This is a genomic window from Segatella copri (assembly GCF_051861805.1).
Taxonomy (GTDB): Bacteria; Bacteroidota; Bacteroidia; order Bacteroidales; family Bacteroidaceae; genus Prevotella; species Prevotella copri_M.
This window is the reverse complement of record NZ_CP146520.1, coordinates 115,344-230,686: the sequence shown is the minus strand read 5'-3', so window position 1 is coordinate 230,686 and position 115,343 is coordinate 115,344. Positions and strand designations below refer to the sequence as shown.

Here is a 115,343-nt window from a genome sequence, read left to right as displayed (position 1 = left end):
CGATGAACTTTCCGTAACCACCTCTGTCATATCTTACGATGCGAACCTTGCCTGAGAAGGCAGCGTGGATTGAGTCGCCAATATAAACCTTGATGTCCATACCTTTATGTTGGCGGCCAAAGCTAGCACGGTAACCGAAGTTACTTGTGACAACACGACTAGATGTTGGCATGCAGAAATGACGGAGATCTATGCGATAACGTTCAGGCAATGCGGTTGCCTTGTGGGCATACTTGTTAGAGAAATCTTCGTACAACTCAGCAGAAGGATTTTCTCTATCTTCCATCAATCGATAATGTGATACTGCAAGAGTATCCAATGATTTCATACGGTGGTCTACTGGTGCTTGTCTAGCCAACAGATCTTGTCCGCAAACCGGAACAGTTGTTAACGCCAACAACGCCACGACCGAAATCTTCTTTATTTGCTTTTTTAAACTCATACTACTTTTTATATTTGCTTTTTAGGTCGATGTCAATAAGCGCAAAATCATAAAAGAAATTCTGCAAAAACTGCGTGGGTAAATACCTTAAGGTGCAGTTTTGTTATATAGACGTTGCAAATATAACAAAAATATTCCAATTAACAAAGGCTGTTAACGCCAACTGCCTTATATTTAACGTGACTGGTTAACTTTTAACTTTTGTTAGTAGTCTAAGCAATGCCACAGCGGGTGAGTGCCCCATGAAGATGTATTTCTTCACTTCCGGGCTTGTAAAGCGGAGACATTCCTGATAAGCACGGTAGAGATCATCGAGATTGATAGTGAATTCCTTACCCGATGTCTCCCTGATTCCGATAATCATTTTAGCCGTTACGTGCAGTTTGATGTATCTGATGCCCGTAACGCTTTCTATCTCTTTTAACTCCATCAGATAGGCTCGCATCTCGTCCATGCTGAGGTCGGGGCGAGGCTCCCTGATGGCTGGTTTCCGTCTTCTATCCATTACTTTGAACTTTGAATTTTGAACATTGAACTTTATGATTACTCTTTACTTTGAACATTGAACTTTGAACTTTATGATTACTCATAACTATAAACTCTTAACTATAAACTTTTAACTGTAAACTCTAAACTCTCCTAGCTGATTGCCGCCCAGTTGATATTCGTTTTCTTGAGTTCTCTGAGTCTATTCCATAAGATGGAGTTCTGAGGCTTCTCGCAGAGAGGGTCGTTGTCGATGATGGCCTGTGCTTCTGTGCGCGCCAGTTGAACCAGCTGACCATCCTTGGCTATATTTGCAATTTTCAGGTCGAATGCCATGCCGCTCTGCTGCGTTCCCTCCAGGTCGCCAGGACCACGGAGCTTCAGGTCGGCTTCGGCAATCTGGAAACCGTCATTCGTATCACACATGATGTCAATGCGTTTGCGGGTTTCTTCCGATAGCTTGTAGTTCGTAACCAGAATGCAGTAGCTCTGGTCGCTGCCACGTCCCACTCTGCCCCTCAGCTGGTGAAGCTGCGAGAGACCGAAGCGCTGTGCGTCGAGGATTACCATCACCGAAGCATTAGGCACATTCACACCCACTTCTATCACGGTGGTGGCAACGAGTATCTGGGTCTCTCCCTTCACGAAGCGCTCCATCTCCTCTTCCTTCTCGGCAGATTTCATCTTGCCATGAATCTTGCTGAGGCTGAATTCCGGAAAGGCTTGCTTCAGCGTCTCATAACCTTCCTCCAGATTCTTCAGGTCCATCTTCTCACTCTCCTTGATGAGCGGGAAGACGATGTAAACCTGTCTGCCCAACTCTATCTGGCGACGGATGCTCTGGTAGAGACTCGTCAACTGGTTGTCGAACTTATGAAGGGTTCTTACGGGCTTTCTGCCTGGCGGCAACTGGTCTATCACGCTCACATCCAGGTCACCATAAATGGTCATGGCGAGGGTGCGGGGGATAGGGGTGGCTGTCATCACCAGCACATGAGGCGGATTGGCGCTCTTTGCCCATAATCGGGCACGCTGTTCCACGCCGAAGCGATGCTGCTCGTCAATCACGGCGATGCCCAGGCGGCAGAATGACACGGGGTCTTCGAGCACGGCATGCGTACCTATCAGTATCTGTACGGCACCGGTGGCGAGACCATCCAGAATCTCCTTGCGCTTCTTGCCCTTCACGATGCCCGTCAGCAGTTCCACCCGGATATCCATCCCTTTCAGAAATTCACGGATGGTTTGCAGATGCTGTTCGGCAAGAATCTCGGTAGGCGCCATGAGGCATGCCTGGTAACCGTTGTCCAGGGCTATGAGCATGGTCATCAGCGCCACGAGCGTCTTGCCCGAGCCCACGTCGCCTTGCAGCAGACGGTTCATCTGCTTGCCGCTGCACATGTCGGCGCGTATCTCGTGCATCACCCTTTTCTGGGCACCCGTCAGTTCGAAGGGCAGGTTGTGGGCATAGAAGCCGTTGAAGATGTCGCCGATGCGATTGAATACATAGCCGCGGTATTTGCGGCGCTGGTCGCTCGCATACCTTAATATATTAAGCTGCACATAGAAGAGCTCCTCGAATTTCAGTCTTACCTGCGCCTTCTGCATTTCCTGATGTGAGTGCGGATAATGAATCATGCGCAAGGCGGCATCACGGGATACGAGATGCAGGCGGTTGATGAGGAAATCGGGCAGCGTCTCGGGCAGGGGAGGGAGGATGCGCACCAGACTCTTGGTTATCTTCTCGATGCTTCGTGAAGAGTAGCCGCGCTTTTTCATGATCTCGGTCATGCCGTAGAAGGGTTGCATGCCCATCTCCGTAATCTGCAGTTTGCTGGCATCATCGATATCGGGATGCGTAAACTGGAAGCGGCCTCCATAGACCGATGGTTTTCCGAAGACGATGTATTCGGTGCCCACCTTGAAGTTCTTCAGAATGTATTGGGTGCCACGGAACCAGATGAGGTCTGCCACGCCGTAACCATCCGAAAAGTGAGCCACCAGCATGCTGTTGCGCTTGCCCGTGTCTCTCTCCTCGTAACTCAGAATCTTTCCCTTAATCTGCACGTATGGCATGTCGGGGGTGAGCTCGCTGATGTGGAATATCTTCGAGCGGTCTACGTATTTATATGGGAAGTATTCCAGCAAGTCACCATAAGAGTTGATACCAAGCTCTTTGCTCAGTATCTCTTTCGTCTTGGGTCCCACGTTGGGCAGGAACTTGATGTCTTGATCTAGAATACTACTCATATAATTTACAATTTATAGTTTATAATTTATAGCTTACGATTTGTAATTTACAATTTATAGTTTTATTTCTCGTTGAGCAATGCTTCGGCAATCTTGATGTCGAATGGAGTGGTAATCTTGATGTTCTCTCTATTTCCCTCTACCATTGCCACCTGACAGCCGAGGCTTTCTACCACCGATGCATCGTCGGTGAACTGCTCCTTGTACTCCTGGTTGAATGCCTGTTTTGCCAGTCCTATATCAAAGGCTTGAGGCGTCTGTACCACACGATAGTCGCTGCGGAGCACGTTCTTACCGCCGCCGTGCTGGTCGATGTAGCGCAGGGTATCAGTCACGGCATACACAGGGATGGCAGCGTATTCCTCGCGTGCCGTTTCGAAGCATTCCTCGATAACCTCTTTAGAAACGAATGGGCGAACGCCGTCGTGGATTCCCACTACGCCATCCTCATTGTCAGGGATGAGCGCCAGTCCGTTCTTGGAAGAGTGGAAGCGGGTTTTGCCGCCATTGGCTATCTGGTGCTTGATGTCGAAGTGGTACTCCTCGCAGAGCTGGTGCCAGTATGCCTGCTGGCTCTCTGGCAGAACCAGGATGATGTTCAGCTCTGGGTCGTACTCATGAAAGCGCTCGATGGTGCGCATCAGGATAGGTTTGCCTGCCACAGGCAGAAATTGCTTGGGAATCTCGCTTCCCATGCGGAGGCCCTTGCCTCCGGCTACTATGATTACGTAATCCATATTTTAAGTGAAGAGTTAAAAGTGAAGAGTGAAGAATTCTAATGCTTGTTCTTCATGAGATGATCATACATCATGCCATCCTGCAAGGCTGCTACGGTTTCCTTGCTTACGAAATAGCTCAATATCTTGTAGGCGTATGGAAGGGTAGCGGCAGGACCTTCGCCCGTAATCACGTTGCCATCCTCCTGGAAGAGGGTAGCGGTGTATTCGGTGTTCTCGCCGAAGTACTGCTCGAAGCCTGGATAGCAGGTAGCCTTCTTTCCCTCCAGGATGCCTGTGCTTGCCAGAATCATAGGAGCTGCGCAGATGGCACCAATTCGCTTGCCTGCCTTGTGCTGTGCGATGAGTGCCTGGCGCACACCCTCGTGCTCGTTCAGGTGAGTGCTGCCTGGCATTCCGCCAGGGAGAAGCAGCATGTCGGCATCCTCAAAGCTGGCTACATCCTCAAACTTCAGGTCTGCCTTCAGGGTGATGCCATGTGCGGTTTCCACCCATTCACTACCCGTAATGCTCACGGTTTTTACCTCAACACCACCTCTGCGGAGGATGTCAACAGGAGCCAATCCTTCGATTTCCTCGAAGCCATTAGCAAGAAATTCATATACCTTTGCCATAATTTTTATTTTTTTGTCGTATTATTCGATTAATATTATTACCTTTGCAAAAGTAAGAATAATAATTGAAATAACAAAATAAATGGCACAACAACATTTAAAATTCGCAATATTTGGCAATGAATACCAGGCTAAGAAGTCGGCTTCCATCATGAGAATCCTTTCTTACCTCGACAAAAAGGATGCAGAAGTGTATATCGAAAGTCTCTTCTACGACTTCCTCACCAAGGTGGAGCACCAGGAGGTAAGGGCGGCAGGCGTCTTTGAAGATTATAACTTCGATGTGGATTACGTCATCTCGATGGGTGGCGATGGCACCTTCCTCAAGGCTGCTAGCCGGGTGGGCGCCAAAGGTACGCCTATCATTGGTGTGAACATGGGTCGATTGGGCTTTCTTGCCGACGTGCTTCCTAGCGAGATAGAGCCGGCACTCGACAGTCTTTATGCGGGCGAATGCAAGATAGAGGAGCATGCCGTGCTGCAGGTGCAGCCTGAGGGCGGCATCCTGGCAGGTTATCCTTTCGCCCTGAACGATATCGCCGTGTTAAAGCGTGATGATGCTTCCATGATTTCCATCCGCACGCAGGTGGATGGCGAGTTCCTGGTTACCTATCAGGCGGACGGCTTGATAGTTTCCACGCCTACGGGTTCCACCGCCTACAACCTCTCTAATGGCGGACCTATCATCATTCCGCAGAGCGGCAGTTTCTGTTTAACTCCTGTGGCGCCCCACAGCCTAAACATCCGTCCTATCGTTATCAACGATACGGCAGAGATTGTGCTAGATGTGGAAAGCCGCAGCCACAACTATCTCGTAGCCATCGATGGCCGCAGCGAGCGTATGACGGAGCAGACCCGCCTCATCATCCGCAAGGCGCCGCATGCCATCAAGATAGTGAAGCAGCGCAACCAGCGTTACTTCTCCACACTTCGCGAAAAGTTAATGTGGGGTGCTGATCAAAGACAAAGATAAAGACAATGCTCAAAGTAATCAAGCTTCCGAAATTCAAGTATTCTGCCAAGATGCTGCTGGTGTGGCTCTGGGTGGTATGGAAGGGCAACCGCCTGCAGGCTGTCCTCAATGCCGCTATGGGCTTACTTTCGGTGGGCGTGAGCCTGGCGCAGGTATGGGCGGTGAAGCGTGCCATCGATGTTGCCTCCCATTCCGTAGAGGGCAATGTCTATTGGGCGGTGGGCTTGATGGGATTGCTGATTCTCTGCGACTTCGCCTTGAGCGTAGGAAGCATCTGGATTCGCAACGTGTTGGGCATCAGGGCGCAAAACCGCATGCAGCAGCGCATGCTCAATCGCATCCTGCGTTCCGAGTGGCACGGCAGGGAGAAGATGCATTCGGGCGATGTGCTCAACCGACTGGAGAACGATGTGAACAAGGTGGTTGATTTCCTTACGGAGACATTGCCCAATACCCTGGGTGTGCTGGCGATGTTCCTGGGTGCCTTCTTCTATCTCTTCTCCATGGATAAGATGCTGTCCGTCGTCATCGTCATCATGATTCCTATCTTCCTGGCGTTCAGCAAAATCTATATGAACAAGATGCGATACCTCACTCGCTTGGTGCGCGATTCCGACAGTCAGGTGCAGAGCGTCTTGCAGGAAACCATCCAGCATCGCATGCTCGTGAAGACCTTGCAGGCGGAGAAGCCGATGGTGGAGAAACTGGAGGAAACCCAGCGCCGGTTGCGGGGCAATGTGATGGTGCGTACCAAGTTCAATGTGTTGAGTAATTTCTTCTTGAACTTCGGCTTTGCCCTGGGCTATCTTGTAGCCTTCCTTTGGGCAGCCTTGCGCATGGGAGCTGGCACCCTTACCTTTGGTGGCATGACCGCCTTTCTGCAATTGGTAAACAAGATACAGACGCCGGCACGTAATCTTACCAAACTGGCACCTGCCTTCGTGGGCGTGTTTACGGCAGCCGAGCGATTGATGGAGCTGGAAGAGAATCCGCTGGAAGAGCAGGGTGAACCTCTCCTGGTGCCTGCGCCTTGCGGCATCCGTCTCGATGATATTTCCTATGCCTACGATAAGGATGAATTCTCGGATAGCCAGCGCCAGCAGGTGCGCAACATCATCCATCATCTCAGTTTCGATTTCCGTCCGGGTTCATGTACGGCGATATTGGGAGAAACGGGTTCGGGAAAGACCACGCTGATTCGTCTGATTCTTGCCTTGCTCCATCCGCAGGAAGGAAAGGTGACTATATATAATAAGGTGGGAGATGAAATTAGGAATCAGGCAGAGCTTTCGCCTTTGCATCGTTGCAACTTCGTGTATGTTCCGCAGGGCAACACGCTGATGAGCGGTACCATCCGTGATAATCTGCGTTTGGGCAAGATTGGTGCCACCGACGAGGAGATGCGGGCAGCGTTACATCAGAGTTGCGCCGACTTCGTTTTTGATTTGCCTGATGGACTCGATACCCTGTGTAGCGAACAGGGTGGCGGATTGAGCGAGGGACAGGCGCAGCGCATCGCCATAGCCCGGAGTCTTCTGCGCAATCGCAGCATCATGCTCTTCGATGAGGCTACCAGTGCGCTTGATCCGGAAACCGAGCGTCAGCTTCTTCAGAATATCCTTTCATCGCATGATAAGACCATCATCTTCATCACCCATCGTCCCGCCGTGATAGAATATTGCGACCAGACGCTGGAGATTAAGCGAAATGTGGATAAAGTGTGTGGATAAAGTATGTGGAAAAGATATCAATAAAATAATCGAATTATGAAAAGAATCCTTTGTGTACTTATCGCAGCCATCTGGCTCTGCACTTGCTGGGCAGGGAATGGCAAGAAACCTATTGTCTGGGAACAGCCGATAGCTGAATCGAACCAGCTATTTAATGATCCTTTTCAATCTCAACTCAACATCTATCGTGTGGAATTCGCAGATGATGAAACACGAGTGTTCATGCACATCACTTTTCCCCCACACTATTGGGTAAAGTTTGTGAAGGAAACCTATCTCCTTGCTGATGGCAAGAAATATCTCGTCAAGAGCTGTGATGGACTGAAACTTGACGAAGAACACTATATGCCTAGCTCAGGCAAGGAGGATGTGGTCTTCCATTTCGCACCGCTCCCCAAGAAGACCCGAAAGTTTGACTTCCTGGAAGGTGACGGCAAAAAGAACTTCAAGATATTTGGCATCGAGAGCATCGATACCCGTATCAAACAGCTCTTCTCCTCGCTTTGGCGCAACGATGCGACCGGCGATTGGGAGATAGGATTCTACGATGATTTCGCCATCTACGACTGCCGTTACTGGCAATACAAGCAGAAGAATCAGAAGGGCGATAAGTACTCTTTCATCCTTACCGATGGCAAGAGCGACCTGGCTGTCAACATCGACAAACCTCAACATGGCAAGCGCACGATGAGCATCAACGGCAAGAAAGCCGAATATTCGCTCATTACCACTTCCACCCTTCCGGATTATCCGCAGAAAGATGAGACCACAAGTCTGAAGGATACTCATAACAAGCCCGATACGGCTATTGTTGTGGGATGGCTCAGAAATATGCCTAAGGAACTTTGGGATAGAGGGCAGGAGTATAGTGTGACGTATTATGATCTCTTTTTCACATTCAAGGAAGTGAGCAATTATAGCAAGCTCGATTCTCTTGGCAGATTTGAGATCAAAGTGCCTCTCATCAACTCTACCGAGGTTTTCATGGACTGGAAACATACTTATATCAACACGGTATTGGAGCCAGGTGAGACCTATTATCTGCTCTATGACTTCAAGTCTGGACATTCCATCTTCATGGGCAAAAAATGCCGCTTGCAAAACGAACTGCTAGCCCATCCTATCCCAATGATTAACGCAGACGATGCAGGTAAGTCTGAGAATAAGGTTCCAGCCCAGGAGATGATGCAGATTCTTGAATCCGGATATAAGGAGGCTGAAGGGGACTTACGGAAACAGATAGAAAAATCGGCATCTATTTCCAGATGTTATCAGGAGTATGCGGCTCAATACCTTCTCTGCATTTATGCTACGGATATCTTGCAAGGAGCATATCACGTGAAAGACCATGTTTTCCCTCAGGAATATGTGAGCCAAGTGGAAAAAATATGGAAGGAGATTCCGCAGCCTTATACTCAGTTTCGTGACTATAGTATGCTGACTAAAGATCTCATCGACCAGGAAGCAAGGTTAAAGTACAGTACACCCATCGGGAAGACTTATAGATTCTTATTCACCAATTATTATCCGGAACTGTTGAGAAAGCACAAGGCTCTGGGGGATATTGCGATAACCGATTCAGAAATTGCTACGGTGGAACAATGGGCTAAGAATCTGGATAGCATGACTATCAAGCAATATCAGACGACAGATGCCAGGGAGCAGGAGAAAATAGAAAATGCTTTTTCCAACTCAGCCCTTGCCAAGCGCGCTACGGCTATCATTGGAAGAGAAGATATTGCCAAGATGCTTAAGGATGAGACTCCTCTCTTCGATGTATATTATGCCCAGCATATAGCTGATAGCATGGGATGCAACCAGCAGCAGAAAGATGTCATCATCTCCAAAGCCTTTCTTCAGATGTTGGAAAGACTAGCCATGCCACTCAATAGTTATGGTCTTGACCTGGCAGAACACAGCATCAGTTCTGAAGTTCTCAGGGAGAAAGTATTGGTAGAACACCGTAAGTACCTGTCTTTGCAGAACAGGGACATTACTGCCATTATCAAGACAGCTCCGCAGGATATGAGCGATGGTGAGAAACTTCTTCGCCATATATTGGAGCCTTATAAGGGAAAGCTTGTATTGCTGGATGTCTGGGGAACCTGGTGTGACCCTTGCAAGATGGCTCTAGCCCATTCGAAGGAAGAGTTCGAACGCTTGGCGCCATACGATGTGGTATATCTTTACATGGCAAGCAACAGTCCTGAAGAGTCATGGAAAAATCTCATCAAACTGAATAATCTGGTTGGCGACAATATCGCCCACTACAATTTGCCAGCGGCTCAGCAGAGTGCCATCGAGAACTATCTCAACATTCGCTCCTTCCCATCCTATCGCCTCTTCGACAAGGAAGGAAATCTGGTAGATGTGAAAGTGGATGCCCGCCAGCTTGACAATCTGGAGAAAATCATCAAGGAACTGAGTAAATAAAAAAAGAGGGTGTGTCAAAAGTCCAAGACACACCCTCTTTTTTGTTGCTTCATTGTTTTTCTTCATCGGATTACGCTGAGTTAACGGAACATTCTTGCTTCACGGATTACGCACGGAATTTAAACGGATTTGGCCTTACGGCCATTGGGCTAGCGCATTCGCATTCCAGCTTTAGGGGGTATCTCCACGACCGCCAGGTCGAGTTTCCGTTTAAAATCCGTGAGTAATCCGAGGAAGGCGGTTAAGGTTCCGTTTATTCCGCGTAATCCGATGAATAATGACACACCCTCTTTCTATAATAAAGGATTATCTATCAATAGAGCATGCCAAACATCCATAACGGGATGATGTTGCCATAACCCTATGATGATGCAAAAAAGAAATAATCCTCTTTTCCGTACACGTATATATTTTTTTAGAAAGAACGCCTAAAAAGGCAAAAAATAGCAAAATAGAGCATTTGTTTTGAGTTTCAAGTGGTTGTGGCAGTCTTTGGCTTTAGTTGTCAGTGACAAGGAAATGAGGAAAAAGCAGATTAGAGAAGTAGAAACGCTTTCAAATCATTACCCAATGGAAACGCCCTAATAAGCATTTTTAACGGTGGCGGTTCATATTTCCCCATTCTGCGTAGGTTTTGGCTTTGCCATGCAACTCTCATAGTTTAATTTTGCACCGAACAAAAAAGTAAGAATTATGAGATGCACTTTCAAGACAGTCTTCTATGTAAATGGAAGCAAGGAGAGAAACGGAATTGTCCCTATCATGGGACGTGTGACAATCAACGGAACTATCGCACAGTTCAGTTGCAAGCAGAGCGTTACCAAGGCTATCTGGGATGCCAAGGGCAACAGAGCCATAGGCAAGAGTAAGGAAGCCAAGGAGGTGAATTTTGCGCTCGACAACATCAAGGCTCAAATCGCCAAGCATTACCAACGACTTTCCGACCGTGAGGCGTTCGTTACCGCTGAAATGGTGAGAAACGCCTATCAAGGCATAGGCACCGAATACGAGACCTTGCTCAGAGCTTTCGACAAGGAGAACGCAGCCTTTGCCAAGCGTGTAGGTAAGGACAGGACCAAGAACACTTACAACAAGTATCTTGTGGTGAGAAAATACGTTGCCGAGTTCATCAAGTATCAGTATAAGCGCAGCGATATGTCCATGAATGAGCTTACCGAGGAGTTTATCCGTGACTATTGCCTTTACTTGAAAAATGTGGTAGGGCTTGCGCAGTCCTCCATTTGGATTTACTCCATACCTCTGAAACATATCGTTACGGCGGCACACTACAACGGCAAGATACCGAGAAATCCGTTTGCCATGTACCACGTTGATCCAGACCATAAGGAACGTGAGTTCTTGACCTTGGACGAGCTTACCGCCATGACTGAGATAAAGTTGGAAGACCCCAACATGGCATTTGCGAGAGACCTTTTTATCTTTGGCAGTTGGACAGGTATAGCTTTCATCGACATCAAGAACTTGACGGAAGATAACATCAGCATGGTAAACGGTGCTCCTTGGATAGTGTCCAAGCGTCAGAAGACAGGCGTACCGTTCCAAATCAAGCTGTTGGATATTCCTATGCAGATAGTTGAGAGATACAAATCTTTCAGAAACGGTAATCACTTGTTCAACATTGGCAACCTTGACAGCATCAACAAGCGCATCAAAAAAGTAGCGGTAATGTGTGGCATCAAGAAACGAGTTTCATTTCATGTCTCCCGCCATAGTTGGGCTGTTTTAGCATTGGAGTATGGTATGCCAATAGAGAGCGTTAGCAAGATTCTCGGTCACACGAATATCACCACGACACAGATATACGCCAAGGTGACAAGCCCAAAACTTAACCATGATATTTCTGTCTTTGAAAGTCGAATCAAGGGGCATTTGCCTGTAATGGAAGGAATGGCATGAAAAGGACAACTATCACTATGGACGGAAATGGGATACTTTCCATTCCGTCCAACTTAGAGGAATTGTGGATGAGTGAGGGAGAGTTGGTGGATATGCTTCATGTTACCGCCCCGAAATTCAACTCTGTGATACGAGCTATATATAAAGGAGGTATGTTGTCTATGTCGGAAGTCCAATACAAGGACGAAACTTCCGTTAGTGTTTGGCAAACGCTGTATAATTTTCCTATGATAGTTGCCATTTGCTTTCGTCTCCACTCTTTTGGCGCAGCACAACTTCGCGAAGTTATTCTCAAGAGATTGTACGAAGCAAAAGAGAAAACAACTATTGTCCTGCAACTCTACGGAGAGACGAATGCCTTTTGTTGAAAATGGTCGTATCTTTGACGCTTCGGTTGTTCACTGTCGTATTGACTTATTGACGCACTGATTCACTGTCGTATAGAAATGCACTTGTAATGTGATAAAGATGTATCCATGCAAAGAATAGTGTAAGCATATATACATTGATGTCATACGTTTTACATATTTATTGTATGACATATAAAACGTATGACATGCAGGAATACATTCTTGTTCATCCCGAGGAATGGTATTCTATGTCCCCAATTCTTCGGGATTTATTTGTTTCATCCTTTGGACATAGCGAAAAACGAGTCGTTTCTTGGAGGCTTTGCGCCTCCAGCCACTTGGGCGAACCACCGCAGTGTTTTCAATGGTATTAGGTTTTATTCTTGCCCAAACATTGTGTCCACAAAGACACAGCAAGGTATGTTTTGAGTTACTCAAAACCTTTCGAGTTACTCTCGAAAGCACTTGCCTATCGGTGGATACTTCTCCAAAGTCGAGTATCTGAACCAACCTGTCGGTAGTGAAGAAAAGAGGAACTTTCTTTTGTAACGATTGCACGAGTTGTCGGAGTAAAGCCTCGTTGCTATAGATTTTATCTTTGTTAACTTAAATGTACAGGTAGGGAACACGAATGTTCTGGCAATAACAAATCTCCCACATCTTACTTTTAAAAACATAGATATAGACGATGAATATAGTTCGGGGCTTTAGGAAGCGTCAAGTCGTTCATATAGTTTTCTTTTTCATTTTTTACATCAGTATTTACCCACGATACGGAATCTTAGAACTCACAACATCTATTTTGTTTATGTCATAACCATTGATTTGTAGAAAGTGGTATATGGACTGCACTGTAAGCATTTTATTGTTAGTTGGACCTACAACAATCTTTTTAAGAGCCTCCTTAGGTACTCGTATTTCAACATAAGGAGTAATATACCCATTGCGAACACGATACTTTATTTTTGAAGCATCATCACAGTGTACAACACCTCTTGTTTCTTGTTCATGCTTGTATGCATCATTCTTTGCACCTAAACATGTTGAAAGAATTATATTGTTGTAAAGAGCGTTTCTATTATGGTTGTTATCTTCTTTTGATGGCTGGGGACCACCGAGAGCAACAAAACAACCAGTTTTGACCAATTTCAAAAAGCTGCCCAATTCTGTTTCAATGGCTTTTTCTCCATATATGCATCGTGCCATAATTTCATAACTTTTTGCTAACATATCATAGTCAAAAGCTATGGCACAACCATTTCCATTTGCAGCATACATACCCCACATACTCAAATTGTCCTCATTTGCAGAAAATGAGGTGATATAATAACTACGAAAAGCACCAGCCACAATATTTTGGTCTTTTTCTATTTTGTTCACTATATTGACACCCTCAACTATTTCGTGAGGGTCATTTTGGTACAATACATTTGTTGCTCTAAGAACTATGCAATCCTTATGGACGATATTAATTAGGGCATTCAAGTCTGTATAATGGAAAACATTCCAAGTTGTTGTTTGTCCTGCTACTGTTGGCATAATGTTATTTTTTTAGTTTATACTTCGTTATAATTGATTTCAAGAACTCACGATTTATTTGGTCTATAATAAATATTCTTAGTGGAAAGTTTATCAAAATGGAATTTGAATGTTACCACTAATATCTTCACTTACCATAGAGCAATCTTGCAATTTATGCAAATCTTCAATATGACTTATCAGATTATTATAGTTTTCAAGATTCTCTATCTCTTCACGCCTTGCTTTGCTCAACTTACAAAACTCTTCTTCTTGTTCTAGTCCTGCAAATCTACGACCACAAAGATTAGCAGCTATACCTGTCGTGGAGCTACCACTAAAAGGGTCAAGAATCCAATCGCCTTGATTGGTGGAAGCAAGTATCATTCGTACAAGAAGGCGTAAGGGCTTTTGTGTAGGATGCTTACCGCAAGTCTTTTCCCAACGACCGATAGCTGGCATTCGCCACACATCCGTCATTTGCTTACCTCCATTCAACTCTTTCATCAGATCGTAGTTGAATTTGTGAGGTACTTTCTGCATCTTTCTCGCCCAAATAACGAACTCTGTGGAGTATTTGAAATATCGGCATGAGATATTGACTGGTGGGTTTGTCTTCTCCCATGTGATTACATTCAAGATCTTATAGCCAAGTTCTGTCAGACAATTAGCCACAGAAAAGATATTGTGATAAGTGCCACTTATCCATATTGTGCCATTATCTTTCAGTTTGTCACGACACAAGCGTAGCCATTCCATATTGAATGCCATCATATCCTCTTGCGACTTACCTTTGTCCCAATTCCCTTTATTCACGCATACGACTTTACCGCTCTGCAACGATATTCCACCATTGGAGAGGAAATAAGGAGGGTCGGCAAATATCATGTCGAACTTGAAATCAAACTCTTTGAGAAGTTTGAAACAGTCGCCGCTGGCTATGAGAAAGTCATTGGCTAAAGAACGATAGTATGACTGTATCACGTTTATAAATCTTGTTTTATTTCTGCAATAAACTCAGGAAGTGTTGTGAAATTGTAAACCCTTGGAATTTCATAATACGCTTCTTCTAACTTTGACTTTGCAGAGTTCCATCCTTTTCCGTCTGTTATCCACACGAATTCAAAACCATCTACATTTTTTATTGCAGCTGATAATTCTCGGTAGGCGCGAGCAACTTCATTAAGTTTAGAACCACCATCATTATAAAAATTCACTTCTATCAAGAATGTTTTTGATTGAGTCTTTACAACAAAATCAAAACGCTTTTTGTCTGTTCCCAATACAGCTCTTAGTTCATCGTATTCAGTGGAATAAACCTCTGTGCCATGAGGAATGCCATTTGTTTGCAAAATTCTATGTAGTAATGATTCTGTAGCATCTCCACTTCTATTCTTTCTCGCATGTGTATCAAGACCTGCTTCAACTCCAAAAACATAATCAACCAAATCATGCACATCTTTATTCTTAAAGAAATCAGCAAGACCTGTTTCATTGAAAAACTTCATTATTCCATCGACAGATGAAAACAATGTTTTTATCAATTTTATCTCTCCATCGACATCTATGAACTTTTTCTTGCCCTCTCTTCTGGTGGCAATAAGAATGTCAAGTACGTTGAAAACCTTTGGGTCTCTATCCCAAAGTGCCTTCACAGCCGAGTACAAATCATCCTTACCTAACAAGAAATTCAGCATATTTAAGCTGATTTCGATGTTTTGTACATTACGACGTATTTTATTGAAATCTGTATAAAAATCAAGAGTTGCATTTGTCTCTTTCAATTGAGACATAAATTTATCGAAATCTTTAAGCATAAGCCTTTTGTTTTATAGCCACACGTTGTGACTTGTGGTTGTTAATATTGTTCAATTGCCAATCTTTCGTGTTGCGATAACTATGGACTAACAGTTCGGAAATCTTTCCTCGTTTCGCTCCGTTTGCATTCACATTACGAGAAGCCATAACTCTATCAATATAGTAATCAGCATATAGTACATCGAAGAAATTATCTGCTTCATTTTTTCCTTTGCAGTCAGAATTGCTCAACATAAAGCTATGTCCCTCAGATACCACTTTGTCACAGAACTCTTTCAGTCTAACTTGTGAATCATCATTGAACGCTTCTTTTGTATAGTCATTAAAACTTGAAGTGTCACTAAGCGGACGGTAAGGAGGATCAAGATAGAACAAAGTTTTGCCATTAGCACAAAGCAAAGTATTCTCAAAATCACCTTCCAATATTTCCACTCGTTTCAACAACTCACTATCTGCTCTAAGTGTATCTTCATCACAAATCTGTGGCTGCATGTACTTTCCGCAAGGAACATTGAACAGACCTTTTTTGTTTACACGATACAAACCATTGAAGCAGGTACGGTTTAGGAAGAAGAACTTTGCAGTATTCTCTATCGGGTCAAGATTCTTCTCATTGTAGCGTTGACGTACAGCCATAAACATCTCACGTTTCGCCTCCATGTCTTGCAAAGCGTAATATTGGGCTTGAATATCCTGCAATGCAGGAATCAACTCTTCCACATTGTCACGTACAGTTCTATAACATGTAACCAAATCGCTGTTAATATCGTTGATCACAGCATGTTTGATATTTGGATGCTGTTGCAGCATGTAGAACAACATAGCCCCACCACCAACGAATGGCTCTATGTATGTCGCATCATCCCAATTATCAAAGTCAGCTGGGAGTTTTGCTTCCAGTTGTTCAATGAGTTGTCCTTTACCGCCAACCCATTTGATGAATGGTTTTGCTTTTGTATTCATTATTAATCCTTTTTTTAACTAATGATTGTCAATCATCACTGTTAGTACCTTTTGTTTTATTGATAAGCTGACGAACATCAACGTCCAATAGAGCAGCTACCTTGGTCAATGTTACTAAATCTGGTTGTGAGGTATTGGTACACCACTTTGAGATTGTTGCAGGATCTTTCCTTAATTGCTCGGACAACCATTTGCTTGTCCGCTTCTTCTCTACCAACACGACTTTTATGCGATTTATATCTTTCATCGTTTATCTTTATTATTGCGTTCAGCGCAAAGATAATGGAATATTTTTGAAATCAGGTTATTTTTGTTGCACTTTTATTATTATTTAGCATATCAGTCGGAGGAAAATAAAAATTAAATTGTATCTTTGCATCGAGAAATAAAGAGTTGTTTGACAAGCATACTTATACACAATGCAGAATTTAGAACTATTGCCAAATCATTACCTTTATTGAGGTGAGAAACTCATAATTCGCTCATTTTAAGCTATTCTGTATAAATTAGCGGAATTTCTAAAAAAAAGTCTCATAGTCTCATTTTTAGCCGGAAATATCACGTTATATTATTGATATAAAGACATTTATAACTAATGAGACTTCTTGCGAAAAGCAGAAAGAAGTATCATAGAAGTATCATTAAAAATCATAGAAGTATCATTAAAGATAATACAAAGCATGCTTTAAACATCAGAAAAAGTCATTTTAAACATAGCAAAAATGCATTTTAAATATCGCAAAGAATCAAAAGAATATTGCCCAAAAATGAGTCCGATATTTGGGCACTCGTTGTCCCGCGTTATGGGCAGTGGTTGCCCAGCACAGGGGCTGTCGATGCCCACTTGGTGGGCTACGGATGCCCGTGTAACGGGCACAAGTAGACCAACCGAAGGGCATAGAGGGACCAACTGATGAGAGTGACTTTTCCTGATTTCAGTAGACACTTTTTTACTTTATAAACTAGAAAGGTAGACACTTTCAATTTTATAAAACTGAAATAGTAGACACTCTTTGTTTATCTGATTTTATTTCTTTTATCTTATCTGATTACCTGCTTCTTTCCCTGGTGAATGTAGATGCCAGCCTGTGATGGCTTCTTCATCATCTTCATACCGCTCAGGGTGTACCAGGATGGGTCGTTCAGGGCGTTGTTGTCGATGATAGGATGGCTGATGCCGGTGGATGGCATGTCGGCTGTAACATCCTTAATCTTATACTTCGCACCATCCTTCTCGTTCTGAATCTCCAGATAGGTATCCTTATTTATATTTGCAAAATCTACGGTTTGTGGAGAACCTGTACCTGTGCTGAATACGAAGGAAACCATGTAGCTCTTGCTCTTGATCTTGTAAGTCTGATAGAACCACTTCTTTCCCTCAATCTCCTTGCTCTGGGTAACCTTGTCGCCAGGCCATTTACCCGAAGCGGTCAGGTTCTCGTCAGGACTGTCGCACCATGCCCAGAAGTTGAAACCGCTGGTCCAGCCCACCTGGTCGGCATTGGCATAAACGGTAATATCGTATGGCTCGAAGGCTGCAGGCTTTTCTATCTTGTAAGTACGGGTCAGCACGCCGCTCACAACGCCATCTATCAGCAAGCCTACTTTCAAGGTTGTCTCGCCGAAAGGAATCTCCAGTTCTTCGCCGCTTTTTGCCTTCTTGCTGCTGGCAGTAGGTTCGGTGCCGTCGGTGGTGTAAACCAGCTGCGCATTATCCTCGTTGCTTACTGCCACGAGCTTTGCCTTCATCACGCCTTCGTAATCTCCAGAAGCCAAATCAACCCATGCCACGTTTGCCTTCTTAGGCATGAAGTAGCGGTAGTGGTAGCCGTTTAGAAGTTCGGCGTATGAATTAGGCGCAGCAAACTGGTTGGCGTTAGGCCCCACGATGGCGATGAGCGAAGCCTTCGTGCCTACGGTCATGATGCCGTTATAGCCATTGCCTTTGTAGGCATTGAAGGTAGTGTTGCTGGTGTTGGTGATGCCAGCCAGCTGACGTGCGTTGATCATCGCCTTGATATCCTGCTTGCAGTCAATCCAGTGCTTGTAGAATACGCATGGGGTTCCGCACGAAGCCAGAATGTAGGCATTGGCTGCCAGGGTATCCTTGCGGATAGGGTCCTGCTGTTCGTCGGCTGAGCGATATTCCGTATCGTGATTCTCCACGAAGGTAACGGCATACTGCTTGTAAGCTGGGTCGTTAGCCAAGCCATCGGTCTTTACGGTCGACCAGTTGGCTTTGATGGCATCGCGCACCACGTAGCGGATAGGGAAGTCGAAGGCAGCACTTGTGATGTTGCCATTCACCTTGGTGGCGTTGAGCCAGTTCTTGACTACAGATACATTTCCATCCCAATATTCTCCTACGGAATAAGTAGGTTTGGTAGCATCATTGTAGATGCCCGTGTATTTGCCGCTGTATCCCTTCACCATGTCGTAACGGAATCCAGCGTAGCCGAAATCATTGAGGAGCATGTCAAGATAAGCCTTTACGATGGTCTGCACGTTCTGGCTGCTGTGGTCAAGGTCGCGCATGCCGCCCCAGTCTTCGCCGGTATCGTAAATGCTGCTGAGCTTATAGCCGTTTTCGTCAGCCCATTTCTTGGTTTTGCCTCCGTCATCGTTGGCGCAGATGTCGGTGGATTTCATCTCGTAAGTTACGCCCTTGTAGGTTTCCACAGGGAAATCCACCCAGTTGGATACATTTTTGCGATGGTTGATAACCACGTCGGCGATGGTTCCGATGCCGTTGGATTTAAAAGTTTGGATGAGGCTGCGGAGTTCCTTTTCGTTTCCGAAAGAGCTGTTGTAGTTGGTAAACCAGTAGAAGTCGTCGTAACCCATTGATTTATCTCCGCCACAGTTGGCGCTCTGCGGAATCCATACGAGGTTGAAATACTGGCTCAGTTCTGGAGCCTGCGCTTCGAGGTTGGTCCATTTTGAGTCGAAATAGGAATCCCAGTAGAATCCCTGGAGCATCACGCCGCTATGGTTGGCTGGCCAACCCTGTGCGAACATATTTACGCTTGCCAATACGGCAGCAAGAGTAGTGAATATCTTCTTCATAATTCAAGAGTTAGTTGTTTCATTTATTTTGTTCATGGGGTAGTAGTTTAGCCATTCGTTCGGCTTACCTTTGCCCGTTGCAAAGTTACGATTAAATCCAATAGGTATGCGTAAATAAGCAGTAAATCAATCAAATGATTTGCGCAATCGTTTGCATTTTTGCTTTCATTGTCTGCGCATCAGATGCAGCTTTAGGAGATAATTTTTATTAAAAAACTAGAAAACATTTGGCTATCTCGTTTTTTATTGCGTAATTTGCGTTGCGTAAAAAGCGCAATGGCTGTAAGTGTAACCTACGATGCATAACGAGCGTAATATTACGCTATGTAAATAATATTCCGGTAAAAGACAATCAGGAAGAAACTCCCATAGAATGGGGAAAGTAGAGATTGAATATTTTCCCTTAAGGATATTTATTCTTTTCCTTAAGGGAAAATATTTTTTTCCTTAAGGGAAATAAAATCTTTCCTTAAGAGATATTTTCACCGTATTTAACTTGTAAAGTTATTTACTGAACTTTCGCAAGTGGCATTCTGCCGTCCCCGAAGGGGGCGAATGTGAATAACCGCGGGTGGAATGACCGAAGGGAATGGAACCTGCGGATAGCAGACATACTCTCTCTATCGTCCCCAAAGGGGGCGAACAGAAGCAAGACTGGATGTGGTTCGCCCCCTTTGGGGACCGGAGGTTACTTACGAAACTTGAATTATGAGCCCACTTGAAAAAGTCATTTTATCGAAAGCATTCTACTGATTATCAATAAGTTACAAAGATAAAAATATGATTCGGTACTTTTTAAAATGGGTTCAATTATGTTATAAAGGCATACAGTCGTACAACTAAAAGGCATACAGTCGTACAACTAAAAGATATATAGTCGTACGACTAAGAGGTATATAGTCGTACGACTAAGAGGTGTATGGTCGTACAACTAAGCAGGTTGTAGTTGTACGATTAGAAGGTGATGCCACTAGGCTCGGCAGATCTGCTGACTGCAGTCAGCAGACTTGCTGACTAGGCTCAGCACGTCTGCTGAGCCTAGTGGCAACATTCAAGAAGCTATATACTAGCACCCCGGAAGTTATATACTCAAACCCCGGAAGTTATATACTCAAACCTCAAAAGTTATATATTCAAGTTTCGCAAATAGGCTCTACACGCTCTGAAAGGGCAGAAACTCCTAGCTCAGGGCATCGCCCTGGGTATACTAGCAATCGACAAGGCACCCTGTAAGGGCAAAAGCTTTGTATATTGCCTGGTGACTTTTCCTCGTAACTTCCAAGGTTTTTGGGAAAAAATACTTGAAAGGGATGAGGATAAAAAAAAAATAGGCGGCTCTCGGATTGGAGGAGAGTCGCCTATTCTATGAGTTTTTCACCAAATCAGTAAAGTTCGACCAACTTTCAACTTTGAATCCTCTTAGATCTCTGACGGATTTCTTAAACCACTCTATTTTAGAAAGCTCCATAACAGTTTTTACAAGTGCAGTCAAATCATCATTCATCGTCATGTATGTACTGCCTTGCACCCACTCGAAACCATTCTTCTTTAGAAGCTCTTTTATTTCGTAGTAAGCCTTGTTGTAAGGTTCGCCATAGTATTTTTGTAAATCAGAAATAACCATATCAAATGCTAGTGCGTACATACTGCCTCCTTTGCTGGCTCAAATAAGTCCTTATATCCAAAGAATATGTTTCCATCTGCGGTTTTTGCGGAGATGACAATTCCTACGAAAGGATTGTTCTCAACTTCAATCACTTCGCCCTGTGTCCAGTCTTTGGCATGTGTCAAGTCTGGAGATATTAATACTTTGTCGCCTGTTCTCATAATCATAAAAATATAAATGTTGTACTTATTCGGTGCAAAGATACGACTTTTCCTCGTAACTTCCAAGGTTTTAGGGAAAAAATACTTGAAAAGGGGGAGGAGAAAAAGAAAATAGGCGGCTCCCGAAATGGGAGAGCCGCCTATTGATTATGCTATTTTTATTATGATGAAACAGATGCTTATTCTACTGTGCAGTAGATATTGTCATTTGTCTTTCTTGTTGGATACAACTTGACTGTGTTGCCTGCTACTGTAATGTTGTCACCACCTGCTGTCAGGTTGTTGAGACTTCCACCGAGGTTGACATCCCAACCACCATTTACGCGGAACTTCCAACCAACTGCTGTAACACCAACATTAGTTGCCTCGAAGCAATACTCTTCAGCATTCCATGTCATTGGTGCGTCGACTTTCCAACCATTGAAATCTCCGATGATGCCCATGGTCTCCACCTTTGTGGCCTTGATTGTGCCTTCTGAAAGATTAACATCCATGTAGTAAACACCTTCGCCTGCATTTACGCCGAGATTGCCATTGTTGACGCCGATAGCAGCTCCACCAAAGCTTACAAATGTACCTGCACCGATAGCATTGTCCCAACTACCTGCTTTACGCTGGAACTTGAACTCAAAGCCAGCAGCGTTAGGATCGGCCAAATAAACATAACCAGTGTATACGCCCTTTGCATCGTCTACGAGAGCAAGCTTCTGGTCAGAAGATTTCCAACCATCAGTACTACCGATGAAGTAGATGAATGGATCGTAGTTAACCTCCTCTAAGGTATAAGAGTAGTCCATCATGTTGATGGTGAGCTTATACTTACCAGCCTTGGCAATCTTACCAGCCTTAGCGTCACCGTTGGTCAGCGCACCAGTCATGCTGGCGTCACCGTCAACCTTAGGACCTACTACGCCGGCAGCCCAGATGTTACCGCCATCAACGTTCTTTTTTGGAATAATCTTCCAATACTGATCAGCCTTGGTTGTCTCGAATGTGATGGTGAAGACCGGATCCTCATATACATCCTTGTCGCTGTGGTTGAATGCCTTTGCGGCTTCTTTAGTCCAACCATTCTGATCTGCGGTTGCGAACATATCGCCTACGAGGTAATAGCCTTCTTCTATAACTGGAGCCTCAGGAATGGCCTTTACCTGGAATGTTTCAGATGTAGCCATCTTGATAGCTGTAGCTCCATTGCTTACCCATGCGTCGAGAGTAGCATCGATATCACGCTCTTTAGGGCGCTTGCCAAACTTATCTACAATATAATTTACCAAGTCTGCTTTTGCCATGTTACCTTCTGCGTCAATATCGAAAGCTTGACCACCAATATTGATCTTGTAGGTTGGAGTGTAAGCAGCATCGGAAGAAGTAGGAGCAACAATGCTCGCTACTTTTACCTTCTCTGTTGCTACTTCAGCCAAGTTGATGACATCAACTGGAGTAACGCTACCGTTTCCGAATGCCACAGCTTCCTCCTGAGGATTTGTCTGTGGGTTACCCCAATCTGTGTAGTCCTCGGTGCAAGACACCATAGACATCAGCAGGGTCATTCCCAATAATATTTTCTTAATCATAATTGTCTATACTTTAAGTGATTTACAATTTAACGATGCTGAATGCACCTGTGATATCGTTGAATGAGATGACATACTTGCCTTCTGCCAAACCGAGGTTAGAGTTGCCACCTGTTCCACATTTACCGTACATGTTGATAGCGCCATCTGTTGCGCCATATCCCCAGCTGGTATCCCAAGAACCGGCAATCTTGAACTTGAACTGTGCTGTGTCACCAGCAGGAACATCCATTACATAGTACCAAGCGTGGTTCTCAACGCCCTCAGTGTTGTAAGGAAGCATTGGAGTGTCAGCCCAATCATTGAATGAACCACTAATCTGGATAGTACCATAGTTGGTTACATTACCCTCGTACTTCACCATCTTGGCAGTGTTGTCAGCTGTGTTGATAGTAATGGTATAGTAACCGGCTTCCGGAGCCACGATGTGACCACCGTCGCCACCACCGTTACGGTTGACGATTGTACCCTTTGTAGCGCCATCGGCGTTCATACTGTAATCCCAGTTGAAGCTTGAAGGCATAATCTTGAAGCCGGCTCCGTCGCACTCGGCCTTGTCGTTGTAATCGCCAGTAAGGAAGTAGTTGGTGTATTCAATCTCACCAGCACCAGTCTTCTTGTCGTAAGAGAAGTTTGGCTTAAGGAACATAGGAAGTGCATCTTCTCCAATGCTCTTGTTGCCAGCCCACTTAGCGCCGAACATGTTACCTACAAGATACCACATTGTTGGAACAGCATCCTTCAATTCAATGTAGTAAGGCTTTACGTTAAGCTTTACTGAGTTTGAAGCGATAGGATTCAGACGGCTTGTGCCCTCAAGGATGAAAGCGTTAACACGAACGTACATCTCCTGATCGGCAGGAACATTACCTTCAGTCCATTTAAGTATCTTTACCAATGCCTTGTCCATTTCTTCTGCAGAGGCAGAAATATTACATTTCTGTGTGGTGTTGCTAAGAACAGCGTAGTCTGGCACCTTTTCGCCACTCTCGTCTGCAGCAGCTTCATCAGTAGAAACTGTGAAGCTGTTGGTTGGAGATACTTGCACCTCGTAAGTTGCGTTGATAGGGGCATTGTCTGCTGTGTACTTAGGCTGTGACCATGTAAGGCCAAGTCCTGTGGAATGCTCCAAATCAATAGTCGCATTGGCATATGCAGGAGTGTTCAACGCAAACTCCGTAGGCTGAATCAGCGTAGGGTTAGAGTCGTTGTCATCCGAACATGATGCGAATAAGCTGATGATGCCGACAAGCAGAGCACCAATTATATATTTATTCTTCATATTGCGTTTTCTTTAATAATTCTTTTATACTTTAGTTTTGAACCTCGTTGTATCCATCAATCTGTGTCAAGTTCTTGTTAGAAAGAACCTCTGAAGATGGGAGAGGATATACATTATAGGTCTTGGCGAAGGTTGTACCATTAGTACTACCACCCTTAAGTTCCCAATTGTATGTAGCCTGACTGCCACCAAACTGGTTGAAACGGATCAAATCGGTACGGCGGAGACCTTCGCAATACAACTCACGGGCACGCTCATCGAGCACGTCGTTGAGAGTGTAAGAGGCACGTACGGCTGCGTGGGCACGGTTGCGAAGAGCATCGATATACTTCTTTGCCTTAGCCGAGCTTTCACCATTGAGGTGCATCTCAGCTTCAGCTGCATTGAGGTAAGCCTCAGCTACACGGAAGAGGAAGAAGTCTATATCTACGTTATAGCTGTCGTGAGGAGTACCACCATTAGAATAGTTGTTATTCCATTTTGGTGTTGCAATACCCTTGACGAACTTATCGTTAGCACCAATCTCCAAAGTACGATCGCCGTCACTGTTGCCTTTACCCCAAAGGATAGCACGGTCATCAACGTTCATAGCACGGATTTCGGAAGCTGACTTGTTTACAACAACTTTTGGATCGGTAAAGAACTTCTCTACGAATTGTGGACGAACACGCATACCTGACCATGTGTTGGCAGTAGTGGCAGCATCCTTATCTGTAACAGTCTGCATCGTAGCATCCCAAAGAGCTGCAACAAAGAACATCGAGCCACCCCATCCCTGAGTCTTGTCACCATCTTGCATCAAAGGAAGAAGAGCCTCGCAGCTTGCACCATTTGAACCATTGTCGCCCATGAAGAGCAGGTCGTATGGCTTGTAGCCATTAGCCTTAGCCTCATTAGACATCTTGCTGTCATCGAAGAGCTTATAGTCTGAATTGATAACCTTCTCGGCATAATCGAGTGCCTCATTCCAGTAAGGATTGTTCTGGCCATCGTTGTTAAGGTATGTACCTGCATTGAGGTACAGACGGCTTAAGAGCAGCCAGCATGTGCCTTTATCAATACGGCCATAGTCTGGGTCGCTGTCAGTCTCAGGCTTTGCCTCCAACAGGTCTGGCTCTGCAGCGAGCAATTCGTCCTTTACCCAGTTGAACAGGAACTCACGGCCCAACTGAAGAAGCTCTGCACGAGTGTAAGACTTGCCTTCCTCAAACTTTGAATTGTAAGAGTGTGCCTGACGTGGTGTTTCTGGCGAAATCTTGTCAATGAATGTCGGGTCTCCAAAGAAGTCGAGCATCAAGAAATAGCTATAGGCACGAAGTACACGTACCTCTGCATACTTAGTTTTATCCTCTTTGGCTGCGTCGAGGCTCAAGAAATGATTCTCGTAAGAGATGTTCGACATCAGACGATAGTAGAGGTTCTTCAGAGTGGCATTACCAGCTTCGAACTTATTTTTTGTTACATCCTCGATACCGCCATCTGACCACCAGCAGACAGCTTCGTCGGTAGGTACCTCGTTGAAGTTGAACAGGTTGCGTAGAAGGGTTGACTTACCAGCGTCGTCGATAGTGAAATCGGCATTACCGTCATTACCCTCCATGATAAGACCAGCATAGCACTTGCTGTACAAGCCTGTGATGTTAGGATCAGGGTCAACAGTTGGGTCAATGTTTCCCTTGTTCAAATCATCCATACAAGAGCACAAACTTGCAGAAAGCAGAAGAGCTGCAGCAGGGACGATTGTTTTGAATTTATTGAGTTTCATATTAAATCTATTTTAAATTGTTAGAAGTTGAGGTTCAGACCGAGCAGGAATGTGCGGCAACGAGGATAGATGTTGTCATCCTTACCTGATGTTACTTCAGGGTCAATACCTTTATACTTTGTGATAGTAAACACGTTAGAGCATGAGGCGTAGATACGACCTGAGATACCCTTGTAGTTACCCATCTTCAATACTTTATCAAAATTATAGCCCAAAGTGATGTTATCGCATTTCAGGAAGCTACCATTCTGAACGAAGTAGTCAGTAAGAGGATAGTTGTATGAAGTCCAGCCCAAATTTACAATATCCTTTGTGCTGTTTTTGTAATATCCCTTAGCACTACAAATTTCTTTCGTATTTATTGCACCCTCAGCGTATCCATTGTAGAGATAGTTTCCGAGGCTTGCACGGAAGTTACTTCCGAGGTCCCAGTTCTTGTATGCAATCTTGAAGCTGAAACCACCAGTCCAAGGAGCTACAATGTTCTTATAGAAGTATTTATCGTTCTCGTCAATAGAACCATCACCATTGCGGTCTACATAGCAACCCATGATAGGACGTCCGTTCTGATCGTATACCTGTTGGTAAACCAAGAACGAATTGGCTGGCTTTCCTACTTTATGATAGGTGATTGCCTGATCCTGACCAACCTTCATTCCTGCCTCCATCAAATCACGACCGCCTGCAAGTTCGGTAATCTCGTTCTTGTTGTAAGCAGCGTTGACGCTCAATTCTACAAACCAGTCCTTGGTCTGGATAGGACGACCTGTGATAGCTACCTCAAAACCCTTGTTTTCCAATGTACCTGCATTCATCAAGAGAGCATTGTCAAAGTTCTGACCTGCAGCGATGGTTGTTGTGCTGAGCAAGTCGGTTGTCTTGCGGATATAACCATCAAGGTTGATGGTGAGTCTCTGGTCGAACATACCATAGTCGAGACCTACGTTCCATGTAGTAGTCGTCTCCCAAGTCAATTCGTCATTGTATGCCAATGGACGGTAGAGTATTCCTGGGTTGTTGTCAATACCACCGATTGGATAGAGGAAGTGATTACTTGTACTCTTCTTATAGGTAGCGGTGTAGTACTCTTTACCTGTATCCTGCTGACCGGTCTTACCCCAACCAAGTCGGAGTTTCAAGTCGCTGATAGCATCAACATCTTTCAGGAATTTTTCGTCTTTGATACGCCATGCGAAGGCTGCTGATGGGAAGAAACCCCAACGGTGTCCGTCTGCAAAGCGGCTTGAACCATCATAACGGGCAGTAAATGTAAGGAGGTAACGATCCAACAGAGAATAGTTGGCACGTCCATACCAGCTGACGAGATAGGTCTGGCCTTTCCAGTAGCTTGCATCGTAAGACTTCACGGTTCCTGCAAGAGGTTCGCCCTTGTCGTTCATACCTTTGTTGGTAGAAGGATACATAGACTTGCTCCACTGGTCTCCCCAATATTTCATGTGGCTATACTCATAACCAGCCATGATGTCGAAGTGATTAGCCTTGTTGAAGTCCTTGGTGTACTGAGCATAGGCAGTAGCTACAACGTTATACTTCTTCTCCTTATTTTCGCTGTTGCCACCATAGTAGAATCCGTATGTAGATTGTGGATTGTTGGTGTTGTACTCTCCACCAGTGCTATATTCTCCAGCTATGTTGGCGTGAAGATGAAGGTCTTCGAAACCATGTATCTTATAGTCTGCCTCTACATTACCCAAGAGAATATGCGCACTCTTGTAGAAATCGTAGTTTTCAACTTTTTCTACAGGGTTTGTTGGAGCATCTTCGTTGCGGTTATATGGGAATGTAGGGTCGTATGAAGTAGTAGGTAATGCCCACTGCCAATAGCCTCCCCAATTCTTAAATGTCTCATCACTGCTCTTAACAGGACGAGTAGGATCCATAGAGACAGCTGCGCCGACTGCATCCTGTCCACCTGGATTTGTTTTTGAGTAAGAATACTTACCGTTGACATTAATGTTAAGGTGCTTGTCGAACAATGATGGATTGATGTTGAAACCGGCAGTAACACGCTTATAGTCAGAACCCTTCAAGATACCTTCCTGACCAGTGTAGCCTACGCTGACACGATATGGCATAGACCAAGACTGCTTGCTGATGCCACCTGTTAAACTTACATTATGCTCATGGCTGACAGCTGCACGGTATATTTCATCCTGCCAGTCGGTATCGTATGTGCCGGCAGAATAATCTGGAGTTCCATCTTCGTTGAACTTCTTCCAGCCTAAACCTTTGTAGGCAGAAGAATCTTCACCATAATAGTTCTTGATGAAGTCTGTATATTCAGAAGCATTCATCACATCCATCTTCTTGGCAACAGTACTTACCGAAAGTGTACCATTGTAAGAAATCTGTGGCTTCTGGCCGCTGCGACCCTTCTTGGTTGTAATGATGATGACACCATTAGAACCACGGGAACCATAGATGGCTGTAGCTGAAGCATCCTTCAATACGGTGAAGCTCTCGATATCGTTAGGATTGACAAGAGAAAGAGGGTTGTTAACACCCTTTGTATTATTGTTATCCATAGGCATACCATCGATAACAATCAATGGGTTGTTGCTCGCAGTAAGAGAAGCTCCACCACGGATACGAATCTGTGCACCATCACCAGGAGCACCTGTTGATGAGTTGACATTTACACCGGCAATCTTACCTTGGATCATATCCTGTGCAGAAGTAATGATACCATGGTTCTTCTCGTCTGGCTTGATAGCTGTAACGGAACCTGTCAAGTCGTTTTTCTTAGCTACACCATAACCGATGACAACGACCTCGTTCAAAGACTTAGAGTCATCTGCCAAGGTAATGTTCATGTTGTTAGCTGCTTTCACAGTCTGTGGAGTCATTCCCAGATAGGTGAAAGTAAGATTAGCACCTGGAGCTGCGTCAACAGAGAAGTTACCATCCATGTCGGTAATACCTACTGCCTTACCGTTCACTGTAATGGTAGCACCCATGATAGGCTCACCGGAAGCATCCTTCACGTGTCCCTTAATCGCAGCTGTCTGCGCAAAGGAACTTGCTGTCAGAAGCAGACCACCTGCGAGGGTCAATGCTCTGAGAGGCAATTTAAATTTTACCTGCTTCATCATTTTGCTTGATTTTTAAGTTTATGTTTATAATTATATTTAAATTCGTAGTTGAATATCATTGTTAGTCTCTGGCCTTGTTTTATAAAAAAATAGGTCGAGGTTTTGCGTTGCTTATTCTTTCTGGGTGCAAATTTACTGTGTTTTTCGATACAATGCACTATTTTTTAGTTAATTCCGTTATTTCTTATGCGCAAACGTTTGCACTTGATTTGCTTGATATTAATCAAGGAAAAAGGTACAAGATAACGGATATTTGTCTAATTTTGCAGCGTAACTTAGAAACAACATGAACGAAAATAACAATATAACAATGAAGGATATTGCTCGCGACCTGGGGGTAAGCATCGCCACGGTGAGCCGAGCATTGAAGGACAGTCCGAGAATCAGTGCTGCCCAGAAGGAGCGTATTCAAGCATACGCACGTGAACATAACTTCTATCCGAACGTCATCGGCGAGGCACTTCGCCACAGCAGGGTGCAGCCGATGAAGGTAATCGGAGTTATCATTCCCGAGATGGTTCACTATTATTTTATGTCTATCCTCTCGGGAATAGAGGAGGAGGCGAGAGCCAGGGGATATCGTGTGATGGTGGCGCAGAGCAAGGAGCGATACGACCGAGAGGTGGCTATCTGTGAAGACTTCTATAAGAATAAGGTGTGTGGCATCATCGTTTCGCAGGCGAAGGATACCAAGCAGTATGACCATTTCGAGAAGTTGATGGACAATGGTGTGCCGCTCGTCTTCATCGACCGAATCTGTACGGGGGTGAACTGCTCCAGAGTGGTGGTGGATGACTATATGGGTGCCTTCACCGCCGTGACCCATCTCATTGATACGGGCTGTAAGAAGATAGCCTTCTATGGTTCGCCAATGAATTTGGAGATTTCCAAAAACAGATACAACGGTTATCATGATGCCATCGTGAAGCATGGACTGACAGAGAACCCGGACTGGGTGAGAATCTGCGACAACCGTGCGCAGGCTGAGGCTATCACGCCTGAAATTCTGGAGCAGGATGAAGTGCCGGATGCTTTCTTCGCCATCAACGACGATACCGCCATCGGCATCCTCTATACCGCCAAGCGCATGGGATACGCTGTGCCTGATGACATCAGTATCTGCGGTTTTACCAATGGCGACCGTGCCAAGGCGAGCGACCCGATGCTTACCACCGTGGAACAGCGAGGCGTAGCAGTGGGCGAGGAAGCGGCAAATATCCTCATCGGACAGGTGGAGGGATCCATCCAGAAGGATGATGTGGAGAAAAGAGTGGTGAGAACCCGACTCGTGGTAAGAGGAACTACGAGATAAGCTTGAACTTTGAACACCGAACTTTGAAATTTAAAATAACAACAATATGACACAAAAACCTGATTTGAGTTTCTGGAAGCTCTGGAATCTGAGCTTCGGTTTCTTCGGGGTACAGATTGCCTACGCCCTTCAGAGCGCCAACATCTCCCGAATCTTTGCAACGTTGGGTGCTGACCCACACAACTTGAGTTATTTCTGGATTCTCCCTCCATTGATGGGAATCCTGGTACAGCCTATCGTAGGTACGCTGAGTGATAAAACCTGGTGCCGATTCGGTCGCCGCATCCCTTATCTCTTCGTGGGTGCCACGATTGCCGTCCTCGTGATGTGCCTGCTGCCGAATGCCGGTTCGCTGGGCCTTACCGTGAGCGGAGCTATGCTCTTCGGCTTGATTGCCCTGATGTTTCTGGATACGAGCATCAACATGGCGATGCAGCCTTTCAAGATGCTGGTGGGCGATATGGTGAACGAGAAGCAGAAGGCAAAGGCATACTCTATCCAGAGTTTCCTCTGCAATGCCGGTTCTGTGGCTGGTTACATCTTCCCATTCCTCTTTACCTTCCTGGGTATCAAGAATGTGGCAGAACAAGGCGTGGTGCCTGATTCCGTTATCTGGTCGTTCTATGTGGGTGCTGCCATTCTGATTCTCTGTGTTATCTACACCACGATGAAGGTGAAGGAGTGGAATCCGCAGCAGTATGCGGAATATAATGGTGTAGCTGGCGATGTGGAAAAGGAAGAAGAGGGTAAGGCCGATTGGATTACGCTCTTGAAGAATGCGCCTTCTACCTTCTGGAAGGTGGGACTGGTACAGTTCTTCTGCTGGGCTGGCTTCCTCTATCTCTGGAACTATTCTACCGGTGCCATCGCCGAAACCGTTTGGAATACCACCGATCCTAAGTCGGCTGAATTCCAGGAAGCAGGCAACTGGGTGGGCATCCTCTTTGCCGTACAGGCTGTGGGCAGCGTGCTTTGGGCTGTGGTGCTTCCTCAGTTCAAGAACACCAAAATGGCTTATAGCGTGAGCTTGCTGATTGGCGGCGTGGGCTTCGCTCTTATTCCATTCCTGCACGACCAGTACTTGCAGTTTATCCCATTCCTGATGATTGGTGCGGGTTGGGCAGCCATGCTGGCAATGCCATTCACCTTTGTTACCAACGCCTTGCAGGGCTATGGTCACATGGGTGCTTATCTGGGCCTGTTTAACGGAACCATCTGTATTCCTCAGATTGTGGCAGCCATCTGCGGCGGCACTATCCTGAGCTTGATTGGTTCTCATCAGAGCGACATGATGATAGTGGCTGGTTTGTTGCTCATCGCCGGTGCCTTATCTGTCAGTATCATCAAGGAAAAGAAATAAAGCTTATCAAGAACCATGAATAATGCCAGTCAAGGAAAACAAATGCAAACGTTTGCATTTGTTTTTTCCTCGATTTGTGCAAAAGAACCGTACTTGTTACGGATATTTTTGCTAATTTCGCACCGGAAATAAAAATAATAAATAACTAACCTCTAAATGGAGTCTTATGACAATTCATTTTAACATAGAATACAGAACCTTGTTCGGCGAGCAGCTCGTCTTGAACATTCAGAAGGAGGATGAGGAACTCAAGTTCCCGATGACCACTCTCAATGGCGAGAGATGGTCGTTTGACTGGTGTGTAGAACAGCCAGCAAAGGCTTACACCTATTATTATAGTGTAGAGCGCGATGGCAGGGTGCTCAAGACCGAGTGGCTTCTCGTGAAGCATTGCCTGGAACTGAACGCCACCAAGGCGGATGAGTTCACCCTCTATGACAGTTGGAAGGTGATACCTGAGGATGCTTATCTTTACAGCAGTGCCTTTACCGATTGCATCAATCACCAGGCTCCAGAAGAACTGGCGATGCAGAACTGTGCCAAAACCGTACGTCTCATCGTGCGTGCCCCTCAGCTTCGTGATGGAGAAAGACTCGGACTGGTAGGTGCCGACAACGTGCTGGGTGCATGGAATGCAGAAAAAATGCTGAAGATGACACAGCACACCTATAACGAGTGGGTGGTGGATTTGGATGCTGCTCATCTGCAGACCGCTCACATGGAATTCAAGTTTGTGGCTTACAACGAGAAGAAGGACCTGCTTTTCTGGGAAACAGGCATGAACCGCACCATCGACCTGCCGGAGATGAAGGCAGGCGATGCCATCGCTTATGATCTGGACCAGGCATTCTTCGCCCTCTACAACCGCAAGGTGGCCGGAACATTGGTTCCGGTGTTCTCTCTGCGTAGTGAGAAGAGTGCCGGTGTGGGCGACTTCGGCGACCTGAAGACCATGATCGACCTCGTGGCTTCTACCGGACAGAAACTGCTCCAGCTGTTGCCTATCAACGATACCACCATCACCCACACTTGGACGGACAGTTATCCATACAGCTGCATCAGCGTCTTCGCCATCCATCCGATGTATGCCGATCTGAATGCGTTGCCAGCGTTGAAGGATAAGAAGGCTCGCGAGGAGGCAGAGAAGACCCGCAAGGAACTCAATGCCTTGCATCAGATTGATTATGAGAAGGTGAATGATTACAAGCAGGATTATCTGCAACAGATATTTGCACAGGAAGGTAAAAAGATGATGTCGGGAGCCGATTTCAAGGCTTTCATTCAGGATACACAACAGTGGCTCGTGCCTTACGCACAGTATTCTTACCTGCGCGACAAGAATGGCACTGCCGACTTCACTCAGTGGCCAGACCATAACGTCTGGGATGAGGCTGAGCGCAAGGATTTAACGAACCCGGAAGCCGAGGCATACAAGAACGTGGAGTTCTTCTACTTCGTGCAGTTCATCCTGAACAAGCAGATGCAGGAGGCGCACGAACATGCCAAGGCGAAGGGCGTTATCCTGAAGGGTGATATTCCTATTGGTGTACATCGCCACAGCTGCGATGTTTGGATGGAGCCTAAGTACTTCAATCTGAACGGTCAGGCGGGTGCTCCACCTGATGATTTCTCTGTGAATGGTCAGAACTGGGGATTCCCTACTTACAACTGGGATGAGATGCTGAAGGATGGTTGCCAGTGGTGGACCCGCCGCTTCCAGAACATGTCGAAGTTCTTTGATGCCTATCGCATCGACCATGTGCTCGGCTTCTTCCGCATTTGGGAAATCCCTGTAGATAGCGTTCATGGCCTGCTCGGACAGTTTGCCCCAGCCCTCGGCATGACCCGTGAGGAGATTCAGAGCTACGGCTTGAACTTCCAGGAGGACAGATTCCTCCGTCCGTTCATTACCGACTGGATATTGGACCGTATGTTCCATGAGCGTGCCGACGAAGTGAAGGAGAAGTATCTCGATCGTCTGGATGAGGAACGCTATCAGATGAAGCCTGAGGTAGATACCCAGCGCAAGGTGGAGGCTCTCTTCCAGAATGTAACTGATGAGAAGGATATCTGGTTGCGTGATGGCTTGTATGCCCTGATCAGCGATGTGCTTTTCGTTCGCGACCGCAAGAACCCAGAGCTCTTCCATCCACGTATCTCGGCACAGCTCGACTTCATCTACGAGTCGCTCTATGATGTTGACAAGGCTGCGTTCAATCGTCTTTACAACGACTACTTCTATCGCCGCAACAACCAGTTCTGGTATGGCGAGGCGATGAAGAAGTTGCCTAAGCTGGTTCAGGCTACCCGCATGCTGGTTTGTGCCGAAGACCTGGGTATGGTACCTGATTGTGTGCCATGGGTGATGAACGAATTGAAGATACTGAGTTTGGAACTCCAGAGTATGCCAAAGGATCCAACGGTTAAGTTTGGTCATCTGAGCCGTAACCCATACCGCTCTGTCTGCACCATCTCAAGTCATGATATGCCTACTTTGCGTATGTGGTGGGACGAGAATATCTCCCGTACCCAGGAGTATTACAACACGATGCTCTATCGTGAAGGACCTGCTCCTCATCCGCTCCCAGGTTGGTTGGCAAGAGACATCATCTCCCGCCATCTCACCTCTCCATCCATGCTCTGCGTATTGAGCGTTCAGGATTGGTTGGCCATCGATGAAAAACTCCGTCTGCCAGATGCCGATGCCGAGCGCATCAACATCCCAGCCAATCCAAAGCACTACTGGCGCTATCGCATGCACCTGAGTCTGGAAGAGTTGGCTGCCAGCAAGGAGTTCATGGAGAACATCACCGAACTGATAGTTCAGGGTGGCCGCAACTAAAATGTTGCAATAGCAAATGCAAAATCGTGCAAACGTTTGCACCTTGATATACGGAAAAATACCCTCCCATTTAGCGGAGGGTATTTTTGTTTTTTGTATCTTTGCACTGTCTTAAGAATAAACAGATTATGATTAAGGTTAACTAACAAGGATTCAAAAAAACAAGAATAAGCAATAACTGAACAGTATGAAGAAACTGAATGTATTAGTGATGGGCCTCTTGCTCCCGATGTTGGCAGCAGCCCAGACTGTTAAGTCGCCTAACGGCAATGTCTCGGTAACTTTCTCTTTAACCGAAAAGGGACAGCCTACCTACGAGATGAGCTATAAGGGAAAGACTGTATGTAAGCCATCGCATCTCGGACTGGAGCTGGCGAAGGATAAGCACGCCTCTAAGGGTATGGAGGAAACCAGCCTGATGGATGGTTTCACAGAAACCGGCAGCAAGACATCGACCTTCGATGAAACCTGGAAGCCAGTATGGGGTGAGACTGCTACCATCCGCAACCATTACAACGAGATGGAGGTAAACCTGAACCAGGCTTCCTCCAAGCGTAACATCACCATCCGTTTCCGTGTATATGATTATGGTATGGGCTTGCGCTATGAGTTCCCTCAGCAGGAAAGTCTGAACTACTTTGTGATTCAGGAGGAGCATACTCAGTTTGCCATGGCAGGCGATCATACTGCCTATTGGATTCCGGGCGATTACGACACCCAGGAGTATGACTACAACATTACTCCATTGACCGGCATCCGTCCTATCATCGCCAAGAACCGCGAATCTTACAAGAGCAATTCATCTACCACTGTCTTCTCGGATACCGGTGTTCAGACATCGCTCCAGATGAAGACCAAGGATGGTCTCTATATCAATATCCACGAGGCTGCCTGTCTGGATTATCCAACCATGCACCTCAACCTGGATGAGAAGACATTGACCTTTGAGTCTTGGTTGACTCCTGATGCCGTGGGCAGAAAGGGATTCATCCAGACTCCGTTCAATACTCCTTGGCGTACCGTGATGGTGAGCGATGATGCCCGTGATATGCTTTCATGCAAGTTGACATTGAATCTCAACGAGCCTTGCAAGATTAAGGATACTTCATGGATTCATCCTACCAAGTACTGCGGTGTATGGTGGAACATGATCGTTGGCACCAAGACCTGGAGCTATACCAACGACCTGCCTTCTGTTCGCCTCGGTGTAACCGATTACAGCAAGTGCAAGCCTAATGGCACCCATGGTGCAACCAACGAGGAAGTAAAGCGCTACATCGACTTTGCAGCCAAGAACGGTTTGCAGGAGGTGCTGGTAGAAGGCTGGAACGAAGGTTGGGAAGACTGGTTCGGTCATCAGAAGCTCGATGTCTTCGATTTCGTGACTCCATATCCTGACTTCGATATCAAGATGCTCAACGACTATGCTCATTCCAAGGGTGTGAAGCTGATGATGCATCACGAGACCTCTTCTGCAGCTCTCAACTACGAGCGTCACATGGAGGATGCCTTCAACCTGATGAATAAATATGGCTATGATGCCGTGAAGACCGGTTATGTGGGCGATATCATCCCAAGAGGTGAGTATCACTACAGTCAGTTGATGAACAATCACTACCAGCGTGTCATCGAGACTGCAGCCAAGCATCATATCATGGTAAATGCCCACGAGGCAACCCGTCCTACAGGTATCTGCCGCACCTGGCCTAACCTGGTGGGTAATGAGAGTGCCCGTGGTACTGAGTACGAGGCATTTGGCGGCAGCAAGCCTTATCACACCGTGATGTTGCCATTCACCCGTCTGCAGGGTGGTCCGATGGATTATACCCCTGGTATCTTCGAGACCAAGCTTTCTGAGTGGAGCAACAACCCAAGCTATGTTCATACCACTCTCTGTGGTCAGCTTTCGCTCTATCTCGTGATGTACAGTCCTTTGCAGATGGCAGCCGATCTTCCTGAGCATTATGAGAAGTACGACGATGCCTTCCAGTTCATCCGCGACGTAGCTTGCGACTGGGACGACTCCAAGTACCTGGAGGCAGAGCCAGCTAAGTATATCACCGTAGCCCGCAAGGCAAAGGGCACCGACAACTGGTTTGTTGGTGGCAAGACCGATGCAGCCCGCACATCTGTAGTAAAGCTCGACTTCCTCGATAAGGGAAAGAAGTATGCTTGCGCCATCTATCAGGACGGCAAGAATGCCGATTACGAGAAGAATCCTAAATCTTACCAGATCATCCACAAGACAGTGAAGAAGGGTGATGTATTGAAGATTAAAGAAGCACGTGGTGGTGGTTTCGCCATCTCATTGCTTGCTAAATAATGATTAGGAACATAGAGAAGTAGAAGTTTAGGGAAGATTCTGATTTCTTCCCTAAACTCCTTTTCGGTTTAATTATGACAACTACCAATTTTATAATAAGAATGAAAATCCAGAAACTAATAATTGCAGCATTGACAGCATCGATTTTACCAACTTCATTGAATGCGCAGCAGACATTCAATGAGATGATGTATTCCAAGGAGAAAACCATGTTCGTTCTCAATGCCCCTACAGCCGGCAAGTCTTCTGTTACCATCCGCCTTTATAAGGATGGACAAAAAGGTAAGGCTTACAAGACGCTGAAGATGAAGAAGATGGGCGATGAACGATGGGGGGCTACCGTGAAGGGCGACCTGAAGGGTAAGTTCTATACCTTTGATATCGGTAAGGGTGAAACTCCAGGTACATTTGCTAAGGCGGTAGGTGTGAATGGAAACCGTGGTGCTATCGTTGATTTGTATGATACCGACCCTGTGGGATGGGACAAGGATGTGCGTCCTGCCATCCAGTCGCCAGCCGACCTCGTTATCTACGAGCTTCACGTGCGTGATTTCTCCGTTTCTCCTACATCGGGTTTGAAATATCAGGGCAAATATCTCGCCCTCACCGAACCTAAGGCTATCGAATATCTCAAGAACTTCGGCATCAATGCCATCCATTTCCAGCCGGTATTCGATTATGCATCTGTAGATGAAACCCAACTCAACAAGCCTCAGTTCAACTGGGGTTACGATCCGAAGAACTACAATGTGCCGGAAGGCAGCTACAGTACTGACCCTTATTCTCCAGAAACCCGCATCAAGGAGTTCAAGGAGATGGTGATGGCGCTTCACAAGGCAGGCATCCGAGTGATTTTCGATGCCGTGTATAATCATACCTTCGATATCAACGGCAGCAACTTCCAGCGTACTTATCCTGATTATTATTATCGCAAGAATAAAGATGGAAAGTATAGCAATGGTTCCGGCTGCGGCAACGAAACAGCTTCAGAAAAGCCTTTGATGCGCCAGTTTATGCTGGAGAGCGTGAAGTACTGGATTGATGAATTCCATATCGACGGCTTCCGCTTCGACCTGATGGGCGTTCACGATATCGAGACCATGCAGGCTATCCGTGAGATGGTGAACCGCATCGATCCTAGCATCTATATCTATGGTGAGGGCTGGAGTGCAGGCAGCTGTGCTTATCCTACAGAAAAGCTCGCCATGAAGGCGAATACCCACCAGCTCAATGGTATCGGTGCCTTCAGCGATGATATGCGTGATGCACTCCGTGGTCCTTTCTCTGATGACCATAAGGGTGCGCTCCTGGCTGGTCTTCCTGGCGAGGAGGAGAGTCTGAAGTTCGGTATCGTGGGTGGCATCGCTCATCCGCAGGTGGATATGACCAAGGTGAATTATGACAAGAAGCCTTGGACCAACAACCCAACCGAGCAGATCAGCTATGTAAGCTGCCACGATGATATGTGTCTGGTAGATAGATTGAAGGCAAGCATCCCATCCCTGACGGATAAGAATATCCCGGAAGAGATGCGTACTGCCGAGTTGCTCCGCATCGATCAGCTTGCCCAGACCTGTGTGTTCACTTCGCAGGGTGTGCCTTTCATCCTTGCCGGCGAGGAGATGCTTCGCGACAAGAAGGGAGTTCACAACAGTTTCAATTCTCCAGACAGCATCAACCAGTTTACCTGGACCAATCTGCAGAAATATCCACAGGCATTCACCTTCTATAAGAATCTGATTCAGCTCCGCAAGAACCATCCAGCCTTCCGTCTTTCTACAGGCGATAAGGTGCGTCAGCATCTGGAGTTCCTGCCTAGTCAGGATGCCAAGGGCAACAAGCAGACTTGCCTCGTAGGTTTCCAGCTCAAGAACCTGGAGGGCATCGATGCCTGGAAGCAGATCATCGTCATCTATAATTTCAACAAGCAGTCAAGGAAGATGCTGATTCCTGAGGGCAATTACACCGTGGCTTGCTGCAATGGTGTTATCAACGAGGAAGGTCTGGGCTTCATCTCAGGAAAGGAAGTAGAGGTTGCTCCTCAGTCTGCCTTGATTCTTTATCAGAAATAGTCTATATATAATAATGTGTAAGAATAGTCTATATATATAATAAGGTGTAAATATGAAAAAGATAATAGCTTCATTAGTGCTTATGGGTAGCGCAATAAGTATGAATGCGGCAGTCAACGTAAGCCGCATTGAACCTACCGACTGGTATGTGGGCATGAAGGATGCCTCGCTCCAGCTGATGGTGTATGGCAAGGATATCAAGAATGCCGATGTTACGGTAGATTATCCGGGTGTGAAGGTGGATAGCATCGCCCGCCTCGATTCTCCTAACTATCTCCTGGTGTATCTCAATCTCGATGGTGCCAAGGCTGGAGAGATGACACTCAACTTCAAGCAGGGCAAGCAGTCGAAGAAGGTGAAGTATGTGTTGAAAAACCGCGAGATGGCGGGCGACAAGCGCATCGGTTTCTCTAACGAGGATGTGCTCTACATGCTGATGCCCGACCGTTTTGCCAATGGCAATCTGAAGAACGATGCCTTTAAGAATATGCGTGACAAGACCTGCGACCGCACGGCACCTAGTCTTCGTCATGGTGGCGACCTGGAGGGAATCCGCCAGCATCTGGATTATTTCAATCAGTTGGGTGTAACCGCTCTGTGGTTTACTCCGGTTTTGGAGAATGATAGTCCTAATGATGGCAAGAACAGTACCTATCATGGCTACGCTACCACCAATTATTACCGTGTAGATCCACGCTTCGGAACCAACGAGGAGTACAAGCAGCTTACTGCTGAGGCTCACAAGAAGGGATTGAAGGTGGTGATGGATATGATTTTCAACCACTGCGGTTTCGATCATCCTTGGGTAGCCGATATGCCATCAAAGGATTGGTTCAATGCTCCAGAATGGCTTGCTCCGGAAAATCAGACACCGGAGCATCAGAAGAAGATAGGTACTGTGGATGGTGCAGCCAAGGTAAACGACAAGTATCTGCAAACAAGTTATAAGTTGACTCCTGTGCTCGATCCATACGCCAGCAAGGTAGATCTCGCAGAAACTGTGGATGGCTGGTTTGTACCAAGTATGCCAGATTTGAACCAGCGCAATCCGCACGTCATCAAATATCTGATTCAGAACAGTGAGTGGTGGATAGAGACCGTTGGCATCGATGGCATCCGCATGGATACCTATCCATACGCCGACCGTGATGCGATGGCACACTGGATGAAAGTGCTGGGCGAGGAATATCCTCACTTCAATACTGTGGGCGAGACTTGGGTAACCGAGCCTGCCTATACCGCCGCATGGCAGAAGGACAGCAAACTCTCAGAAAAGAACAGCTATCTGCCTACCGTGATGGATTTCGCCTTCTTCGACCGCATCAACAGTGCGAAGAACGAGGAGACTGATGATTGGTGGAACGGCATGAACCGCATATACAACGTGTTCTGCTACGACTATCTCTATCCGAATCCAAAAAGCGTGATGGCATTCGTTGAAAATCACGATACCGACCGCTTCCTGGGTGAAGGCAAGGATACCCTGGCATTGAAGCAGGCACTGGCTCTTCTCCTTACCGTCAACCGCACCCCACAGCTCTATTACGGAACCGAGGTGCTGATGAATGGTACCAAGAGCGTAACCGATGGCAATGTGCGCAAGGACTTCCCTGGCGGTTGGGCAGGTGACAAGCACAATGCCTTTACTGCCGAAGGAAGAACACAGGCTGAAAACCAGATGTTCGACTGGCTCAGCCGATTATTGCATTGGCGTCAGGGCAACGAGGTCATCACCAAGGGCAAGCAGACCCAGTTCTGTCCGCAGAAGGGTGTGTATGTCATCGCCCGTCAGTACAAGGGAAAGAGCGTGATGACCATCATCAACGGCAAGAAGGAAGCCAACGAACTGAATGTTTCCCGCTATGCGGAAATCATTGGAAATGCAGAGAAGGCCGTCGACGTAACCACCGGACGTACCGTTTTGGTCAACAAGAACATCAAACTCCGTCCACGTCAGGCGATGATACTCGAATTTTAAAATATTCAATCATTTCATACCTATTGGTGTAAATTTACACCGATAGGTATTTTTTTTCTCCTAAACATTCTTTTGTTTCAATTATTCTTTGTACTTTTGCACGCATAACCTATATAGACAAATGATTAGATACATTTTTTCCATCATAGCAGCATTCTTCATAGCTTTGGGCAGTTTTGCACAAGGTGGTCTGCCTAGTCGCTTTAATGTAAGCTACCTCAACATGGCAGCAGGAATGCCTAATAATTTTGCCGATGATATCTTTCAGGATTCTTACGGCTTTGTGTGGATCAGTACCCATGGTGGTGGTCTGGTGCGTTACGATGGTTTCAACTTCGTGAACTTCGGATTGGGTTCCAATGGCATCAGTTTGCGAAGCAACAGTTGTCGCAATGTATACGAAGACCATTTCCGTCGTCTCTGGATTGCCTTCGAGGAAGGTCCGCAGGTGCTCGACCTCAATACGATGCAACCTGTCGTTCCTCCTTGCGAAAGCGAGAAGGTGGAGGTGCAGCTCAAGAAGGCATTGAAGAACCTTTGCACCCGAATGTATTGCGATGCCAAGGGCAATATCTGGATGGTTTCCATCAACCTCCTTACCCGTTTCGGCTTTAATGAAAAGGGCGAGGTGAACAGCGTCTTGTCTGTTGCCTATTCTTTCAATGCGCCCGACCTGGGACTTAGCGATGTATATCGCCGGGGAACGGTGGTGTTGTGCAACAATGGTGTGGTGAGCGAGTTCTCTGTAAAGAACAATAAGTTGGTTGCCAGGGATATCTCCTCTATGTTCCCACCGCTCGATGGACGCTATGCCGGTGCAATCATCTCTTATCATGGTAAAATCTGGATCGCCACCAACCGTGGTCTCTTCAATAGTGCCAAGCAGCAATATCATTGCTCGGCTACCGACCATTCGCTCCAGCACGAAGTGGTGACGAGTCTTGCTGTCACTCCGGATGATAAACTCCTGGTGGGTACGCTCTGTGGCGTAGACATCATCAATGACAAGACTGGCGAGATAGAACATTGGAACAGTTCTTCTGCGGTTAATCCATTGAGCAGTAACTTCGTGAACAGTCTCTTTGCCAAGAACGGACAGATATGGGTGGGCACGGAGACAGGTGGTGTCACCAAGTTGGCTCCCCGACAGTTGCTGCTCGAATACTATCGCCATGATGCGGCAAATCCAGCAAGTCTTTCTCCCAATGCCGTCAATGCCATGTATGCGGCACCCGATGGTACGCTGTGGGTAGGAACCGTGGAAGGTGGACTCAACTCTCTGGCTCCTGGTGGCAAGAGCTTTACCCATTATACCGTTGCCAATTCCGGTTTGCCTCATAACAGCGTGTCTACTCTTGCCGCCGACAACCGTGGCAACCTCTGGATAGGAACCTGGGGTGCGGGCTTTGCCGTGATGAACCTCAAGCAGCCGGGCAAGATTACGCCGCTTGTGGTGGATGGAAGATTTCAGCGTCTGCTCCTGTTTGCCGGTGCCATGGCTTACGACCCTATCAATGATGGCATGTGGCTGGGCACCAACGACGGTCTCTTCTTCTACGATATGAAGCGGCAGCAGATTATCGAGCCATTTGAGGGATGCCTCAATGTGCGTGGCTGCATCGGAAGTCTCATTACCCGAAATGGCAAGCTTCTGATGGGGTGTGTGCAGGGTATGGTAGAGGTGAACCTGAAATCCCGCCATGGCAAGGATGCCTTTGACGTGCAGTATCATCCTTATAAGCTTGATCATCCTGAGAGTGGGGTGATAGATAAGATTATCTCCTTCTGCCAGGCTAAGGATGGTAAGATCTGGCTGGGCAGCAATGGTTATGGCTTATACTGCTACCAATATAATAAGGAGGGAAAAGCGGAAGTGAAATCATTCACCACCAGCAATGGATTGGCCAACAATACCGTCAAGGGTATCGTGGAGGACAACCAGGGCATGCTGTGGATTGCTACGGACAACGGACTTTCGGTTTTCAATCCGGATACGGAGACCTTTACCAGTTTCTATAAGAATGATGGCCTGCTCAGTGCCCAGTTCTATTTCAATGGAGCCATCCGCAATGCAAAGGGCGAGATATTCCTGGGTACGGATGGAGGCATGATGGCGGTGATGGGAGCTAATCCTGCGGTGCATGAGGTAGGCAAACTGCGTTTCACCGAACTCCTGGTAGATAACCAGCCTACCTTTGCAGGCAGCGATTATCTGGATGATGATATCTCTATCGCTAAGAGAATCAGTATCCATGAGAGCGATAAGTCGTTCACCATCTACTTCTCTGCACTCAACTATGGCAGCGAGACCCAGGGCGTGTATCTCTATCGCATGAAGGGATATGAGAACGAATGGGTTCAGCTGCAACCGGGACAGCATAGTGTACGCTATTCCACTTTGCCGGCAGGCAAGTATGAGTTTGAGGTGAAATACATCCCTTCCATCGATTCCAGCAACGAGCAGGTCATCTCCATTGCCGTGAAGGTGACGCCTTACTTCTGGAAGAGCTGGTGGTTCATTACCATAATAGTCATCGGCATCATCGCTTTGGCTCAGTATGCCTATATCCGCAAGTTGGATAAGATGCGTGAACGTGAGGTGGAAGCCTTATACCGTCCTATCGAGGCTGCCTTGAAGGATAGTGACGAGCCTGGCAAGCTTCAGAGTCGTATCCAGATGATTCTGGAAAACCAGAAGCGCTATCAGGAAAGTCAGCAGAAAACCATCGAGGCGGATAAGAAGGAGGTGGCTGAACACACCAAACCGTTTATGGATTCCATCATGGAAGTGATGGAGAAGAACTATGATAACTCCGAGTTTGGCGTTCAGGAACTCGCCGATGCGATGGGAATGAACCGGAGCATCTTGAGCAAGAAACTCAATGCGGAGTGTGGATTGCCTACGGCGCAGTTTATCCGTAACTATCGCCTGGATATTGCCAAGAAACTGATTATGGAGAATGTGGCCAATCGCAACATCACCGAGATTGCCTATCGTGTGGGCTTCAACGATCCGAAATACTTCACCCGTTGCTTCACCAAACAGTATGGAGCCTCTCCATCTTCCTTCAGGGAATAGAGTTTTTTCTTCACTTTGATGAATAATAGTACATCTGCTAAGTCTGCATGGCAAAATCAGACTTAGCAGATGTTTTTTAATGTTACTTTTTCTTTTGAATATGTTAAAAATGCTGTGTGGGTACACAAGGGGTGGATAACTGAGGAAATATAGTATAAATCCACCTTTTATGCGTTTTGTCCACCTATAAATTTCGATTGTCCACCCGCTATTATGTGATTAATTGTACTTTTGCCACCACAAAACAACGTTTGATATCGAGCAATCGATTTAAAAACTGGCAAGAATAAACAAAATCATAAACCTAAAAAATAACAAGCAATGAGGAAACAATTATTCTCTATGATGCTATGCCTGGGTGCTGTCGGTGGTGCTTCTTTTGCTACCCCAATGACAGCGATGGCTGCTGTAGCACAAGATCAGGTGATTACAGTGAAGGGACAAGTTGTAGATGATCAGGGTGAACCTATGATCGGTGCAACAGTCAAGACAAAGGATGCCAAGACCGGCGCAGTTACCGATTTGGACGGTAACTTCCAGATCCGCGTCAAGGCAAACGCAACTCTTATCGTAAGCTACTTGGGCTTCAAGGAGCGTGAAATCGCTGTACGCGGACGCGCCATCCTGGAACCCATCCAACTTTCTACAAATGATAACTTGCTCGACCAGGTGGTTGTAGTAGGTTATGGTACGCAGAAGAAGGCCGACCTTACCGGTTCCGTTTCTATCGTGAACGCTGAGGAGATGAAGAAGGTATCTAACTCCAACATCTCTACCATGCTCGAAGGTAAGGTGGCAGGTGTACAGATTACATCCGACGGTCAGCCAGGTGCCGACCCTAGCGTACGTATCCGTGGTATCGGCTCCTTCGGTAGCACGGCTCCTCTCTATGTCATCGACGGTGTGCCAATGGGTACCACTATCCGTGACTTCTCTCCAAATGATATCGAGACCATCCAGATTTTGAAGGATGCTTCTGCGGGTGCCATCTACGGTTCTCGTGCTGCCAATGGTGTCGTTATCATCACTACCAAGAATGGTAAGAAAGACCAGCCTCTGAAGGTGAACTACTCGGGTTACTTCGGTGTTGACCAGATTCCTAGCGATGTATATGACGTGATGAACGCCGACCAGTATAGCCAGTATCTTGGTACTGCTTGCACCAACTCCAACACTCCTATCCCTGGTGGCTACAAGATGGGTGAGGATGGCAAGTATCACTTCCAGGATCCAACCAACACTGATTGGTTTGACGAGGTGTTCAAAACCGGTATCCGCCAGAATCACAACGTAGCCCTCAGCGGTGGTAGCTCTCATAGTACTTATAATGTATCTCTCGACTACTATAACCAGAAGGGTACCTTGGAAGGTGCAGGTCCTAACTATGAGCGTTATACAGCCCGTGTGAACAACACTATGGACACCAAATTCGTGAAGTTCCGCACCAGCATGGTTTACTCTCACTCTAACCAGGACAACATGGGTCTTTCCAATGCCTCAGAGTATGTTCAGGGTCTTTATGGTGATGTAACCAACGTGCTCCGTGGTACACTCTTGATGCAGCCAACTATCAAAGCTTACGATAACTCTACATGGGTTCTCGATAGTCAGGTGGGTGCAGCCAATGCTTATCGCTACGATGCCTATGGTTATGGCGTTTACTATGATGGCATCCACGGAGATATTTCAGCTTCTAACCCATTGCTGGTTAATAACCTCCTGCAGCGCAATACCTTGGTTGACCGCTTCGTAGGTACCGCTTCTGCCGACGTAGATTTGTTGGGCATGGTAGGTATCAAGAGCAAGAACCATGGTCTTCACTATAATGTAAACCTCTCTTACAGCAAGACTGAGGCAAAGGATAAGACCTGGATTCCTTCCTGGATTCAGAGCAACCGTGTATATCTTGCCAAGGAGAACGAGCGCCTTACCAAGGGTTCACGCAACTACAGCGATGCCTTGGTTGAGAATACCATTACATACGATGGAAAGATTGGCAAGCACAACATCAACCTGCTTGCCGGTATGACATACGAAGAGGAGAATACCAACCTCCTGACAGGTTGGGGTATCAACTTCACAGAGCCATACTTCCTCCAGCTTCAGAATGCCAAGAACACTTACTCAGAGTCATACGAGTTCAAGCATAGCCTGGCTTCTTACGTAGGTCGTTTGAACTACAACTATGATGAGAAGTACTTGCTTTCTGCAGTGGTTCGTCGTGATGGTAGCTCTCGTCTGAGCAAGAATATCCGTTGGGCAACCTTCCCATCTGTATCTGTAGGTTGGCGTTTTGATAAGGAGAAGTTCTTCCCAATCAGCCGCGACATCGTTAATATGTTCAAGGTGCGTGCCAGCTACGGAGAACTCGGTAACGAGAACATCGGTGAGTACCAGTACATGGCTACCATGAACCGTAACAACATGACTTACAGCTTCGGCAACAGTCCTGTAACCGGTTCTGCCGTTTCTACCTTCGTGAACAATGATATCGCTTGGGAGAAGAAGAAGACTACCAACGTGGGTATCGACCTGGCAATGTTCAACAACCGTTTGGAGTTCACAGCAGAGTGGTATAAGAACAAGTCAGAAGACCTGCTTTACTCTGTTCCTGTGCCAGCACAGACTGGTGTATCCAACACCTCTGTAACCATGAACGCTGCCTCTATGGAGAACAGCGGTTTCGAGTTCAGTGCAACCTATCGCAACCGCGACCACGCCTTCAAGTATGATATCAGCGCCAACGTAAGTACCTTGAAGAATAAAGTAACTTCTCTGGGTATCGGTAAGGACTCTTACATCACTGGTGCATACGCTACCTACGTAGGTCAGGAGATCGGTCAGTTCTATGGTTGGGTTTACGAGGGAATCGCCCGTACACAGGATGAACTTGATGGACATGCAACCCAACAGGGAGCCAATGTTGGTGATTGTCTCTACAAGGATATTTCAGGTCCTAACGGAGAACCTGATGGAGTTATCGATGCTTACGACCAGACCGTATTGGGCAGTGGTCTTCCAAAGGTAAACTTCGGTTTGAGCACTCACATGGAGTATAAGGGCTTCGACCTCAACATCTCAACCTACGGAGTTTTGAATTATCATGTATCAGATGATATCTATAATAGCTTGAATTCTTGCTACGGCTATGGTAACAAGGAAGTAGGCATGCTGGATGCCAACCGCTGGTCAGAGGATGGTTCTACCTATCTCTCTAGTGTTCCACGCACCTATGCAGCCAACAACGCTACCTTGGCATGGAACGACCTCTTCAGCTCTCGCAAGATTCAGAATGCAGCTTACTGGAAGATTGCCAACGTAGAGTTGGGCTACAACTTCCCAGACAAGTGGTTTGGTGGATATGTCAGTGGTGTACGTCTCTATGTATCAGCACAGAACCTCTACACCTTCACAGGCTATCATGGATATAATGTGGACTACGCTGGCGGTACCTTCACTCCAGGTTACAACTTCTGCTCTTTCCCAAGTGCTAGAACATTTATGGCAGGTCTCCACTTCACATTCTAATAATGAGAATTAACAAGAATAAAAATCATTATTTAAAAGGACATTTGATATGAAACTATATAAATTATCATTAGCTCTCTTCCTTGGCCTCGGTGCTATGGCTACCACATCTTGCGAGGACAAGTTGGATGTTACCAATCCTAACCAGCAGACCACCGGTACCTTCGGTTTCAATGCTGATGATCTGGAGGAGTGCGTTATTGCAGCATACAACCATATTCGTATGGAAGGTTCTTCTGCTCGTGTAGGTTATACCCTAGACGCTGTTCGTGGCGATGAAGTATGGAACTCGTCACAGGTATGGTATTTGCCATTCGATGACATGGACGACCCTGTGACTGACGAAATCTCCATGTGGCCTTGGCGTGAGGCTTACTATACTATTAATGTATGTAACTTCATTCTTTCACGTACCACAGGCGATGATGCTTCGCTCAGCGAAAGCATGAAGCGAATCAAGGGACAGGCTCTCTTCCTTCGCGGTTATTCATACTATACATTGGCAGGATATTACCAGAATCCTGCGCTGATAACTGATTATGCCAACTATTCTACTCTGGATGGTCTCTATGGCAAGAACAGTACTTATGATGAGGTGCTCGATCAGGTGGAGAAGGATTTCTCTGAGGCGATGACGCTCCTCCCATCACGTGATGAGGGTGGTGAGTGGGCCAAGGGCCGTGCTACCTGTGGTGCTGCTGCCGGCTACTATGCCCGCACTCTGATGCAGCGCCATAAGTATAGCGATGCACTCGTTGTACTCAAGGACATTATGAACAAGAAGTATGGCTCTTACAAGCTGATGGCCAACTATGGCGACAACTTCCGTGAGGGTTCTGCTTATGAGAACAATGCCGAGAGCCTCTTCGAAATCCAGTATCTCGACTACGGTTCACAGGGTGTAGATGATGAGTGGACTCCTGTTAATACCAGTCCTAACGCTACACAGGGTCATGCCGTAGAGTCTAACTTCGCTCCAGGTAGATTCGGTGGATGGGCAGACCTCTCTGCATCTCCATGGTTGTACAACCTCTTCAAGAAGGAGCGTACCACAGCTGGTAAGTTGGATCCACGTCTTTACTGGACCATCGGTACCTATGAGAGTGATTGGGAAGGATTTGAGAATGGCAACGTGGCTTATACTACCCAGATGACTCCTAATGATACTGTTGTTACGAATAACAACTATGGAGGTCTTCCTATCGCTAAGTGGACTAACTTCCGTACCAACCTTTACAGTACAGTGACCACAGGCTTACATTGCGGTATCAACCTCCGTATGATGCGTTACTCAGACGTATTGCTTCGTGCTGCAGAGTGCGAGAACGAGGTGAATGGTCCAACACAGCAGGCTATCGACTGGATTAACCAGGTTCGTGAGCGTGCCAACCTGAAGGATTTGAGTCTCTCAGACTTCGATACCAAGGATAAGCTTTTCGAGCAGATTGCCAATGTAGAGCGTCCAAAGGAGTTCGGTTGCGAGTATGGTCGTGGTTTCGATTTGATTCGTTGGGGATTCTTCTATGACAATGACCGATTGACTCAGTTGAAGGAGCACGGAACCTTCCGTCGTTCTATTTACGATGTCAAGGAGCCTGTTAGCTACTCTATGGTAGGTGTTGACCCTCAGGTGAAGAGCTCTTACGATACATACGTAAAAGGTCATGAGTTCTTGCCTATCTATCAGGGCTTGTTGAACGACAACCCTAACCTGACAGGTAACTCAGCCAATACGAATACAGACAACTCAACCTACTTCTCAGAAAAGGGTTGGACCGTTCATCCTGTAGTAGATTTGAGCAAGTAACAATATTCATGATCATATAAAATAGAATAACAATATGAAACACCTAAATAAATTAGCATCTGTCTTCTGCGTAGCAGCCATGGGCTTGACTGCGCTGACAGGATGCGAGGGAAGTGACATGTTTAGTGTCAATGGACCTGATTGGCTTTCTGAAAAGATAGATTCAATCGCCAATAGCAACAAGGGTACTGCGCCTACCATCTCGCCAACTACGCTTGGTGCTACAGATAATAGTGATGCTTGGTGGACATCTCACCTGGATGCTGATATCAAGATTGAAAGTAATAAGTCTTATTCTACGACATTTACCAACTATACTTCTGGTGGAAACAACTGGAACAACTATGTGGTAGTGCTTCGCAAGGCTGATAAGACTGAGTATTGCTGCCTGCGTTCTGATGATTACGGCTGGGGTGACAGCTTTGCCAGCTGTACACACAGCAACTCGGCATCAGATGATTGGGGAGCATGGCTGGCTCAGATGAATGGTGCTAAAGTAACTGTAACCGTAACCAACTATGGTGATAATACAGCAGATGTTGTAGCTGAGGTTACCGGTACTGAAGGATTGACTTCTACCCAGAAATATCTGGGTATTCCAGTTGAGAGTTCAGACCTCTATCTTGACTTCACAACCGATGGTTGTCACTATGTATTCGACAAGGCAGAGATGGATGTGGCTGATGTAAAGGATCAGCAGCCTGAGTCTATGGAGTTGATTGATGTTCCTGCCGAAGTAGACAAGGGTACTTCCTTGAAGGATTTCACTTCTACATTGAAGGCAAAGGTTACTTACGCTGATGGCGCTGTCAAGGAAGTAGCAGCCAGTGACCTTGAATTCGTCGTAGTTCCTGATATGGAGACGGTAGGCGAGAAGTATGTTGTTGCAACATTGAAGAAGACTCTTTTGGGTAAGACTGCAGATAAGACCATCAGTGCAAATGCCAAGTTTAGCGTTGTGGCTGGTATCAAGAGCATCACTATTACCAAGGCTCCTTCACGTACCAAGTACTACTTCTACAATTCTGCTGCACTTGAGGGCGTAGACCATACATTGGCATTCGACCCAACAGGTATGGAGGTTACTGCCAAGTATGTGGAAGGCGAGGATGCTGTTCTCGAAAATTCTAAGTTGACATTCTCAAGAATCCCTGCTACTCCGGGCAAGCACGAGGTGACTATCACTACAGAGAACGGCCGAACTGCAACTGTAGAAGTAAATGTGGCTGAGTCTGCTGTCAAGGCGGTTACTCCTAGTCCTGTTTCTCTCGGTGCAGAGGATTGCTCTACTGCCTGGTGGACAGAATTTACAGAGAATATGAAGATTCCTGCCGGTGAGACATTCGAGTTCAACTTCACCAACTATACTTCTGGTGCAAATAACTATAACAACTATGTTGTCATTCTCCGCAAGGCTGATTTGGCAGAATATGCTGTGGTTCGTGCCGATAACTATGGTTGGGGTAATGGTTATGCTGCTTGTACTCCTATCGGAACACAGGGTGATTGGGCTACCTGGCTCGCAACCATGAACGGTGCAAAGGTGAAGTTGTTCGTAACCAACTGTAACAATGGTACTGCCGATGTTCAGGCTATCGTTACAGGTAATGATGGCAGCGTAACTGTACAGAATTACTTGGGGATCAACACCATCGACCCTAGCGACCTGAATGTATCATTCGTCGTTGATAACAGCCATTTGAAGTTCGGTTCAGCTGCTGCCCGCAAGCACTATGCACGTGCTCACCGCAGATAAGATTTTTCTGAAATAGTATAAAAGGCATGACTTATGTGAAAACACGTTTCCACGTAGGTCTGCCTTTTTGCTTAATTTTCAAGGCTTTCTTAGTCTTAGAATAAAAGCAATCAATTAACAAGTATCATTCATGAAGAAATTATTACTCTCAATGCTGGGCCTTGCTGCTATTGGCGCAAGTGCCCAGACTCAGGTCAGCGATAACGACCTGACGAATGCTTATACGTCGAGATCATATAGTAAGCGTGTGGTATGCCATGACCCTTCCATCGTGATGGACGACATCACCAATCCTAGCTCTCCTACCTATTATATATATGGCTCTCACCTGGGCAGGGGCAAGACCACTACTGCTAGTAATTACCAGGAGTGGAGCACCTTCAAGGCTGGCGAGGAGGCAACAAGCAATGTAAACAGCCTCTTTGCCAACAAGCAGGGTACCTTGGTAAACTATGCCAATGCTTATGCTTCTCATCTCATTACAGAGGTGAAGAACTGCAAGGGCGAAACCGTGAAGTTCGGCAACTTCAATGCTCACGGCTGGCAGTATAAGGGCAATAACGTGCAGGGCATGCAGTGGGCACCAGACATCGTATATAACAAGACCATGAAGAAATGGTGCATGTATATGAGTCTGAATGGTGACAACTGGTGCTCTTCCATCGTATGCTTTGTTTCAGATAACATCGAAGGACCTTGGATTTATCAGGGTCCGGTGGTCTTCTCCGGTTTCCAGGGTTCATACGCTCACAACTCATACGCTGCTGCGGATGACTGGAAGCATACCGATTATGCCATCGCCACTGGCGAAACCGCTCTTCCTACCCGCTATAAGGTAGGTAAGAGTTGGGGCTCCTATTGGCCAAACTGCATCGACCCATGTGTCTTTTATGACGACAACGACAATCTCTGGATGAGCTATGGCTCATGGTCGGGCGGTATCTTTATGATTAAGTTGGATAAGACCAATGGCCTCCGCGACTATACCTATACCTTCCCTTACGAGGTGAATGGCAAGACTACCACTCCGGGTGCAGCCAGCGCCAACTGTACCAGCGACCCTTACTTCGGTAAGAAGATTGCGGGTGGATATTATGTATCGGGCGAGGCTAGCTATATTCAGAAGATTGGCAAGTACTACTTCCTCTTCATGAGCTATGGTGGCTTGACCAGCGATGGCGGTTACCAGATGCGCATCTTCCGTTCAGAGAATCCAGATGGTCCTTTCGTAGATTGCTATGGCACATCGGCACTCTTCAAGAGTTATAAAATGAACTATAGTTCTACCACAGCCGACAACCGTGGCGTATTGCTCTTTGGCGGTTATCAGTGGGATGCCATGAGTGGTGCTGAGATAGCACAGGGTCACAACTCTGCGTTCGTTGATAAGCAGAATCGTTCTTTCGTGGTTTATCACACCCGTTTCAGCAATGGTGGCGAAGGTCATCAGGTGCGTGTTCATCAGCTCTTCCTCAACGATGAGGGCTGGTTGATGGCAGCTCCATTCGAGTTTGACGGTGAGACCATCACCGATGAGGCTATTGCATCTAAGGCGTCTATCGCAGATGCAGACATTGCAGGCGATTATCAGTTTATGCGTCATCAGTATGGTCAGAATACCAAGGCAAAGGCTTTCGAGACATCTGTCAACATCACCCTCAATGCCGATGGAACCATCACTGGTGCTGAGAAGGGAACCTGGAAGCGTACGGCTGGTACTGATTACATCCACTTGACTATCAATAATGTAGTCTATCGTGGTGTGTTGGTGAAGCAGACTGTAGACTATACCAATATCCCAGCCATTGCCATCTCTGCTCTCTCATCATCAAGCGGAAGCCTGACCATGGGACAGAGTAACTTTACCTATCAGCAGGAGGTTTGGGCTGTGAAGGCTGATGCCAAGGCAGCCATCAAGTACACCCTCAGCAGGATGACATTGCCATTCTCTGACGGTGCCACTCTGAATGCGGCTCCTACTTTGCCTGTCCAGGGCAAGATGGGTGCGAATATTTCATGGAAGTCGAGCGATACTTCTATCTTGACCGATGAGGGCAAGGTGAAGGGTAAAGGCAAGGTCACCCTGACCATGACCATCAGCAAGGACGACTATGAGTATGTGAAGGATTATACCCTGAATATCGATGCTGATGCTGAGGAAAGTACTCCGGTTTATTATCCGGTATCATCGGTGAAGAATACTACTTCAGTCTGGTGGTCAAACTTCTCTCCTTACTATGATTTGAAGGCTGGCAAGAAGTTGCAATTCAAGTTCTACAACTATAGTAATATGGCTGAAGCATGGAACAACTGGTGCTTGGCTGCTGCTAAGATCAAGCGTGAGGATACCGGTTATGGATCCGATAAGGAGTACTTCGTTATCCGAAATGATTTCTTCGGATGGGGAGGAAGCCACAATGCTTCAGGATTCACCCACGATTTTGATACGAGCGACGATATGAGTGTATTCAAGAAGGATATGGATGGTTCCTTGGTTGATATGACTGTTAGCTTGACAGCAGCAGGCGTATTCAAGATGGAGTCAACCATTACCACCAAGGCAGGTAAGGTATATCATTATTCTTATACCACCACATTGGCAGACAAGCCTTCTAGGATTGTTCTCTTCTTCGTAAACGAAGGCTCTTACATCGATGGTTCAAGTCTTGTAGATACAGGCATTGCAAGCCCTATCATCTTCCAGAAGAAGACGGATGGCAAGTGGTACAACCTGGCTGGTCAGCAGGTAGACAAGAGCTACAAGGGTGTAGTTGTTGTAAACGGCAGAAAATTCGTGAACAAGTAAATCTCTTATATTTGAATTATATAAAAGATCAAATGAAGATATCTATAATACTATTGGGAGCAGCAATGTTCATTGCTGCTCCTGTTGTTAAAGGGGGTAGCGAAATGAAGGCGGCTGTTAACGCGAATGCCGAAATGAAGGCGCAGTTGGCTCCCCAGAACCCCCTTGTTGTGGATACACCGATGGTACACGACCCTGTGATGGCGTATGAGAATGGTAAGTACTATCTCTACTGCACGGGACATGGCATCACGCAGATGACATCCACCGACCGCAAGCATTGGACTTTAAGTAGGGAAGGCGTGCTGAAGAATCACGAGATTCCCGCCTGGACTCATGATAGTGTGCCGGGCTTTGAAACCCATATCTGGGCACCGGATGTGATCCGATTCAAGAACAAGTGGTATCTGGCTTATTCCTGTTCCACCTTTGGCAAGAACACATCTGCCATCGGTTTGCTGAGCAATACCTCCTTATCTGATAAGGATGGATGGAAGGATGAGGGCTGCCTCGTTGCCTCTAAGGGTGATAGAGACAACTGGAATGCCATCGATCCGAATTTCATCGTTGATGAGAAGGGAAATCCCTGGCTTACCTGGGGGTCTTTCTGGGATGGTATCCAGATGATCAAGCTCGATAAGAAGACGATGCATGTGAAGAAGGATGCCAAGCCTCAGACCATCGCCCGCCGTCATGCCGTGGGCGATGTATCGGCAGAGCCGAATCCTACCTCTAAGTTTGCCGGCACCAATGCCATCGAGGCTCCTTTCATCATGAAGCATGGTGGTTATTACTATCTCTTCGTAAGTTGGGATTACTGTTGCCGTGGCATCAAGAGCAACTATCGTGTTGCCGTAGGCAGGAGCAGGAAGGTGGCTGGTCCTTATTTGGATAAAGAAGGCAAGGATATGCGCAATGGCGGTGGCACCCTGCTGCTGGAAGGCGACAAGAAGGAATATGAGGCGATGGGCCATTGCTCTGCCTACTCCTTCCCTGATGGCGATTACTTCTTCTGTCATGGTTACAGCGTGCCAAAGAATGGCGCCAGCATTCTGGTTCAGAAGAAAATCAACTGGACGGAAGATGGGTGGTTGACGCTGGAGTAGAGTTAAAATAGCGTTTATTCCGCTACGAACGGCAAAAAATGGTTTCGTAGTGAAATAAACGCTATTTTCTTTCGCTGTTTCCGAAAAAATGTAGTATTCTGTTCCGGATTTTTCTTTATTCTTCCTTATCCTTCTTTATTCTTCCTTGATCTTCCATTCGCTGATCGTTCGCTGGGTGCTGTCAAAACTGATTTTGACATATTCCTACATGCTTTACGTTTTGCGCTGCTAAGTTACGAAGAAAATCTGAATTAGCCAAGTATAATGGTTAAAAATAAAATGTTTTGTAAAATAAGGCGTTCTGTGTAGTTAAAAACATGTAAAATAAGGCATTCCTCATTATTTTTTCTTATCTTTGTTCGCCCCGAAAAAACAATGGGATTGGGTTGTGGAAATGGGGAAGAGAAAATAGAGAAAAAACAATCGTAATATAAGAAATGAATAAATTAAAAGCATTATTGGGTTTCGACCCAAAACAAATGAAGGTCAAGACTGAATTGATTGCTGGTATGACCACCTTCTTGACCATGTGTTACATCCTGGCAGTGAACCCTACCATCCTTGCAACCACAGGTATGGACAAGGGTGCTCTCTTTACTGCCACAGCCATCGCTTCTGCCATCGCCACCTTCTTGCTGGCTTTCATGGCAAAACTGCCTTTTGCCCAGGCTCCTAGTATGGGACTGAACGCCTTCTTCGCCTTCACCCTTTGTCAGGCTATGGGCTTGACCTGGCAGCAGGCTTTGGCGGTATTGCTCGTAGAGGGTATCATTTTCCTAGCCATCACCTTCCTCAATATCCGCGATAAGATATTGGAGTGTATTCCGAAGAACCTCCGATTCGCCATTTCGGCAGGTATTGGTATGTTTATCGCCTTTATCGGTTTGAAGAATGCGGGCATCATTACTGCCAATGCGGATACTTTCGTGCAGCTCGGCAAGTTTACACCAGTCAGTATCCTGGGTCTCATCAGCATCCTGCTCTGTGGCTGTCTGATGGCGAGAAGAGTGAAGGGTTCCCTGTTCATCGCTATCATCATCTCTACCTTGATTGGTATTCCGATGGGTGTAACCCAGTTCTCTGACAATTGGATGCCGGTATCTACTCCTCACAGCATCGCTCCTATTTTCTGCCAGTTCGATTTCACGGGCTTCTTCACTCCTAAGATGTTCATGGTGGTATTCTCCCTGTTGCTTGTCAACATCTTCGATACCATCGGAACAGTTCTGGGATTGGTTTCTAAGCTCGGTGTCAAGGAGAATGAGAAGGGTGAGATTCCGGGAGTGAAGGAGGCGATGATGAGTGATGCCATCGGTACCACAGCCGGTGCCCTGCTGGGTAGCTCTACCATTACCACTTATGTGGAGAGTGCTTCGGGTGTTGCCGAGGGCGGTAAGTCGGGCTTGACATCTTTCTTTGTGGGTTTGATGTTTATCCTGAGCATTTTCCTGGCTCCTATCTTCCTGCTGATTCCGAGTGCAGCCACCAGTGGCGCCCTGGTAATGGTGGGTGTATTGATGATTGATTCGTTCAAGAAGATTGAGCTGGAAGATATTTCCGAGTCATTCCCTGCTTTCATCACGATGATTACGATGGTGCTCTGCTACAGCATCGCCGATGGCATCTGCCTCGGTATCCTGAGTTATGTATTGATCAAGATGATGGTGGGTAAGTTCAAGGATTTGAATCCTACGCTCTATATCCTGAGCATCTTCCTGCTCATCAATTATGCTTTCGGATAAATCAACGATAGATAAAACAATTGGCGGCAATCTGCATCACGCAGGTTGCCGCCTTCTTCATTTCTAACTAACTATCTATCAACTATTCAAAAAATGTATCAATATATATCGAGTATATCCAGGGCTGATGCCCTGGATGTAGTTTGTTGTTTTAATCTTGGTGCTTACTTCAATCTGATGATGTTCAGAGAGCTGGCTGGAATCTCTACCGTAGCACCATTCTTCTCTGTAGTTACGTAGTTTTCTACAGGATAGATGTTGGTCGGATTGTCGATGGTGTTCTCCTCCAGACCGTTCTTGGCAGAAAGGCGGATGAGCTTGCCATCCTTGATCTCCTTGCCCTGAAGATTGATCTTCGCTGTGGTGTGCTCGGTGCTGGTGTTGGCAATCTTCAGGATTACCTCGCCCGTCTGCTCATCAAGTGTAGCTGTAGAGAAGATGCCAGGAAGGGTGTTCGCCTTCAGCTTGGTGGCGAATACCTCCTTGCCATCCAACTTGGCATAGATGCTGTCGCCTACCACCTTCAGCTCGATATCGTACCACTTGCCGGTTTCAATCTTGCCTGGGCAGGTAGCAACCTGACTCTTGGCACCATTCACGATAGACTCCACACCGTGCTGGGTGTTGTTCCAGCCACCAAGGTTCAACCAGCAGTAGTTGTTCTTATCCACGTAGTTGAAGATGATGAGGAAACCTTCGTTGCCGGCATCCTTCTTCGCGCGTACCTTATATATATAACCGTTGCTGGTAATCTCGCCTGGGTTCAGACGGATGCAGCTCTCCTCGTTGCTGGTCTGCTTGATGAGGCTGCCCTCAGCCTTCCACTGTCCGCGGATGTCGGTAGGCAACTCCTGCATGGTCATTGGCAGTGCCTTGCCGTTCTCATCGCTGTAGCCCTTGTCCTCGAAAGAAACCTGGGTGCCCCATGTTCCCATGCCCACACGGCAGATGGCTGGCTTCACCTGAGTCTGCTCATACTTGTATGGATTTTCCTGGTTCACCTTCAATACACGGGTACCGATGTTGTTCGCCATCACGTTCTGAACGTAGTAAGATGGAGTTCCGAATACCTTATCAGATGTATATTGAATCATATCTGGTGCCCACATACGGTTGTTGAGGTTGGCGAAGATTGGAGCGTAGGATGCCATGGTCACAATATCAGAATTGTTCTCGATGCCCATCATATAGACAGCCTCACCGAGTGCTGCATCGAGCGAACCCATATTGCCGAAGCCCTGGGTTACGGCATATTCGCCTACATAAATCTCGCTGCCCTTGCGGTCGTAGTTATCATACTTGTTGAAGTTCTCGGCAAACCAGGCTGGGTTTCTGTAGTAGTGCTCGTCGAGCAGTTCTACGCTCTCGTTGCTTTCCCACTTAGGGTTGTCATCGCCCCATGCCACCACGTTGCCGATGAGATGCATCTTAGGATATTTCGCCAATACGGCATCCTTGAATTTCTTGAAGCGATCGTAGTAGTGGTCGCTCTGAGCCGCAGGATCCGGCTGGTTGTTCTCATTACCAATCTCCAGATATTCGATGTTGTATGGTTCCGGATGACCGTTCTTTGCACGCAGCGCACCATATTTAGAGGTAACAGGACCATTGGCATACTCCAGGGCATTCATGCACTCGTCAATCCAAGGCTGGATGCTGTCTACCGGAGTCATACCGCCGTGCCACAAACCTACGTTTACAACATAGAGCGGTTTGGCATTCAGATCCTCGGCAAGCTGCAGATACTCGTCGAAGCCCATACCGTCGCTGGTGCGATAGCGCCAGTTCACGTTCTTATGTCCCGGACGCTCCTCGATAGGACCGATGGTCTTCTCCCAGTGGAATGCATTCTCAGGAGACTCCTGTCCCTCTACGTAGCAACCGCCTGGGAAGCGGACGAACTTAGGATGGATGTTATAGAGAAGCTGAGCCAAATCAGGGCGCAAGCCGTTTTCGCGATTCTTGAAAGTAGGAGGGAAGAGGCTTACCACATCCAGAACGATGGTACCCTTGCCGTCGGCTACGAGTTCAAACTGTGCCTTGGCATCGTTGGCATTGGCTGTGAGTTCTGCTGTATATTTAGTCCACTTCTTGCCCACCTTGGCATTGAGTGCAGTTTCTGCATACACCTTGTCGCCCTTGGCGTTGGTGAGTAGTGCCTTCAATCCGCCCTTGTAGCTACCCTTTGCCCAGAAAGAGAGCTTATAGGTTCTGCCCTGAACGGCGTTGATGCCCCAGAAACCCTCGTTGATGAGAGAGGCTGTGGCAGCAGGCTTTGCCGCAATGGTAAGCTGGAGAGCCTTGCCCTGTGCCTTGTTGAGCAAACCCTTGTTGATGAGTTGTGTCTGGATCTTTGCACCTTCCTGAGCCGCAGTTTTCCAGGTAGGGATGTTCTTGTCGTCATCCTCAAAGGAGCGGTTGCTGATGAGTTCGGCATAGAGTCCGCCGTCTGCAGCATGGTTGATATCCTCGAAGAAGATACCATATAAATTAGGTGAAACCTTGATGCCCGGATTTGAGGTATCTACATGGATGGTTACTTGGGCGTTGGCAGCCAGCGTTGTGGCGAGCACAGCCGAAAGCAAAAACTGTCTTTTCTTATTCATTGTCATTAATTGTTTATTTTCAGGTTTGTTTTTTGATATTGCAAAAGTACACAAATTACACAGAAAAGAGGTGGATAAAATGATTTTTATAGTGTAAAAAGGTGGATTTTCTGCTGAAATCCACCTTTTTAATATCATTTTGTTGTCTTTTGGACGAATGCACAATTGTTACTTGCCATCATCTGGCAAAGGCCAGTTGGGTGATGGCTTGCGGGCAGCTCTCATCTCCTTGTCGAATTCCTCTACCATTTCTGGCAGTTCCTTGGCAAGGTTGTGACTCTCCGTAGGGTCGTTCTTCAGGTTGTAGAGTTCCAGCGGAGAGTTCTTCTTGATGGTTACGCATTTCCAGTCGCCCTTTCTTGCCGCACGCTGCTTGCCTGGAAATTCCCAGTAGAGCAGTCGGTTGTCGGTGTTGATAGGCTTACCGTCCTGATAGGTCTGCTTGCCGTAGAAGAGCGGCAGGATGTTGATGCCGCTGTAGCCTTGAGGCAGTGCCTGCTCTGAACCGGCGAGGGCTGCGAAGGTAGGCATCACATCAGGGAAGTAGATGATGTTGTCGAGCGTCTGCACAGGTACGCGGTTGGGCTGGTTGACGATGAACGGCACGCGGATGCCGCCTTCGTAGAGCTGTGCCTTTCTGCCTCTGAATCCGGCGTTGCAGTTGAACAGCTTCAGTGGGGCTTGCACGGCTGCGCCGTTATCCGAAGCAAAGATGACGAGCGTATTGTCGCGGAGCTTCAGCTTGTCCAGGGTCTTCAGCAGTCTGCCGATGGCTGCATCCATGTGGGTAACGAGCGAGGCATATCGCTTGTCGTTCATATCCCACGCTTCGTCGTCATACCACGAGGTGTTGTCGATGATGTATGGCTCGTGGGGGGCATCGTAGGCAAGATAGAGGAAGAACGGATGATTCCTGTTGCGCTTGATGAAGCTGATGGCATCATCGGTAGAGATGTCGGTGTTGTGCTTCACGTGCTTGTCGTGCTCGTTTGCCTTGATGTGGATGAGCTTGTCGTTGTCGAAGCGGTTGTAGGGATAATAATAAGGTGAGTTCGACTCTACGGTGCTGATGAGCCAACCGTGGAATTCATCGAAGCCACGGTAGATAGGAGATGCCTTCGGGTCGTATCCGTCGAGATGCCACTTGTTGACCAGACAGGTTTTGTAGCCTGCGGCTTTCAGCACGGTGGCGAGGGTGGTATCGGTGGGCAGGATGTTGGCTCTGCGCACGATGGTGGTATCGCCATTCGGATTAATCTTGTAACCGGTCAGTCCGCCGGCTGTGCAGGTGTTGTCGCGGATGGTTGTGTTGCCCGTGTTCTTGCCTGTCATCAGGGCGCAGCGGGAAGGCGAACTGATTCCCGAACCGGCATAGCTCTGCGTGAATCGGGTTCCCGTTTCGGCGAGCTGGTCGATGTTCGGGGTCTTGATACATTGACTGCCATAGCAGGAGAGGTCGCCCAATCCGAGGTCATCGGCTAGGATGAAGACGATGTTGGGGCGGTCGGGGGTAGCCTTCTGGCTGCTGTTTCCGTTGGCTTCTGGGGTAGCTGAGGCTGCGTTGGCAGCCAGTCCCGGGAGGGCGGCAGCCAGACAACTGCTACAATAGATCAGTTTCTTTTTGTTCATGATTGCTTTTTTTTATCTTGTTTTCAAGTTTTATCTTTTTTGTTTATTTTGAGGGTGTGTCAAAAGTCCAAGACACACCCTCTTTTTTGTTGCTTCATCGTTTTTCTTCATCGGATTACGCTGAGTTAACGGAACATTCTTGCTTCACGGATTACGCACGGAATTTAAACGGATTTGGCCTTACGGCCATTGGGCTAGCGCATTCGCATTCCAGCTTTAGGGGGTATCGCCACGACCGCCAGGTCGAGTTTCCGTTTAAAATCCGTGAGTAATCCGAGGAAGGCGGTTAAGGTTCCGTTTATTCCGCGTAATCCGATGAATAATGACACACCCTCATCTTTATCTCAGCACTTCTAATGCTTTCTGGAAAGCCCTGTCGGTGGCTCCGGCGGCATTCTGATAGATTTCCTTGATTTCATTCTCCGTCATCGGGTAGAGGAGATAATCGGGAGTGATGCCCACGCCTTCTAGCAGTCTTCCCTGTGCATCTTTGGTCATGCAGGTAGGCATGTAGAAATACAGATAGCTGGTTACGTTTCCCTTCCAACCGCCGTTGCTTGCCGAGTTATCCATCAGCATGGATTGGGCTCCGCAACTGTTTCTGCCAATGAGCTTCACGTGGTTGCCCTGGCTCTTCAGAATAAGCGAGGTAATCTCCGACATGCTGGCACTGTGGTTATCCAGCAGGATGGCGGTAGGAATCTCCCGCTTCAGACTGCTTCCGGTGACGGCGATTCGCTGCGGAATCCATGGGGTGTAGCTATATGGGTTGTTATCTTCCTTCTTGCGAACGTAGGCATAGACGGCTGGCTGTGTTACCAGAAAGTCGGTCAGCAGTCGGGTATCAGCCACGGCACCACCGCCATTGCTTCTCATATCCAGGATAAGCTTCTTGATATCGCCCTTAGCCAGTGGCTCCAGGAATTTGCTGCGGTAGGTCTCTACCAGTTCATGGCCTGTGGTAAATTTCAGGTCTTCCCAGAAATTGGTGAATTCCCTTTCGTGCCACAGATAATCTGCCAATCGCTGCGCCATCCAGTTGCTGAAGGCTTTTTCCTCAGCCAGAGCCGGATATTGGGAATTCTGGGTAAGATGGTTTTTCAGAATGCTTACCGCCTCGGTGTTATCTGCTGAGGCTGGAAGTAACTGGATGAAAGATGGGGCACTCTGATAAGCTGCATACGAGAGATGATAAAGTCCCTGATAGTTCTTGCCTGCATTGTAAGCCTCCATCTTGGCGATGGCAGCCTTCACCTGGTCTGATGCCAGATACTGGTTGGCTTGTGCTAGGAGCTGGTTGGCTTCTTCCTTCGTCTGGTCTATCAGATTCGCATCGGTCACCAGTTCGCTGGCTTTCGTGGCAATCATCTGTTCGTCGATATGATACTTGTTTTCAGCATTCGTAGGCAGATAATCAGAATGATAGGTATAGACACAGTTTTCCGAGATATAGAAATTGCTGAATCCCAGATAGAAGACACCTGGGGCATCTTTCACGAAACCGCCCATCATGCTGAAGTTGTCGGTCAGGCTTCCGAAGGCTGTGCCGTCATCCTTTAATTGGCTGCGGGTGTAATCCCAGTGGTAAGCCATCGGGAAGATAGGTTCTCTTTCGTAGAGTTTGCTTTCAAACCGAACCGTTTCTGTGGATGAATGGGAAACCGGAAGGGTGATTTTCACGAAGAAATGCTGGTCGATAATCTGATTCATGATTTCCTGGAAATACTGCTTCGCCTTGACATTGTCTGCCAGGATTTCTGCCTGTGTATTTTCTGATGAAGGCTTGAAGGTTTTCAGTGCTTCGAACTTCGGCTTGTACATTTCGTACACCTGTTCCCAGGAGAGGGAAGAGACGCCTGCCTGTTCGTTGAGGTCGCAATAGCGCTGGTTCATCACCCTCCAGAATATCTCAAACAAGTCGCCGTATGAACGGACGTTGGCATCTGTATAATCGGAAATCGACTTAGAGTTGGCGTCGTTATCCGATACACAACTGGTCAGCGACATCGCAAGGGATGCTGCCGACAACAGGAAAACCAGGAAGAATCGGATTCCACCTATTTTATATATAGGACGTTTTTTATATAGAGAGTTTCTCATCTTTGCTACTTTTGAAAATGAAACCTTTATAGTTTATAGGCAATGCCTGCGGTGATGACGCTGGAGTTGCGGCGGGCAGTCTTGCTGGTACGGGCTTTCTCCTCGTAGATATGCGAGAAACCGTATTGGAAGTTATACCCGATGGAGCCATCTATTCTTCCGAAGGAATACCCCACCTTGATACCGGCTTCACCTCCAAAGAGGCTGCGGCGCAGATGGTTCTCGTTCTTCTTGAAATCGTAGGTGGTGTTATACTTGATATAGGTTCCGTCGCCCTTGTATCCTTGCATGATGTTCATCGGATAGATGCCCTTGGTGTGCATGGAGGTGAAGTACTCGTAATATACGCCTACCTGCGGCTTGATCCACAATCCCTTTTCGTGGTAGGGATTATGAATCAGATAATATCCCACATGCAAGGGGATGCTGATGAAATTGTTGTTGTATCGGGTGTTCCAGGAGTCACCGCCCAGATTCTGGTACAGGTAGTCGCGCTGTACGAATCGGATGCCGGTTCCCACAGCCAGGTTGTCAACTGCCAGATATTCTGCCCCTATACCAGCCGCCACTCCCGGTCTCACCTTATAGGTAGTGGTGGACAGGCCCGATACATCCGTATCGAGCACGCTGCAACTGACACCTGCTTCAGCCTCCACCTTCCATCGGTAGGAGGTTTGCTGAGCCTGAATGCCCTGGCAGCAGAAGGCAAGGGCTATGGCAAAAAATATCTTTCTCATAAATAGGGAAGTTTAGAATGAAAAAGCTTTAATATAATAAAACTAGCCCCGCAAATGCCGCATAGAGTATCATGCGGATGGGATTGATCTTCATCACCTTCACGCCGATAAAGGTGGCAAAGAAGAGAGCGATGGAGATGTAGAAATGCCAGGGATTGGCTGGCGTAGAAAAGTTCTCGCCATTCATCAGGAGCAGGGCTGCGGCTCCCACCAAACCGACGATGGCAGGACGAAGACCGATGAAGATGCTCTGAACGGCTGAGGTTTTCATATACTTGTACAGCATTCTGCTGATAAGAATCATCAAAATCAAAGAGGGGAGAATCAGGGCAAAGGTTGCCACGGCACTTCCGAGTATGGCCATCATGCCGCCCATGCCTGCATTGTGCACAGCGGTATAGCCGCAATAGGTAGCAGCGTTGATGCCGATAGGTCCTGGTGTCATCTGCGAGATGGCAACGACATCAGTGAATTCTTTCATCGTCATCCAATGATACTGCGTTACCACCTGTCCCTGAATCAGGGATATCATGGAATAGCCACCTCCGAATCCGAAGATGCCTATCTGAAGGAATACGATGAAAAGCTGAAGAAATATCATATATATAATAATGTGTAAAGTTGATAGGGCATTCCTATATATTAGGCGTAGCCCCTATAAACTATTAACTATAAACTTTTAACTAGTCTTACTCCGTTGGTTGAATGAACTGTCCATAGATGTAGCCTCCCACACCAGCGGCAATAATCACCCAGATGGGGTTGACACCTACCAGCCATATCAGAAGGGCGGAGAGGATAGGAATCCAGCAGTTGACGAGCGAAATCCTGGCGCTCTTGGCAAGCGAGAACGTAGGAACAGCGATCAGTGCCACGACGGCAGGACGGATACCTGCAAAAATGGCAGCCACCACCTTGTTGTCTTCAAACTGATGGAAAAATATGGCTATCGCCAAGATAATAAGAAATGATGGCAACGAAGCGCCGAGGGTGCAGACGATGGCTCCCGGTATCTTTGCCAACTTATATCCGAGCAGGGAACTCATGTTGATGGCCAAGGCTCCCGGACAAACCTGGGTAGTAGCGATGGCATCCAGAAATTCCTCCTTCGTCATCCAATGATGCTTGTCGACGACTTCGGATTCTATAATAGGAATCATGGCATAGCCACCACCAAAGGTGACTATGCCAATCTTCATGAATGTCTTAAATAATGAACTGTACTTCATTATAGTTTATAATTTATAGTTTATAGTTTACAGCAATCTTGCTTTCAACTATAAACTATTAACTTTTAACTATTACTTTACTCTTTCTTCAATCCACTGACGTGCATTGACAAATGCCTCAATCCAAGGAGTTACCTCGTCGTTGCGGCGATCAGCTGGATACCAGGCATTCTGCCATGGGAAGATGGCACGCTCCAAGTGTGGCATCATTGCCAAGTGGCGACCATCTGCAGAGCAGATACCTGCTACGTTATAGTCACTGCCGTTAGGATTACCTGGATACTCAGCGTAGTTGTACTTCGCAATGATGTTGTAGTGATCCTCTGGCTCTGGCAAGTAGAAACGGCCCTCGCCGTGAGCTACCCAGATACCGAGCTTATCACCGCTCAAGCTACCGAACATCACACTGTCGTTCTGAGGAATGGTCAAACCGAGGAATGTACTCTCGAACTTCTTGGATGTGTTGTGGCAGAGGTGTGAACGATGCTTGTGCTCTGGATTGATGAGGTTCAACTCAACCATCAGCTGGCAACCGTTGCAGATACCGAGTGAAAGGGTATCCTCACGGGCATAGAACTTATCGAGTGCCTCCTTAGCCTTAGGATTGTAGAGGAATGCACCAGCCCAACCCTTGGCAGAACCGAGAACGTCGGAGTTAGAGAAACCACCGCAGAATACGATGAAGTTTACATCCTCCAAGGTCTCACGACCGGAAATCAAGTCGGTCATCATCACGTCCTTCACGTCGAAGCCTGCGAGATACATAGAGTATGCCATCTCACGCTCACCATTGGTACCCTTCTCACGGATGATAGCTGCCTTGATGCCAGATGGCTTGCGACGGTTAGCGTCGAGACTGTAGCTAGCGAGAGTTCCCTTGAAGCCATAACCGAAGTTCATCTCGATAGGCTGCTTCTTATAGTTGGTGTAACGCTTCTTAGCCATACCGTTCATGCTCTGCTTGCGGTCGAGGAGGTAAGATGTCTTATACCAGTCGTCACGCAATGCATCGATATCGAACTCGTGCTCGAAGCCTTCCTTCTTGATGATAATCTTGCGGAGCTCAGGAGCTGGATAACCAATCTTGGCATAACCGATACCGTTCTCATCGAAGAATGCCTTCAACTCGTCCTTGTGGGCATCGCTTACCTGGATTACAACACCTGGGTTCTCAGCGAAGAGAGTCTTGATGATGTCGGCATCTGCGATGTCGTGGAGGTTGATCTTCATACCACCCTCTACGTTGGCGAATGTCATCTCGAGGAGAGTTGTAATCAAACCACCGGCACTGATATCGTGACCAGCCATTACCCAACCACGGTTGATGAGCTCCTGTACGGCATTGAAGCAGTCAACGAAGTACTCTGGGTTCTTGACGGTAGGAACATCGCTGCCTACCTTGCCCAGGCTCTGTGCGAAGGCTGAACCACCGAGGCGCTGCTCGTCGAAGCTGAAGTCGATATGATAGAGGCTTGAGTTCTTGTCGTTGACGAGAACAGGACTAACCACCTTCTTGACATCTGAAACCTCACCGCCGGCACTTACGATAACGGTACCTGGAGCGATGATCTTCTCGCCGTTAGGATACTGCTGGGTCAATGAGAGAGAGTCCTTACCTGTTGGTACGTTTACGTGGATGGCGCAGCAGAAGTCTGACAATGCCTTCACACCCTCGTACAGACGGGCATCCTCACCCTTCTGGCTGCGGCAAGGCCACATCCAGTTAGCAGAGAGGCTGATGCTGTCCATGCCATCTGCCAAAGGAGCCCAGATAATATTGGTCAATGACTCTGCTACAGAGAGTACAGAACCTGCCTTAGGATCGGCAAGACCTGCCTGAGGTGCATGACCCATAGCTGTTACGATACCCTTCTCGCCACGGTAGTCGAGTGCTACGACACCACAGTCAGAAAGTGGCAACTGAATCTGACCCTGTCCCTGCTGACGGGCAATCTTACCTGTTACGGAACGGTCCACCTTGTTGGTCAACCAGTCCTTACAAGCCACAGCCTCCATCTGGAGAACACGCTGCAAGTACTCGTCGAGGTTATCTGCAGAATAAGTTACATCTTCATATTTACGCTCTACGGTCTCATCTACCATCACAGTCTTAGGAGTATGACCGAACATCTGAGCTACATCGAGGTCGAATGGCTTCACACCGTCAGCCTGCTTGAAGCTGAAGTGAGCATCGCCAGTAGTCTCACCAACCACGTACATTGGAGCACGCTCACGGTCGGCAATCTTCTGAACCTCGCTGATATACTTCTCGTCGATGAGCAAGCCCATGCGCTCCTGGCTCTCGTTGGCGATGATTTCCTTGGCGCTCAAAGTCTTGTCGCCGATAGGCAACTTAGACATATCGATTTCGCCACCGCACTCTTCTACCAACTCAGAGAGACAGTTCAAGTGACCGGCTGAACCGTGGTCGTGGATGCTGACTACTGGGTTCTCATCGTTCTCTACGAGAGCACGAACCAGGTTGTAGGCACGCTTCTGCATCTCAGGGTTGGCACGCTGGATAGCGTTCAACTCGATACCGTTGCTGTAACGGCCTGTATCTACAGAAGAAACAGAACCACCACCAAGACCGATGCGATAGTTATCACCACCTACTACGACAACCTTGTTGCCCTTCTGTGGCTCACCCTTCTTGTAGTCACGCTTCTTGCCGTAGCCTACACCACCAGCAAGCATGATTACCTTATCGTATGCATACTTCTCACCATTCTCCTCGTGCTCGAATGTAAGCACAGAACCGGTGATGAGAGGCTGACCGAACTTGTTACCGAAGTCTGATGCACCGTTAGAAGCCTTGATCAGAATCTGCTCAGGAGTCTGATAGAGCCACTTACGTACTGGCATGATATCTTCCCAGTCGCGCTCAGCATCGCTCTTGCCGTTGTCATCCTTCAAGCGAGGATAAGCAGTCATGTAGCAGGCAGTACCTGCGATAGGCCATGAACCTACACCACCACCCATACGGTCGCGGATCTCACCACCCGTACCGGTAGCAGCACCGTTGAAAGGCTCTACGGTAGTAGGGAAGTTGTGAGTCTCAGCCTTCAGCGAGATGACACTCTCGATATCCTTCACCTGGAAGAAATCGCTGGTAGTCTGATCGGCTGGAGCAAACTGCTCGATAACAGGACCCTGAGAGAAAGCCACATTATCCTTATAGGCAGAGAGAATCTTGTTAGGGTTCTCCTGAGTGGTCTTCTTGATCATGCTGAAAAGAGAAGACTCCATCTCCTTGCCGTCGATGATAAACTGGCCACCGAAGATCTTGTGGCGGCAGTGCTCTGAGTTGATCTGTGCGAAACCGAAGATTTCGCTGTCGGTGAGAGGGCGTCCGTTCTCTTTCTCCAGCTTGTGGAGATAAGCCATTTCGTCCTCGCTGAGGGCAAGACCCTCTTCCTCGTTGTACTTCTCGAGGTCATCGACGTACTTGATAGGTTCTGGCTGGTGGTTCACGGTGAACACATCCTGTCCGATACCGTTGTACATACGCTGGAGCATAGGGTCATGCTCAGCGTCCTCGCTATCCACAGGGAAGTACTCCTCGATACGCGAAATGCCGTCAAGACTCATGTTCTGAGTTATCTCAACGGCATTCGTACTCCAAGGAGTAATCATTTCACGGCGTGGACCGACATAGAAGCCCTGCAACTGCTGGGCGTCCTCTAAAGTCGCGTCACCATAAAGCCAACAAAGTTCATTGATTTCGTCCTGAGATGGTTTGTGATCAATCTCGGTCGCAATCACACTCTTAGATGGAGTTCTGAAAAAAAGAATCATACTATTTCTCTTTTTATAAGTTTGTTAATGTATTCATTCTACCTCGGTAAAAAGCCCACATGATACATGTTTGGGCTATTCGCCTGCAAAGGTACTATATTTTTCTGACTTTGCCGCAAAGAATACACAATAATTTTCTTTTTTTAGTTAAAAAGGTGATAAATAGTGATTTAGAGGTTAAAATTCTATAAATGGTTTAGACAAATATTGTTTTGTTGAGTCTTATCTGTAACTTTGCACCACGAAAGCGGTGTTTTGAAAGCAAATGAGAGAATTTCGAAAGATTTTCTTTCTGATGCGAAACTGTGAGTTTAAAAATAGAATAGTAACTAGAAATTAAAATAAGAAAGCAATATGAAACAGACTAAGTTTTTAATTATGGCATTGATGGCAAGCACCTTGATGATGTCAAGCTGTGCATTGAAGAAGGATCTTCAGAATTGCCAGAGTGAGAATAAAGAATTGACTCAGAATTACCAGGATACTAAGGAGAAGTTGGCAGCTGCTGAGGCTCGCCTCGCTTCACTTCAGGAGCAGCTTTCTGGTACCAAGAAGGATTATGCCAAGTTGCAGAACTCTCTCGACAAGAGTTTGACCAATGCTAACCAGAACAACATCAGCATTGAGAAGCTCGTTGACCAGATTAACGAGAGCAACCAGTATATCCGCCACTTGGTAGAGGTGAAGAGCAAGAGCGATTCGCTCAATATGGTTCTTACCAACAACCTGACCCGTTCCCTCAGCCGTGAGGAGATGAAGGAGGTAGATGTTCAGGTGTTGAAGGGTGTGGTTTACATCTCTTTGGCTGACAACATGCTCTATCAGAGCGGTAGCTACGAGGTGAACGACCGTGCCAAGGAGACCTTGAGCAAGATTGCCAAGATTATCCAGGACTACAAGGACTACGATGTACTCATCGAGGGTAACACTGATAACGTGCCTGTAAGCACAACTAGTGCCAAGATGAAGAACATCCGTAACAACTGGGACCTCTCTGCTCTCCGTGCAGCTTCTGTTGTTCAGTACTTGCAGGATCACTTCGGCGTGAACCCTAAGCGTTTGACAGCTGGTGGCCGTGGTGAGTACAACCCTGTAACAACCAACAGTACAGAGGTGGGCAAGATGCGTAACCGTCGTACCCAGATCATCATCACTCCTAAGCTCGACCAGTTCATGGACTTGATCGACAAGGCTCCAGAGGAGTAGTACTTTGATTAAGAATTAGGAGGCTAGCGCCTTCTTTCATATAGCATAGGGCACCAATGAGCTTCGGGCTTGTTGGTGTTTTTTCGTATATGTATATAAATAAGCATAAAACGAAAAAATCATATCAGGATATGGATGGGCTATAGCTGGTGGACACTTAATCTTGGATACAGGCGTTGAGTTATACACAGGGAAAAGTATTGGTGAGCATCTAGATGACTATGTTAGAGAACAACATGGTATCAATTCATTAAATATATATAGTTTTATTTTAAATAAAAATATGATTTTAGACTATCTTTTTTTTCAGCTTTACAAAGCATATAAAAAATACAAACACGAAGGAGATCCCTTTGAAAGAAGCAAGGGATGCCTTTTAGTTATTTTACAAATTGTGATAATTCCATTATCACTAAACATTTCAGTCCTGTATGGCGAACCCAACCGTTTAACAAATGTGATTCCATATGCCATAATCAACGCATTGTCATATTGGCAAATTCACAAAAGGTATAACAAGCAAAATGCCAAAAGTATTCTCGGTCGGTACGAATCAATAAATAAAAAGGACATCCCAATGTTCTTCATCTGGATAATAGTTGCCTTATCAGCAGCACTAGGCTTGATATTTACAGTATTATTCGATTATTACGTGATGAGACCATTAGGTCTTGTAGGAATCTTTAAATAATTATTGACTATGACATTTGATTATATTTTTTATAGACTATTCAAAAACCATCGCTTTCACAAATATAAAGTAGAAGATTCAAGAGAACGGTCTTGTTGGATTATAACATTATTGCTGCATATTGTCATTTTACCAATATGCTTTAACTTCACACGTATATTCACTGTTAGAGACAGCTTCTTCCATGTTGTCCCGTATTTTATATGTCTTGCCACAACATACAAGTATATAAACTGGCGTTATTCACAGAGTAAATACAAAGCCATAATACACAAATATGAGAAGAAAGAGCCTCTGCGAATACCTATATTTTTTATTTGGCTATGGCTTATCTTTTCCATACCTCTAGGATTTATCCTTGCTGGTGCCATTTCGCATTTTATTATGCAGCCACTCGGTTTATATGGAATTTTAAATAATTAGGAAGTTATGAAACAGTACTTATTCACAATATTAGCAATACTAGCCATGCCTCTTCAGGCACAAAATAAGTTTAGGATTGGAGATGTTTTACATTCTCAACAGGTTACCTGCAAGTATTGATATGCTGATATTTCGCATAAATATGCAGGATATATGAAGAAAAGGAAGAGAATGAAAGATATTTTCGTCATTTTGCAATTATATTTCTGATTTTTCTTTCTTTTCTTGAATATTTTTATTAATTTTGCAGGCAAAATATTAATTTATATAATAGTATTGTTATGGAAAAGATTAAGATGACAACTCCATTGGTAGAGATGGATGGCGATGAGATGACAAGAATCCTCTGGAAGATGATTAAGGACGAACTGATCCTGCCTTTCGTAGATTTGAAGTCAGAGTACTATGACCTTGGTTTGCCTTACCGCGACCAGACCAACGACCAGGTGACCATCGACTCTGCCGAGGCTGCCAAGAAATATGGTGTGGCTGTGAAGTGTGCTACCATCACCCCAAATGCACAGCGCATGGACGAGTATAAGCTCCACAAGATGTGGAAGAGCCCTAACGGAACTATCCGTAGCATCATGGATGGTACCGTGTTCCGTGCACCTATCACCATCCCTAGCATTCACCCTTGTGTGAAGAACTGGGAGAAGCCTATCACCATCGCCCGTCATGCTTATGGCGACGTATATAAAAGTGTGGAACTCCGTGCCGATGAGCCAGGCACCGCCAAGCTCGTGTTCGAGGGTAAGAGCGGCAAGAAGCAGGAAATCGAAATCCATAGCTTCGATGGCGCTGGCGTTATCCAGGGTATGCACAACACGGATAAGAGTATCCGCAGTTTTGCACACAGCTGCTTCAAGTTTGCCATCGATACCAAGCAGGACCTCTGGTTCGCTACCAAGGATACCATCTCAAAGACCTACGATGCTCAGTTCCGCAAGATCTTCGAGGAAGTATATGAAAGCGACTACAAGGAGAAGTTTGCCGAACTCGGCATTGAGTACTTCTATACATTGATTGATGATGCCGTGGCTCGTGTCATCCGCAGCAAGGGTGGCTTCATCTGGGCTTGCAAGAACTATGACGGTGATGTAATGAGCGATATGCTCAGTACAGCCTTCGGTTCGCTGGCAATGATGACTTCCGTTTTGGTTTCTCCTGATGGCAAGTATGAGTATGAGGCTGCCCATGGCACCGTAACCCGCCACTACTATCGCTACCTGAAGGGTGAGGATACATCCACCAACCCAATGGCTACCATCTTTGCATGGAGCGGTGCGTTGAGAAAGCGTGGTGAACTGGATGGAATCAAGGAACTGCAGGAGTTCGGCGACCAGTTGGAGGCAGCTTGCTTCGATACCCTGAATGATGGTATCGCAACCAAGGACCTCGTCAATCTGATGGAGGGTGTAGAGGCAAAGGCAGTTAATTCAGCCGGCTTTATCGCTGCCATCCGCGAAAGACTCGAAAAGAGATTGGGATAAAATGTTTTAAAGCATAAAAAAGCCTTGTCAGGAGTTCTCGTGAGAGAAACTGCTGGCAAGGCTTTCTTTTTTGTTTGTATCGACTTTATTATATGGATTCTTATAGTTTCTTCTTCAAGGCATCAGAATAAAGTTTGAAGAAATCAACCTTGAGCAGTTGGCAGATGTGGAAAAGCATGCCAGAGTCAATGGTGGATCTATCATAAATCTTATATACGTTGGTGCGATGGCAACCTAATTCTCCGGCAAGCCATACGGATGTCTTGCCTTGCTTCTTGAGTTCTCGCTTGATGAGCTCACCTATAACAATGGATGTCTTTGATTTATCTTTCATAACAACACAGATATTTAATCCTAAACTTTTTACCTTATCGGGTGCAAAAGTAGTATTAAAGTTTTTAACTAGCAAACAAACTTGTAGCCAATTAGGTGACACCTAGTTAAAAAGTGTAATGATTTTATTCTCTTTATCATTTTTTAGCAAAAAAATAATCGCTGTCACATAATTGTAACCCTATGTAATGCTTATTACAAGATAAAATTCGTATTTTTGCAGCAAAATTAAGAATTTAATCAGTTTAGATAAGATGGAAGAGAAGAATAAACGAATTTTGGTCGTTGACGATGAGCAAGACCTGTGTGAAATATTGAGTTTCAATCTTGAGACGGAAGGATATCATGTAGATACCGCCAACTCTGCCGAGGAGGCGCTGGAGATGGATGTGCCTTCCTATCATCTGCTGTTGCTCGATGTGATGATGGGGGGAATGAGCGGTTTCCAGATGGCGAAGAAGTTGAAGGAAAATCCCGTTACGGCAAATATCCCTATCATCTTCCTCACGGCTCGTGATACGGAGAATGATACGGTGACGGGATTCAACCTGGGGGCTGATGACTATATCTCAAAACCGTTCTCTATCCGTGAGGTGATGGTGCGTATCCGTGCCGTGCTGCGCAGAACTGCCGAGCAGAATGGCACTGCCGAGGAGCCTACCATGATTGGCTATCAGGGATTGCTGCTCAATCTCGATAAGAAGACGGTGAGCATCGACGGGGAGAATGTGCCGTTCACCAAGACTGAGTTCGAGTTGCTACGCCTCCTGCTGGAGGAGAAGGGTAGGGTGTTCTCACGCCAGGAACTCATCGACAGAGTATGGCCTAAGGATGTGATGGTACTCGACCGAACGGTGGATGTCAACATCACCCGAATGCGTAAGAAGGTGGGCAGATTTGCCAAGTGTATCGTCACCCGCCTGGGTTTTGGTTATTATTTTGATGCGTAATGGTTATGTTTAAGATAAGTAATGTAGGTAGAAAGTTGTATTTCAGTGTGCTGACGGTGTTTCTCGTGTTCGCCGTCAGTTTTATCGTATTTCAGCAGAACAGGGAGAAACAGTTTAAAATCAATACTTTGACGCTGAAGCTTGCCAACTACAACGAACTGCTGATGGAAGACCTTCTGCTATCCAACTCGCAGGGCATTCTGATGTCGGATAGCATTGATATGGTGGATAGCGTGCGGGTGGCTGAGGCTAAGCTGCAGGAATTCGTGCGTGCGCACGAGAGTAAAGACCTGCGTGTAACCCTGGTCAAGCCCGATGGCAAGGTGGTGTATGACAACATGAGCAAGGACTATCGCCATTTTTCCAATCATGCCAAGCGGGAAGAAATAGCAGAGGCATTGAAGGTGGGACAGGGTACTAGCGTGGAGCGGCAGTCGAAAACCTTGAAGCAGGATTATTTCTATGTGGCTTCTTATTTTCCAAAATCGCATCTCATTGTGCGTACGGCACTGCCTTATAATAATGATCTGGCAAAATCGCTTCAGGCAGACCAGCACTACATCTGGTTTGCCATCATTGCCATCATCCTTCTTACCATCGTGCTCTATCGCTTTACCTACCGATTGGGCAAGAACGTCTCCAAACTTACTATTTTCGCCTATAAGGCAGATCACAACGAGAGTCTGGAGGTGGAAGATTTGGCAAAATTCCCGAATGATGAGCTGGGCGAGATTGCCGAGCGCATTATAAAAATGTATAAGCGTGTGCAGACTACCCGAAAGGAACAGGATGTGCTGAAGCGCCAGCTTACACAGAATATTGCGCATGAATTGAAGACTCCAGTGGCAAGTATTCAGGGATATCTGGAGACGATTTTGGATAATCCTCATATCAACGAGCAAACTAAGGAACAGTTCCTGCAGCGTTGTTATGCGCAGAGCGAGCGACTTACTTCCTTGCTCCATGATATCTCAACGCTCAACCGTCTGGACGATGGATCGGATATGATTGATTTTGAGGCGGTGGATATTACGCAGATGGTGAATGACATCACGAGAGAAACGGCATTGGTACGCCAGGAGCGCAAGATGGCCTTTGATAATCAGTTGCCTGAGCGCATCGTGGTGAAGGGAAACCGCAGTTTGCTCTATAGCGTATTCCGCAATCTTACTGATAATGCCATAGCCTACGCCGGTGAGGGACGTACGATAACTTTGGAGGCAAAGGAGCAGGGGAACAAGTGGCATTTCATCTTCCGGGATAATGGTCAGGGTGTACCGCCGGAGCATTTGGCTCGACTCTTCGAACGATTCTATCGGGTTGATAAGGGACGCAGCCGCAAGATGGGAGGCACAGGTCTGGGACTGGCCATCGTCAAGAATGCCGTATTGCTGCATGGGGGTACCATCAGGGTAAGCAATTTGCCAGAAGGTGGCTTGAAGTTTGAGTTTACTATCAAGAAATAGGCGGATATTCATTACGCATAGAAAAAGTTTTTTTTCGAAATATCTATCACATCCCTCACGATTTCGGATTTCGAAATGCTAAATCGCTGAAAGAGAGGATGTTGTGATTCGGTGTAAGCGTGATGGATGACGGATTTGTTTACAATATCCATCACTCATCCCTCACTTATCCCTCACGCATCCAAGATGCATCTTTTATGCGAAAAAGGAAATCTTGCGTGCCAGATAGCATTTTGTTTCCCTTAATGGAACATGGAGTTTCCCTTAAGGGAACAAAAGTTTTCCCTTAAGGAGATATTTTGTTCCAACGTTTGAGACAGTTGGAACAGTAATTATATGGTTTGGGATGCAATTATATGGCTTGGGATGCAAAACGATTATTATAGAATTGCGTGGGCGCAGGTATACGGATGCATGTATGCCTGCGCCCATGCGTTTGCGTGCCTGTGCGCCTGCACACACGCCCGATGTGCGTATGTATATAATAATGAGCTGATTAGCGAAAAGCGACTTAAAATGTTTCTGAATGTTAAAATTTGGAGAAAAATGAAAGTTTTTGCTTGAAATGTTTGGTAGTTTCAGAAATAGTTAGTACTTTTGCACTCGCTTTTGAGAAATCAAGCATTACTCAAAGCAACAGAAGAAAGAGTTCTTTGAAAGATTTTACATAAACAGACAAGTAGTACAAGAAGCGGTTAACTTCTTAGAAATAAGAAAGTTGACTGGGTAAAAGAAACGAACCGTCAAGTAATTGACAAGTCAGGTTTACTAAGCTTCAATAAACGAAAAGGATATTCGTCCTAAGTACAGACAACAAACACTTCGCTATACTTTCGGGTTTAGCAAAGTAAAAATGATATTTTACAATGGAGAGTTTGATCCTGGCTCAGGATGAACGCTAGCTACAGGCTTAACACATGCAAGTCGAGGGGAAACGATAGAGAAAGCTTGCTTTTTCTAGGCGTCGACCGGCGCACGGGTGAGTAACGCGTATCCAACCTGCCCATCACTTGGGGATAACCTTGCGAAAGTAAGACTAATACCCAATGATATCTCTAGAAGACATCTGAAAGGGATTAAAGATTTATCGGTGATGGATGGGGATGCGTCTGATTAGCTTGTTGGCGGGGTAACGGCCCACCAAGGCGACGATCAGTAGGGGTTCTGAGAGGAAGGTCCCCCACATTGGAACTGAGACACGGTCCAAACTCCTACGGGAGGCAGCAGTGAGGAATATTGGTCAATGGACGAGAGTCTGAACCAGCCAAGTAGCGTGCAGGATGACGGCCCTATGGGTTGTAAACTGCTTTTATAAGGGAATAAAGTGAGTCTCGTGAGACTTTTTGCATGTACCTTATGAATAAGGACCGGCTAATTCCGTGCCAGCAGCCGCGGTAATACGGAAGGTCCGGGCGTTATCCGGATTTATTGGGTTTAAAGGGAGCGTAGGCCGGAGATTAAGCGTGTTGTGAAATGTAGACGCTCAACGTCTGCACTGCAGCGCGAACTGGTTTCCTTGAGTACGCACAAAGTGGGCGGAATTCGTGGTGTAGCGGTGAAATGCTTAGATATCACGAAGAACTCCGATTGCGAAGGCAGCTCACTGGAGCGCAACTGACGCTGAAGCTCGAAAGTGCGGGTATCGAACAGGATTAGATACCCTGGTAGTCCGCACGGTAAACGATGGATGCCCGCTGTTGGTCTGAATAGGTCAGCGGCCAAGCGAAAGCATTAAGCATCCCACCTGGGGAGTACGCCGGCAACGGTGAAACTCAAAGGAATTGACGGGGGCCCGCACAAGCGGAGGAACATGTGGTTTAATTCGATGATACGCGAGGAACCTTACCCGGGCTTGAATTGCAGAGGAAGGATTTGGAGACAATGACGCCCTTCGGGGTCTCTGTGAAGGTGCTGCATGGTTGTCGTCAGCTCGTGCCGTGAGGTGTCGGCTTAAGTGCCATAACGAGCGCAACCCCTCTCCTTAGTTGCCATCAGGTTAAGCTGGGCACTCTGGGGACACTGCCACCGTAAGGTGTGAGGAAGGTGGGGATGACGTCAAATCAGCACGGCCCTTACGTCCGGGGCTACACACGTGTTACAATGGCAGGTACAGAGAGATGGTGTTCTGCAAAGCGCATCTAATCCTTAAAGCCTGTCTCAGTTCGGACTGGGGTCTGCAACCCGACCCCACGAAGCTGGATTCGCTAGTAATCGCGCATCAGCCATGGCGCGGTGAATACGTTCCCGGGCCTTGTACACACCGCCCGTCAAGCCATGAAAGCCGGGGGCGCCTAAAGTCCGTGACCGTAAGGAGCGGCCTAGGGCGAAACTGGTAATTGGGGCTAAGTCGTAACAAGGTAGCCGTACCGGAAGGTGCGGCTGGAACACCTCCTTTCTGGAGAGACGAATATATTTAGTGATTAGTGATTAATTATTATTGATTATCTCTTCACTTATATTTATTGAGATAGTGACTGATTAAAGTTCGCTTCTCTTCTTGTACGCACCATCTGTTTAATTAAATAAGAGATAGAGAATGTTCGGCAGAGATGCTACTCTTTACCAACACAGTCCTATAGCTCAGTTGGTTAGAGCGCCACACTGATAATGTGGAGGTCGGCAGTTCAAATCTGCCTGGGACTACATTCTTATTATAATATCTCAAACTGGGGGATTAGCTCAGTTGGCTAGAGCACCTGCTTTGCAAGCAGGGGGTCAACGGTTCGAATCCGTTATTCTCCACTATGCCTTTTAAGGCAAGAAGATCTTTGACATATTGACACAAGCAAAACTGTAAGTAATGAACTTTAGTTCAGACTAAAGTGAATCAAATCGCAAGATGAGATTTCACAAGTTAGAATACAGCTGAAAGTATGAGCTACTTATTCGTTATTCGGAAACGAGTAACAAGAATACAGTCGTAAAGAAAGTAAGAAAGGGCGTATGGCGGATGCCTAGGCTCACGGAGGCGATGAAGGACGTGATAAGCTGCGATAAGCTTCGGGTAGGTGCAAATAACCTTTGATCCGGAGATTTCCGAATGGGACAACCTAGCCGTCTGAAGGACGGTTACTCAATCTTCAAGATTGAGAGCTAACGCAGGGAACTGAAACATCTTAGTACCTGCAGGAAGAGAAAATAAATAATGATTCCCCTAGTAGTGGCGAGCGAACGGGGAACAGCCCAAACCAGTGGCGTCGCAAGGCGTGGCTGGGGTTGTAGGACCGCGACATTGTATTGAAATGGTGAGTGGAAGTATCTGGAAAGTTACATCACAGAAGGTGATAATCCTGTACACGAAGCCAAATCAAGCATAGCGGTATCCTGAGTAACGCGGGACACGAGGAATCCTGCGCGAATCTGCCGGGACCATCCGGTAAGGCTAAATACTCCCGTGAGACCGATAGCGAACGAGTACTGTGAAGGAAAGGTGAAAAGAACCCCGAGCAGGGGAGTGAAATAGTTCCTGAAACCATGCGCCTACAAGCGGTCGGAGCACAGCAATGTGTGACGGCGTGCCTTTTGCATAATGATCCTACGAGTTACCGTCACTGGCGAGGTTGAGTGTCACGAGACACGTAGCCGCAGTGAAAGCGAGCCTGAATAGGGCGCACAGTCAGTGGGGGTAGACGCGAAACCAAGTGATCTACACTTGGCCAGGATGAAGTCCCGGTAACACGGGATGGAGGTCCGCACCAATAAGCGTTGAAAAGCTTCTGGATGAGCCGAGTGTAGGAGTGAAAGGCCAATCAAACTTGGAGATAGCTCGTACTCCCCGAAAGGCATTTAGGTGCCGCGTCGGATGGTCACCGTGAGAGGTAGAGCGACCGATAGGACAAGAGGGCTTCACCGCCTATCGAGTCCTGACGAACTCCGAATGCTCACGGTCTGCAGTCCGGCAGTAAGGGGGCGGGTGCTAAGGTCCGTCCCCGAGAGGAGAAGAATCCAGACCGCCGTCTAAGGTCCCGGAGTTCTGCCTGAGTTAGTCTAACGAAGTCTGGTCCCTATGACAGCTAGGATGTTGGCTTGGAAGCAGCCATTCATTCAAAGAGTGCGTAACAGCTCACTAGTCGAGGGTCCGGGCATGGATAATAATCGGGTATAAGGCAGACACCGAAGGCGCGGGATAGCAATTGTAAAAGTATCGGTAGGGGAGCATACTCACAGCGTCGAATGGTGTACGTAAGTTATCCTGGAGCGGTGAGTAAAGCAAATGTAGGAATAAGTAACGATAAGGAGGGTTAGATTCCCTCCCGCTGTAAGACCAAGGTTTCCCGGGCAATGCCAATCAGCCCGGGGTCAGTCGGGTCCTAAGTCTAAGCCGAACGGCGATGGCGATGGCAGAGACGGTTAATATTCCGTCACTGCCGCATGGGGCGACGTGGAGACGGAGCAGTGAAACCACCGCGGGGCGACGGAAGTCCCCGTTGAAGAGTGTAGGTGTTGAGGATGGCAGGCAAATCCACCATCCGAGCTGAACTTGATAGTACGGAGTCCTCCTCGGAGGAATCTGATAGTGTGGGTAATCATACTCCCGAGAAAATCCGCTAAGCTTAACCCATGCGGCACCCGTACCGCAAACGGACACACGTGGTCGGGTAGAACATACTAAGGCGTTGAGAGATTCATGGTTAAGGAACTAGGCAAATTGACCCTGTAACTTCGGGATAAAGGGTCCTCGTGATGAGCGAGGCGCAGAGAATAGGTCCAGGCAACTGTTTAACAAAAACACAGGGCTGTGCAAACTCGAAAGATGACGTATACAGCCTGACACCTGCCCGGTGCCGGAAGGTTAAGAGGAGATGTCACTAGCAATAGGAAGCATTGAATTGAAGCCCCGGTAAACGGCGGCCGTAACTATAACGGTCCTAAGGTAGCGAAATTCCTTGTCGGGTAAGTTCCGACCTGCACGAATGGTGTAATGATCCGGACGCTGTCTCAACCATGAGCTCAGTGAAATTGTAGTATCGGTGAAGATGCCGATTACCCGCGATGGGACGAAAAGACCCCGTGAACCTTTACTACAGCTTAGCATTGACCTTGGTCATCCGATGTGTAGGATAGGCCGGAGGCTTCGAAGCGGGAGCGCCAGCTTTCGTGGAGCCATCCTTGAAATACGGCCCTTTGGCTGTCTGAGGTCTAACGCGCGCTGCGCGGACACTGCTTGGTGGGTAGTTTGACTGGGGTGGTCGCCTCCAAAAGCGTAACGGAGGCTTCCAAAGGTGCCCTCGGGTCGATTGGTAACCGACCTCAAAGAGTGCAATGGCATAAGGGCGCTTGACTGGGAGGCAGACATGCCGAGCAGGCAGGAAACTGGGGCATAGTGATCCGGCGGATGTGTATGGAAACTCCGTCGCTCAAAGGATAAAAGGTACTCCGGGGATAACAGGCTGATCCCCCCCAAGAGCTCATATCGACGGGGTGGTTTGGCACCTCGATGTCGGCTCGTCACATCCTGGGGCTGGAGAAGGTCCCAAGGGTTGGGCTGTTCGCCCATTAAAGTGGCACGCGAGCTGGGTTCAGAACGTCGTGAGACAGTTCGGTCTCTATCTATCGTGGGCGTGGGAGTTTTGAGTGGTGCCGTCACTAGTACGAGAGGACCGTGATGGACAGACCTCCGGTTTACCAGTTGTGCCGCCAGGCGCACCGCTGGGTATCTGAGTCTGGATTGGATAAGCGCTGAAAGCATCTAAGTGCGAAGCCAGCCGCAAGATGAGAACTCCATTGAGGGTCGTCAAAGACGATGACGTTGATAGGATGCAGGTGTAAAGACAGCGATGTCAAAGCCGAGCATTACTAATTGCCCGAACACTTTCTTTAATATAGTTCATAGTTTCAACTGTATTTTCAGTTCATTATCTTGTTTTGCTTGTGTGCAAATACGTCATAACCCATTATCAGGTGGTTATTGCGGTGAGGTCCCACCTCTTCCCATTCCGAACAGAGAAGTTAAGCTCACTTGCGCCGATGGTACTGCAATGCAATGCGGGAGAGTAGGTAGCCGCCTTCTTTTATCAAGAGCCTCAGATTTCGAAAGATTTCTGAGGCTTTTTTCGTTTTTTTTTGTATCTTTGCATTCGCAAAAATAGGAAACAATATTATGAATCAATTTACAAAGATTATTGCAGCCCAGCTCAAATTGCGTGAGCAGGCTGTTGAGAATACATTGGAGCTTCTCGAAGAGGGATGCACCATTCCTTTCATCTCTCGTTACCGTAAGGAGAAAACGGGAAATATGGATGAGGTGAACATCGAGGCCATCGCTCAGGCCAACGAGAAACTCAAGGAGATGGCGAAACGTAAGGAAACCATCCTCAAAACCATCGAGGAACAGGGAAAACTGACGGATGCCCTCAAGGAGCGTATCGAAAACTGTTGGGATGCTACCGAACTGGAGGATATCTATCTTCCTTTCAAACCTAAGCGCAGAACCCGTGCACAGATTGCTCGTGAGGCTGGATTGGAACCGCTGGCTCAGGTGCTCCTCTTCCAGCGTGAACGTAACCCGCTGCAGGCTGCCAAGAAGTTTGTGGGCGACAAGGTGAAGGATGCCGATGCTGCCCTGCAGGGTGCTAAGGATATCATTGCCGAAATGGTGAGCGAGAGCGAGGAAAGCAGAAACCAGATTCGTGGCGAATTCCGTCGTGAAGCTATCATCACCTCTAAGGTGGTGGCTAAGAAGAAAGATGAGGAGGAAGCTCAGCGTTTCTCTGATTACTTCGATTTCTCTGAGCCTTTGAAGAAATGTTCTTCCCATCGCCTGTTGGCTATGCGCCGTGGTGAGGCTGCCGGATTCCTTCGTATCAGTATCTCTGCCGATGATGAGCAGTGCCAGGATAAGTTGAAGCGCCACTATGTGCATGGGTATGGCGAATGCCAGACGCTGGTGGGCGAGGCTGTGGATGATGCCTTTAAGCGTCTTTTGAAACCTAGTATTGAGACTGAGTTTGCGGCTCTCAGTAAGCAGAAGGCGGATGAAGAGGCTATCATCGTGTTTGCAGATAACCTGCGCCAGCTCTTGCTCGCCGCTCCTTTGGGTCAGAAGCGGGTGATGGCGGTGGATCCGGGTTTTGCCAATGGCTGCAAGACCTGTTGTCTTGATGCCCAAGGCAATCTGATTCATCACGAAATCGTATTCCCTCATCCTCCACGTAATAAGAAGAGCGAGGCTACTGCTGCCATCCAGCGCATGGTGAAGATGTATCAGGTGGAGGCAATGGCTGTGGGTAATGGTACGGCAAGCCGTGAAACCAGCGACTGGTTGCACGAAATAAGTTATCCACACCCTGTGGATATCTATGTGGTCAGCGAAGATGGTGCCTCTATTTACTCGGCTTCGAAGATAGCAAGAGATGAATTCCCTGATGAGGATGTCACCGTACGTGGTGCCGTAAGTATCGGCAGACGACTGATGGACCCGCTGGCTGAGTTGGTGAAGATTGATCCTAAGAGCATCGGTGTGGGACAGTATCAGCATGATGTGGATCAGACTCAGCTCAAGAAGAGTCTGGATGGTGTGGTGATGAGTTGTGTAAACTCGGTGGGTGTCAACCTGAATACCGCATCGCAGCATCTTCTTACCTACGTGAGTGGTCTCGGTCCTACCCTTGCCAAGAACATTGTGGAATACCGCAGGGAGAATGGAGCCTTTGCTTCGCGTGCCCAGTTGAAGAAGGTGCCACGTCTGGGCCCATCGGCTTTCGAGCAGTGTGCCGGTTTCCTCCGCATTCCTGGTGCCAAGAATCCTTTGGACAACAGTGCCGTGCATCCTGAGCGTTATGCCCTGGTAGAGCAGATGGCGAAGGATCAGGGTGTCACCGTGAAGCAACTGGTAGAGGATAAGGCTCTGCAGAAGAAGATTGACATTAAGAAATATGTAACTGCCGAGGTGGGTATGCCTACCTTGACGGATATCATGGCAGAGCTTGATAAGCCAGGTTTGGACCCTCGTGGTGAGGTAGAGAAGTTTGAGTTTGATGCGAGCATCAAGACCATCGACGATTTGCAGGTGGGCATGGTGGTGCCAGGCATCGTTACCAACATTACCAAGTTTGGTGCTTTTGTTGATATAGGCGTTCACAACGATGGTTTGGTTCATGTTTCTCAGATGTCCAACCGATACATCAAGGATCCGAGCGAAGTGGTAAAGCTCCATGAGCATGTGATGGTTCGTGTGGCAGAGGTGGATTTGAAGCGCAAGCGCATCGCCCTGTCGATGAAAGGTGTGAAGTGATAGGAAGAATGACAGGAAGTAACAGGAAGGAATATGGATAATCATCAGATTACTGCCGATTGCATCGAGTCGGCCTATTGCTTCATCCACCAGAAACTTCGGGTGTTTGAATATTCTACCAATCCTACGCAGCGGGATGACATCGAGTATGCCATCTCGCAATATGTAGAGGGGATGAATCCCCAGCTCTATCAGCTTCTTTCGCAAGGCAGGAAGGAATTTCTTCTCGACCATGTGAATTTCGAAAGAGATATGCGGGAGGCGCAGGAGAAGCTGGAGGGGATGATGTAATGCAGGGGTATAATTTATAGTTTATAGATTTATCCTATAAGAAAATAAAAAAGAGGCACGCTTCAAAAAAACGAAGCGTGCCTCTTTGCATTTTATCTTATTTCTACGATGTAGTTTTCATCGTTTTTTTTATAAGAGATTATCTGATAATCTTTTTTCCCTTTTTCTTCGAGATGTAGATGCCCGGTTTGGAAGGCGTCTCTACCCGTTGTCCTGAGAGATTATAGTACTTGTCATCCCTCGATTCATTCGACAGAGTCGTGTTGTAGATGGCTGTATCCTCACCATTAGTTCAAGCAAAGCGGATGGCTCTTCCTTCTGCCAAGATATGCTGTGTTTTATCGTTCACCATCGTATTAGGCAGCCATGCCCGATAGGCGGCAAGGGTGGAACCTGTGTACTTATAGAAGCCGATACCCCAACTGCTTTTGTAAGCTAGCACATAGCAGTTGTTGTTGTCGGAAGAAATGGCTTCCTTGGTAGGGTTGCCTTTGAGGATGGTTGGCTCACCAGATAGTCGTATGCCTTCTTCTCTCTTCCGTAGGTGGTTCTGAGTGCATACCAATGAGCCTCTGGATGCTTGTTTTCCGGTTTTCGATTAGTTTCCGAAAGGGTATAATGGGTGGACACCCCTACTTGCTGATTCTCCTCTTTCTGAGGAGTCTCTGTTTCGGGGGTGGCACTGGAGGTAAGTCCAGCGCTGGGAGATTTTTTCTGATCTCCTGAAGAATGTGCATCATAAGATGTACATATTTCTACTTTCATATTCTATTTTAACTTATTCTAGTCAGAACCCAGTTAATTGAATTTGATTCTGCTCTTTTCTTTTCTACTTTCAGTAGACTGCAGAAATCATGCTGCAAAGATAGTGTTTTTTAGCTTAACTACTTTCTGTTTTTCTGAAATAATTTCAAAGAAAAGATATTTTAACTATTTTGTTATTTTATAGTTTTGCATACGGAAGTCTGAAATATGCGTTTGGCGTTTGTTTGCTGAGTTTTATGTTTGTTTCTTGTGTTCTTCCGGTTGGCATTAAATGATTGTTGGTTTCATGGAAATTTCTATCCGCCATTGGCGGATGCATGTACGGCAGTGTCGGATGCTTGTACGGCAATGCCGGATGCCCATTCGCCAACGGCGGATAGACATCCGGCATAGATAATAGATATTAGAACTTATAGATAGCTCCGAAAGAAATGTTGCTAGCATCTACGTCAACTCCGAATGTTGAAGAGTTATCTCCGTGCTCAGGAGAATAGCCTCTGTATCCGAGGAAGCCAATCTTAGAGATGAAGTCAACATGCTTTGAAAGCTTAACTGCCAAACCTGGCTTGATGCCTATCTCGTAGGAGTCGCCACCGCCCTTGCTTACGCTACTATAACCGATAGTACCCTCGAAGAAGAGATCTACTACCTTGCTCTCTACTGCTGTATAGCGTACGTAAGGAGCAATAGTGAAGGTTGTAGCTTCGCCAACAGGAGAAATCTTGCAAACTTCGCCCTTCTGGATACCTACCTCGATACCGGCATCCCACTTGTTGTTGAACTGGTAACCAATCTCTGGGATGAGCTTGTAAGCAGTCTTGCTGTCACCATCACCGATTTTATTGCTAGAGATACCAGCAGTACCACCGATGTAAACCTGTGCGCTAGCGCAAACAGAAACGAGAGCCATAGCGAGGCTCAACATAATTTTCTTCATAATCAATCTTTTTTCTTAAAAATTATACGTTGTTTTCTATCTTCTTTTATTAGAATCCGTCTTCTTTATGCTTGGAATTCGGTGGCAAAGGTATAGGAAATATGCGAATACAGGAAATTTTTTCTTTGTTTTATTGTTAATAGTGTTGGATTGTTGACTTAAATCAAGATAATGGCAGGTGTCTGCGATTTCAGTTTTATCAGATAGGCAGGTGTCTACTATTTCAGTTTTATGAAATTGATAGTGTCTACCTTTTCTAGTTGATAAAGTAAAAAAGTGTCAACTGAAATCAGGAAAAGTCATGTTGGTATCGTTAGAAGTTACTGCTGATATCTCTTGGAAATCAGCCCATTAGTTGGTCTGTCGATGCCCATTTGGTGGGCACTCAGAGCCCACGTGATGGGCATCGATAGCCCATGTGTTGGGCATCTGTTGCCCGTAACTGCGGGCATTGAGTGCCCAAAGTTCGGGACGGTTTCTGGGCAATATCGTGAAATATCGTGAGTAAGCTGTTTTTATGATACTTCATGCTGCTTTTATGATACTTCATGCTGCTTTTATGATACTTCATGTTGCTTTTATGATACTTCAATGATACTTCTTGTAAAAGAAAGAGAAAAGTGTCATTTTTGTAATGCGTTGAGTATTAGCTTTATAACCTATTATTGTAAGTCAGAAATGAGACTTTGATACTTTTTTCGCAAAAAATATCTTTCGTGTGTAAGCTTCTTCCAATCTACGAACCATTTGTCAGCGTCCTAGCCAGCAAGTCTTCCGCCAGGCGTCTTGTGTAATCGCAAGAAATAGTATGAAAGTATGTAAAATGAAGCCTTGCTTTTGCCAACCGATTCAATTTAGTTTGGAATTATGTTGGCAAAGATAGAAAAAATCCTAACCGCTTATTATCAAGCAGTTAGGATTTTCTTGGGTGCGCCTGATAGGACTCGAACCTACACGGCCTGAACCACTAGATCCTAAGTCTAGCGCGTCTACCAATTTCGCCACAAGCGCATTTGCGAGTGCAAAGATACAATATTTTTCTGAATAAAAAGAAGAAATATGCAAAAAAAAAGCGGAATTGCTTGTTTTTTACGAGAAATAATGCTACTTTTGCAGGCAAGCTATGGCAAGCTATAATATGCAGGCAAGCTATGGCAAGCTGTAATATGCAGATAAACTTTAGATAACATAATAATGAACACAAGACATCTATTATTGTGGGCATCTCTTGCTTTGACGATGCCCCTTGCCGCGCAGACTCCTCAGGAGGATTTCAAGCGCGACATTACCCTTTCGGGTAGCAACTATGTGGCTTATCGTGGTCCTCAGAAGCAGTTGACTCCTGCTCCTAAGGGGTATAAGCCTTTTTATCTGAGTCACTATGGCCGTCATGGCTCCCGCTTCATGATAGGCAAGAAGGCGTATGATGTGCCTTATTTCTCTCTGCTCAAGGCAAAGCAGGAGGGCAAACTGACTGCCAAGGGCGAGGAGACGTTGGCTAAGGTGAAGATGATTCGCGAGGAGGCGAGGGGACGTGATGGCGAACTGACTCCGCTCGGTGCCCTGCAGCATCAGGGCATTACCAAACGAATGATGGAGAGATTTCCTGAGATCTTTGCCGGTAATACGAATATCGAGGCTCGAAGCACTTTGGTTATCCGATGCATCCTCTCTATGGAGAACGGTTTGCAGCAGATGCTCCGCATGAATCCTAAGCTTCATATCTTCCATGATGCCAGCGAGCATGATATGTATTATATGAACCAGGGCGACAGATACCTGGATAGCTTGAAGAATAGCGTGGGCATCAGGGTAGCGCAGCAGGAGTTTGCCCAGAAGCACGTTAACTGCAGTCGCCTGATGAAGGAGCTTTTCAACGACCCTGCCTGGGTGAAGCAGAACATCAACCAGAGCGACTTGAACAGAAAGCTTTATGAGATGGCGAGCTCTATCCAGGGCACGGAATTGAGGGGCAAGGTTTCGCTCTACGATCTCTTTACCGAGGAAGAACTGTATCAGAACTGGCTGAATGCCAACATCTGGTGGCAGATGGCTTATGGTAATTCGCCTTTTACGGGCAATGTGCAGCCGTTCTCGCAGCGCAATCTGCTGAGGGATATTATTCAGAAGGCGGATAGCTGCATTGCTTTGCCGCATCCGGGTGCTACCCTGAGATATGGCCATGATACGATGGTTACTCCGCTCACCTGTCTGCTGGATTTGAACGGGTATGGCGAGGAGATTAAGGACCCGGAGAAGATTGCTTCTCAATGGTGGGATTACAAGATTACGCCGATGGCTACGAATCTGCAGTTTGTTTTTTATAGAAACAAGGCGAATGATGTGCTGGTGAAGGTGCTGCTCTGCGAGGATGAGGCAACGCTTCCTATCAAGAGCGACATGGCGCCTTATTACCACTGGAAGGACTTCAGGGAGTATTGCTTGAAGAAGCTGGATGAAGCAAAAAAGGTAAAAAAGTAAAAAGATAAAAAGAAGCCTTTAAATAAAAAAGGGGCTAAAGCAGCGATGCTTTAGCTCCTTTTTTATTATTGCTTCGAAAGCCATTCTCTATCCTTGTCGTCTTCTGTGAAATCCTTGTCGGAGAAGAGGTTGGTTTGGCCGGTTAGCTCGTCGATGACTTGCTGCTCGCTCTTTCCGGCATCGGGATCCAGGTTTTCTCTTGGCTCCTCGGCACCTTCCTGCTCATCTGAGGCATCATCATCGGATGGCTCTTCTGGGTCAGGGAATCTTGTCGGTTCCAGTTCCTCGATGCTTTCTATCTTCCAGGTGGTGAGGCGCTTGCCTTTTGCCTTGAAGCTCTTCTGCGCAATAAACTGCTCGGCATCGATTTCCTCGGCAGGACGCATGGCATCCGCTCCGCCATAGGTCACCTTGAGACGAGGGAATGGCGTGTCGGTGAGCAGGATGAGCTGACTGTTAGGGTTCTCGCCCAGGCAGTTCTGATGACGCTTGGTGGCATCCATCGTAAATCGCTTGATGTATGGATAACCCTCGTTGTCGGCATCATAGAGAATCGCCGTCCATACCTTGTGCTCGTCCCATTTTTCCAACTTCAGGATGTTGTCCTCGTAGTGGTTGTTCACATCAAAGTTGGTGATGTAGAACTCTCCGTTGTCCAATACCACCAGGATGGCATCATCGTCGTTGAATTCACCCAGGAATCTTCCGTTCTCATCGTAGTTGATGCGGTTTACATCCGGGTCGAACCAAACCTTCCTTCCGCCCAGGGTACTGTGGCCGTGGCTCTTCAAGCCGATGCGGCGGATGGTGCGCTTGGTAAGCAGATTGCCCTTGGCAGCTCTGCCCTTGATGAGGATATCCGAGAAATCCTTTTCCAGGAAAATGCTCTGGCGTTTGCGGCTCAGGTCTGGTTCCAGCGTCACCTTGATGATTTCCGCCTCGCCGTTAGGGTTGGCAGTGAAATAGATGATGCGGCTTCCGGCTGTGCCCTGGGTGATGTCGTAGAGCTTGTCGCGCGTCATGGCGGTTACGTTGAATCGCTTGATGAAGTAGTCGCCCTGCTTGCCGTCGCGATATACGCAGTTGTAGATGGTTCGCTTGTCGTTCTTCTTGAACACCTGCACGTGGAGGATGTTCTTGCCCACGAATATCTTGTCGGCCACCTTGGTAACCTTGAATTTTCCGTCCTTGTAGAAGATGATGATGTCGTCGAGGTCGGAGCAGTTGCATACGAACTCGTCTTTCTTCAATCCCATTCCCACGAAACCTTCCTGTCGGTTGATGTAGAGTTTCTGGTTAGCCTCCACCACCTTGGTTACCTCGATGGTATCGAAGTTGCGGATTTCCGTCTTTCTAGGATGCTGCTTGCCGTATTTTCCCTTCAGATATTCAAACCAGTTGATGGTGACATCGGTCATGTGAGCCAGGTCGTTCTCAATTTCGGCAAGTTCTGCCTTGATTTTCATCAGCAGTTCGTCTGCCTTATCCTTATTATATTTAAGGATTCGCTGCATCTTGATTTCCAACAGCTTGAGAATGTCATCCCTGGTTATCTCGCGATGGAAGGCATATTCCACCATGCCCTTGCCATCTACTTCGGCGGTGAAGAGCTTGTCCTTGAACGGCTCCAGCTTGGAATCGATGAATGCCACTACCTCGTCCTGACTCTTGCTCTGCTCGAACTTGCGCTCCTTGTAGATGCGCTCTTCGATGAAGATGCGTTCCAAGGATGAGAAGAAGAGCTGCTCTTCCAGTTCGCCCTTGCGAATCATCAGTTCGCGGCGCAGCAATCCCATGGTGCGATCTACGCTGTGGCGAAGAACATCGCTGATGGTGAGGAACTTCGGCTTGTTGTCCTCGATGACGCAGCAGTTGGGCGAGATGTTGATTTCGCAATCGCTGAAGGCATAGAGAGCATCCATGGTCTTATCGGAAGATGTGCCTGGAGCCAGATGCACGAGAATCTCTACGTTGGCAGAGGTGACGTCTTCTATCTTTCTTGCCTTGATTTTTCCCTTTTCCACCGCCTTGGTGATGCTTTCGATGAGGCTCACCGTGGTTTTGCTATATGGAATCTCGGTGATGACGAGGGTCTTGCTGTCGAGCTTATCTATCTTGGCTCTCACCTTCAAGGCTCCGCCACGCTGACCGTCGTTGTATTTGCTCACGTCGATGGCTCCACCTGTTGGGAAATCAGGGTAGATGGCAAAGTCCTCTCCCCTGAGGTAGTGGATGGCAGCATCGCAGAGGTCGTTGAAGTTATGTGGCAATACTTTGCTGCTCAATCCCACGGCGATACCCTCGGCACCCTGTGCCAGGAGCAGCGGGAATTTAGCCGGCAGGGTGATAGGCTCCTTGTTACGGCCGTCATAAGAGAGTTGCCAGTCGGTGGTTTTCGGGTTGAACACCACGTCGAGTGCAAACTTCGAGAGTCTTGCCTCGATATAACGAGGAGCTGCCGCACGGTCGCCCGTGAGGATATTTCCCCAGTTTCCCTGCGTGTCGATGAGCAGGTCTTTCTGTCCCATCTGCACCAAGGCGTCGCCGATGGAAGCGTCTCCATGAGGGTGGAACTGCATCGTGTGTCCCACGATGTTGGCCACCTTGTTGTATCTTCCGTCATCCATGCGCTTCATGGAGTGGAGGATGCGTCGCTGTACGGGTTTCAATCCGTCTTCGATATGCGGCACTGCTCGCTCCAGAATTACATACGACGCATAGTCGAGGAACCAGTTCTGGTACATGCCGCTGAGGTGGTGTACGGCGGATGCATCGAATCGGTTCACCGGCTTATAGTCGGAATGTTGTTCCTGAGCATCAGAATTCCCCAAATCATCAGGATTTTGGCCTTCCAGCTCGTTTTTATCTTTAATTTCGTCGCTCATATATCGCTTTTAATACTTATTTTATTAATTTATGGCAAAAATACAACATTTTTTCGAGAAAAAGGCTTATCTTTGCAGAAAATTTAAGAAAAATAAGATTTAATCATGGCACAAGAAGATGTTTTTAAGAAAATTGTAAGCCATTGCAAGGAATATGGCTTCGTGTTCCCAAGTAGTGAAATTTATGATGGCTTGGCTGCCGTTTACGACTATGGTCAGAACGGTGTTGAGCTCAAGAACAATATCAAGCAGTACTGGTGGCAGAGCATGGTATTGTTGCACGAGAACATTGTAGGTCTCGATGCAGCTATCTTCATGCACCCTACTGTATGGAAGGCTTCCGGTCACGTTGATGCCTTCAACGACCCATTGATTGATAACCGCGACTCCAAGAAGCGTTATCGTGCCGATGTGCTCATCGAGGATCACATGGCTAAGTATGAGGAGAAGATTGCCAAGGAGATTGCCAAGGCTCAGAAGCGCTTCGGCGATAGCTTCGATGAGGCTCAGTTCCGTGCTACCAACCCTCGTGTTCTGGAGAACCAGAAGAAGTTTGATGACCTCCATGCCCGCTACACAGAGGCTATGCAGGGTCCTAACCTCGAGATGCTGAAGCAGATTATCGAGGACGAGGGTATCGTTTGCCCTATCAGCGGTACCAAGAACTGGACAGACGTTCGCCAGTTCAACCTGATGTTCTCTACCCAGATGGGTGCGGCAAGCGATGCTACAAGCAAGGTATATCTGCGTCCTGAGACAGCTCAGGGTATCTTCGTAGATTATCTGAGCGTTCAGAAGACCGGCCGTATGAAGTTGCCATTCGGTATCTGCCAGATTGGTAAGGCATTCCGCAACGAGGTGGTTGCCCGCCAGTTCGTATTCCGTATGCGTGAGTTCGAGCAGATGGAGATGCAGTTCTTCTGCCAGCCTGGCACCGAAATGAAGTGGTTTGAGTATTGGAAGAAGGTTCGCTTGGCATGGCACGAGGCACTGGGCATGGGCAACGAGAACTACCGTTACCACGACCACGAGAAGTTGGCTCACTATGCTAATGCTGCTACTGATATCGAGTTCAAGATGCCATTCGGCTTCAAGGAGGTGGAGGGTATCCACAGCCGTACCAACTTCGACCTTTCTCAGCACGAGAAGTACAGCGGTCGTTCTATCAAGTACTTCGATCCAGAGAAGAACGAGAGCTATGTACCTTACGATGTGGAGACCTCTATCGGTGTAGACCGTATGTTCCTCAGCGTGATGTGCCACTCTTACTGCGAGGAGAAGTTGGAGAATGGTGAGACACGTGTAGTATTGCGCCTGCCAGAGGCATTGGCACCAGTGAAGTGTGCCGTGTTCCCATTGGATAAGAAGGATGGCCTGCCAGAGTTGGCTCACGAGATTGTGGATGAGTTGAAGTTCCACTTCAATACCCACTATGGCGATCCTAAGGATTCCATCGGTAAGCGTTACCGCCGCCAGGATGCCATCGGTACTCCATTCTGTATCACCGTTGACCACGAGACACCTAAGGATCACAAGGTAACTTTGCGTTATCGTGATACCATGGAGCAGGAGCGCGTAGCTATCTCTGACCTTCGTGGCATCATCGAGGATCGCGTAAGTATCACCAGCGTATTAAAGAAACTTGGTAATGAAATTAAGAATTTCTAAATATCTCTTCTTGCTCGTGATGGCAGTGTTCGCCCTGTCATCATGCAGCGAGAACGATGACTCCTATGATGCGTATGCCAACTGGCAGGAGCGCAACGAGCAGGCTTTTGCCGATACGCTGGATTACGCAAAGAAGATGGGAGAGAGCCAGGGATGGTATGTGTACCGCAACTGGAGCCTGGAGAACCAGACACCAAACAAGGATGTCAACGGCGTGAATGTGCCGCTGACCTACAAGGATTGCGATAACATCATCGTTCATGTGCTCGAAAAGGGCGAGGGCACCACAAGCCCGATGTACACCGACTCCGTGAGGGTGAGCTATCGTGGCAGCCTGATTCAGACTACTGATAAGGATGGCAGCGTGAATGCGGGATACGTGTTTGATAAGACCTTCGAGGGTACTTACAACAAGCAGACCGCCATGCTTTCTACCTTTGCCGTCAGCAATGTGGTGGATGGCTTTGCCACAGCCTTGATGCGCATGCATCCGGGCGACCACTGGATGGTTTATATCCCATACCAGTTGGGGTATGGTTCGAGCACCAGCAGCAGTTCTACGATTCCTGCCTATTCGATGCTTCGCTTCGAGATAGTGCTGGATAGCTACTTCTCCAAGTGATATTCAGTGTGATTACACCTTATTATATATAGGGGAGGTGTTCACCTTATTATATATAGGAGATTTTCCACCTTATTATATATATAAGGAGATATATGGGGCGTTCCCAGGTTGCCTTGCCGGCATACCTGGGAACGCTCTTTGTGTTAACAAGCATTTCGTTAGTGTTAACAAGTGTTTGTGTTCGCACACAATTTGCTGACTTACGTCAAAAAATGTTAGTTTCATGCATTTTTTTCGGGAAAAGTATTGTGGTTTCAGAAATTTGTTGTACCTTTGCATCAGAAAAAATAAGTTTTAGGTTTTTAGTTAGGTAATAGATTTTATTAGGTTTTAGTTGTTAGGTAAAAAATAAGTTAAGATTGTTGTTCATAGGTTAGGTTTTTAGTTTAGGTAAAATTAGATTGTTTATTCAAAAATGGGTGTTAGTTAAGGTATAGAAAGATTGATTTATTCAAGGATGACAAAAACAGTACTGTTCTGCTACGGCGGAAGTAAAGTTTTGGGAAAAACAAAGGTACGACAAATTTTAAATTTAAATAGAAAGTGGCGTTCCTCTTTTGAGGATCGCCACTTTTTGTGTCATTTCATTAAAAGAGAAAAATATGTTATTCAAGAATAAGACAGATTATCTGATGGAGTCGATTCGCAAGGGGAGGGCGATGACTCGAAGGGAGAAACTCAACCTCATCGTGGGGTTGAGCGTGCCGTCCATGCTGGCGCAGATTTCCACCGTGATGATGTTCTTTATCGATGCATCGATGGTGGGACATCTGGGAGCAGAAGCCTCGGCTAGCATCGGACTGATAGAGTCAACCACTTGGCTCATCGGAAGTTTGCTTTCGGCAGCTGCCACGGGGTTCTCGGTGCAGGTGGCTCATTTCATCGGTGCCAACGATTTCAGAAAGGCACGCCAGGTATATCGCCATGCCCTGATATGCGGTTTGGCGTTCAGCCTGATGCTCACCCTGGTGGGTGTGGGCATCCATGGCTATCTGCCCTATTGGCTGGGTGGCGGTGACGACATCGCTCCTTTCTCATCGAAGTATTTCCTGATATATAGCCTCGTGCTGCCCTTCGTGTTCCTCTATCACATCTCCGAGATGATGCTCAAATCGGCAGGCAACATGCATACGCCCAGCGTGATGGCGGTGTTGATATGTATCAGTGATGTGGTCTTCAACTATCTCTTCATCTATATCCTGAAGATGGGCGTGGTGGGAGCCGCCTGCGGCACGGCGATGGCCTACTTCTGCATCTCGTTGCCCAATCTCTGGATTTCGGCATGCAGCAACAGGATTCTGAACCTGCGGCAGGATAAAGAGCCGTTCCGCTGGGTGAAGAGCTACGTGAATCATGCCTGTCAGATAAGCATCCCGATGGCCATCCAGAACATCCTGATGAGCGGAGCGCAGATAGTGAGCACCATGATAGTGGCGCCATTGGGCAATATCGCCATCGCTGCCCATTCCTTCGCCATCACCGCCGAGAGCCTCTGCTATATGCCGGGTTACGGCATCGGCGATGCGGCAAGCACCCTGGTGGGACAGACGCATGGAGCCGGGCGCATCGACCTCTGCAAGAGCTTCGCCTATCTCACCGTGGGGTTGGGCATGAGCGTGATGGCATTGATGGGCGTGGTGATGTTCGTCTTTGCACCCGAGATGATAGGCGTGCTGTCGCCGGTGGAAAGCATCCGCGAACTGGGCACCCTCTGCCTGCGCATCGAGGCTTTCGCCGAACCGTTCTTTGCGGCGAGCATCGTTACCTATAGTGTCTGCGTGGGAGCGGGCGATACGAAGAAGCCTGCCGCCATCAATCTGGGAACGATGTGGCTGGTGAGGCTCACCCTTGCCTACGGGCTTTCGAAGAGCTACGGATTGGAGGGCGTATGGATAGCCATGGCCACGGAGCTTACGCTGAGAGGATGCCTCTTCCTGGTGCGCCTGTTCAGAGGTTCATGGCTGAAGAGCTTTAGAGTTGATAGTTTATAGTTAAAAGTTGATAGATTTGCAGGTATTTGGGAAGATAATCTCCCAAATACTTGCAAATCATTTTTATTTTGAGTAATTTTGCAGTCGAAATAACTGATAATGCATATTTATTAATATTCAGCAGAGAAAAAATGAGATTAAAGAAGATTTTCGCAGCGGCGCTGCTGCTGCTCTCTGTGGGAAATGCGACGGCACAGCAGATGCCTCCTATCCCAGTGGACAAGAATGTGAAGATAGGCCATCTCGACAATGGATTGACCTACTACATTCGTCATAATGCTTTCCCTGAGCATGTGGCAAGTTTCTACATCGCTCAGAAAGTGGGTTCTATCAATGAGAATGATGACCAGCGCGGTTTGGCTCACCTTCTGGAGCACCTCGCCTTCAACGGTACCGACCACTTCAAGGGCAATTCCCTGCAGGATTACCTGCAGAGCATCGGTGTGGAGTATGGCAGAAACCTGAATGCCTATACCAGCATCGACAAAACCGTTTATTACTTCACCGATGTGCCTACCACCCGCACCTCGGCAGTGGATTCCTGCATGCTCATCCTCAAGGATTGGAGCAACGGCATCTCGCTGACCAAGGAGGCTATCAACGACGAGCGCGACGTGGTACACAACGAGTATCGCATGCGCATGGTGGGTCAGCAGCTCATGCTGGAGCGCAATCTGCCTAAGCTCTACCAGGGCGATAAATATGGCTATCGTATGCCTATCGGATTGATGAGCGTCATCGACGGATGCAAGCCAGAAACCCTGCGTGCCTACTATCGCAAATGGTATCGCCCAGATAATCAGGCTATCATCATCGTGGGTGATGTAGATGTTGACCATGTAGAGGCTCAGATCAAGAAGCTCTTCTCAGGCATCAAGGTGCCTAAGAATGCAGCCAAGGTGGTGCCAGTGCCAGTGGCCGACAACGATACGGCCATCTACGTAATTGACAAGAACAAGGAGCAGAAGTTCGACATGATCAATATCATGATGAAGAGCGAAGCCTATCCTGATTCGCTGAAAGGCGATATGAACTATCTGGTAGAAGGCTATGTGCGCGGCGTGGTAAGTTCTATGTTCGATGCCCGCCTGTCAGAGCTGGCACGAGAAGAGAACTGTCCGTTCCTGCAGGCAAGTGCCGGCATGGGAAGCTATCTCATTTCGAGCACTAAGGATGCCTTCTCCATCTCGGGAGTGGCTAAGCCTGGAATGGTGAAGGAGGCTTATGCAGCTATGCTGCGTGAGGCTAAGCGTGTGCGCGACTTCGGATTCACTGCTACGGAGTATATCCGTGCCAAGGAGAACTTCATGAGCAGCATGGAGACCATGTATGAGAACCGCAACAAGATGAAGAACGAGCAGTTCACTACCCAGTATGTAGACCATTTCACAGACAATGAGCCAATTCCATCGCTGGAAGATGAATATAAGATTTATCAGATGATGGTTCCTAACATCCCTCTCGAGGCCATCAACGGTGCCATGAAGCAGGTGATAGCAGAAACCGACACCAACTTTGTGAGCATGGTGTTCATGAAGGAGGCTGAGGGCGTGAGCTATCCTACCGAGCAGCAGCTTGCCCAGATTGTGAAGCAGGTGCGCGGCGAGAAGCTGGAGGCTTATGTAGACAACGTGAAGCAGGAGCCACTGATGGCAACGCTGCCTCAGGCAGGAAGCATCAAGAAGGTTGAGGAAAACAAGGAGCTCGGATTCAAGAAGCTCACCCTCTCTAACGGAGCCCAGGTGATATTGAAGAAGACCGACTTCAAGGATAATGAAATCCGATTCTCAGGAACAGCCAAGGTGGGTTATTCTGCATTCCAGAACGACCCTGTGAACGCAGCCAATGCTTCTACCGTATGGGAAGTAAGCGGATTGGCCGGTTTCACAGGCAACGACCTGCAGAAGATGCTTGCCGGCAAGCAGGTGAGTGTAGGTCTCACCATGAGTCCGTTCCGTCACGGTATCGCCGGTACTTCTACTCCTAAGGATGTGGAGACGATGATGCAGCTGCTCTATCTCTCGATGACTAACCTTACCAAGGATGAGAAGGCTTTCGAGAATCTGAAGAATACTTATACCACCGTGCTCTCCAACAAGAGCAACAACCCTAACATGGTATATCAGGATTCCATCCAGAGCACCCTCTACATGGGCAACAAGCTGGCGCTTCTCCCAGAAGCAGAGGATATCAAGAATATCAACTACGACCGTGTGCTCGACATGCAGAAGCAGCTCTATGGCAACGCCAAGGACTTCACCTTCTACTTTGTGGGCAATTACGACGAGAAGGTGCTCCTCCCGCTCATTGAACAGTATATCGCTTCCCTGCCAAACAAGGGCATGAAGCTGAAGAACCAGAAGATTCCTACAGCCAAGGGCGAGGTGAAGAACATCTTTACCAAGGCGATGGAGAACCCTCAGAGCCAGGCACGCGAGATGTGGTTCGTGAAGTTGCCATCTTATAATCCTAAGACAGCGGTATTGGCAGATGTTGCAGCCCGCCTGTTGGAGATGAAGTATCTGCGCAGCATCCGCGAGGAGCTGAGTGCGGCTTACAGCACAGGTGCATCCTGCGGCTTGTTCTTCGACTACGACGGCAAGGTGGCTCTCACCCTCAACGCCATGGCACAGCTGAATCCTGATAAGGTAGATGTAGCCGTTCCTTGCTTCTTCAAGGGCTTGGACGAGACGGTGGCAGCTCCTGATGCCAAGGACTTGCAGAAGGTGAAGGAAATCCTTTTGAAGCAGGCAGGTGTTGACGAGAAGACCAACAGCTACTGGATGCAGGTATTGAGCATGTATGATCTGCACAAGGTAGATACCCACAGCAACTATCGCGAGCTGGTGAAGGCTGTGGATGCCCAGCAGATTTCTAACTTCCTGAAGAACGTGGTGCTGAAGAGCGGCAACCACTTCGAGGTAATCATGAAGGCGGAGAAGAATAAGTAACTTGAATAAGAAGTAAGATATGAAAAAGCCCCGTTGCCAGACGAAACGTTCCGGTAACGGGGTTTTTTACTTTTTCTTTCTTTTCCCAAAAACTACTTTTTCAAATTAAGAGTCATTCTGAAAAAATCTCTCTTCGAAGGATTCAAATCCTTGTCTGCTTCATAAACCTAGAAGAAATTCATCTCTTCTCTTTTTGCTGTGAAGGACTTAATCTCTTCTCTTTGCCTTAGAGGCAAGGGCCTCGCGGCGATCCTGAAGAATCTGCTGGCACTTGTTCAATGCCTGATTTTCATTACTCGTGTTTACCTTAATTAAATCATTCATAACCTATTGTATTTTTATTAACGCTGCAAAGATATTACATTCTGATAACATTTCGGTACACAAAACGATATTTTTGGGGTAATTATTATTCTTTTTTGATTTAAGTCAAAAAGATGAATCATTTGCACTAGCTTTTGCACGAAAATCAGCATTTGAATAAACCATCTGCACCCCCATCCGTCTATAAATCGTGCAGGGTAATTAGAAGGGATGCTGATGATGAACAGAGGGTGAACAGAAAAAATAGGAAAGCTGGAAGAGAAAAAGGGGATTTCCCTTTGTTATTTCCCGAAAAATGCCGAACTTTGCACCCGAAAGCGTGAATATCGATATAAGATATATGGTATAAGAATAAGATAATATAGAAAGTAAAAGGAAAGTAAAATGAAAAAGGTAATTCTGATGGCTGCCCTCGTGCTCGCATGCACAGCAGGCAGCAATGCTAGCGCCATGAACGAGGCAGCGCTCAATGCCTCTAAATCGGAGTTGATGCCAGTGAAGAAGACTACAAAGAAATCAACCAAGAAATCTTCTTCAAAGAAATCAACCACCAAGACTACCAAGAAGTCAACCACCAAGACTTCTACCAAGAAATCTACATCCACTTCTGTAGATGCAACCACTGGTGCTACTTCTTCGGCAACTGCTGCCACTGCTGCTACCACCACATCTATTGGTAGCATCATCAGTGGCCTCTTGAACAATGTAATCGGTTCGGGCACATTTTCAAAGGCAGATCTCTGTGCTCATACCTGGAAGTACAGCAAGCCAGGTTGCGCCTTCACTTCAGAGAACCTGCTTGCCAAGGCTGGCGGCGAGATTGCTGCCAGCAAGGTGGAGGAGAAGTTGAGCACCTATTATAATAAGTTTGGCTTCAGCAGTTCAAATACCCAGTTCACTTTCACCACCGACGGCAACTTCTCTGCGCAGATTGACGGCAAGCCATGGCAGGGCAGCTATACCTTTGATGAGAAGACCCATGCCATCCAGCTGAAGGGACTTCTGCTGAGTGCTTCTGGCTATGCCACCAAGACCACCAATGGCATCAGTCTTCTCTTCGACCAGAAGAAGCTTCTCAACCTCATCAAGATGCTCAGCGCCTTCAAGGGCAGCTCTACTCTCAGCGCAGTGGGTACCATCGCCAACAGCTACGATGGTATGCGCGTAGGTTTCGAGATGACTAAGTAATTTGAAGGATAAAATCTATAACTGAGCCTTCTGTTGAAATGGGCTCAGTAGATGATAATCGCCCTGTAAGAAGTAAAGCATCTTTCAAGCTATGCTTTGCTCTTTGCAGGGCGATTTTTCTTGTTTATTTCACGTTCAGTTTCAAAGTCTTTACATCCTTGCTGTTGGTTCCTATCATAATCTGGAAGTCGCCAGGTTCTATCACGTGCTTCAGATCTGCGTTGTAGAACTTGAGCATATCTGGGGTGATATCAAAGCTTACCTCCTTGCTTTCACCTACTGCCAGATGGATGCGCTGGAAACCTTTCAGTTCCTTTACAGGGCGGGAGATGCTGGCTACCATGTCACGGATGTAGAGCTGCACAATCTCGTCGGCATCGCAGGAGCCATTGTTCTTAACGGTGACGCTAGCTGTAATCTTCTTGCCATCCTGCCATTCGGTAGCCTCCTCATTGCTGATGCCGGCCTCCTGGCTGCTCAGGCGGAAGTTGCTGTATGAAAAGTAGGTGTAGCTCAAACCGTAACCGAAAGGATAGAGCGGACCATTGCTTACATCCAGACAGTTGCTGGCAAACTTGGCAAACTTCTCATTATCGTCTGCTACAGGGCGACCGGTGTTCTGATGGTTGTAGTAGAGAGGCTCCTGACCGGTAGTCTTAGGCATCGAAGTGGTGAGCTTACCCGATGGCGATTTGTCGCCAAAGATGACATCGCAGAGTGCATCGCCCATCTCTGAGCCTCCAAACCATACATTCATGATGGCTGGTACATGGGCTTTCTCCCAAGTAAGAACCGTAGGACGGCCCGCAAAGTTGAGGAGTACTACAGGTTTGCCCGTCTTCAGGAGTTCGGCAAGCAGTTCGCGCTGTACGTCCGGCATCTCCAGGTTGGTACGGCTACCGCATTCGCCGCTCATCTCGGCACTTTCGCCCATAGCACATACTATCACGTCGGCCTCTTTAGCTATCTTCAGCGCTTCAGCCTTCATCTCAGCCTCGTTGCCCCAGTTGATCGGTTTACCGGATTCGCCGTTTTGCTGTAGTTCCTTATTGCGCCAGATATTGCTTCCCTGGGCATATAATAAGGTAGCTTTTCCGGCAAGAGCATGCTCCATTGCCTCCTTGATGGTGGTATATTTAGATGGTGCCTGTGCCACGCTCCATGTGCCGGCTATGTTGTTTCGGGTGTCGGCAAGCGGACCTATCAGGGCTATCTTTCCTTCCTTCTTCAGTGGCAGGATATTGCCTTCGTTCTTCAGAAGCACGAAGGTTTCTGCTGCTACATCGCGGGCTGCCTGACGGTTCTCTGCGGTATAAATCTCGCTCTTGCTGCGCTTGGTGTTGCAGTAGCGGTAAGGGTCGCTGAACAGGCCCAGTTTATATTTCGCTTCCAGAATGCGGCGGCAGGCGATGTTCACATCCTCCTCGCTCACCTTACCTTCTGCTATGCTCTTTGCCAGATGCTTTACGAAGGCGTTGGAGCACATGTCCATATCGGTACCCGCCTTCAGCGCCTGTTCTGAAGCCTCCTTGAGGTCTTTTGCCGTTCCGTGCTGCAGAATCTCGGCGATAGAAGCGTAATCGGTAACCACGAAACCGTTGAATCCCCACTGCTTTCTCAAGACATCGGTCATCATCCATTTGTTGGCTGTAGCAGGTATGTAGTCGATGAGATTGAATGAAGACATCACGCTGCCTACGCCAGCCTTCACCACTGCCTCGTAAGGTGGAAGATACTGGTTCATCATGCGCATGCGGCTCATATCTACCGTGTTGTATTCCTTTCCGCTCTCAACGCCTCCGTACAGGGCAAAATGCTTCAGACAGGCCATGATGCGGTTAGCTCTCAGAATCTCTTCTGTGCGCATATCCACGCCCTGGTAGCCCTGAGTCATCGCTGCTCCCATCACGCCGCTCAGATAAGGATCCTCGCCATTTCCTTCGCTTATTCGTCCCCAGCGGGCATCGAGTGCAATGTCTACCATAGGAGAGAATGTCCAGTTGATGCCGTCGGCACTTGCTTCCTTGGCCGATACTTCGCCTACCTTCTTCATCGCCTCGGTATCCCATGAGCAGGAAAGGGCGAGAGGGATAGGAAACATCGTCTCGTAACCATGAATCACGTCCATACCTACGAGCAGCGGGATGCCCAGACGGCTGTTCTTGATGGCGATTTCCTGCAGAGCCTTGATTTTATCGAGCCCTTTGATATTGAAAACTCCGCCCATGTTGCCCTGGGCGATATCGCTGCCTACCTGAGTATCAAGTGCGCCGCCGGTGGTGATGTCGCCAGCTACCATCAGGTTCAGCTGACCAATCTTCTCCTGTAGCGTCATCTTCGCCATCAGTTGGTCGATATACTCCTTCATGGGTAGAATCTTGCCTTTCTTGGTTGTGGCAGTTACTTTTTTCTTAGGGGCTGCGGTATGGGCGATAGCAGGTGCTGCCATAAAACCAGCCAAAAGAAATGTGAGTGATAAAAGTGCTGTTCTCATTGTTTATTATGTTAATTGTTATTTTTGATACTTATTTTTGCAAAGATAATGCAAAAGAGCGCAATGAAAGCTGCTTTCAAATTGCCGAATGCAGCTTATCTTCTGCAAAGATAATAAAAAAGATGATACGATGTGCGATAGAAATGTTAAAATGTGGATGAACTTTTCTTTTTAGATAGGAATGTGTCTGATAATGAGATGGATAAGAAAAATTGAGAATATATAAAAAGTGGATGCGGTATAGACGAAAAATGCGAAGAAATCTATATTTTTTCTATATTAGATTTTGTCGTTTCCGTTTTTTTTATTACTTTTGCACATGAAACCTCATGAAAATAAATTAATCTTAAACGGAATCAAGTTGATGTATCGCGTAAATGAATTATGGGGAAAGGCATTCTTCTTCCTGCTCTTTGTCTTGATGCCTCTTTCTCTTGCAGCAAAAACAACAGATAATATAGAGCAGCTTTTTCAGAGTCTGGACAACGCCATTGCCCATTCGGCTGATTATGTGAAGGTACGTGAAGCCCGAATTCGCGATTGGGAGCAGAAACTGAAGACCGCCAGGCGCCTAAGCAGTAAGTATGATGCCTGCTTTGCGCTCTTTGAGGAATACCGCTCCTACAAGAACGACATGGCGCTGAAATACATCAACCAGTGTATGGAACTTGCTTTCAGAATGGGCGATAAAAAGAAGGTGGGGAATGCCAAGGCGCTGCTTGCTTTCCAGGAATCTACCACGGGCGATTATGCCGAATCGTACGACCTGCTGAAGTCTGTCAATATCGCTGATCTTGATGCTGAGGGCAAACGCAACTACCTCTGGGCTTGTCAGCACCTGTATGGCGAGATGGCATATTATTCCAACGTTCCTTCCTTGAAGAAATATTATGCCGGCAAACATAATGCCTATCAGGCTGCAATAGACAGCACATTCAGCCATGATGATGACCTTTATCTGCAGATGCAGGAGGTGAGGGCACGCGATGCAGGCAATATGAAGGAGGCTTTGCGATTGAGCGATAAGCGGCTGGCGATGACGAAACCGGGCACCCATCAGTATGCCATTGTACAGTTTTATCGCGGCTTGACCTACAATCAGTTTGGCGATGAAGAACAGTTCCTCCGCTGCCTCTTGCGTTCTGCTATCTGCGATGTCCAGTTGGCTGTGATGGACCAGGGGTCGCTCTGGGAACTCGCCAATCTGCTCAACGCCGAACCAGGCGAGCAGAAGCGCTCTCATGAGTATATCAAGTTTGCCTGGAAGTCGGCTACCGTTTTCAATACGCCTATCCGCAGCCGCCAGATCATGCCTGTGCTCACGCAGATTGAGGAGGGATATCAGAAAGAACTTTCTTCGAGCAACCAGCATCTGCGGCTCATGGTAGCGTGTTCAGCCTTGCTTCTCTTTGTGGTTATGCTCTTGCTCTACTATGTCAACAAGCAGCGCAAGCGCATTGCTGCTGCCCATCATAAGCTGAAGGAAACCAACCATGCCTTGCAGTTGGCAAATGAGCGTCTTAACGAGATGAACCAGTCGCTCAACGAGATGAACCAGTCACTCAACGAGAGTAACAAGATGAAGGAAGTATATATTGGTCGATTCCTGCGCCTTTGTGCCATCTATGTCGACAAGATAGAGACTATGCGCAAGCGAGTAGTGAAACTGGTGAAGGCAAGAGAACTCAACAAGTTGCTGGAGCAGATGCAGGCTGGCGAGGCCTACATGGGCGAGCTGTATGAGTATTTCGATTCCGCCTTCCTGAAGCTCTTCCCTGACTTTGTTGAGGAGTTCAATGCCCTCTTGAAGCCTGAAGAGCGTATCGTGCTCGAAGATGACAGCCGTCTTTCTACCACCCTCCGTATTTTTGCCCTTATCCGTCTGGGCATCGAGGACAGTTCTAAGATTGCCGAGTTCCTTCACTATTCTGTGAACACTATCTATAATTATCGCGCCAAAATCAAGAATAGTGCCATCTGTGACAGGGAAGAGTTTGAGCAGCGTGTGAAGCAGATTGGCATGAAATAATAAGTCAAGCTTTTTTTTGAGTGAATAGAAGTTTGACGCCCTATTTCAAGGCGCCAAACTTTTAAACATGCTGAAGTTTCGCAAGTAAGCTCCTAGCCCGTACTTGAACCACTTGCGAAACTTCAGTAACATGTATAGAGAAGCTGTGTCTCATAAGAGTAAATGCTTCGGGGTAGTCATCATTTTTTTAAAAGAGTTCGAAGGCTTTCTTGAGCTTCAGATTATCGGCTGCATTACCAACAAGAGCTTCAAACTTTCCTGCTTCAGCCTTCCAGGATGAAGAAGCCTCATCGTAGAAACTGAGGGCCTCCTTGCTGATGGTGATGCTGATATCCTTGCTCTCGCCTGGCTGGAGATGAACCTTCTGGAATCCCTTCAGCTCCTTCTGAGGGCGGTCTACCGATGCCTCGACGTCGTGGATATAGAGCTGAACCGTCTCGGCTCCGGCACGCTTACCTGTATTCTTTACGTTTACGGTAAAGGTGATTGTGCCGTCCTGTTTCATCTGTATCTTGTCGCTGCGGAGATTAGAGATGGCAAACTGGGTGTAGCTCAAGCCGTGACCGAATGCAAAGGTAGGCTTGATGCGCTCCTTATCGGTCCAGCGGTAACCTACATAGATGTCTTCCTTATATTCCTCATCAATGATGTTGCCCTTCGTGCTGGCTCCACCTTTCTGACGCCAGGTTCCCGGATAGGTATTGAGTGCATGAGCACCTGTTTCCTTCAGCGAGTTGACCCATGTAAACGGCAACTTGCCGCTAGGGTTTGCATCGCCTGTAAGGATGCTTGCAAGGGCTTCGCCGCTCTCCGAACCGATGAACCAGCCCTGTACGATGCCGGCAACCTTAGCCTTCCAAGGCATAGCTACCGCATTGCCCGAGATGTTGACATAAACGAAGTTTCTGTTTGCCTTAGCCAAAGCCTCGATTAGCTTATCCTGATGGTATGGCAACTCATAATGCTTGCGGTCGTGCCCCTCACAGTCCTGGAAATCGCTCTTGTTCAGACCACCAAACATGATGACATAGTCGGCAGTCTTGGCTTTCTCTACGGCTTCGGCTATCAGTTTAGCCTCGCTGCGCTTGTCTTCCAGGTTCTGGCCGGTTGTAACGCCATTGTAGTTGCCCGTTACATCGCCCACATATCCGCGGGCATAATCTACCTCGATGCCGTCCTTGCCCAACCGCGTCTTCAGACCATCGAGAGGCGAAATCTCGCGCTGTACCTTGAGCGAAGAAGAGCCTCCGCCTACGGTCATCATTTTGATGGCATTCTCGCCTACTACCAGTATGCGCTTAGCCTTCTGGGTGTTGATAGGGAGCACATTGTTCCTGTTCTGGAGCAATACGATGCCTTCCTCAGCAATCTGTCTGGCTGCTGCATAATGGCTCTCGGAACAGAGGAAACCATGAGGGCGGTTCGGATTCATCGTGGTGCGATAGAAGAGGCGCAATACGCGGCGCACCTTATCGTCCAGCTCCTTCTGGGTGAACTTGCCTTCCTGTATGGCCTTCATGTAAGGCATGGAGAGATAATAGTTGTCGTAGGCATTGGTAGCGCCCATCGTAAGACCGTCTGTCCAGGTGCCGAACTCCATATCCAGCCCGTTCTTTACAGACTGCTCCAGGTCGTGAGCACCGCCCCAGTCGCTTACCACGACACCATCATACTTCCAGTCGCCCTTCAGAATCTTGTTCAGGGTCCACTGGTTGTGGCAGTTGTGCTCATTCTTATATAGGTTGTAGGCTCCCATGATACCCCATGTCTTACCCTTCTCAACAGCCGCCTTGAAGGCAGGGAGATAGATTTCGTGGAGAGCACGGTCGCTGACGATTACGTTGACCTGATGGCGGTATTCCTCATCGTTGTTCAGGCAATAGTGCTTTACGCAGGCTGATACGCCCTTAGACTGCAATCCCTGGATATACGGCACTACCATGATGCTTGCCAGGAACGGATCTTCGCCCATATACTCGAAGTTGCGGCCGTTGAGAGGCGTGCGGTAGATGTTGACGCCAGGACCCAGAATCATGTTCTTGCCGCGATACAGGGCTTCTTCGCCCAATGCTTCGCCATAGATGCGGCTCATCTGCGGATTCCATGATGCGGCAAGACAGGTGAGGGCAGGGAAGGCTACACAGGAGTCGTTGGTCTGACCAGCCTGTTCCCACTCATCCCACAATACGTCAGGACGCACTCCGTGAGGTCCGTCATCCGTCCAGAAGTCAGGAAATCCCAAGCGTGGTACACCGGCTGATGAAAACTTGCTCTGAGCATGGATGATGCGTATCTTCTCTGCCAGCGTCATGCGGGAGATGGCATCATCGATGCGCTGCTCTACCGGCTTGGTCTGGTCGAGATAGACTGGCAATTGTCTGGTAGTCTGCTGCGCCTGAGATGGAGCGATGGCTGCAACCGACAGGACACATGATAAAATGAACTGTTTCATAAGGAATGAATATTTATTATGGTTTGTTTATTTCTTGCAGTTGTTTGTTATGCACACCGCCTCTCACGTTTTTGTGCGTTTAGGCGTATTTGCTCATTTATCTGCAAAATTACTAAATAAATAATGAAAAAATGATGGGTGATAAGTGAAAAGTGGATGGGTGTAAAAAATATAACTTTTGTAAACAGCTGATAATCAGGAAGATAATTAGACTGCGTGCGCGAATGAAAAGTGGCAGAGTGTGAACACTGAAAAATACTGATGTAACTTTTTAAGGGTGTTCCAGCCTCATTTCCTTTATTTTAATCCATCCACTTTCATGTAGTTGTTAAAAACTGCTAAGTGTCTGAAAATTAACAATATAGATTATTTTAGAAAAGTTTTCTTTCCACTTATCTGTTGAAGGTGCTAGGAATTATCAAAAAATCATATTATATTTGCAATCGAAAACACGGCTTAACGCATTTTAGGAAATGCACAGCCGCACAGTCTTATACATTATTATAATAGAGTGAACTAACAAATAGATATTTTTCTAAACTAATAATCGAATATGAAAACAAAAAGTCTATTGCTGGCGACTGCATTATTGATGTCGACGTCAGCGCTCGCACAGAAAAACACCTTCAAGGGTGTCGTGTTGGATGACCTGGGTGACCCCGTTATCGGAGCCACCATACAGGTTAAAGGCGTCAAGGGTGCCGGTGCAATTACCGACCTTGATGGTAACTTTGTCATCGATGCAGATGCTAACCAGACCTTGGTTATTACCTACATTGGCTACAAGGATGCAGAGATCCGTCCTTCAGCCAACATGAAGATTACTCTGAAACAAGACGACAAAGCTCTGGACGAAGTGGTTGTTGTAGGTTACGGTGTTCAGAAGAAGAGCGTGGTAACTGCTGCTATCGCTAAAGTGAGCACCGAAGATTTGGCAGGCAAGAGCCCAGTGCGTGTTGATAACGCATTGAAGGGTCTGGCTGCCGGTGTCAACGTAACCTCTTCTTCAGGTCAGCCTGGTGCATCTCCTAAGGTTCGTATTCGCGGTACAGGTACTATCAACAATTCAGATCCTCTCTACATCGTAGACGGTATGCCTATCGAGGGTGGTCTCGACTATCTCAACCCTAGTGATATCGAGAGTATCGAGGTGCTGAAGGATGCTGCTTCGGGTGCTATCTATGGTGCCCGTGCAGCCAACGGTGTAATTCTCGTAACCACCAAGAAGGGTAAGATAGGAAAGGCACAGATCAACTATAACTTCTCATACGGCTGGCAGAGCGCATGGAAGAAGCGTGATGTGACAAGCGCCACTGACTACGCCATCCTTCAGAACGAGCGTGCAGTGAATGGTGGTCAGGCTCCTATCTATGCTGATCCATACAAACTGACTGACTCTAATGGCAATCCTATCAATGGATTTGGTACTGATTGGCAGGACTTGGTATTCAACGACAATGCCCCTGTACAGAACCATGAGGTAAGCATCAGTGGTGCTTCTGACAAGATCAACTACTACCTCTCCATGGGCTACTACAAGCAGGAAGGTATCGTAGGTGGTAACTACGGACAGAGCAACTATGAGCGTCTCTCTATGCGTAGCAACAACATTTATAATGTATTGGATGCCAGCAAGGATCGCAACTTCCTCAACAAGCTCGATGTTACAGTCAACATGGCTTATACCCGAGTAAAGAGCACTGGTATCGATGCTAATAGTATCTATGGCTCAGTATTGGGTAGTACCCTCTATCTTGCTCCAACATTGGCTCCTACGGTAACCAATAGCAATGTGGCGAAGAAGTATTATGATGCCTACGAGGATCCTAACACATACGATGCTAATGGTAAAGTGAACGGTACTCGTGATACTTACGAGCTTCTCCGTGATGCCAATGGCAACTATTATACTATCCCAGGTATGGGTGGTACCTATCAGGAGATGAACAATCCTCTTGCCATGATGGCGCGCCCAGCAGGTAAGAACTGGTCACACAAGTTTGTGCCTAAGTTCTCTATCGACCTCCAGCTCTGGGACAACTTGAAGTATCATTTCACTTATAGTGCAGACCTCAGCTTCTGGGGTACAGATAGCTACACCGCATCCAAGTATTACCTCTCAGGTAATAACTATTCTACCCATACCTCAGCTTACAAGAGCTCTGACAAGGGTATCAACTGGCAGGTGGAGAACACATTGACATACGATAAGACTATTGGCAAGCACAGTTTTGCTGTTGTCTTGGGTCAGAGTGCAATGAAGAACAAAAGCGATTATCTGAACGGTAGCCGTTGGAATCTTGTGAATGTAAACAAGCCTTCTATCGACTATGCTACCGGCAACTACGAGCAGACCATCGTGAAGGATGCTGACGGAAAGATCATCTCTGTAGGTGCGCCTCAGATTCAGCATAGCGTATCGGGCGGTAACAACGTGGTACATGCCATCTCTTCACTCTTTGGCCGTTTGAGCTACAATTACGATGAGAAATATATGCTCCAGGCTACAATCCGCCGAGATGGCTCAAGCCGTTTCGGACCATCTCATAAATATGGTACCTTCCCATCAGCTTCTGTTGGTTGGAACATCATGAACGAGAAGTTTATGGAGGGCACCCGCGACTGGTTGAGTAACCTCAAGTTCCGTGCCAGCTGGGGTAAGAATGGTAATGATAATATCGGAGACTTCCGTTATACCGTATTGACCTCTATGGGCAATAACGTGCTTTTCGGTAAGAACGCTGTCAAGTTTAATGGTTCTAAGGCGAATGCCACAGCCAATGAAGACTTGAAGTGGGAGGAGAGTGAGCAGACTGATATCGGTCTCGACTTCGGATTCTTCGGCAGTGCATTGACCTTCAGTGCCGATTACTATGTGAAGAAGACCAACGGAATGCTGATTACTATGCCTATCCCAAGCTACGTAGGTGAGACCAAGCCAATCGGTAACGTGGGTGATATGAAGAACTCTGGTCTTGAGTTTGAACTCGGCTATAAGTGGCACATCTCTGATGCTCGCTTCAATGCCAAGGCTAATGTTACCTATCTGCACAATGAGTTGACCAACCTGGGTAATGATACTGGTTACATCGACCTTGATAGCTTCCAGGGTATCTCTGGTGGTGGCACTCGTGGGTCTAACGGTCAGCCTTTCCCATACTTCTATGGTTATAAGACAGCTGGTGTGTTCCAAAATATGTCAGAGGTTCAGGCTTACGTAAATAAGGATGGTAACATGATTATGCCAGATGCCAAACCAGGTGATGTACGTTTCGTTGATGTAAATGGTGATGGTAAAATCGATCCAGATGACCGCACCAACATCGGTAATGGTACACCTTCATGGACCTTCGGTTTCAACTTCAATGCAGAGTGGAAGGGCTTCGACCTCAACCTTTTCTTGCAGGGCGTAACGGGTAATAAGGTATTTGATGCAACCTATCGTACAGATGTGTTCTCTGGCAACTTCCCTACTTGGATGCTCGACAGATGGACTGGTGAGGGTACATCTAATAAGTATCCTATCCTGAAGAATGGCGATGCTACCAACTGGCAGGTTTCTGACCTCTATCTTTGTGATGGCTCTTACTTGAGATTGAAGAATATCTCTTTGGGTTACACCTTGCCAAAGCAGTTGACCCAGAAACTCTCTATCAGCCGCTTGCGCTTCTATGTGATGGCAGAAAACCTCATCACATGGACCAAGTACTGGGGCTTCGACCCAGAGATTTCATCAGGTGGTACCTCTCTCGGTGTAGACTATGGTGTATATCCACAGGCTCGCACCTATACCATCGGTTTCAATCTTTCATTCTAACATCAATAACCTCTTAAAACATTGACAATTATGAAAACAAAGAGATATATAGCTTTTGGTATGTTGGCAGCCAGCATCACATTGGCAACCACATCCTGCAGCGATAGCTTTCTAGAGGTGGAGAACCCATCAGGTGAAAACCTCGAAGAATATTATACCACAGATGCCCACATCAATGAGGCTCTGAATGCGGCTTACGATCCTACCCATTGGCCAGACTGGGCTTTGGGACAGTATAATGCCCTCAATATTGATGCCGAGATTATGGGTGATGACTTCTGGGTAGGCGGTTCTAACAAAACCGATAGGCAGGAATGGCACATGCTTTCTAACTATGAGGCAAATTCCAGCAATACCCTTAGCTCACTTTGGACAGTGGACTATTCTGGCATCAAGCGTTGCAATGACCTCTTGAAGTACTTGGGTTGGGCAGAGGCTAACCTCACCGCTGTTAACAAGGCATCTTACGAAATGCAGGGCAGAGCCCTCCGTGTGTATTACTACAATAACTTGTGGCACTACTTCGGAAACATTCCTTTCTATTTGGAAAACCTCTCTTCTCCATATACCGCTCCTCAGTTGAGCGCTGATGAGGTATACAACAACTTGATTACTGAGTTGGAGTCAGTCATCAACTCTAATGTATTGCCTATGCGTTGGGATGATGTCAATTGTGGCAGAATGTCACAGGCGATGTGCTATATGATGTATGCCGAGATGGTGATGTATCAGAAAGATACTTCCCGTTATGCCACGGCATTGCAGTATATGCAGGAAATCATCAACGACAAGAATGAGTATGGTATCATGGACGACTTTGCTTCTATCTGGAAGAACAGTGGCGAATGGTGCAAGGAGAGCATCTGGGAGGTGAACTATGAGATAGGTTTCAGTGAGCGTTCTTGGAGCAATCCACAAGGTATTGGTGGAACAGTACTTCCTACCTTGATTTCTCCAAACTCATGGCCTGGTGGCGAGGGCTGGGACGCAGGTGCTAACGGCTGGGGATTCATGCCTGTTAGAACTGAGACTTATAATATGTTCGCATCTAATGACAAGCGTCGTGATGCAACCGTTTGGGATTGCCGTGGTGTAGAATATACCAAGCGTTATGAAGATACAGGCTTCTGGCTAGGTAAGTATCGTCCATATACAGAGAATAATGCTACTTCTGGTGATAAGGACTTGAACTACAACAATAATCTCCGTGTGTATCGTGTAGCTGAGGCTTACCTCAATGCAGCAGAGCTTTTGTTGGAGACAGGTGGCGATGCTAATCAGGCTAAGGATTATGTGAATAAGATTCGCAACCGTGCAGGCATCAATCAGCTTACGTCTGTAACCGTGGATGATGTCATCAACGAGCGTCATTTAGAGTTCGTAGGTGAGGGCAAGCGTTACTTCGACTTGGTTCGTACAGGCAAGGCTGCCAGCGTATTGGTACCAGATGAGTATGGCTATCGTACCAATTCTTGGACAGAATCTAAGAAGTATATCCCAATCGCTCAGGCAGAGCTTGACTCAGACCCAGCATTGGTACAAAATAATTATTAACGTTAAGAATCCAACAATATGAAAAAGATATTTTTAAATATGGCGCTCGCCCTCATGGCTGTGCTCATGCTAGGTGCTTGTTCTGCCGAGGAGTTTTCGGGAGCAGACAAGAGTCAAATTCCTACCATGAAAGGAGTGAATGTAGATTGGCAGGTGGACGAGGAAACGAATACTGTTACAGCTTCCGTACAAGATCTGAAAGGTGCTTACCCTTTGTGGTATATCACTTGGAATAATGCCAAGGGCGAGAAGCAGTCAATTTATTCCACATTGCCTACATTGAGCAAGCAGTTTGTCGGCGCAGGTACCTATACCATCTCTTTGCGTCTTGGCAATCGAAATGGTTTCAGTTCTGATGAGGTGAGCAAGACTGTTACTTTCACCAAGTCACAGGTAGATTGGAGTGCTGTAACTTCTAAACTCTGTGGTACACCTGAAAAACCTAAGGTATGGCGTATCGACCGTAAGGCTGCTGGACACCTAGGTTGTGGTCCTTCAGGTTCTGCCGGTACTGCATGGTGGTCGGCTGCAGCTAACGACAAGAAAGATTTCGGAGTCTATGACGACCGAATCATCTTTACTATGGGTGGCGAGACTGGAGGTCGTTATAGCTATAATCCAGGCGAAGATGGCAAAATGTATGTAAACAAGGGTACAACCATTTGGGGAACAGGTGCTGCTGAAGACTTCGATACTGATGTGCAGAAAAATGAAACATCATTCTCTTTAGAGTCTGATTTCTACACACCAGAAGGTGCAAATGAAGAGGTACAGGCCAACTACATCGTTTTGGGAGCACAATCTTACTTCCCTTATATTTCTGACGACTCGCAGTATAATAATGGTAAGTATCGCATCGAGAGTATCACTGCCACCAAACTGGAATTGGTTTTCGATGTTCCTGGGGCTATAGCTTGGCATTTCATCCTTACAAGTACAGAAGACAAGCCAGACGATCCTGATGCTCCAGGGGCTATAGTTGACTGGGATTATAATTCTGAAAACAATTTATGGAAGCCATTCATGGGCATAGAGCCTGCATCATTTTTCTATGCTCCGGGTTGGGCTCAGATTGACAATCCTAAGTTTACTTATAAGGATGGACTCTATACTGTAGAGTTGCCTGCTGCAACATCTGATCAGTGGCAATCTCAGATGGCTTTCGAGACAGATTTGACAGCATCTTTGAGTGATACTTACAATTTCTATTGTGTGCTCAACTCTAGTGAGGATCATCCTGGTGTAACCGTTAAGTTGACAGAGACTGATGAAAAGGATGAGGCTGGAGAAACTATCAAAAAGCACGACGATAACTTCTTCTTCGCTGATCGTGTGAAACTAACAGCAGGCGAAGATTATGTCTTCAAGAAGGAAGGTGTAGTCTTACCAAAGAACGATGCCCACGCTTTGAGTTTGGTATTCGACTTCGGAGGTAATGCTGCCAATACTGAAATTTCTGTTGGTAAAATATATTTAGAAAAAGTAAAGAAGTAATCACTATATGATAGGAAAATTAAAAATTTTTGCTCTCATGATGTCTATCTGCTTGCTCTCTTGCAGCAGTAGTTCTTCGGACGACTCGGGTGACAACTCAGGTGGTGATGTGAAGATTTCTTGTTCACAGACGAGCATCAAGGCTCCTGCCAATGGTGGCTCTTACAGCGTGGCTGTGGTGGCATCTACTGGTGGATGGACGGCTGCTGCAGATGAGAACAGTGGTAATTGGGTGAAGGTGAGTGCCAAGAATACCAACAAGGCTTCGGGCATGATTTCAGTCAACGTTGACGAAAATACAAGCAAGGAAGCACGTAATGGTGCCGTCAACGTGAAACTTGGTAGCAAGCAGGTGAGCATCTCCGTGACACAGGCAGGCAAGACTGTTACTCCTATTGAGGGTGGCGAAATGGTGATTCCGGAAGGTTACAAACTGGTCTGGAATGATGAGTTTAACGAAGGCTCAGAGTTGAATAGTACCGATTGGCGTCATGAGGTGCAGAAGTCGGGCTGGGTGAATAATGAACTTCAGAACTATGTGAATGGCTCTGCTGATGGCAAACGCGTAACAGAAATTGCTGATAACCGGCTTTACATCAACTGTTTCAAGGGCAGCGACGGCAAGATTTATTCGGGTCGTGTATATGCCCACGAAAGTCTGGGCTGGCTTTACGGTATCTTCGAAGCGCGCATCAAATTGCCTAAAGGTAAAGGCACATGGCCTGCTTTCTGGATGATGCCTTGCAACAATGATTTCGGAGCAAATCCTTGGCCTAAATGTGGCGAGATTGATATTATGGAAGAGGTAGGCGTTAATCCTAACTATACTTCTTCGTCGCTCCATACTGAGAAGTTTAATCACGTGATGGGAACCCAGATTACCAAGGAGCGTCTGACTGCGGGTGCTGAAGACGGTTTCCACGTTTATCGCCTGGAGTGGACTCCTGATTATATCAAGACCTATGTGGATGGTAAGGAACTGCTCAAATTCAACAATGACGGTAAAAATGATGTGAGTTCATGGCCTTTCAATAAACCATTCTATGTTATCCTCAACCTGGCTTGGGGCGGTGATTGGGGCGGTATGAAGGGTGTTGACGAAAGCGCCCTCCCTGTTCAGATGGAGGTAGATTACGTGAGAGTATTCCAGAAAAAATAAAGTGAAACGCTGATTGATTAAACAGCAAAAAAAGGCAGCTGCAAGCATTTTCACAATGCTTACAGTTGCCATTTCTGTATAATATATATGGAAACTTCTTATTTCAATTCTCTCAAATTTTCAGAAAGCCTCGCTTGTTAAGCGAAGTTCTTCATGTTGGTTCTTGCACCGTATTCAGCGCATCCTGCAACAATCATTGCTAAAATCATTCCTAATACCATCATAATCTTATCCTTTCTCTATATTTATCTGTTATCCAATCTTTACCTTATCAGAAGCTTTATTTGGAAGCATCCTAAGATGCCTCTCAAAGCTTGTTTACTTGCCGAGGCTAATCTTCTTGTTTACATTTACAACCTCTGCAAAAAGAGCAGCTACAACTGCTAATGTCATTCCTAATACCATCATAATCGTTATCCTTTCTTTACTTTAATTATTCGTTATTTATCTTTTCGAGTGCAAAGGTAATGCCTTTTTGTGTACGCACACAATTTTTTAGTCGGAAAATGCAGAAAAGGCTTGATTTCTTGATTTTCATCAAATCTTGTCATGCCAAATGGGGCATAATGGCATATCTTCTTGCAAAGTTGATAGTTCAAGAAAGTTTTTCGCTGTTTATTTATTGAGTTTCATTAATAATGTGTATCTTTGCAATGTTAATTGGAATTTACTTTTTAATCATGAAAGCATTTACATACATCAAGCAAGGAGAGTTTGGCTTCACGGAAAAGAAGAAGCCAACGTTGATAGACTCGCATGATGCCATCGTGCG

The 115,343-nt window shown here is 47.0% G+C and carries 67 protein-coding genes, 3 tRNA genes and 3 rRNA genes (2 of these 73 cut by a window edge); 41 read left to right on the top strand and 32 right to left on the bottom strand.

The window, feature by feature from the left end:
- The 5 genes from V8Z93_RS00895 to V8Z93_RS00875 all read right to left on the bottom strand — a co-directional run.
- Positions 1 to 442, bottom strand: partial view of a peptidoglycan DD-metalloendopeptidase family protein gene (locus V8Z93_RS00895; protein WP_218411902.1) — the start only. 506 nt of this gene lie to the left of the window's left edge; 442 of the gene's 948 nt are visible here — the first part of the coding sequence; its start codon is at positions 440 to 442; its stop codon lies beyond the left edge, outside the window.
- A gap of 187 nt (positions 443 to 629) precedes the next feature.
- On the bottom strand, positions 630 to 947 hold the full coding sequence (locus tag V8Z93_RS00890) for a hypothetical protein (RefSeq protein ID WP_203051244.1): 318 nt from the start codon (positions 945 to 947) through the stop codon (positions 630 to 632).
- Positions 948 to 1,081: 134 nt separating this feature from the next.
- On the bottom strand, positions 1,082 to 3,178 hold the full coding sequence (gene recG / locus V8Z93_RS00885) for an ATP-dependent DNA helicase RecG (RefSeq protein WP_439432098.1): 2,097 nt from the start codon (positions 3,176 to 3,178) through the stop codon (positions 1,082 to 1,084).
- A 62-nt stretch (positions 3,179 to 3,240) separates the two neighbouring features.
- The gene (locus V8Z93_RS00880; RefSeq protein WP_439432097.1) at positions 3,241 to 3,915 is read right to left on the bottom strand and encodes a 2-C-methyl-D-erythritol 4-phosphate cytidylyltransferase; all 675 of its coding nucleotides are present in this window, start codon (positions 3,913 to 3,915) and stop codon (positions 3,241 to 3,243) included.
- Between the two features lie 38 nt (positions 3,916 to 3,953).
- Positions 3,954 to 4,529, bottom strand: a complete 576-nt coding sequence (locus V8Z93_RS00875; protein WP_439432096.1) for a DJ-1 family glyoxalase III — start codon at positions 4,527 to 4,529, stop codon at positions 3,954 to 3,956.
- 82 nt (positions 4,530 to 4,611) lie between these two features.
- Between V8Z93_RS00875 and V8Z93_RS00870 the strand changes: the two genes are divergently transcribed.
- From V8Z93_RS00870 to V8Z93_RS00855, 4 genes are all read left to right on the top strand, one after another.
- Positions 4,612 to 5,502 (top strand): NAD kinase, encoded by an 891-nt coding sequence (locus V8Z93_RS00870; RefSeq protein ID WP_203041135.1) that lies wholly within the window; start codon positions 4,612 to 4,614, stop codon positions 5,500 to 5,502.
- A gap of 5 nt (positions 5,503 to 5,507) precedes the next feature.
- On the top strand, positions 5,508 to 7,232 hold the full coding sequence (locus V8Z93_RS00865) for an ABC transporter ATP-binding protein (protein ID WP_439432095.1): 1,725 nt from the start codon (positions 5,508 to 5,510) through the stop codon (positions 7,230 to 7,232).
- Positions 7,233 to 7,268: 36 nt separating this feature from the next.
- A complete protein-coding gene (locus tag V8Z93_RS00860; RefSeq protein ID WP_439432094.1) occupies positions 7,269 to 9,665 on the top strand; it encodes a TlpA family protein disulfide reductase in 2,397 nt (798 codons plus the stop codon).
- A 693-nt stretch (positions 9,666 to 10,358) separates the two neighbouring features.
- On the top strand, positions 10,359 to 11,582 hold the full coding sequence (locus V8Z93_RS00855) for a site-specific integrase (RefSeq protein ID WP_439432093.1): 1,224 nt from the start codon (positions 10,359 to 10,361) through the stop codon (positions 11,580 to 11,582).
- Between the two features lie 1,112 nt (positions 11,583 to 12,694).
- On the opposite strand, the gene V8Z93_RS00850 is transcribed toward V8Z93_RS00855, so the two are convergent.
- The 12 genes from V8Z93_RS00850 to V8Z93_RS00795 all read right to left on the bottom strand — a co-directional run bounded on the left by V8Z93_RS00850 (position 12,695) and on the right by V8Z93_RS00795 (position 28,861).
- Positions 12,695 to 13,471: a DUF2971 domain-containing protein gene (locus V8Z93_RS00850; RefSeq protein WP_118086270.1), complete on the bottom strand. Its 777-nt coding sequence runs from the start codon at positions 13,469 to 13,471 to the stop codon at positions 12,695 to 12,697.
- 93 nt (positions 13,472 to 13,564) lie between these two features.
- Positions 13,565 to 14,434, bottom strand: coding sequence for a DNA-methyltransferase (locus V8Z93_RS00845; RefSeq protein ID WP_334639888.1), 870 nt, complete (start codon positions 14,432 to 14,434; stop codon positions 13,565 to 13,567).
- 2 nt (positions 14,435 to 14,436) lie between these two features.
- Positions 14,437 to 15,267, bottom strand: coding sequence for a type II restriction endonuclease (locus tag V8Z93_RS00840; protein ID WP_117588098.1), 831 nt, complete (start codon positions 15,265 to 15,267; stop codon positions 14,437 to 14,439).
- Positions 15,260 to 16,231 (bottom strand): DNA adenine methylase, encoded by a 972-nt coding sequence (locus V8Z93_RS00835; RefSeq protein ID WP_439432092.1) that lies wholly within the window; start codon positions 16,229 to 16,231, stop codon positions 15,260 to 15,262. Before V8Z93_RS00835 ends, V8Z93_RS00840 begins: the two co-directional genes overlap by 8 nt.
- Positions 16,232 to 16,259: 28 nt before the next feature.
- A complete protein-coding gene (locus V8Z93_RS00830; RefSeq protein WP_117588100.1) occupies positions 16,260 to 16,478 on the bottom strand; it encodes a helix-turn-helix transcriptional regulator in 219 nt (72 codons plus the stop codon).
- Positions 16,479 to 17,272: 794 nt separating this feature from the next.
- Positions 17,273 to 19,297 (bottom strand): alpha-amylase family glycosyl hydrolase, encoded by a 2,025-nt coding sequence (locus tag V8Z93_RS00825; protein ID WP_439432091.1) that lies wholly within the window; start codon positions 19,295 to 19,297, stop codon positions 17,273 to 17,275.
- Positions 19,298 to 20,660: 1,363 nt separating this feature from the next.
- Positions 20,661 to 20,942 (bottom strand): virulence associated protein D, encoded by a 282-nt coding sequence (locus V8Z93_RS00820; protein ID WP_022120086.1) that lies wholly within the window; start codon positions 20,940 to 20,942, stop codon positions 20,661 to 20,663.
- Entirely contained in the window at positions 20,930 to 21,124 is a 195-nt protein-coding gene (locus V8Z93_RS00815) for a transcriptional regulator (RefSeq protein WP_117662311.1), read from the bottom strand. Before V8Z93_RS00815 ends, V8Z93_RS00820 begins: the two co-directional genes overlap by 13 nt.
- Before the next feature lie 179 nt (positions 21,125 to 21,303).
- On the bottom strand, positions 21,304 to 22,701 hold the full coding sequence (locus V8Z93_RS00810) for an Outer membrane protein SusF domain-containing protein (protein ID WP_439432090.1): 1,398 nt from the start codon (positions 22,699 to 22,701) through the stop codon (positions 21,304 to 21,306).
- A 22-nt stretch (positions 22,702 to 22,723) separates the two neighbouring features.
- Positions 22,724 to 23,983, bottom strand: coding sequence for a SusE domain-containing protein (locus tag V8Z93_RS00805; protein ID WP_439432089.1), 1,260 nt, complete (start codon positions 23,981 to 23,983; stop codon positions 22,724 to 22,726).
- Positions 23,984 to 24,014: 31 nt separating this feature from the next.
- Positions 24,015 to 25,748, bottom strand: a complete 1,734-nt coding sequence (locus tag V8Z93_RS00800; RefSeq protein WP_439432088.1) for a RagB/SusD family nutrient uptake outer membrane protein — start codon at positions 25,746 to 25,748, stop codon at positions 24,015 to 24,017.
- Between the two features lie 20 nt (positions 25,749 to 25,768).
- The gene (locus tag V8Z93_RS00795) at positions 25,769 to 28,861 is read right to left on the bottom strand and encodes a SusC/RagA family TonB-linked outer membrane protein (RefSeq protein WP_439432087.1); all 3,093 of its coding nucleotides are present in this window, start codon (positions 28,859 to 28,861) and stop codon (positions 25,769 to 25,771) included.
- 286 nt (positions 28,862 to 29,147) lie between these two features.
- On the opposite strand from V8Z93_RS00795, the gene V8Z93_RS00790 reads away from it, so the two are divergent.
- The 13 genes from V8Z93_RS00790 to V8Z93_RS00730 all read left to right on the top strand — a co-directional run bounded on the left by V8Z93_RS00790 (position 29,148) and on the right by V8Z93_RS00730 (position 56,572).
- A complete protein-coding gene (locus tag V8Z93_RS00790) occupies positions 29,148 to 30,173 on the top strand; it encodes a LacI family DNA-binding transcriptional regulator (RefSeq protein WP_203041397.1) in 1,026 nt (341 codons plus the stop codon).
- Positions 30,174 to 30,219: 46 nt separating this feature from the next.
- Entirely contained in the window at positions 30,220 to 31,533 is a 1,314-nt protein-coding gene (locus V8Z93_RS00785; RefSeq protein WP_203041396.1) for an MFS transporter, read from the top strand.
- A gap of 166 nt (positions 31,534 to 31,699) precedes the next feature.
- A complete protein-coding gene (locus tag V8Z93_RS00780; protein WP_439432086.1) occupies positions 31,700 to 34,375 on the top strand; it encodes a 4-alpha-glucanotransferase in 2,676 nt (891 codons plus the stop codon).
- 187 nt (positions 34,376 to 34,562) lie between these two features.
- Positions 34,563 to 36,698 carry a glycoside hydrolase family 97 protein gene (locus V8Z93_RS00775; RefSeq protein WP_439432085.1) on the top strand — a complete coding sequence of 712 codons (2,136 nt, stop codon included), beginning with the start codon at positions 34,563 to 34,565 and terminating at the stop codon, positions 36,696 to 36,698.
- Between the two features lie 101 nt (positions 36,699 to 36,799).
- Complete coding sequence (gene pulA, locus V8Z93_RS00770) at positions 36,800 to 38,770, top strand: type I pullulanase (RefSeq protein WP_439432084.1); 1,971 nt, start codon at positions 36,800 to 36,802, stop codon at positions 38,768 to 38,770.
- A gap of 52 nt (positions 38,771 to 38,822) precedes the next feature.
- The gene (locus V8Z93_RS00765) at positions 38,823 to 40,748 is read left to right on the top strand and encodes a glycoside hydrolase family 13 protein (RefSeq protein WP_439432083.1); all 1,926 of its coding nucleotides are present in this window, start codon (positions 38,823 to 38,825) and stop codon (positions 40,746 to 40,748) included.
- Positions 40,749 to 40,869: 121 nt separating this feature from the next.
- Positions 40,870 to 43,827 (top strand): two-component regulator propeller domain-containing protein, encoded by a 2,958-nt coding sequence (locus tag V8Z93_RS00760; RefSeq protein ID WP_439432082.1) that lies wholly within the window; start codon positions 40,870 to 40,872, stop codon positions 43,825 to 43,827.
- A 321-nt stretch (positions 43,828 to 44,148) separates the two neighbouring features.
- The gene (locus V8Z93_RS00755; RefSeq protein ID WP_439432081.1) at positions 44,149 to 47,355 is read left to right on the top strand and encodes a SusC/RagA family TonB-linked outer membrane protein; all 3,207 of its coding nucleotides are present in this window, start codon (positions 44,149 to 44,151) and stop codon (positions 47,353 to 47,355) included.
- 49 nt (positions 47,356 to 47,404) lie between these two features.
- Positions 47,405 to 49,162, top strand: a complete 1,758-nt coding sequence (locus tag V8Z93_RS00750; protein WP_439432080.1) for a RagB/SusD family nutrient uptake outer membrane protein — start codon at positions 47,405 to 47,407, stop codon at positions 49,160 to 49,162.
- Between the two features lie 34 nt (positions 49,163 to 49,196).
- Positions 49,197 to 50,918 (top strand): hypothetical protein, encoded by a 1,722-nt coding sequence (locus V8Z93_RS00745; protein WP_439432079.1) that lies wholly within the window; start codon positions 49,197 to 49,199, stop codon positions 50,916 to 50,918.
- A gap of 130 nt (positions 50,919 to 51,048) precedes the next feature.
- Positions 51,049 to 53,724: a lipocalin-like domain-containing protein gene (locus V8Z93_RS00740; protein WP_439432078.1), complete on the top strand. Its 2,676-nt coding sequence runs from the start codon at positions 51,049 to 51,051 to the stop codon at positions 53,722 to 53,724.
- Positions 53,725 to 53,858: 134 nt separating this feature from the next.
- Positions 53,859 to 54,830 carry a family 43 glycosylhydrolase gene (locus V8Z93_RS00735; RefSeq protein WP_439432801.1) on the top strand — a complete coding sequence of 324 codons (972 nt, stop codon included), beginning with the start codon at positions 53,859 to 53,861 and terminating at the stop codon, positions 54,828 to 54,830.
- 437 nt (positions 54,831 to 55,267) lie between these two features.
- Positions 55,268 to 56,572: an NCS2 family permease gene (locus V8Z93_RS00730; protein WP_439432077.1), complete on the top strand. Its 1,305-nt coding sequence runs from the start codon at positions 55,268 to 55,270 to the stop codon at positions 56,570 to 56,572.
- Positions 56,573 to 56,736: 164 nt separating this feature from the next.
- Here V8Z93_RS00730 and V8Z93_RS00725 read toward each other — a convergent pair whose 3' ends face one another.
- The 7 genes from V8Z93_RS00725 to purL form a co-directional block, all read right to left on the bottom strand.
- A complete protein-coding gene (locus V8Z93_RS00725; RefSeq protein ID WP_439432076.1) occupies positions 56,737 to 59,178 on the bottom strand; it encodes an alpha-L-arabinofuranosidase C-terminal domain-containing protein in 2,442 nt (813 codons plus the stop codon).
- A gap of 168 nt (positions 59,179 to 59,346) precedes the next feature.
- Positions 59,347 to 60,807, bottom strand: a complete 1,461-nt coding sequence (locus V8Z93_RS00720; RefSeq protein ID WP_439432075.1) for a sulfatase-like hydrolase/transferase — start codon at positions 60,805 to 60,807, stop codon at positions 59,347 to 59,349.
- Positions 60,808 to 61,146: 339 nt separating this feature from the next.
- Positions 61,147 to 62,907: a S41 family peptidase gene (locus V8Z93_RS00715; protein ID WP_439432074.1), complete on the bottom strand. Its 1,761-nt coding sequence runs from the start codon at positions 62,905 to 62,907 to the stop codon at positions 61,147 to 61,149.
- A 26-nt stretch (positions 62,908 to 62,933) separates the two neighbouring features.
- On the bottom strand, positions 62,934 to 63,644 hold the full coding sequence (locus V8Z93_RS00710) for an outer membrane beta-barrel protein (protein WP_439432073.1): 711 nt from the start codon (positions 63,642 to 63,644) through the stop codon (positions 62,934 to 62,936).
- A gap of 28 nt (positions 63,645 to 63,672) precedes the next feature.
- Positions 63,673 to 64,245, bottom strand: a complete 573-nt coding sequence (locus tag V8Z93_RS00705) for a chromate transporter (RefSeq protein WP_439432072.1) — start codon at positions 64,243 to 64,245, stop codon at positions 63,673 to 63,675.
- Between the two features lie 88 nt (positions 64,246 to 64,333).
- Positions 64,334 to 64,873: a chromate transporter gene (locus tag V8Z93_RS00700; protein WP_203051331.1), complete on the bottom strand. Its 540-nt coding sequence runs from the start codon at positions 64,871 to 64,873 to the stop codon at positions 64,334 to 64,336.
- Between the two features lie 72 nt (positions 64,874 to 64,945).
- Entirely contained in the window at positions 64,946 to 68,671 is a 3,726-nt protein-coding gene (gene purL, locus V8Z93_RS00695) for a phosphoribosylformylglycinamidine synthase (protein WP_439432071.1), read from the bottom strand.
- A 354-nt stretch (positions 68,672 to 69,025) separates the two neighbouring features.
- Here purL and V8Z93_RS00690 point away from each other — a divergent pair, with 354 nt between their 5' ends.
- The 3 genes from V8Z93_RS00690 (at position 69,026) to V8Z93_RS00680 (ending at position 72,484) form a co-directional block, all read left to right on the top strand.
- Positions 69,026 to 69,877: an OmpA family protein gene (locus V8Z93_RS00690; protein ID WP_439432070.1), complete on the top strand. Its 852-nt coding sequence runs from the start codon at positions 69,026 to 69,028 to the stop codon at positions 69,875 to 69,877.
- Between the two features lie 163 nt (positions 69,878 to 70,040).
- Entirely contained in the window at positions 70,041 to 70,568 is a 528-nt protein-coding gene (locus V8Z93_RS00685) for a hypothetical protein (protein ID WP_439432069.1), read from the top strand.
- A 704-nt stretch (positions 70,569 to 71,272) separates the two neighbouring features.
- The gene (locus V8Z93_RS00680) at positions 71,273 to 72,484 is read left to right on the top strand and encodes an NADP-dependent isocitrate dehydrogenase (protein ID WP_203041812.1); all 1,212 of its coding nucleotides are present in this window, start codon (positions 71,273 to 71,275) and stop codon (positions 72,482 to 72,484) included.
- A 100-nt stretch (positions 72,485 to 72,584) separates the two neighbouring features.
- Here the strand turns inward: V8Z93_RS00680 and V8Z93_RS00675 are convergent, their stop codons facing one another.
- Positions 72,585 to 72,818 carry a helix-turn-helix domain-containing protein gene (locus tag V8Z93_RS00675; protein ID WP_203041811.1) on the bottom strand — a complete coding sequence of 78 codons (234 nt, stop codon included), beginning with the start codon at positions 72,816 to 72,818 and terminating at the stop codon, positions 72,585 to 72,587.
- Between the two features lie 253 nt (positions 72,819 to 73,071).
- On the opposite strand from V8Z93_RS00675, the gene V8Z93_RS00670 reads away from it, so the two are divergent.
- From V8Z93_RS00670 to V8Z93_RS00630, 9 genes are all read left to right on the top strand, one after another.
- Positions 73,072 to 73,767 carry a response regulator transcription factor gene (locus V8Z93_RS00670; RefSeq protein WP_439432068.1) on the top strand — a complete coding sequence of 232 codons (696 nt, stop codon included), beginning with the start codon at positions 73,072 to 73,074 and terminating at the stop codon, positions 73,765 to 73,767.
- Between the two features lie 5 nt (positions 73,768 to 73,772).
- Positions 73,773 to 75,233 carry a sensor histidine kinase gene (locus V8Z93_RS00665; RefSeq protein ID WP_439432067.1) on the top strand — a complete coding sequence of 487 codons (1,461 nt, stop codon included), beginning with the start codon at positions 73,773 to 73,775 and terminating at the stop codon, positions 75,231 to 75,233.
- Positions 75,234 to 76,096: 863 nt separating this feature from the next.
- Positions 76,097 to 77,628, top strand: a 16S ribosomal RNA gene (locus V8Z93_RS00660).
- 174 nt (positions 77,629 to 77,802) lie between these two features.
- Positions 77,803 to 77,876: transfer RNA gene (locus tag V8Z93_RS00655), tRNA-Ile, on the top strand.
- 25 nt (positions 77,877 to 77,901) lie between these two features.
- Positions 77,902 to 77,975: transfer RNA gene (locus V8Z93_RS00650), tRNA-Ala, on the top strand.
- A gap of 181 nt (positions 77,976 to 78,156) precedes the next feature.
- A 23S ribosomal RNA gene (locus V8Z93_RS00645) occupies positions 78,157 to 81,053 on the top strand.
- 77 nt (positions 81,054 to 81,130) lie between these two features.
- A 5S ribosomal RNA gene (rrf, locus tag V8Z93_RS00640) occupies positions 81,131 to 81,243 on the top strand.
- Together the 16S, 23S and 5S rRNA genes with 2 tRNA genes alongside form the textbook arrangement of a ribosomal RNA operon.
- A gap of 90 nt (positions 81,244 to 81,333) precedes the next feature.
- Complete coding sequence (locus V8Z93_RS00635) at positions 81,334 to 83,466, top strand: Tex family protein (RefSeq protein WP_439432066.1); 2,133 nt, start codon at positions 81,334 to 81,336, stop codon at positions 83,464 to 83,466.
- Positions 83,467 to 83,499: 33 nt separating this feature from the next.
- On the top strand, positions 83,500 to 83,757 hold the full coding sequence (locus tag V8Z93_RS00630; RefSeq protein ID WP_439432065.1) for a hypothetical protein: 258 nt from the start codon (positions 83,500 to 83,502) through the stop codon (positions 83,755 to 83,757).
- A 292-nt stretch (positions 83,758 to 84,049) separates the two neighbouring features.
- On the opposite strand, the gene V8Z93_RS00625 is transcribed toward V8Z93_RS00630, so the two are convergent.
- From V8Z93_RS00625 to V8Z93_RS00610, 4 genes are all read right to left on the bottom strand, one after another.
- Complete coding sequence (locus V8Z93_RS00625) at positions 84,050 to 84,199, bottom strand: hypothetical protein (protein ID WP_439432064.1); 150 nt, start codon at positions 84,197 to 84,199, stop codon at positions 84,050 to 84,052.
- On the bottom strand, positions 84,193 to 84,522 hold the full coding sequence (locus tag V8Z93_RS00620; protein WP_439432063.1) for a hypothetical protein: 330 nt from the start codon (positions 84,520 to 84,522) through the stop codon (positions 84,193 to 84,195). The genes V8Z93_RS00625 and V8Z93_RS00620 overlap by 7 nt, the downstream gene beginning before the upstream one ends.
- Before the next feature lie 403 nt (positions 84,523 to 84,925).
- The gene (locus V8Z93_RS00615; RefSeq protein ID WP_439432062.1) at positions 84,926 to 85,459 is read right to left on the bottom strand and encodes an outer membrane beta-barrel protein; all 534 of its coding nucleotides are present in this window, start codon (positions 85,457 to 85,459) and stop codon (positions 84,926 to 84,928) included.
- A gap of 929 nt (positions 85,460 to 86,388) precedes the next feature.
- Positions 86,389 to 86,470: transfer RNA gene (locus tag V8Z93_RS00610), tRNA-Leu, on the bottom strand.
- A gap of 183 nt (positions 86,471 to 86,653) precedes the next feature.
- On the opposite strand from V8Z93_RS00610, the gene V8Z93_RS00605 reads away from it, so the two are divergent.
- Positions 86,654 to 87,940 (top strand): histidine-type phosphatase, encoded by a 1,287-nt coding sequence (locus V8Z93_RS00605; protein WP_439432061.1) that lies wholly within the window; start codon positions 86,654 to 86,656, stop codon positions 87,938 to 87,940.
- Positions 87,941 to 88,005: 65 nt separating this feature from the next.
- On the opposite strand, the gene V8Z93_RS00600 is transcribed toward V8Z93_RS00605, so the two are convergent.
- Entirely contained in the window at positions 88,006 to 90,825 is a 2,820-nt protein-coding gene (locus V8Z93_RS00600) for a DNA gyrase/topoisomerase IV subunit A (RefSeq protein WP_439432060.1), read from the bottom strand.
- A 105-nt stretch (positions 90,826 to 90,930) separates the two neighbouring features.
- On the opposite strand from V8Z93_RS00600, the gene V8Z93_RS00595 reads away from it, so the two are divergent.
- The 5 genes from V8Z93_RS00595 to V8Z93_RS00575 all read left to right on the top strand — a co-directional run bounded on the left by V8Z93_RS00595 (position 90,931) and on the right by V8Z93_RS00575 (position 99,572).
- Complete coding sequence (locus V8Z93_RS00595) at positions 90,931 to 92,493, top strand: glycine--tRNA ligase (protein ID WP_089544934.1); 1,563 nt, start codon at positions 90,931 to 90,933, stop codon at positions 92,491 to 92,493.
- Positions 92,474 to 93,115: an FKBP-type peptidyl-prolyl cis-trans isomerase gene (locus V8Z93_RS00590; RefSeq protein WP_254880647.1), complete on the top strand. Its 642-nt coding sequence runs from the start codon at positions 92,474 to 92,476 to the stop codon at positions 93,113 to 93,115. The genes V8Z93_RS00595 and V8Z93_RS00590 overlap by 20 nt, the downstream gene beginning before the upstream one ends.
- A 605-nt stretch (positions 93,116 to 93,720) precedes the next feature.
- Positions 93,721 to 95,109: an MATE family efflux transporter gene (locus V8Z93_RS00585; RefSeq protein WP_439432059.1), complete on the top strand. Its 1,389-nt coding sequence runs from the start codon at positions 93,721 to 93,723 to the stop codon at positions 95,107 to 95,109.
- 131 nt (positions 95,110 to 95,240) lie between these two features.
- Entirely contained in the window at positions 95,241 to 98,060 is a 2,820-nt protein-coding gene (locus V8Z93_RS00580) for a M16 family metallopeptidase (protein ID WP_439432058.1), read from the top strand.
- A gap of 708 nt (positions 98,061 to 98,768) precedes the next feature.
- Entirely contained in the window at positions 98,769 to 99,572 is an 804-nt protein-coding gene (locus tag V8Z93_RS00575; RefSeq protein WP_439432057.1) for a DUF4923 family protein, read from the top strand.
- A 124-nt stretch (positions 99,573 to 99,696) separates the two neighbouring features.
- Here V8Z93_RS00575 and bglX read toward each other — a convergent pair whose 3' ends face one another.
- Positions 99,697 to 102,066, bottom strand: a complete 2,370-nt coding sequence (gene bglX, locus V8Z93_RS00570) for a beta-glucosidase BglX (protein ID WP_439432056.1) — start codon at positions 102,064 to 102,066, stop codon at positions 99,697 to 99,699.
- A 364-nt stretch (positions 102,067 to 102,430) separates the two neighbouring features.
- Here bglX and V8Z93_RS00565 point away from each other — a divergent pair, with 364 nt between their 5' ends.
- Complete coding sequence (locus V8Z93_RS00565) at positions 102,431 to 104,095, top strand: DUF6377 domain-containing protein (RefSeq protein WP_439432055.1); 1,665 nt, start codon at positions 102,431 to 102,433, stop codon at positions 104,093 to 104,095.
- Positions 104,096 to 104,282: 187 nt separating this feature from the next.
- Here V8Z93_RS00565 and V8Z93_RS00560 read toward each other — a convergent pair whose 3' ends face one another.
- Positions 104,283 to 106,547: a glycoside hydrolase family 3 C-terminal domain-containing protein gene (locus V8Z93_RS00560; RefSeq protein WP_439432054.1), complete on the bottom strand. Its 2,265-nt coding sequence runs from the start codon at positions 106,545 to 106,547 to the stop codon at positions 104,283 to 104,285.
- A gap of 553 nt (positions 106,548 to 107,100) precedes the next feature.
- On the opposite strand from V8Z93_RS00560, the gene V8Z93_RS00555 reads away from it, so the two are divergent.
- The 5 genes from V8Z93_RS00555 to V8Z93_RS00535 form a co-directional block, all read left to right on the top strand.
- Positions 107,101 to 110,364 carry a SusC/RagA family TonB-linked outer membrane protein gene (locus tag V8Z93_RS00555; protein WP_439432053.1) on the top strand — a complete coding sequence of 1,088 codons (3,264 nt, stop codon included), beginning with the start codon at positions 107,101 to 107,103 and terminating at the stop codon, positions 110,362 to 110,364.
- Positions 110,365 to 110,394: 30 nt separating this feature from the next.
- Positions 110,395 to 111,918 carry a RagB/SusD family nutrient uptake outer membrane protein gene (locus V8Z93_RS00550; protein ID WP_203040749.1) on the top strand — a complete coding sequence of 508 codons (1,524 nt, stop codon included), beginning with the start codon at positions 110,395 to 110,397 and terminating at the stop codon, positions 111,916 to 111,918.
- Positions 111,919 to 111,936: 18 nt separating this feature from the next.
- Complete coding sequence (locus V8Z93_RS00545) at positions 111,937 to 113,412, top strand: hypothetical protein (RefSeq protein ID WP_203040748.1); 1,476 nt, start codon at positions 111,937 to 111,939, stop codon at positions 113,410 to 113,412.
- A 7-nt stretch (positions 113,413 to 113,419) separates the two neighbouring features.
- Positions 113,420 to 114,571 (top strand): family 16 glycosylhydrolase, encoded by a 1,152-nt coding sequence (locus V8Z93_RS00540; protein WP_439432052.1) that lies wholly within the window; start codon positions 113,420 to 113,422, stop codon positions 114,569 to 114,571.
- 680 nt (positions 114,572 to 115,251) lie between these two features.
- Positions 115,252 to 115,343 carry the start of an alcohol dehydrogenase gene (locus tag V8Z93_RS00535; RefSeq protein WP_439432051.1) on the top strand. It continues 946 nt past the right edge of the window, so 92 of the gene's 1,038 nt are visible here — the first part of the coding sequence; it begins with the start codon at positions 115,252 to 115,254; its stop codon lies beyond the right edge, outside the window.

Coding starts and splice junctions, on each gene's coding strand:
- V8Z93_RS00750 (WP_439432080.1), top strand. CDS start 47,405: ATGAAACTATATAAATTATCATTAGCTCTCTTCCTTGGCCTCGGTGCT.
- V8Z93_RS00700 (WP_203051331.1), bottom strand. CDS start 64,873: ATGAAGTACAGTTCATTATTTAAGACATTCATGAAGATTGGCATAGTC.
- V8Z93_RS00635 (WP_439432066.1), top strand. CDS start 81,334: ATGAATCAATTTACAAAGATTATTGCAGCCCAGCTCAAATTGCGTGAG.
- V8Z93_RS00580 (WP_439432058.1), top strand. CDS start 95,241: ATGAGATTAAAGAAGATTTTCGCAGCGGCGCTGCTGCTGCTCTCTGTG.
- V8Z93_RS00835 (WP_439432092.1), bottom strand. CDS start 16,231: ATGAATACAAAAGCAAAACCATTCATCAAATGGGTTGGCGGTAAAGGA.
- V8Z93_RS00680 (WP_203041812.1), top strand. CDS start 71,273: ATGGAAAAGATTAAGATGACAACTCCATTGGTAGAGATGGATGGCGAT.
- V8Z93_RS00560 (WP_439432054.1), bottom strand. CDS start 106,547: ATGAAACAGTTCATTTTATCATGTGTCCTGTCGGTTGCAGCCATCGCT.
- V8Z93_RS00705 (WP_439432072.1), bottom strand. CDS start 64,245: ATGATATTTCTTCAGCTTTTCATCGTATTCCTTCAGATAGGCATCTTC.
- V8Z93_RS00795 (WP_439432087.1), bottom strand. CDS start 28,861: ATGATGAAGCAGGTAAAATTTAAATTGCCTCTCAGAGCATTGACCCTC.
- V8Z93_RS00855 (WP_439432093.1), top strand. CDS start 10,359: ATGAGATGCACTTTCAAGACAGTCTTCTATGTAAATGGAAGCAAGGAG.
- pulA (WP_439432084.1), top strand. CDS start 36,800: ATGAAAATCCAGAAACTAATAATTGCAGCATTGACAGCATCGATTTTA.
- V8Z93_RS00880 (WP_439432097.1), bottom strand. CDS start 3,915: ATGGATTACGTAATCATAGTAGCCGGAGGCAAGGGCCTCCGCATGGGA.
- purL (WP_439432071.1), bottom strand. CDS start 68,671: ATGATTCTTTTTTTCAGAACTCCATCTAAGAGTGTGATTGCGACCGAG.
- V8Z93_RS00775 (WP_439432085.1), top strand. CDS start 34,563: ATGAAGAAACTGAATGTATTAGTGATGGGCCTCTTGCTCCCGATGTTG.
- V8Z93_RS00690 (WP_439432070.1), top strand. CDS start 69,026: ATGAAACAGACTAAGTTTTTAATTATGGCATTGATGGCAAGCACCTTG.
- V8Z93_RS00805 (WP_439432089.1), bottom strand. CDS start 23,983: ATGAAGAATAAATATATAATTGGTGCTCTGCTTGTCGGCATCATCAGC.
- V8Z93_RS00820 (WP_022120086.1), bottom strand. CDS start 20,942: ATGTACGCACTAGCATTTGATATGGTTATTTCTGATTTACAAAAATAC.
- V8Z93_RS00840 (WP_117588098.1), bottom strand. CDS start 15,267: ATGCTTAAAGATTTCGATAAATTTATGTCTCAATTGAAAGAGACAAAT.
- V8Z93_RS00735 (WP_439432801.1), top strand. CDS start 53,859: ATGAAGGCGCAGTTGGCTCCCCAGAACCCCCTTGTTGTGGATACACCG.
- V8Z93_RS00540 (WP_439432052.1), top strand. CDS start 113,420: ATGATAGGAAAATTAAAAATTTTTGCTCTCATGATGTCTATCTGCTTG.
- V8Z93_RS00865 (WP_439432095.1), top strand. CDS start 5,508: ATGCTCAAAGTAATCAAGCTTCCGAAATTCAAGTATTCTGCCAAGATG.
- V8Z93_RS00665 (WP_439432067.1), top strand. CDS start 73,773: ATGTTTAAGATAAGTAATGTAGGTAGAAAGTTGTATTTCAGTGTGCTG.
- V8Z93_RS00575 (WP_439432057.1), top strand. CDS start 98,769: ATGAAAAAGGTAATTCTGATGGCTGCCCTCGTGCTCGCATGCACAGCA.
- V8Z93_RS00555 (WP_439432053.1), top strand. CDS start 107,101: ATGAAAACAAAAAGTCTATTGCTGGCGACTGCATTATTGATGTCGACG.
- V8Z93_RS00800 (WP_439432088.1), bottom strand. CDS start 25,748: ATGAAACTCAATAAATTCAAAACAATCGTCCCTGCTGCAGCTCTTCTG.
- V8Z93_RS00785 (WP_203041396.1), top strand. CDS start 30,220: ATGACACAAAAACCTGATTTGAGTTTCTGGAAGCTCTGGAATCTGAGC.
- V8Z93_RS00550 (WP_203040749.1), top strand. CDS start 110,395: ATGAAAACAAAGAGATATATAGCTTTTGGTATGTTGGCAGCCAGCATC.
- bglX (WP_439432056.1), bottom strand. CDS start 102,066: ATGAGAACAGCACTTTTATCACTCACATTTCTTTTGGCTGGTTTTATG.
- V8Z93_RS00615 (WP_439432062.1), bottom strand. CDS start 85,459: ATGAAGAAAATTATGTTGAGCCTCGCTATGGCTCTCGTTTCTGTTTGC.
- V8Z93_RS00605 (WP_439432061.1), top strand. CDS start 86,654: ATGAACACAAGACATCTATTATTGTGGGCATCTCTTGCTTTGACGATG.
- V8Z93_RS00710 (WP_439432073.1), bottom strand. CDS start 63,644: ATGAGAAAGATATTTTTTGCCATAGCCCTTGCCTTCTGCTGCCAGGGC.
- V8Z93_RS00600 (WP_439432060.1), bottom strand. CDS start 90,825: ATGAGCGACGAAATTAAAGATAAAAACGAGCTGGAAGGCCAAAATCCT.
- V8Z93_RS00595 (WP_089544934.1), top strand. CDS start 90,931: ATGGCACAAGAAGATGTTTTTAAGAAAATTGTAAGCCATTGCAAGGAA.
- V8Z93_RS00765 (WP_439432083.1), top strand. CDS start 38,823: ATGAAAAAGATAATAGCTTCATTAGTGCTTATGGGTAGCGCAATAAGT.
- V8Z93_RS00745 (WP_439432079.1), top strand. CDS start 49,197: ATGAAACACCTAAATAAATTAGCATCTGTCTTCTGCGTAGCAGCCATG.
- V8Z93_RS00825 (WP_439432091.1), bottom strand. CDS start 19,297: ATGAAGAAGATATTCACTACTCTTGCTGCCGTATTGGCAAGCGTAAAT.
- V8Z93_RS00715 (WP_439432074.1), bottom strand. CDS start 62,907: ATGAGAAACTCTCTATATAAAAAACGTCCTATATATAAAATAGGTGGA.
- V8Z93_RS00760 (WP_439432082.1), top strand. CDS start 40,870: ATGATTAGATACATTTTTTCCATCATAGCAGCATTCTTCATAGCTTTG.
- V8Z93_RS00565 (WP_439432055.1), top strand. CDS start 102,431: ATGTATCGCGTAAATGAATTATGGGGAAAGGCATTCTTCTTCCTGCTC.
- V8Z93_RS00830 (WP_117588100.1), bottom strand. CDS start 16,478: ATGAAAGATATAAATCGCATAAAAGTCGTGTTGGTAGAGAAGAAGCGG.
- V8Z93_RS00670 (WP_439432068.1), top strand. CDS start 73,072: ATGGAAGAGAAGAATAAACGAATTTTGGTCGTTGACGATGAGCAAGAC.
- V8Z93_RS00890 (WP_203051244.1), bottom strand. CDS start 947: ATGGATAGAAGACGGAAACCAGCCATCAGGGAGCCTCGCCCCGACCTC.
- V8Z93_RS00585 (WP_439432059.1), top strand. CDS start 93,721: ATGTTATTCAAGAATAAGACAGATTATCTGATGGAGTCGATTCGCAAG.
- V8Z93_RS00875 (WP_439432096.1), bottom strand. CDS start 4,529: ATGGCAAAGGTATATGAATTTCTTGCTAATGGCTTCGAGGAAATCGAA.
- V8Z93_RS00630 (WP_439432065.1), top strand. CDS start 83,500: ATGGATAATCATCAGATTACTGCCGATTGCATCGAGTCGGCCTATTGC.
- V8Z93_RS00675 (WP_203041811.1), bottom strand. CDS start 72,818: ATGAAAGATAAATCAAAGACATCCATTGTTATAGGTGAGCTCATCAAG.
- V8Z93_RS00725 (WP_439432076.1), bottom strand. CDS start 59,178: ATGAATAAGAAAAGACAGTTTTTGCTTTCGGCTGTGCTCGCCACAACG.
- V8Z93_RS00620 (WP_439432063.1), bottom strand. CDS start 84,522: ATGAAAGTAGAAATATGTACATCTTATGATGCACATTCTTCAGGAGAT.
- V8Z93_RS00740 (WP_439432078.1), top strand. CDS start 51,049: ATGAAGAAATTATTACTCTCAATGCTGGGCCTTGCTGCTATTGGCGCA.
- V8Z93_RS00870 (WP_203041135.1), top strand. CDS start 4,612: ATGGCACAACAACATTTAAAATTCGCAATATTTGGCAATGAATACCAG.
- V8Z93_RS00815 (WP_117662311.1), bottom strand. CDS start 21,124: ATGAGAACAGGCGACAAAGTATTAATATCTCCAGACTTGACACATGCC.
- V8Z93_RS00720 (WP_439432075.1), bottom strand. CDS start 60,807: ATGAACAAAAAGAAACTGATCTATTGTAGCAGTTGTCTGGCTGCCGCC.
- V8Z93_RS00780 (WP_439432086.1), top strand. CDS start 31,700: ATGACAATTCATTTTAACATAGAATACAGAACCTTGTTCGGCGAGCAG.
- V8Z93_RS00590 (WP_254880647.1), top strand. CDS start 92,474: ATGAAATTAAGAATTTCTAAATATCTCTTCTTGCTCGTGATGGCAGTG.
- V8Z93_RS00860 (WP_439432094.1), top strand. CDS start 7,269: ATGAAAAGAATCCTTTGTGTACTTATCGCAGCCATCTGGCTCTGCACT.
- V8Z93_RS00730 (WP_439432077.1), top strand. CDS start 55,268: ATGAATAAATTAAAAGCATTATTGGGTTTCGACCCAAAACAAATGAAG.
- V8Z93_RS00810 (WP_439432090.1), bottom strand. CDS start 22,701: ATGATTAAGAAAATATTATTGGGAATGACCCTGCTGATGTCTATGGTG.
- V8Z93_RS00545 (WP_203040748.1), top strand. CDS start 111,937: ATGAAAAAGATATTTTTAAATATGGCGCTCGCCCTCATGGCTGTGCTC.
- V8Z93_RS00755 (WP_439432081.1), top strand. CDS start 44,149: ATGAGGAAACAATTATTCTCTATGATGCTATGCCTGGGTGCTGTCGGT.
- V8Z93_RS00850 (WP_118086270.1), bottom strand. CDS start 13,471: ATGCCAACAGTAGCAGGACAAACAACAACTTGGAATGTTTTCCATTAT.
- V8Z93_RS00790 (WP_203041397.1), top strand. CDS start 29,148: ATGAACGAAAATAACAATATAACAATGAAGGATATTGCTCGCGACCTG.
- recG (WP_439432098.1), bottom strand. CDS start 3,178: ATGAGTAGTATTCTAGATCAAGACATCAAGTTCCTGCCCAACGTGGGA.